Raw genomic sequence first — 112,108 nt, forward strand, 5'->3', positions numbered from 1 at the left:
TTCTTATTAAAGCTAATTGACCGGATTAAAGAACAAGGGTGTACTCATGTCGCAATGGAAAGCACAGGTGTTTTTTGAAAGCCAATCGTCAATTTATTGGAAGCAGAATCAATTGAATTTTTGGTGGTTAATGCTACTCATATGAAAGCAGTCCCTGGAAGGAAAACAGATGTCAAAGATGCCGAATGGATCGCTGAACTTCTTCGTCACGGGTACCTCCTTTTCAAAATGGCAATATCGTTCATTTCTAGACCCGTTATATTCTTTATTATTTTCTCATCAATACCTTCAGCCAATGCTTTTCGTGCAAAACACAAGCTATATTTATCTGTCGCCAACATCCGAAGAAGCTCATTCCTATCTTCAAATGACAAGTAATCATCTACTATCGTGCCATCCAATAAGAACTCCATATCATAGGTCCCATCCTTGTATTGAGATAATGTATTCGAAGTGAACAAAAAATAGCGGCACCATCACGGTCATAACATTGTTTTAAGCTAATCGATACAACATCGATATTAATGAAATCCTCATTTAACTTGCCCAAAAACAAATCCTGATACCGGTCTTTATTCTCATTTCTCCAACTCCGAAAAGCTCCCCAAAAACTTTGGATCGTTCTCTGTATGGCATTATGTTCTTGCTCCCAACTTAGAAGGATACCATTTACCGTACCACCCTCAACGGTGTCACGCCAACAAAACGCGGAAAACATACGCTAAGACAATTTTCGGAACAAAAAAGCCGATTTTTCCTACGCTTAGGAAAATCGGCTTTTAATTTTGCTATTTAACAGCACGACTTTTTCATATGCTGGATTCTACAAGTTTATCTTTTTTCGATTTGTATTCTCAATTATTTATTTGTTATTTCCTTTGCTGTATTAAGAATAATGCTAGACCACTTAAGATGAGTGCGATACCTATACCTTGTTGTAAAGAAATAACCTCATCCAAAATTAAATAAGCAAGTATACAAGTTCCAATCGTCTCTCCTAATATGCTCATTGAGATAAGAGAGGTACTTAGCCATTTCAATAGCCAATTAAAAATTGTTTGCCCTAATATCGTTGCAACAAACGCTAATCCAATAAAGGACCACCATGTTTGCACGGAATAATCGAAGAAGGGTGTTTGCTGACTGATGGCAAAAACACCTAAAAATAATGTACTGCTCCCATAACCAATAACTGAATATGGAACAAGAGATAGTTTTTTACGAACATGCTGGCCAATGAAGAAGTAGGCTGTAATGACGCCTGCCGCTATAAAAGCAAGTATATCACCAAATAAAGCCTGTCCACTAATTTGAAAATCCTGCCATCCAATGACAATACTTCCAGCAATCGCTACAAGACAACCCATTAAAGCCCCTTTACTGAAACGCTCTTTGAATAGAAAATAGCCTCCAGCCATTGAAAAGAGAGGTTGTAATGTAACAATGACCGTCGAGCTTGCCACTGATGTGTAATTTAATGATTCAAACCACAAAACATAATGGGCTGCTAGAAATACGCCTGATAATAACCCGAGTCCCCATTGATTTTTTGACAACAAACTTAATTCTTTTCGGTTCTTTTTATTTGCTAATAAAAATGGCAAAAGCATTACCGTTGCAAAAAACATCCGATAGAATGCCGTAATTGTCGTAGGTGCATCTGCTAATTTTACGAATATGGCTGAAGTAGATAAAGCAAATACACCAAAAAATAAAGTCATGTAGGAAATAAGAGGTGATTTCAATTCTGTTTCCCCCTAGATGTGCGTTTACAATAATAAAATTGATACATTATAATGTACAAACGTAAGTATAAAATATTTATGTAATCGATTAAAGTATTCATTCACCATGTTTATTATGTCAGCACAAATAGAGTTAAACATACATTATCTTAGAAAGGATCTCTACTATGAACTCTCATCGCCTGGGGCAAACAGTTTTAAATTATCGTAAAAAGAGTGGGATGACAATTCGTGAATTCGCCGATTATGCAGGAATCAGCACTTCACTTATTAGCCAGATAGAAAGAGGACAAGCAAATCCCTCGTTAAGTGTACTAGAACTGATTGCACAAGCATTAAATGTGCCACTCTTTACCCTCTTCATTAATGAAATTAATACGGATTCACTCATTTCGAGAAAACATGACCGAAAGAAAGTATATCGTGAAAATAGTAACCATATTGTCTATGATGTGTTAACACCAGACTTTATGAAAGCACATATTAAACTCTTAATGATGGAATTAAATGCATATGCAAGCACTACGGAAAGTTACTATTCACACGATGATAAAGAAGAAATTGCTGTCGTCATGAAAGGCCAAGCTTATGTTGAACTTGAAGACACCGAATATTTTTTAGATGAAGGAGATGTCGTACGCATTCCACCAAATGTTAGACACAGATTTTTGAACAAAAGTGATCAGCCCAATCATATTTTATTCGTACTAACTCCAGCTTTAGTTTAAATAGCTCCTTTAATTTAAGTACTAAATGATAGAGTGACTTCAACTACTAAAAAGGGGGCCGCCCATGTTTTCCGCGTTTTGTTGGTGGGACCCCTCAACTTGATAATATCATTATCTTTATAGATTAACGGAAACTGCCCTTTAGTTAAGTAACGGTTTTCTTACGTGCAAACCCTGTTATTCAAAAAGTACAGAAAATACTAAAAGAACCGGCGGTAAAGCTCTCGCCGGCGTTCCCCTCGTAACTGGGCATAAATTTGGGTGGTTGATGATTTTTCATGTCCCAACATGCCTTGAATGAAATCTAATGGCGCTCCGTTATCCAGGAGCTGGCACGCATAGGTATGACGAAAGCGATGTGGATATACGTTTGCTTCGAGTTCACCCCGATTAGCAAGCCGTTTTAAAGCCCATCTGATCGTCGGAATAGCCATTCGTCTTGTAATATGTGTATCGGTTACAAATAAGGCCTTACCAGATTTGTTGAGTAAATCTGCCCGATAGTTGAATAACTGGTGACAGTCTAACACTTTATTTCTCAGTCTAGTACTTTATTCTTCGGTCTAATACTTTATTTTACAGTCTACAACTTTATTTTTATGGAACAGCTGGCCGAGGAAAAGGGAGAAAAAAGCGAAGCTCTTTGAGGCCCAGCCGAGGTGGAGTGAAAAAAGGGAAACACGGTCTTAAGCGTCCACCTCTGAGAAACGTCATGAATCGGCTACTTTGGACGCGGTTTCGCTTTTTTCATGGAAACGTGCAGGGATGACCCCTCAGCAGGGGCCCCAAGAAGCTGGAGCGTTTTCTCCCTTTTCCTCTCCTCCACCACAGCCTTACCAACCACTAAACCAAAGGCCGCGGGCGTACTTACCGCGTATTTCTTATCAGAGGATTATTGATTACGGCTAGAGTGATATGGTAGGCTGTGGAAGAATTGCGTATAGAGAACATGTGGGAGGATGATTGCAGTGCACTATTTCGGACAATTTGAGTCTCGTCAACTAATACCCGATTTTTTATCCGGCAAATTACATCCTTCTGACGACCCCTTATGGCACATGTCGGGTGCATCCGACCAAAATGAATACGCACAGTGGAGTTTCCATATCTGCGGCATGGCCTGTTTGAAAATGCTACTGGCACACTTGAAAAATAGGACAATTCCAACAATCGACCTCATGAAGCAATGTCGAGATTACGGAGGCTATGTTGTCAGTGAGGATGGATCTATCAAAGGATTGATTTACCGCCCTTTTGTTTCCTTTATCGAGGAGAAGTTTGCACTACAAGCCGAGGTTTTGGAGCAGACACCGATCGAAGAGATTTACGATCTCTTGGGACAAGGTTATGTGTACATTGCTTCAGTTCATCCCAGCATCCGTACGCCTGAGGTAACGCCTCCCAAACAAGGAGGGCATTTGGTGTATGTGTTCGGTAAAAATGATCAACGCCAAGAGATCGTTTTTCACAATCCGTCAGGCCACACATTCACTAGTCAGGAAAATGTTCATCTAAGTCCTGAGGTCTTTTCCCGTTTTTACGCGAAGCGTGGGATATTGATTAAAGTTCCCGAAGGAAAAGCCTCTTGTTCCCAAGAAAGGTCCGCTGGTGTAAACTAAACGTTGTGATGATATAAAGAAAGCACTTTCATGATGGAAAGGATGTACGTTCCCATGGCATCACCATACGTGACGTTTACCCGCGAGCAGTGGAGAGCTCTGCGGGCCTCCACGCCGCTTACCATATCGGATGAAGAGCTTGCCTGCTTACAAGGATTAAATGAAAATGTTTCGATGACAGAAGTAGCGGAAATTTATCTCCCTTTGTCGCGCTTGCTCAATTTGTACGTGGGTGGCTTGCAAGAGCTTTATCAAGCCACGCATACGTTTCTCGGAAATCAGGATGGCAAAGTGCCGTTTATTATCGGGATCGCAGGCAGTGTAGCAGTAGGAAAGAGCACGACAGCCCGGATTTTGCAGACGCTGCTATCCCGTTGGCCCAACCATCCAAAGGTGGATTTGGTCACGACCGACGGGTTCCTTTATCCCAACCGTGTATTGGAAGAGCGGGGGATTATGAAGCGGAAAGGCTTTCCCGAGAGTTATGACCTGCGCAGGTTTATTAACTTTTTAGCGGATGTAAAATCGGGGCTGCCAGAAGTATCTGCTCCTGTGTATTCCCATCTCGTGTATGACATTGTTCCAGATGAATGGCAAACGGTTCGCCAGCCGGACATCCTGATCGTGGAAGGCTTGAATGTTCTTCAACCGCCACGGGGTGACGAGAACGAGCCGCGCATTTCAGAAGTAATCGTATCTGACTTCTTTGATTTTACAATTTATGTGCACGCTGACGAAAAAGATATTTTGCAATGGTACGTCGAGCGCTTCAAACTGCTGCGCCAGACGGCGTTTTCCGATCCATCCTCCTACTTCCGCCGGTACGCCAGTTTGTCTGACGAAGAAGCAACAGAGGTAGCTACTAGTATTTGGACAGAGATCAACGGGGCCAATCTGCGTAATAACATTTTGCCGACGCGGGTACGCGCTCAATTGATTTTGGACAAAGGCCAGGATCATATGGTGCAAAGCGTCAAGCTGCGCAAGCTGTAAACACAAGGCGTAAGGGGGGATTTTCCATGAAAATGATCAGTGCCTGTTTGATCGGCTGTGAGTGTCGCTATGACCAGAAGTCCTGCCTGAATGAAGATTTGGAACAGCTTTTGCGAGAAGGAAAGGTTATTCCTGTCTGTCCGGAGCAGCTAGGGGGACTGCCAACTCCCAGGCCACCTGCTGAAATCGTGGGGGGCGACGGCTTTGACGTTTTGGAAGGGCGAGCACGCATTGTTGATCAAACAGGTAATGATGTGACAGATGAATTCCTTCATGGGGCGCAGCAAGCATTGAAGCTGGCGAAAACCGTCGGGGCTACGTCTGCGATCTTGAAGGAAAATAGTCCGTCCTGTGGCAGCTCTTTTGTTTATGACGGCAGTTTTACTGGGAAAAAGGTGACGGGTGTCGGTTTGACTGCGGCTCTGTTCAAGCGCAATGGGATCGAGGTCCGTTCTGAAGTAGAATAGACAGGAAATAGCAGAGGGGCGTCAGTGGACCTTAGTGGACCTGACACCCCCTCTGTAGTTTGACTAAGGTAACATCGCCATTTCTTCTTCCGCTTTGTACATGACTCGGTTGTTTACATAGTATCCATAAGAAACAGACCCTGGATGAAGCTATTTCTCTTCGTCCAGGGTCTATTTGTTGTACGATAAAACTGCTCTCATAACTCCTTCAACAATCGCTCCAGCTTTTTTTGCTGCTCCTTTCGTTTCTTTTTGGCCAGCCGATCTTCTTCACTCAGTGCCCGCAAAAGAGAGTAGCACATCAATACCATGATGACGGCAAAGGGCAGGGCGGCAACGATAGAGGCCGTCTGCAAGCCTTCCAGTCCGCCACTTAGCAGCAGAACGACAGCGATGGTTGACTGGAGGATGCCCCAGGTTATTTTTACGCGATTAGATGGATCCAAATTTCCATCGGACGATAACATGCCGAGCACAAAAATCGCCGAGTCTGCTGAAGTGATAAAAAACGTGATAATCAACAGAGTAGCAACGACAGCGAGAATGAAGCCCATCGGCAATTGTTCGAGTGTGAGAAATAAAGCTGTCGAAATATCTCTTTGTACAGCTTTGCCGATCAGAGCTTGATCGAAAATCTCCAGGTGCAGCGCCGTCCCGCCAAAGACGGAGAACCAGATGAAGCTGAGGAGACTGGGAACGAGCATCACACAAATGACGAACTCCTTGATCGTCCGGCCCTTGGAGACGCGCGCAATAAACATGCCGACAAATGGCGCCCACGCTATCCACCAAGACCAGTAAAACAGTGTCCAGTTGGCTACCCAGTTGCCTTGCGTAAACGGAGTCAGCCGCAAGCTCATGGAGACGAGGCTATTCAAATAGCTGCCGAGTGTGCTAGTGAAGGTGTCAAACAAAAACGAGGTCGGACCCAAGACTAAGGTAAGAAACAACAGCGCCATAGCCAGAACGAGGTTGGTATTGCTGAGAAACTTGATTCCCTTATCCAGACCCGTTGTGGCGGATAAGAGGAACAGCACAGTGATGATGGCAATAATTACGATTTGCACAACGGTATTGGAAGGCAGTCCAAAAAGATGGGACAAGCCTCCGTTAATCTGCAGGGTCCCGAGGCCAAGCGAGGTTGCTACGCCAAAGGCTGTGGCGATGACAGCTAAAATATCGATGGCTTTCCCGATGGGGCCATTCGTTCGATCACCGAGCAGAGGAGCAAAGGTGGAAGAAATTAACCCTTTCGCCCCTTTGCGAAATTGAAAGTAAGCGAGTGAGAGGGCGATGACCGCATAGATTCCCCAGGGATGGAGACCCCAATGAAAAAATGCGTAGCGCAAGGCTGTTTGAGCGGCTTCTGTCGTTTGTCCAGTTACTCCTGCTGGAGGGGCGAAGTAATGGGAGACAGGCTCTGCTACCCCCCAAAAGACAAGACCAATCCCCATCCCCGCGCTAAACAGCATCGCAAACCAGGTAGGGAGCGAATATTCCGGCTCATCATCGTCCCCGCCTAACGGAATTTGACCGTACCTGCTAAACGCTAGAAAAATGCAGAAAAGCAGAAATCCAAACGTGACGATCAAATAGAACCAGCCAAAATTAGTCGTCGTCATATGCAGCACCTGATTTGCTGCTTTTGCAAAGAGGTCAGGAGTAAAAACACCGAATAGCACAATGATGAGTACAATGGCCAAAGAGATAATAAACGTCATGCTAATCCTCCAGGGGTTGGGTCTTGCAAAGATGGTATAGTTTATAGTCCCGCATGATTTCCAATATTATTCCATGAGGAGAGGATGTAAAATTGACCCTCTTCTCTTTGAAAGAACTGCCCCTAGGAAAAACAGTGTCAGATGCTAGGATAGGGTAAAAGAGAGGAGTGGAGCAGCTATGTACGTGCCGCGCTATTATGCTGTTACGGAAAAAGAAGAGATGGTTGCTTTCATGCAGAACTATCCATTTGGACTTATCATTACCTCGAATGAAGGGCAGCCTGTAGCGACACATATTCCTTTAGAGGTTGAGATAAGAGGAGAAGACTTGTATCTGACAGGCCATATCGCGAGTGTCAACCCGCAGAGTGAGCTGCTGGGACAAAGGGATTGTTCCGTGCTTGCGGTCTTCCATGGAGCCCACACCTACATATCGTCATCCTGGTACGGCCATCCGAATGTCCCGACCTGGAACTATACGGCTGTGCATGCTTACGGTCAGGCAAGTCTGATTTCCTCGCCAGACCAAGCCAGGAAGCTAATGAAGGACCTCATGCAAAAATATGAACAGGGACAACAAAAGCCTACCGCGTGGGATTCGGTTCCCGAAAAAATGATGCAAGGGATGCTCAAAGAAATTACTTGTTTTGAGATCAAGGTAGAGCGGATGGAAGCTACTTATAAACTCAGTCAGAATCGGAATACAAAAGATTTCGAGGCGATTGTGGACAAACTGGACGGACTTGGCTGGCAAGATCGTGAAGTCGCTGACCAGATGCGTGTGGTAAGGCAGGCGCAGACCAACCGCTTGTTTACGAAAACGTCTCAATAAAACGGTTGGCTGCTTTGGAGAGGTGACGACCGGATTGCCAGACGACGGCTGCAGAAGAGTAGATCGAGGTCCCTTCGAGCTGAATTCCGCGGATTTGCTCGCTTTGATGCGTTTCCCAGGCGGAAATCGGAACGATGGAGGAGCCGACGGAAGCAGCCACCATGCTGACAATCAGCGAAATATCGGGACATTCGCAGATGACATGCGGTTCCACACTCAACCGGGAAAACTCTTTGACGATCAGATCGTAAATACCGAGGCCTGGAGTACTCGGCATAATGAGCGGAAGCTGGGCGATCTCGCGCATGTGGATTCGCTCACGGGAAGCAAATGGAGAGGAGGCAGGTACAATTAGGACGAACGGCTCTTCTTCGAGTGGGATCATGGTGCAGTTGTTGAGTGAATGAGGCAAACGTACGATAGCTACTTCGATGGTCCTTCGATCCAGCCACTGATTGAGAAGCTGTGTGTCTCCTTTCCACACCTTATACGTAATCAACGGGTATTTTTTTTGAAACAGACGAATCTGTTCGGGAAGTCGATAGGCGGACAAAGCGCTCACGCCGATGGACAAAGTCCCCCGAATGCCTTCGCCTGTTTCTTTTACTTCAGAGAGGGCTTCCTCCATCTGATGAACGATGTTAAGAGCTTGTCTGTACAAGGTGAGACCTGCTTCTGTCAGCTCCATGCGCTTACCGGACCGCTCCATGAGCACGACGCCTAATTCGTCTTCCATCTGCTTGAGTTGTTGGCTAAGCGGAGGCTGTGCCATGTTTAAGCGTTTGGCGGCGCCCGTGATTTGGCCTTCCTCCGCGATTGCGATAAAGTAACGCAGCTGCCGGATATCCACGTATGGTTCCTTCCTTCTATTTAAGATCCATATGAAAATGATATGAAAGATAGATTAACTCGATATTTTTCATATTGATTTGGCTATGATAGCATAATTTTCACAGGAATTCATGGATGATGCATAAGGAAAGAAGGGATTTCACGTGCGTACGTGGCTGGAAAAGATTTTTCACCTCCGCGCTTGCGACACGACGTTTCAACGGGAAATCATTGCTGGCTTTATTGGCTTTGTCACTGTTGTGTACATTGTTGCCGTAAACGCTTCAATTTTGCAGGATGCGGGTATTCCTATGGAGGCAGGCATTCTCGCAACGGTATTGACGGCATTTATCGGGTCATTGCTCATGGCTTTTTGGGCCAATGCACCGATTCTTCTGGTTCCCGGCATGGGGATCAATGCGCTGTTTACTTATACCTTGTGTCACTCGATGGGCCTCACCTGGCAGGAGGCCTTGGCTGCTGTCGTTGTATCGGGTCTCATTTTTACGGCTATCGCCTTTACACGAGCTGCCACGATCCTGTCCAACGCGATTCCTTCCTCGCTAAAGGAAGCCATTACAGTGGGGATCGGGCTGTTTTTGACCTTTATCGGTTTGCAAAAGGGTGGTCTGATCGTGACCAATCCTTCAACCTTTGTCGCGCTGGGTGATCTGTCCAGCCCACATGTCATTGTGACGCTGGTGACACTGGTCACTACGTTGATTTTGTTCGTTCGGGGCGTGCCGGGCAATTTTTTGCTCGGAATCACAGCAGGAACCGGGCTGGGCTTTTTGCTCGGGATCGTGCAGCCTGGGGCAGGCGGATCGTTTTCTTTTGCAGAATATGGACATGTATTTGCAGGCCTCTCGTTTTCAGCGATTTGGACGCTGCCGTTTTGGATTGCGACCTTTTCGCTTGCGATGGTGATCGTCTTTGAAAATATTGGCTTGCTTCACGGACATACGGCCATGTTTGGGCAGCCGCAAAAATTTCGCCGTTCTTTGCAAGCCAATGCCTTGTCGGCAGCGATCTCAGGAATAATGGGGACGAGTCCGACGGTTTCTACGGTAGAGTCCGCGGCTGGAATCACGGCAGGAGGACGTACGGGACTGACTGCGCTTGTGACGGGGACAATGCTGTTATTCTCGCTCGGCTTGATTCCCGTGGTAAAAATGATTCCGGACGGCGCCATAGCTCCGGTTCTGATCATCATCGGGTCTCTGATGCTGCAAAACGTGCAAAATATTAATTTGGGGGACTTCTCGGAAGGCTTCCCGGCCTTTTTGATCATCGTGATCATTCCGCTGTCTTACAGCATTGTGGATGGGATCGCATTTGGTTTCGTGGCGTATCCACTGTTGAAGCTGGCGCTCGGCAAGAGACGGGAAGTACCTGCTCTTCTGTATGTCATTGCTGGATTGTTTTTACTGAATCTGATGCTGCCGATTTTGGCATAACGGAAAAATACCCTGACTTCGGTTTGGGTATTTTTTTGTCTTATACCTGAGCGGTAGGATAAAAATCACCAATTGGCTTATCAATTACGAATGAAAACAATGGAATTGCCACTTGTTAAAACAATTCATGAACTTGTGTACGAATATTTTTGCAGGCTAGAAGCTCTTGGTTTCCTCAGAAATATTACTCCAAATCAAGAGTGCATTACACCTAGTGGCAAGCTGTTTGGGAAATTTGAAGTCCGATTTGACCGGTTTTGCCCAGAGTTATTTGGAGAAACGGAGTGCGAGATTAAGTCTTTCTTCCACAATCACCACCTTTGTTACGTGAAAAACAGATGGTTCGATTGTAAAATGAACCAAAAGAGGCTGCTACTTTTATAAACAAGACCCCGTACCATGAACGTACGGAGTTTTGTTTTACAAAAAAGTATGGCTTTTATGGGGCTTCTACCTTGATCGACGTATTTTTTGTAAAATATTATGGCGTTTGTGTCAACAGTTTAACGGCTTCCTGCATTTGCAGTTCAATGTCATGTGGCGTATAGCCGAGCCACGTATCCATGTTGATCTCATATACATGGTTGTTTATGACGGCAGGGAGGCTCTTCCATAGGGCACTAGATCTGATTTCGTTAAAACGACTCTTCGCTTCCTCCTGTTGAAATAAAGTGACGAATACATAATCGGCCGCGTAATCCGGCAAAACCTCCAACGAAATGGGAGCAGCCCAAAAGCTCGGGTCCTTCTCGATTTCCTTCTGGATAGCAGGCGGGGGAGTCAGGCCAAGAGCTTTATAGAGAGTGAAGCCCATGTTTCGCGCACCGTATACGTAAAACTCTTTAGCGTCGACTCTGTAAATGGCAACTGTTTTTCCGGCGCCGATTTTACCGATAATCTTCTCTTTTGCTGCTCTTATTTCTTCATCGAATTTCGCCTGCCAAGCTACCGCTTCCTGTTGACGATTCAGAATTTCGCCAATCACTTTCACGTGACCAAACAGGTCGTAATCCATCCAAGGAACTGCGACGGTCGGTGCGATTTTGCTGAGCTTGTCGTAGACGTCTTGGTCGATGTCTCCAGCAATGATTAAGTCTGGTGCAAGCGACAATATTTTTTCATAGTTGATTGCTTCCAGACTGCCAACGTCTTCGATACCTTGGAACTCTGCGCCAGTGTTTTCAAGCAAGTGACTTGCTGCACCAATCGGCTTTACGCCAACAGACAGCATTTGACTGGCATATTGCAAAGTCACGACTTTCTCTGGCTTTACCGGAATTTGTGTTTCCCCGAAGGTGTGTTTATATGTACGGATATCAGCCTTGTTTTCACTCGATGCCTGAACATTTGCGGGTGATGCCGAATTCGTTCCGGCACTTCCGCATGCGGCGAGCGTGAGAGAGAGCAGCAGAATGCCCAAATTAATCAGTACGTTTTTTCTCAAGATGATTCCTCCTGTACAAGAGTAATGTGGGAGAAGTGGGCGCAGCGATAGATGAATAGGGCATGGTCGGAGTAAGGAGTCGCAAGCTTCTCACAATATAATGATAAAGATTATCATTTTCATTTAATCTCGTCAACAATTTTTCCTCTTGATCAATACAGGAGGGCGGAAGCTTCTGATGTCTATTCATAACAAAAAAGGCCATCTCCTGATCCTCGAGATGACCCTCTAATGTGTGGTTTTTTACTGAATCAGAAAGTATAAACCTCGGGCATCCGCTTCCTGATTCAGCAAGAATAACCTTCCGCTAAAACGCGGTCGCTCCTCCTTGAAGAGGCCTCGATAGAGGTTTTCTTATTGTTGAGGCGAAGGTACGGCTACTTGCCAGTTAACGTTCTGATCGAATGTAACTACATTGTTTAGTCGAAAGGTTATAGACTTCGTTTCTTTTGTTAGCCCTTTTACATGAAGCTTCAGCTTCAGTCGCTGTTTTTTCGTTTTCGGGTCCATTTCTCCCCATTCTGATTCCATCCTTTCGATTGGGTAAATATTCCCTGCCGCATCGAGGAAATCAAAGCCTGCTCCAATGAATGAAATCTCTTCTTCTAGTTCCAGAATACTGCTCTTTTTACCAAAGCTGACACCGGTAATGGCAGCGTGATAATCTTTATACGTAAATGTTTCTTTCTTTTTACCTAGATTTTTCATGTCTACTTTCCATTCCATGTCCGTTTTTTCTAGTTGGGAGATTCCTGTCAAAACGAAGGTTAGACTCTTTGAAAGATCAATGGGTATATACGATTGTTGAACCATGGACAAGCTTCCTTTCGCATGAGGGGAGAGAGCTTCCAAATCGTAGTCATCGATTACGATCCCAGTGGGAACTTTATTGTGTGGGAGGGCAGAGGTCATGACCACTTTCCCTGAATCATCCAGCACATCGTAATGCACCCAGTGTCTGTTAAACACCTTTTCATCATAGTCATGAAAATATTCGGGATGATTTTCTTCCAGCTCTTTCTCTGCTTCATCCGTCCAGTTCGATTGGATTGCAAATGTAGTCACAGTTGGAGAATAGGTGACCTCCTTTAGCTGAATGGATAAACCCGAAGGAGTGGTGTAGTTAGCTTGGATCGGGAAGGTTGTAGTGGCTGCGATACTTTTTTCCAGATCGATTGGTACCCGTAGCGACCATGTACCTTCCATGCCATTCACTTTTTTCAAGAAAAAGTTCAAGTAAATCTGTTTTGTTAGCAATTCCTTCTCCAGATCAAAAGTAACATCCGCGTAGTGATCATGCGGTAGCACGTTACGGACGCTCTGAGTGACTCTCCTGCCAGATGGTAGTTGATACACTGTTTTTTGGGAGAGAATTCTTCCGTTTTCATTCGTAATGAAAATATTGTTTCGGTCCATGAGGTAATAGGAAGTACGAGATCCGCGGTCTACTTCTTCAAAGATCGTGGTCGGATCCAGCATCGTTCCATCTTTCGTTTCCAGACTATAGGTCATGATCAGCCGCTTCGTATCCGTCAATACTTCTTTGACTTTCAGCGTGATCCCCTGATCCGTTACCGATGCCTGCTGAATTTGCGAAAAGCCCTGTTTAGCGGCTGTCTGTAAGCCTTTGTCCAGCTCCGGTCGAGTGAAAAACGAATTGACCCAGTCGGCAAACGCAGGCGATACGAAGGTCCCCGCAGCGAAACCGGCGACGATGATAATGACAGTGGCAACTGCCAATAGTCTTTTTTTGTATGGGGAGGGTCTCTTAAAAGAGGTGGCCTCGCTGCGATCGGGAAGGCTGTCTAGCATCTGTAGAAATCCCGCATGGAACGAGACGGGCACGTTCTCACTTCTATGTGCCGCCTGCTGCTTAAGCCATCCATCCATTTTTTGATCCAATCTATCTTTCATGTCACGCAGCCCCTTTCACCTTCCGCGGAAGTATACCAGTTTGCCAGTGTCGCTCTCGCTTTTACGAGACGTGACTTGATTGTTCCTTCAGCTATTTGCATAATCCTAGCCATCTCCTTGATCGTGAAGCCTTCGAAATAGTGCAAGTGGATAACAAGCTGCAGATCTTTCTCAAGTGATTCGAGAGCCTGTTGTAATTCTACATTGGATTCAAACGGACTTACTGTTTCCTCTCGCTCGGGCTGGGACAGCAGGATCACCTTGTTTTTCTCACGAGCGAGCCGATAGCAGACGTTCATCAAAATACGGATCAACCACGTTTTGAAAAATCGCGGTTCACGCAAGGTATGTATGGAATGGAATGCGTTTAGTACAGCTTCCTGTACAGCATCGAGGCATTCGCTATCCGTTTTTAAAATGGAGCGGCTCACTCGGTAAAGCGTCTGTTCCATGTCCATCATCAGACGAACGAATGCTTCTTTTTCACCTGCGACAGCACATTCGACATCTTGTATAAAATTTGCCTCCACTGCTCATGACCACCTTTTTTGCTTTCTACTCTATTAGAGAGAATTTAGAGTTGTTTGGTTGAGAGAGGTGACTTTCTATTTACAAATTTTTCAACAGTTACCTGCAATGCTACAGTAGAATGAACAAAGAGAACAGGGGAGGAGGCCAGCCCGTGATCCACGAGATGACTATTCAAGTGCGTGTCGATGATTTTGGGAAGGGACAAGCATGGTATCAGGTACTGCTGAAAAGAGAGCCTGATTTTATTCCGCATGAGGGCTTTGCGGAATGGGAGGTGATTCCCGGATGCTGGCTGCAGATCGCGGAAGGCACACCAGCAGATGGGAGCGGGCCGATGCGTTTTGCTGTCATGGATATTGAAGCAGAACGGGATAGACTGATCGAGGCATTGCCGATCGAGCGCTTTGACATTTACCAGCGTGAAGAAGTACCCGTGAAGTGGGGGACATTCGCCGATCCCTGGGGGAATCGGATTGGCTTTTTTGAATACCTGGATGAGGCTGAAAAAGCAGAAAAGATGAAAAGATTTTCACGAGAGTAACAGAAAAAGAAGAACACCCCTTGCGTCCATCATCCTGTGCAAGGGGTGTTTCTATGTTCAGTTCTGGCCTTGATTATCGTTTCACAAGAACAAAAGCTTGTGTATGCTATGATTAAAAATGGAAAGGATGCTAGGTTTGCATAGAGAGAACCTGCTAGAAGAATTGAAGTACGTTGACGGGATTACGATTATAGATATACTGGGAACGATTTTGTTTACGGTAAAATTTAATCCTCGCTTTGTCTCGGAGATTGAGGAAGCGGATGAGATCGTGGGGACGAATCTTTTTTCCACGTTTCCGATGCTGAATGAGAAAAACAGCACGCTGTACAAAGGGATGAAAACCGGGAAGCCGCTTTTTCGCAAGAGCCAGGAAATTATTGATTTTAAAGGAAGCCAGATTGAAACAACCAATGTGACCTTGCCAATCCAATCGCATCGAAAAATCATGGGGCCATCGAGCTCTCTAAAGATATCAGCAAGCAAGAAGGGCTGCTGGAAAATCTGATCGAAATGGACGCCAAGCTGTTCATTGCTGCCGTTTTCTATTTGGTGATCGGGGTCGTATTTGTATAAAGGTAAACAATACGGTTTCTAGCTGAGCTTATGAACGTGAAGGATTGTAGGGGAGGGACCATGCTCTATTTGCCGGATAGGCGAATATCCTGTCAGTAATGACTAGGAAAGGAGCATGATCATGAGCATGAACGGCTATTGGTATGGGCCTTACGCATACGCATCGTATGAACCGTACGTACCTGCCGTGCAGGACCAGCATGAAGAGCGGATGGAGATTGTTCTTCGGCTCATCCAAGAAGCGATTGAGGATGAGCGCCACGATGAACTCTTTTACGATTATTTGCTCGGCGTCGCCCCTACAGAACAAGAAAAGCAGGTCATTACGAGCATCCGGGATGACGAGCGAAAGCACCGAAGCTGGTTTCGCCAAATCTACACCCAGCTCACCGGGCAACGCCCCAGCATTTCAGGTCGAGAAGAAACGTTTCAAAAGCCAGCTAGCTATTTGGAAGGTATTGAAAAGGCACTCATGGGCGAACTGAAAGCCTTTGAAAAATACAGAGTGATTTACAAATACATTCCGGTCCAATTCCGGGATACCATCTTTGAAATCATGACAGACGAAATGAAGCATGCGAGCTACTACAACTGGTTGTATGCGAAAAATAAATGAGCGGGGATGACCTCGTGATAAATGTGCCTGTCGGACGTCGCTTCGGCAGGCTTTTTACATGTTTTTTGTTATTACGAGTTAAAAACAATAGCTGGTGCGAGGAAAAAGGAGAAAAAGCGTAGATCTTTGGGACCCCCACCGAGGCAGAGTGGAAAAAGTGAAACACGCCTTTAAGCGTCCACCTCTGAGAAGCTCCTTGAACCGGCTACTTTGGACGCGGTTTCGCTTTTGGAATGGAGCCGTGCAGTCCATACCCCAGCAGGGGACCCAAGAAGCTGGAGCTTTTTCTCCTTTTTCCTCGCCCTCACTGTAGCCAGCCCGAGTGTTGCGAAACCATTTGAAAAAAAGTAAAATGATGAAATGTCCAAAAGGGACCGCGGTTCGAAAACTTCCCGCGTTATCAAAACTAGGAGGCAATCATATGTTTAATCTCACCTTAGGAGTCGTCTTTGCTCTCGTCAACTTCGGGCTTTTTCTGCTCTGCTACCGCCTGTTCGGCAGAATGGGTCTCTACGCCTGGATCGGTATGGCCACCGTGCTCGCCAATATCCAGGTCGTCAAGACGATTGAATTGTTCGGGCTCGTCATGACGCTGGGCAATACGATATATGCATCCATCTATCTCGTAAGTGACCTTCTCAATGAAAAATACGGCGAGAAGGCAGCCAAAAAAGCAGTCTGGTTCGGCTTTTTCACGCTGATTGCGACGACCATTATTATGCAGCTCGTTCTGCTGTTTAAACCGGTGGAGACCGATATCGCGCAGAAACCGATGGAACTGCTGTTTGGTTTGATGCCAAGACTGGCTTTGGGCAGCTTGTGTGCGTATTTGCTCAGCCAATTTATGGATGTAAAAATATACTCCTGGCTAAAGAAAAAGTGTCCAGGCCCAAACCAGCTATGGATTCGCAACAACGGCAGCACGCTGTTTAGCCAGCTCCTCGATTCGTTTACGTTTTGCACGATCGCGTTTTTAGGCTTCTATCCGATGGACGTATGGTGGCAAATCCTGCTGACCACGTACTTGATCAAATTTGTCGTTTCCGCTGCATCCACACCGGTTTTATATATCGCGCGCAGCATGAAGGTTCCCGAAGACTAAACGAAAGATACAGACAAATCGCCAAAAGGTCCAGGCCTTTCCGGCGGTTTTTTTGTTTTTAAATAGCAACAGTGATTCAACTTTCAAACGAATCATACCTGTCCTTTCAAACTATGTTTTTGCCCTACCTCCCCTGAATCTGCTAAATGACTCCCATCCAAACGGAGCGACGCTTTCAAAAAACGCCCCAAAGATGCCCGACGGCTAGTGAGAGGAAACAGGAGAAAAAAGCGAAGATCTTTGGGACCCCAACCGAGGCGGAGTGGAAAAAGCGAAACACGCCTTTAAGCGTCCACCTCTGAAAATCCCCCCGTGAACCGGCTACTTTGGACGCGGTTTCGCTTTTGGAGTGGAGCCGTGCAGTCCTTACACCCAGCAAGGGGCCCAAGAATCTGGAGCGTTTTCTCCTGTTTCCTCTCCTCCACTAAAGCTGGTCCGATCCAAAACCCAGCTTTCCCAAGCACCCGCTCACCCTCAAACTAATTTATTTTTCTGTCTATTGAAAAAATGGGTTGTGTTTTTCCAGTGACCTGCGCTATAGTAAAAACATGAAATTTAATAACCGATAATCGATTATCAAATATTGATAATGGAACAAGAAGCGATCGTATGCTAATCTGTTAGGAGGGATATCACTTAGGAAAGAAGGATCAAGAAACAGATGAGTGCTGAGAAAACATTAGACATTTTAGATTTATTCGATTTCGACACAAGAGCGTTGAACGTTCCGCAGATTGCAGAAAAACTGGGTCAACCCCAAAGTTCTGTTTATCGTCACCTACGGTTGCTCAAAGAAAAAGGCTACGTTATGGAAGCGGCCAACGGCTATTACAGCCTCGGCTACCGTTTTTTGAAGTTAGCGAAAATCGTCCGCCTGGACATCAACATTTCCGCTATTGCCCAACCTGTCATGAGACAATTGACCAAGGATACAGGGGAAACGTCCATCTTGCTGGTGCATTCTAACATGCAAGCGGTTTGTCTCGACGCTGTACCGTCTCACCAGCCGATCAAAGTCTCTTCCGAGCAAGGACAAATCGTTCCTTTGTATGGAGGAGCGTCGTCCAAGGCCCTACTGGCTTTTTTGGGCGATGAGGTGGTCGAAGGCTTATTTGCTGGGGGGTACGTGCGCAAGCATACGGAGTTGACCATCACCGATTTGGATCAATTAAAAGAAAATCTCGCTGACATCCGTGAGAAAGGCTACGCTTTTTCGGACGGAGAAATCGATGAAGGCGTGGCCTCCTATGGAGTACCTATCCATGATTCGAATCAACAGGTCGTTGCCTCTTTGAGCATCGCCGGACCGCGAGAGCGGATGCTGGAAAAAGACGAAGGAGAATTGGTTGCCCACCTCAAATCTGCTGCGGAGATGATTCAGCGCTATCTCTAACAATAGGCGGGAGATTAGGATGGAAAAATATGATTTGGTTGTTCGAGGAAAAATTGTTACGGAAGATCAGGTAGTGCATGGGCAGATCGGGGTAGCGGATGGCAAGATCGCTACCATTCAACCGGTAGATGCCAAGCTTGACGGTGAAAAAGTTCTGGATTTCGAAAACGCTTACGTCTTTCCAGGAACCATCGATGTTCACGTCCACTGCTTTAGCAACCCAAGCGAAGGGTTTATACTAACCAGTACTTCAGCGGCAGCAGGAGGGATCACGACTTTTCTGGATATGCCCTACGACCTGCCAAATCCAATTTCAAATGTAGAAATTTTTGAAAAAAAGGTAAAACAACTTGAAAAGGAAGCTGTCGTCGATATTTGCTTGTGGGGAACGATAGCCAAAACAGGTGGGACGGATCAAATTGTTCCTTTAGCGGAAGCAGGAGCTATCGCTTTCAAAATGTCTACCTTTGAAACAGATACTTATCGCTTCCCGAGAATTCCCGATCCGGAGATTCTAAAGGCGATGCAGCTGATCAAGGAAACTGGACTTCGCGCTGCTTTCCATTCCGAGAACGACGAGATCATCGTGGATTTGATTGACGAGTACAAACAGGCAAACAAGGTATATCCAAAAGCGCACAACGAAACCCGCCCGCCAGTCACAGAAACGAGCGCGGTACTCAAGCTCATGGAATTTGCCTACTGGACAGGCGTAAAGCTGCATATTGTCCATGTTAGCCATCCACGCACGATTGATTTGATCCATGCGTTCAAAAAACAAGGTGTCCAAGTAACGAGCGAGACCTGCTATCCATATTTGTTGCTTGACGTTAATGCACTGGATGAATTTGGACCAAAAGCGAAGAACAACCCGCCACTGCGTCAACCGGAAGAAGTGGCTGGCCTGTGGAAGCATCTCGAAGCGGGAAACATCGAGCTGATTTCCTCCGACCATGCACCGTGGGGAGCAGAACATAAAAATCCGGGCAACGATAATATTTTCAAGGCTGCTTCGGGTATGCCGGGTGTGGAAATCATGACGCCTCTCATGTTTGACAGCACGGTGGCAAAAGGAAGAATGACGCCTGTACAGTTCGCCAAGGTGATGGCGCAGCATCCGGCAGAAGTATTCCAAATCCCGGGCAAGGGAAAAATCGCGATAGGCTATGACGCAGACTTCGCAGTGATTGACCCTGAACAGACCTGGGTCATTGATGAAACGAAATTCCTCTCCCATTCCAAAATATCGCCGTTCCACGGTCAGAAAGGAAAAGGAAAAGTCATTCAGACCATTGTTCGCGGAACGACTGTATACGATGGCGAAGCAGTAACAGTTGAACCGGGCTTCGGTTCCTTTGTCCCTGGTTCTGCCTATATAGGAGCGACTGTTGGGGGGCGCAAGCCTTGAGCATTACGCGATTTACAGACATGCTTGAGGTACTGCTCGATAAACAGCTTGAAGACATTCCTGCCGAAACGCAGGAGCGAGCGGCATGGTTAATCGCAGATACCTTGTTCGCAGCAAGCTTTGGCTTTCTAGCACCCGAATTAAAAGCGTATCTCTATGAGGTAGGCATAGAAGCACAAGACACAGTCCATTCGATTCCATTGCTCGGAACGGGCTTGTATGCCTCAAGAGTACAGGCGGTGATGCTGTACGGCACAGCGATTGTGAACAACGAGCTGGACGAAGGAAACCAGTTCGCAAAGGGACATCCGGCAGCACATATGCTGGCTCCTGCACTCATTACAGCTTTGGAACAAAAATCATCGGGTGCAGAAATGATCCGTGCGTTTGTAATCGGTTATGAGGTTGCCGCCCGACTAGCTTATGCCAGCAATATGAATGACGATATGCACCCGCATGGAACATGGGGGATTGTCGGAGGCGCAGTTGCGGCTGGGCTGCTGCAAAAAAAGGGAAAGAAGGAGATCGCGGAGGCTGTATTATTAGCTGCCTCACTCCCGATCGCTACATCGTGGGAAGCAGCCGTTACGGGAATGACAGTGCGCAACCTGTATACAGGGGTGGGGAGTTTCCTGGCACTGCAGGCATGGACATTCCAGGCCGCAGGTTTTGCCAGCAGCGCTCATGTGGTCGATCACCTCTGGGGAAGCATCTTGTCCAAAGGAATCAACTATGAGCTGTTCCACAAAGAACTATGGGCGCCGCCTTTGCTCAGCAAAAACTATTTCAAGCTGTATCCGTCTTGCCGCTTTTCCCATTCGGCGATTGATGCCTTGCTCCCGCTCTTGCAGGAACTGAAGCCAGATGTATCGCAGATCGAATCCGTACAGGTAGAGACGTACGGCCTGGCTGCCAGACTGGATTATCCAGACCCGGCAAACGCTTTGGCTGCCAAGTTTTCCATCCCGTTTTTGCTCTCGGTATTGGTCCATGGGCACTCGCTCTATGACTGCTTTGCAGGTGAGCTGTTTCACGATGATTCGGTACGGGAGTTGGCGAAACGCATCGTCGTTACAGAGGATAAGGAAATGACCGCTCTTTTGCCTGCCAAGCGTGCTGCAAGGGTCACGATTACGACCAGAGATGGCGCGGGGTGCAGCTATTACGTAGATGCGGCATCAGGCGGATATGAACAGCCGTTTCCAAGTCAGGAACTGCGAGACAAGTTTGCCAGCATGCTCTCCCAGTGGGGCGAGCAAAAGTCCAGTCGAATGGTGGAAGAGGCTCTCTTGTTGCCAGAAGCCGCCATGGTCAGCGAGTGGCTGGAGCGAATCAACCGTTTGACCGCGAAGGGATGAAGTTGCATGGGGACGAAAAAAATCAATCTCGAACGTCTGAAAAAGTATCTCCTCGAAGTTGGAGCAGTGGCCAATGCAGGGAATGAGGGATACACCCGCCTGGCTTACTCTCCCGAGGAAAAAAAGGCACTCGCCTGGCTGCAGGATAAAATGAAAGCTCTTTCTTTAACCGTGACCCAGGATACTTTGGGGAATGTGACTGGCAGATGGGGAGACATGACCAAGCCAGCCATTGCTTTCGGCTCGCACCTCGATACCGTACCAAAAGGCGGTTTGTACGATGGAGCATTAGGCGTTATCGTGGGACTGGAATGCCTTGAGACCTTGAGAGAAGCGGGTCTTTTGCCAGAGGTCCCGCTAGAGCTGACCGCCTTCGTGGGGGAAGAAGCGAATTTGTTGGGCGGGACATTTGGCAGTCGGGCAGTAGCAGGTTTGGTAGATAAGTCTGAAAATTTTGAATACAAACTACGCCAACATGGTTTTACTTGGGAAAACGTGCAATCCGCGAAACGGAGCAAAGACGATTACCATTGCTATCTGGAAATGCACATTGAGCAGGGAGCGCTTTTGGAGACAAATGGCAAGCGAATCGGCATTGTGACGGCGATTGCCGGAATCCTGAGATTAGCTGTTCAGGTGGCAGGACGTGCCAGCCACTCGGGTACGACGCCGATGCATCTGCGTCAGGATGCCTTGCTGGATGCCACTCGCCTGATCCAGGAAGTAAATCGGCTAGCGGTAGCGGTAAATAGCGATATTGTCACAACGGTTGGCGAAATTTCGATTTCACCGAATCTGGCCAATGTCGTTCCGGGACAAGCTGACTTGATGATCGAAATTCGTGGCAGCAGTTGGGACGAGATGAAAGGCATCGAAGAACAGATTCGTTTATGGTCACAATCGAATATGGACGCGCAGATCGTTGTAGCGGTCGAAAAGCATCCGATGTCGTTGCCAGGCTCGATTCAAGCATGTATCGACGAAGCCTGCCGAACGCAAGGGGAATCGTACCAATACATGTTCAGCGGAGCGAATCACGACGCCAACTCCATGACAGCCCTGACAGATGTCGGCATGATCTTCGTCCCGAGCAAGGACGGAGTGAGTCATCATCCGGACGAGTATACCTCGTGGGAAGACATTGAGGCAGGAGCAAATGTAATGCTGGAAACGCTGCTTCTTTTAAGTAAAAAGTACGCGCAAGGCTAAGAGAATGATGGCTGCCGGATAGTGAAATGCGAACTGGATCCATGTTAATTAAAAAAGGAGGAGATTTATTTGAATAATAAACCTTTGAAGGGCTCATTGTTGCTGCGTGGCGGAGAAGTGGTTCGTTGGATAGATAATGGCTGGAATATCGAGAAAGTAGACATTTTAATCATGGACGAGAAAATTGTTTCGATTCATGAACATGCATCCGTTCACACGGAGGCGGAACAAACGATCGATTGTACAGGCATGATCGTATATCCTGGTTTGCATAATAGTCATTCGCATTTGCTTGAATTATGGCAAAGGAGTTTGCACGAGCAATTGCCGCTTGAGACATGGGTTCCTTACAAGGCGTATTTAGATATGATGACTAATCTTCAGCCGCACGAAGTAGAATCTGTTACTCGTTTGGCCTGCCTGGAACTATTAAGAAATGGGGTTACGTCTGTTGTTGAACATATGTACTTGCGACCAAAACTGAGTACACAAGCGATTCAAGCTTCCATGAAAGCGCTCTTGACAAGCGGAATACGTGGATGGCTAGCCCCTGCGATGGTCGATTTAAGCACTGCTGAAATAAACGGTCTAAACACAATTGATCTTCCGCGGGAGATTTGTGACGAGCTTTCCAAAAAGCCCGTCCTGCCAGCGTCAGAGCAGTTGAAATTAGTTGAAGATGCGATTAAACAAGCAAAAACGATAAACAACCCGATGCTAAATATCATTGAGGGTCCTGGAGGGCCGAACTTTTGCTCGACTTCTTTATTTGAGGGTGCTATAGACCTTGCAAGACGCTATGACTTAATGCTCCATACCCATATCCTTGAAACCCGGTGCCAGAGGATGGTAATAAAGGAGCGATTCGGGAGGGGGACGGTGCAGTATTTAAAAGAGTTAGGTGCTTTAAGCCCTAAATTTTTTGCGGCACATGTGATCTGGATTGATCAAACGGAGATTGAAATGCTCGCGGAATCAGGTGTTACGGTTGTCCATAATCCAGCAAGTAACTTGAGATTGGGCAGTGGGCTTTGTCCGGTTCCTGAAATGCGAAAAGCCGGTGTGAATGTTGTTCTTGGCAGTGATGGCGGAGATACTAGCGATTCCTATGCAATCATGGATCAAGCACGGTTTGCGGCTATGATTCATCGTACTTCTCATGATGATCCAGCTACGTGGATTGCTGGCGAGGATGCCTTCACGATGGCAACTTTAAATGGAGCTGCTCTATTAACGGGCGGGAAAACAGGAAACTTAGTGGCAGGTAATTTGGCTGATATTGTCATTATGGAAAAAGATCATCGTTTCCTGACCCCTGGACCGATCGCACGAAAATTAGTTCACGCAGGCAATGGAACTATTCGCTATGTGATCGTGAACGGGAAAATGGTAATAAAAGACGGACGCAGTACTTTATTCAATGAACAGAACGATGTTGAGGTATTGCAGAATTTACTTGAGAGGGGAATGCAATTATTTCCTCAATCAATTGCAGCTGGAAACAAAGTGTATCCGGTATTAAATCAACTGTACAACCGATCGATTAAATACAACGGCACATTTCAACCTGGAGATTTCATCCGTGAGTGACGTATCCATTCGTACCCATATTCTTGAGAAATCGAAAGAAGGTGCAAGTAATGAAACCATATTATTGGTTGGCGATTATCCCTTTTTTTGAAATTTTTATTGGAGTTCCGTGGGCCAATCGCATTGAACCATATGTATTGGGAATGCCCTTTATTATGTTTTGGATCATTTGGTGTGCGATATCTACTTCCATTATTATTGGGGTTATTTACCGTCTTGATCCACTCAACAAGGGGAGTGAAACGGAATGAATGCAGCGATCGTCATTATTTTTGGGTTTTTGCTGTTAAGTCTTGTTCTCGGTATTCGCGCGAGGCAAGGACATACCATGGATATGGAGCAATGGGCGATTGGAGGAAGAGGATTTAGTAAATTCCTAGTCTTCATCCTTTTAGCTGGAGAAACGTATTCTGTTTTTACGTTATTGGGGACGAGTGGTTTTGCTTATGCTAACGGACCCGCAGCATTTTATACCGTGGCGTTTACAACTTTGGGGATGATCACATCCTATTGGCTCTTGCCACCGGTTTGGCGTTATGCAAAGAAACATCAAATCATTTCCATGTCAGAATTATTTTCAAAAAAATACAAGAGTGCGGGATTGGGGATTTTTGTTACCGTAATCGGTGTAGTCGCCTTGATTCCCTATATCGTTGTATTATTTAAATCAATGGGGATTCTCGTATCAGCAACCTCATATGGCAGTATCTCTCCCCAGGTGGCTATCTGGATCGGGATGATCGTACTTGTTGTATATGTGCTTGTGTCAGGCATTCATGGTTCGGCTTGGAATGCGATTATTAAAGATATCCTTATCTTCTTTGTGATCCTCTTCCTGGGAATCTACCTGCCATTTAAATATTATGGCGGTATTCAGTCCATGTTTGAAGCTGTTCATTTAGCGAAACCAAACTTCATGATGTTTCCTGAATCAGGAAAAAGTATGTCTTGGTTTCTTTCTACCATCGCTATTAGTACTTTTGGTTACTTTATGTGGCCGCATAATGCTCCAGTCATCTTTTCTGCAAAAAATGAACGAGCCTTTCGATTCAATGCGGTCGTTTTTCCGCTCTATGCTTTAATGGTCTTGTTTGTCTGTCTGGTAGGGTATACGGCTGCTATTCAAATTCCGGGTCTTAAGGGTGGAGATACAGACTTTGCTTTACTCAATTTGTCCATGAAAAGTTTTGACCCATGGTTTGTGGGGATTATCGGAGCAACTGGATTGTTGGCTACACTGATACCTGGTTCAATGATGCTGATATCTGCATCCACTATGTTGACGAAAAATTTCTTCTTCTCTGTTTTTCCAAATGTAAATGAATCAAAAACGCCTATGGTTGCGAAAGTTTTCGTTATTGTCCTATCAATGATTTGCACCTTGTTTGCTCTTCTGGAAAGCAGTACTCTCGTCACCCTTTATCTAACCGCTTATGCGATGGTAATTCAGCTAGCTCCTTCGCTATATTTCAGCTTCACAAAAAACAATCCGATCACCAAGCAAGGAGCGTTTGCGGGCATAACACTAGGTATTGGTTTTATCCTTTATACGAGCTTTGCCAAGGTTACCATGATCACTTTGTTTCCTACGATGCCCAAAATCGTTCAGGACTTAAACATCGGGGTGCTTGCGCTTGTAATCAATATCGTCACGATGTGTTTAGTGAGTGTGCTCACTAAGAAAACAGCCAATATCAGCACGGATCAAAGTGTTGCCTGAAATTCACGGTAAATAGAAGAAAACGGGTTGGGAGCACATTCCCAGCCCGTTTTCCATTTGTTTAGATACGTGCCATACCCATCGCTTTTTCTACCTTATGCAGCATTTGGTTTGCGGCATGACTCGCTTTTTCGGCACCGACTGTTAAAATATCGTCCAGCTCGGAGGAGCTAAATAGCTGCTCGTAACGCTCCTGGATCGGGCGCAGTGTTTCTACCACAACCTCAGCCAGCTCGGTTTTAAACGCACCGTAGCCTTTGCCATCGTACATAGCCTCGATCTCATCCAAAGTTTTGCCTGAGCAAAGCGAGTAGATCGTCATCAGGTTAGATACTGCCGGCTTCTCTGCTTTGTCATAGCGCACGGTGCTGTCGGAATCAGTTTGCGCCCGCTTGATTTTTTTCGTGATCGTGTCCGCGTCATCCAGCATCGAGATAAAGCCGCCCTGGTTTGAATCGGACTTGCTCATTTTCTTGGTGCCATCTGCGAGAGACATGATCCGCGCCCCGGTTTCTGGCAGGCGTACTTCTGGGATGGTGAAAATATCGCCGTAGCGGTTGTTGAATCGAGCTGCCAGATCGCGCGTCAATTCCAGATGCTGCTTTTGGTCTTCGCCTACAGGCACGAAGTCTGTACCGTACAACAGAATATCTGCTGCCATCAGTGGCGGGTAAGCCAGCAGTCCGCCTGGAATGGATTCGCCGCGGCCGTCCGATTTGTCTTTGAACTGAGTCATACGCTCCAGCTCGCCCAAATAAGAGGTACACAGCATGATCCAGCCTAGCTTCGCGTGGGCAGGGACTTCCGATTGGATAAACAGGGTCACCTTGTTTGGGTCGAGGCCGACTGCCAGATAGAGCGCAGCCAGACGACGGATGTTTTCTCGCAGGACAGCCGGCTCCTGAGGGACCGTAATGGCGTGTTGATCGACAATGCAGTAAAAGCAGTTGAACTCATCCTGGAGCGGAACGAAGTGCTTCATAGCACCCAGATAGTTGCCGAGGGTCAAAATACCGCTGGGTTGAATGCCGGAAAAGATGGTTTTCATGGGGATTACTGCTCCTTTCGATACGTGAATGAAAGTTCTAGAAAATACAAAAAGGTCCATCCGCCCTGGACAGGGACGAATGAACCGTGGTGCCACCCTTGTTATTTTACGCAGGGGAAAAATCCCATTCGTAAAATCTCTTTGTTCCGTACTAATCATACGGTGTCCTTTGTAACGTACGGACGTAACGCCAAAGCCTACTGCCGCTTAACCTGCGGGTTCGGTTTGGAGCTCGGAAGCCCATTCACCATTTCCTAAGCACTGATTTGCACCAACCATCAGCTCTCTGAAGCCTCGTGAAATGACTACTCTTCTTCCTCATTGCCATAAAATAATACCCTTTGAGCAAACATTTTACCGAGTGTAGAAGGAAAAAGCAAGAGGGTCTTGACGAGGAAGGTGGATTGTCTGGAGAAATTCGGGCATTGGTAGTCGATGATCGAACCGGCTAGCTGTTGAAATTCTTTTCTTTTTGCTATCCTTAGGGTACAAAACCGCGCGAAAGAGTGACGTGTATTGAAACTGCGACTAGGCGTAATGGGCGCGGATGATTCTCTTGCCATCATCCAATCAGTGATGCCGGAATTTCCCGAAATTGAATATTTGCCCTTTGTTTATTGGAAAGAAGAGGATATTACTGATCTGCTCCTGCCCCATGTAGATGAGGTGGATATGTGGCTGTTCTCCGGGCAGGTGCCATTCGCCTTGGCTAGCGCTACTGGCAAGGTCCAGGTTCCGATGGCTTACGTGCCGCATATCGGGGCTAGTTTGTATCGAACCTTGCTACATTTGTCCCACCAGTTGGGAATAAGGGTGGACGAGGTGAGCTTCGATACGTTTTCACCGGATGAGCTGGATCATTTTCTGGAAGAAGCGGGAATTGAGGATGGATTCAAATGGCTGAGGCATTACGAGGGTGTGATTTCTGCCAGTGAGCTGGCCGACTACCACGAGATGCTGTGGCGAGAAGGGAAGACCAAAGCGGCTGTCACTTGTTTGCGAAGCGCTGGTTTAGAGCTGGAAAAACGCGGTGTCCCCGTCCATCGGGTGTTGCCCACGCGTGCCGGCGTACTCTCCGTGCTCCACATGCTGCTGCGTACGAATGAGATGCTCCATTTCAAAGACTCGCAAATTGCCGTGCAAATGATGGAGATTGATCCGTTCCGTGAACTGGGTGGTGGAACCTTTTCTACGGATGAGTGGCAAAATGCGGAGATCAAGACGATGGAAAAGCTGCTTCGCTACACCAAGTATCTGCAGGGCTCGCTCAAAACAGCGGGACCGGGGCGGTATGTGATTTTTACCACCCGCGGGAATTTGCAGGAAGTGACGTACGACTATACGACTATTCCTGATCTAGAAGGAATGATCGGGATACGCGCTGATCTGGTTACTTGCGGGATCGGCATTGGCAAAACGGCTTACGAAGCGGAGATCCATGGAGGAACAGCGCTGATGCATGCCAAAGAGAGGGGCACAGGAAACTGGATGGTGTTCTTCGATGACAAAAGTGTCGTAGGTCCATTGGGGCGTGACGAACAGATCGCCTATCGCTATACTTCCCAGCAGCTTCAAGAGGTGAGTCAGTTGACCTCGCTGAGTGTGATGACTTTGTCGAAGCTGGATTCCATTTTGAAAAAACGGGGGACGAACCTGATCAATGCCCACGAATTGGCGCAGCATATGCAGATTTTACCCCGAAGCGCCCGACGAATACTGATCGAGCTGGAATCAAAAGGAATTGCCCAGGTGGTCGGTGAAGAAAGCCCGAATCCGCGGGGCAGACCGCGTAAAGTGTATCGAATTACGCTGTAAATCAAACCGTTTTCCACTTGGGCTCGTTACCTAGTGTGACAAGACAAATCCCAAGGAGGAACAGATGAAAAAGACGTTCATAGGAGTAACAGCGCTTTCGATCATGCTCTTTACTGCGGCATTAGGCTCTGCCCACACAGCACAGCCAAGTACTGGGGCAACTAGCACGAGTGTGGTGCAAAAAGAAGAGATCATGCATGTGTATGGGCCTGGTGGGCCACTGGGGCCGATGAAAGAACTGGCTGAGCGCTTTTCGAAAGAGACAAAGCTGAAAGTAGAAGTGACGGCCGGGCCTGAAGCCAACTGGATCAATCAGGCACAAATGGATGCTGACGTCGTTTTTGGCGGCTCTGAGTACATGCTGCAGGAGATGGTGAGCAAATATCCAGAGCTGATTGACGAAAAGACGAGAACGACCTTGTACCCGCGAGCGGCCGGAATCCTTGTACGCAAAGGAAATCCGAAAAAAATCGAAGGAATCAAAGACCTGACAAAGCCGGGGATGAAAATCATTGATGTGAACGGCGCGGGACAGCTCGGTCTCTGGGAAGATCTCGCCGGTCGCCAGGGACTGATTCCAGGCATCCAGAGCAACATAGCGATTTCAGTCAAAAGCAGTGCAGAAGCCGTTGCCTTGTGGAAAAACAGCAATCAACTGGATGCGTGGATTACATACGAATCCTGGCATTACCGACTGGTGGAAGAGACCGATCTCGTCCAACTGCCAGAAGCAGAAAAACTGTACCGCGGTACCCCGATCGCCATCGCCAAAACAACCGACAACAAGAAAACCGCCCAGCAGTTTGTCGAGTACCTAAAAACCGAAGAAGCCCACCAAGTCTTCCAAAAATGGGGCTGGAAATAGAAAAAAGAGTCCGATCGAGAGGGTCGGACTTCTTTTTGTAGGTTCGAACTTGATTATTCGTATTTTAACGTATTGGGGGACTACCATCTACCTGAGCAACCCGCAAATTGAAAGGAACGAAAAAGACAAAAGGCTTGTAAGAGGAAAATGGAGAAAAGCGAAGGTCTTTGGAACACCGACCGAGGCGGAACGAAAAAAACGAAACACGGTTTTAAGCGTCCACCTTTGAGAAACGTCCAGCTCGGCTGCTTTGGACGCGAGTTTCGCTTTTTTCATGGAGCCGTGCAGCACATCCCCAGAGAAGTGTTCCAAGAACCTTGAGCCTTTTCTCCATTTTCCTCTCCACCACCAAAGCCCCTCACCACCAAAGCCCCTCACCGCCAGAGTGACAAAATAGACAGACTATTATACAATTAAGGTCATAACCGTAAATCAGCCGATATGCATGATTTTTGATACAGGAGATGGTAAGCCATGATCAATTCAGAACGACTTTGGGACAGATTGATGCAGCTGAGTACGATCGGTACGTGTGAGGCAGGAGGGATTACGAGGCTTTCGTTTACCCCTGAGGAACGAGCGGCAAAGGATCTGATCGCAGGCTTCATGAAAGAAGCGGGACTTACTGTGCGCGAAGACGAGGTAGGCAATCTGATTGGACGAAAAGAGGGGAAAAACTCCGAGGCTCCTATTGTGCTTATTGGCTCACACATAGACTCTGTGCCCAGCGGCGGCAACTTTGATGGACCGCTTGGCGTATTGGCAGGCGTAGAGGTGCTGCAGACAATGAATGAGCAGGGTGTGGAGACAGAGCACCCGATTGAGGTATTGGCGTTTACTGATGAAGAAGGAACCCGCTTTGGCTTTGGTATGATTGGCAGTCGCGGGATTGCCGGGTTGTTGCAGCCTGATGAGCTTACTCCTCAGGATAAAGATGGTATTTCGATCGCGGAAGCTATGAAGCAAAGCGGCCTAGACCCCGAGAAAATCAAGGGAGCAGCTCGCACTCCCGGCAGTGTGAAAGCATATGTGGAGCTTCACATTGAGCAAGGAAAAGTGCTGGAGAGTCGCGGATTATCCGTTGGTGTCGTGAGCGGTGTAGCAGGCCCGCTGTGGCTCAAGTTTGTGCTGGAGGGCGAAGCGGGACACGCAGGTGCAACACCGATGAATATGCGACGCGATCCATTGACTGCGGCTGCGGAAGTCATGCTGTGTATCGAGCGCGAAGCAGCACGCAAGCCGGTCAGCGTAGGCACTGTGGGCAAAATGCAGGTGTTTCCAGGCGGCGTGAACATCATCCCGGGGCGAGTCGAGTTTACCCTTGACCTGCGCGATGTAGACAAGGCAATTCTTGACGAAGTGGAACAAAGCATCATGCGCGAAGCCGAAGCGATCTGCGCCAGACGCAACGTCCGGCTGACAGTAGAATTGCTGCAACGGATTCCTCCAGTTATATGTTCGGACAATATTCAGGCGGCGATCAGAGAAGCTTGTGCAGCGGAAGGCTTGGAGACGATGACGCTCCCAAGTGGCGCTGGTCACGATTGCATGCAGTTGGTTGATCTGTGCCCGGTCGGAATGATTTTTGCGCGTTCACGCGATGGAATCAGCCACAATCCAGCTGAGTTCACCAGCAAAGAGGATTGTGCAAACGGTGCACAAATCCTGTATCGCACCGCATTGTCCTTAGCCAACCAACGTTAATCATACATGAAAAAAAGAGACCCCCGGGCGCGAGGGACGATCCCGGACGAGGAGGAAAACTAGGATGACAACAGCAGCATCAATGAATCAGGCAGTAGAAGCAATGAAAGAGCAGGTCGTTGCTTGGAGACGCTACTTGCACGAAAATCCGGAGCTTTCCTTCCACGAAGAAAAAACAGCTCAGTTTGTATATGAGACGCTCGTTTCTTTTGGCAATTTGGAAATAACAAGACCGACGAAGAACAGCGTAATGGCTCGTCTGATTGGTCCCGAACCAGGAAAGGTTTTGGCTATGCGCGCTGACATGGACGCTTTGCCGATCACCGAAGAAAATACGTTTGAATTCATTTCGAAAAACCCTGGCGTGATGCATGCGTGTGGTCACGATGGCCATACATCAATGCTGCTTGGCACGGCAAAGATTTTGTCCGGCATGAAGGATCAGATTAAAGGTGAAGTGCGCTTTTTGTTCCAACACGCTGAAGAAGTATTCCCTGGAGGCGCCGAGGAAATGGTACAAGCGGGCGTCATGGATGGCGTAGACATGGTTATCGGTACGCACCTGTGGTCGACTATGGAATTTGGTACAGTAGGAATTTGCCCAGGACCGATGATGGCAGCACCGGATACGTTCTGGATCACCGTGCTTGGAAAAGGCGGACACGCTGCACTGCCGCATGAAACCATTGACAGCATCGCGATTGCTGCTCAGGTAGTAACAAACCTTCAGCATGTCGTTTCCCGCAATGCCGATCCACTGGATAATCTGGTTCTCTCGGTTACGCAAATTATCGGAGGTACGACACACAATGTCATTCCGGGAGCGGTGAAGCTATGCGGTACGGTCCGCAGCTTTGACAAGAATCTGCGTGAGTCCGTACCTGCACTTATGGAGCGTGTCATCAAAGGAATTACAGACGCACATGGTGGAAGCTATGAATTCAAATACGAGTTTGGCTACCGTCCCGTAATCAATGACGCGGAAGTCACACAGCTGATGGAAGAGGTCGTAGTAGAATCGCTTGGAGCCGAATGGGTAGAGCATATGCGACCAACCATGGGCGGTGAAGACTTCTCCGCATTCCAGCAAAAAGCTCCAGGCTGCTTCTTCTATGTAGCTGCTGGTAACCAGGAAAAAGGCATTACTTATCCACACCACCATCCACGCTTCACCATCGACGAGGATGCGCTGGAAGTGGGCATGAAGATGTTTGTCAATGCAGCAAGAAAGATCGTAATGGAAAGCAAGTAAATAAACGTGAACGAACCTCCTGTTACTGGCAACGGGAGGTTTTTTACGTGTGAAAGCGGAGAATTGCTTGGAAGAAAAGCGCGATGGCATCATTTTTACGAGTATCTCCAGGCGATCGGAGCGGACGGGAAACTGCGGATTGAACTAGAAGAGAATCGCATCATTCTTTTCCCGCCTCGCCGATGACCTCTATTAATGAATGCGAAAAAGCTTCTGCCAAAGGGTTGTTTTTCGCTCTGCGTCCTTCATTTTCGCTAGCTGAGCCTTGGCATCCATAATATCATTCATCGCTTTTGTCAGGCGCCGATCTCGTTCTTTCAAGCTACTGCGGATATATGCTTCCTGCTTTTCCACCCGAGCCAGTAATTCCAGATGGGCAGCGTCTTGTTGCTGGACATGACTGGCTAGGATATGCAGCTTTTCATCAATGGCAACGATTGCCTCATCATTCACTTTTGGTTGAGGAGCAGGAGCCAGGGCAACGGCCGTTTCCATCCGGGCTGGCTCAGGGGTATTATGCGTGACGATCATCTGGGCTGCTTCTTCTTGCGGAAACAACTGATCCTTCGTTAAACGGTAAAATCGCTGGAGTGCAGCGATATCAATCTGTCTGTACTCTCTGCGGTTCTGATTGTCTCGCAGGAACCAGTAGCCGTGATTTTCCAATAGCATGCTCCATTTGCGCAGCGTGCTCGCCCCGATGCCCAGCAGTTCGGCAACCTCTCTGCCGCTATATGTCCGCTCTCTGGCCACCAATTCAATAACATCCCCCATGCGTATCCCTCCTTCATGTATTTCCCGATTCTTCTTCTATATCCGTTTCTGTATGCATTGATCTTTTCCTTTTGGAATCGTGCGACAAAAACCTGCAGTGTTCGTAGTGCGCGGAGAAGTTTTTAGCGAATCTGGCACCGGGCGACAAATCTCGTCTATTTGCAGCGACACCAGGGACAAATGGTTACGGGTACAAGTACATTTTCTTTCGGTCTGTGCATTTGCGCTAGTAGGGCTATGCCAAACGTACATAGGATGCAGAATAAGGAGGGATTAACCATGGCATTCAGTGATCAGGCAAAAAGTATGATTGGAACAGATGTACGGGTAGAAACGAGAAATGGTATATTTACAGGCAGAATGGTCGATGTAAAAAGAAGTACTATTATTATGCGCATTGACGGCCGCCGCAGCATTATTCGAATCGCGGAGATTATTGCGCTCCTTTCCCTTATTTAACGGCTGATCAGTGCAGAAAAAGCACCTCTTGGGTGCTTTTTTTGTATTCATATACATCATGACAAGGATCGATCCAGGACACAAAGCATCATAAAACGGCCCGGCAGTTCTTGTTTAGTTGATCAAGTATAACAGACATGATTTTTCTCAGTTTTCGTTTGCGAAAAAGCAAAAGCTTTTGAATGAATCTTTCCTTCGCTTTTGACAAATGGGACTTGGGTACGCTCTTGATTGCTTTTTTAATATTCGATTTGGTTAATGACTCGATTTTTTGAATCATGTCTGCTACCGCATCTTCGTTTTTCAGGATCAATGATTTTATGCCATTAGATAGCCGTATGCCTTTGTTTAACTGAGGATGCTTTGCCTTTATTCTCTTGGAGAGTGGCGGTTTGCTCGGTGACCCAAATAAGGCACTTCCGTGGTCAATCAAATACCAATTATATTTTTCAGTGGGGTTGTTGCGATATAGCACGATGTTGACGCTCGTGCGGTCAGGATTGAGAATCCACGTGTCAAATACGACGACCTGCGCCAAGAGGTCGCTGCCATTGACGAAGTGCTCAGGGGCGAGATGCACCTCTTTGTCAGCCTGATTCCACGTAATGACTTCGGTAGCGCGGATTCTGACAGAAACCATGCCCCGCATTTTTTCTTTTTTCGGCCCGCGTACTGTTTCCTGACTCAGCTTGGCAACTGGGAGCCCCAATCGTCTGGCAAGCGCAGCAGCAATGTACTCGTTGGCCACCATCAGGCGGTACTGTTTCATTCGATGGCGTAGAGGGCACTTGAAATACCCAGTGGATCCTTTTTCATTTTTAATTAGCCAAATTCGTTTGCGGGAAATTTTTTTCACAGTCTTTAAGTATTTCCATCTCAAGATATTTACTCCTCTCCTATGGGGTGCAAGTATCTTTTGCTATTCACTGTATGAGGAGCACTTCGCTTAGGAGAAAAAATAAGCATATAGATGGTGCGGATTTTATTCCCAGTACCCTTCGTGGTAATATGGTTAAGAGATCGTAAGAAAAGGAAAAAGGCAGGGGATACCATGTTGGATATTAAATTTCACGGTCATGCCTCCGTTCAATTGACAACCGAAGGGCATTCGATCATGATTGACCCGTTTATTTCAGGCAATCCGCTGGCTGCCACCAAGCTGGAAGACATTCACGTACAGTACATTCTTTTGACTCACGGGCATCTGGATCATATTTTGGATGCCGTCCAGCTCGCTAAAGCAAACGATGCAACCATCGTGGCTACGCATGAACTGGCTACATACCTTGGTTGGCAGGGAGCCAAGACTCTCGCATTGAACCTGGGAGGATCGACGACGCTCCCGTTCGGAAAAGTGAAAATGACCCAGGCTTTTCACAGCTCTGCAGTCGTGCTGGATGACAAGCAGCAAATTGTCTACATGGGCATGCCGGGTGGCTTTATCATCGAAATGGATGGAAAAACCGTCTATCATGCAGGCGATACCGGCTTGTTCGGTGATATGAAGCTATTGGGAGACACCTATGACATCGACTTGGCGTTCTTGCCGATCGGGGATGTGTTCACGATGGGACCGGAGGATGCACTGAAGGCAGCCGAGTGGGTAGAAGCGGATTTTGTAGTGCCGATCCATTACGATACCTTCCCGCCGATCAAACAGGATGGAGAGGCATTCGTAGAGGCTTTGGCTGAAAAAGACATCAGAGGAAAAGCGATGAAACCGGGAGAGCTGCTTCGTCTGCCGTAGGACGGGCTGGAAAAAGGGGAGGGATAGCAAAAAGGGCTACCCCTTCTCTTTTTCTATCTAGCAAATTCGCAAAACCATTCTTGGAGGAATCATAAATGAGTGAACTTACTGCTTTATTTCGGAAGAGAATCGGTATGCCCGAAAACGAAAAAGTTTCATTTGAAACATTGGATAACGTTCTAGAAAAAACAGCAAATGCCATCCCTTTCGAAAATTTATGCATTATTGAAAATAAATTAAACGACATCACAAAAGACTACATCGTGAATAAAATACTGGTCAAAAAAGAAGGCGGGCTTTGTTACGAATTAAATTCGATATTGTATCTCTTTTTAATCGAAAATGGCTTTGACGCAGTCTTGTCACGCGGAGTTGTTTATAAAGGCGCAACGCAAGGGTATCACACCATTGGACGAACACATGTCACGATTCTCATCACGCACGAGGACCAAACGTATTTAGTCGATACTGGCTTTGGCGGGAATTTGCCATTAAAACCCGTTCCTCTAACCGGTGAGGTCGTCACTTCTCGCAACGGCGAATTTCGAGTCCGACAAATAAATAGTGAACACGGGGACTATGTTCTGGAAATGAAATTAAAACATAAAGATACGGATTGGAGAATCGGATATGCCTTCCGTTCGGATCATCCTATCAGCGATATCTCAGAATTCAATGAGATCCAGACGATCATCGCCGAACATCAGGAATCTCCCTTCAACAAAAATCCGTTAATCACAAAGCTAACAAATAAAGGGAATATGACTTTAACGGATTCTTCCTTTACCCAATGGGTGGATGGGGTAGTTTCAAAAGAGAACATTGATAACGAGAGATTCAAAGAGCTGTTAAAACAGCACTTCGGGCTACCTGGTGCGCCATGAGAAGAGCATGGCATAAAGATTTTTTAGCGGGGATGTTCCCGCTTTTTTCTTTTCACTAGAGTCCAAATCTGTGAAAACGGAATGAAACTGGCAGGAGCGCTCATAGACTAGTGCAGAGACACTGGGCAAAGGAGCGGAATGGCTGATGAAAATGATACGCGATGTGCTGTTGTTTCTAGCAGTGGTTGCACTATACTCCCTGGCAGGCTTTGCGTTTCCAGGCGGTGGAGCTTGGTACGATGCCCTGACCAAGCCCGATGGAACACCGACTGACTCTATATTCGCAACCGTCTGGTTTATTTTGTATATATTGATTGCTATTTCTGCTGCCCTTTTGGTCCGAAATGGACAGATGAATCAGGAGCTATTTTTATTGTTTGGGGTAAATTGGTTTTTCAATCAACTATTTCCTCTCTTGTTCTTCGGTCTTCACCAGCTTTTTTTGGCTGCAATTGACACCATTCTGGTACTCTATTCGACTTGGGTGCTGATCCGCGTCAGTCGTCCTCATCATAAGATCGCATCTTCCTTGCTCATCCCCTATTTGCAGTGGGGCGTACTCGCCATCTATCTCTCCTGGGGACTCTATCTGCTCAATCGTTGACTTTCTTTTTTCTTCCCGCAAAAAAGGAATGTGCATCAGTAGCTTCAGCACCATTCCCGTGCCTAGAATGATGATAGGGTAAAGGAGAGCGTAAGCATCAAACAGCTTGCCGTACAGGTGAAAACCAGCAAAACGGCTGAGAGCGAACAACATTCCCATGACAGAAACGAATCGCCCCAGAACGGGTGGATCGATCGTCTGCTGATAAAAAGTCCGAAAAAATACACCGTACGTACCAAAGGCAAAAAACAAGAGAAAGCTGACTGCTCCGAAATAGCCAACAACGAGTAGCGGATGAAGCTGGAGTACTGCAAAGAAGCCTGGGTGAACCAGTAACAGCAACGGACTGACAAAAACAATCAAGCCAACAATGCCGATCCCGATGTTGACAGAAGAAGCGTAGCGTTTTTGCAAAAAGATAACTCCTGCGATGGAACAGAGAGAGCCAGCTGTTTGCAAGCTTTCGACCATCCCGAAATCAAGATCACTGCCAGCAAAAACCTGTTTGATGAGGAACGGAAAACCCAGGAGTACGAATGGAAACAGGAATAGATGTGTCAACATACCGTTGGCTACCAACGAGAAGATTCTTGTGTCATTTGTAAAGGACTGCAATCCAATTTTTATTTCATGTAAAATAGTGGAAGAGAAGTCCTGCTTGTTTTGCGGCGGAATGGCTATAAAGCATGTCGCAGCCACAGAAAACAGATAGAGAACGCCATTCACGAGAAAGACAATGCTGATGCCGAACTGGCTGTAAACAACTGTTCCCAAAAAGGGAGCAAGCACACGGATTGACTCCACAATGGTAGTATCGAAGGCGTTGGCATCGTTTAAATCTTCCCTTTTGACGATGGCAGGCAGGAGCGTGACATAGGCTGGCGCTGCAAAAACATCGCAGGCGGAAAAGAGAATCACAGAGGCGTATATCACTTCCGCTTGGATAGGAGACAGCTGAGAAGATAAAAACAGCGCCAATAGGCAGACAGCCCTTCCAGACTCCAAGAGGAGAATCAGCGTGCGCTTGTTCATGCGGTCAACGACCACACCTGCAAGGGGACCGAGAAGAAGATGCGGAATGATTCCTAATGAGAGAACCGAGGCAAACATCGTCGCAGAGCCTGTCAAAGACAGGATGTATAACGCAAGTGAAATGTTCAGAAAGATCGTGCCAGATAAAGAGAGCGACTCCCGAATCAGAAACAGCACGAAGTTGCGATTGCAAAATAAGGACCAATTCATCTGTGTCAAACACACCTCAATCCAGTATGATGATCCTATTATTGCAGACGAAAGAGAGGCAGGCTCGGCGATTATTGCGATGGAAACCCCGCATTAATTGCGGTTTCTGACACAGCTAGGGAGTGGATAGAGCTATGGAGGACGTATCAAAATTGCTTACATTAGAGATGGAGCAATGTGCCATTACGATATATCAAGTGGCTGCTCGCTCATCGGATGACTTGCATGATCATCAAGATTTTTACCAGATAAGCATACCGATAGATGGTTCTCCCCGCATGGAATGCAACGGGGAGGTGAGGTATGTGACAGGTGATCAGCGTCTGGTGCTCTCTCCCGGTTACCGTCATCGGCACTATGCCGGGGAAGAGACAAGCCGCATGATGCTGATTTTTTTTCGTGAAGCTTTTTTACGGGGAGTAGAGGCGGAAAGGCTGGGGACCCCCCCTTCATCCATCGAATTTATTCCGTGGGCCGAAGGAGCGTCGGACGTCTTTCGTCGATTAGCCGAGCAAGCTGTTTTGCAAACCATGTCACGGCCGTTAAGTCCATTGGAATTACAAGAGACAGAGCTGGAGCTGGCTCGTTTGCTCCTGACCCTTCAAGACGGGACACATGACAACAAGCGCCAGGATCAGACCTTGCTCATTCGTCACCCGGCTATACGGCGAGTTGTCGAGTATCTTCAGGAGTATTCGTCTGCACAAATACAGCTGGATGTCCTGGCAGAAGTTGCCGGACTCAGCAAGTATCATCTGATCCGGTTGTTTCGTGCGCAGCTAGGCCAAACCCCTGCCCAATACGTGGCTGCTTTACGGATAAACAAAGCGATCCATCTACTTCAAAAAACCGATTTGGATATTACAGCCATTTCATTTGAGACGGGGTTTGGCAGTTTGGGCACATTTGAGCGGGTCTTTAAAAGGCAGGTAGGTCTTTGCCCCAGCCAATACCGACAAGCATGGAAATGAGGCTACAATCCTTCTACTAATCGGGCAGCCCGTTCTGCCGACTCCCTGCGAATCTCTTCCCATGACATGGTCAACAATTGACGGCGGTGCATCAAAATCTGACCATTGACTATCGTGGTGTCTACATCCGCCCCTGTAGCACTATAGGCAACGAGCGCATGCAGATTGTGGACAGGCTGCAAGTGTGGCTTGTTCAGATCTAATAAGATCAGATCGGCACGTTTGCCTTCCTCGAGCGTTCCTACTTCTTTTTCGATGCCGAGCAGCTTAGCGCTTTCGATGGTTGCCATCCGCAGCACCTGCTCAGCGGGGAGAACCGTAGGATTGCCATGCTCCAACTTCTGCATCCATGTCGCTGCCTTGATTTCGGCAAACATATCCAGTGTAGTGGCACTCCCCGCACCGTCTGTCCCCATTCCCACTGTAACTCCATTTGCAATCATATCTGTGACAGGGGCGATACCGCAGCCGAGCTTGAGATTGCTCACGGGGTTGTGCGAGACTCCGCCCTTCATTCCGCGCAGCAGCTTGACGTCTGTTCCCGTCAAATGCACGGCGTGAGCGAGCAAGACATGATTGTCTTGAAACAGGCCGGCTTCATGCAAATACTCTGTTGGTGTCTGGTTATACTTCATGCGGATTTTTTCAATTTCCTCGCGGGTTTCTGCCAGATGGATATGCACGGGAATCCGTCTTTTTCGAGCGAGATCAATGACCTCTGCCAAAGGCTGGGGAGGGCATGTATAAGGAGCGTGAGGTCCCAGCATCGTTGTGATGCGCCCGTCACCAGCGCCTGTCCAGTTGTCGATGAGATCCAATGCTTCAGTCATGCGGCGGCCGCCATCGTCCTCTAAAAAAACGAGCCCACGTGTTAAAGAAGCGCGCATGCCACTGTCTACCACGGCCTGAGCAACAGCATCCATGTGCACGTACATGTCGGCAAATGCAGTGGTCCCCGAGGCGATCATTTCCGCCGTTCCCAGCATGGTTCCAAAGTAAATGTCTTCTTTGGTCATACGTGCTTCGGCAGGTAGCATCTTTTTGTCCAGCCAGTCCATCAGCCTCAGATCATCGGAAAAAGCGCGCAAAAGTGACATGCTGGCATGGTTGTGAGCATTGATGAGTCCAGGCATCGCAACCATTCCTCCTCCATTCAGCACCCGATCAGCCGCTTCCTCAATCGATGGTGTGATCTTGGCAATTCGTTCGTCCTCAATCAGAATATCCCCGATGAAAGGCTGTTCTTTGATACACATGGTGAGGATGGAGCACCCTTTAATCAAGATACGTTTCATCCTGCAATTCCCCCTTGAGTTATGATGATGGCTCCAAGCGTAAAGGTTGACGCGGCGTCAAAGTCAAGTGGGAAAGTATCTCGAAAAAATAGAAAGAATCATGGGAGTAGTAATTATTTTTCTACTTTTGAAATATTGTTTATTAGATAACAATTGACGAGGGAAATAAAACTTCATAAAATGAAGGTAAGATTTGGGGGAAGAAAGCGGTGTCACACATGTTAAATGGAGGTCTTGTCAGTCTGCAAGCGATTTTGGACGAGTTGAAGCCATCGGAGCGAAAGGTAGCTGGGTTCATTCTCGCCCATCCCGAAGATGTGGTCAAATTGTCCGTACAGAAGTTGGCGGAGCTTAGCGGTGTATCCGAAGCGACCATTATCCGTTTGGCCCGTTCCTTGAATATGAAAGGCTATCAGGAATTAAAGCTGCGCATTGCCGGCGATCTGAACAAACAGACAGCCATGGGCAGCTATCAGGAAATCATGATGGAAGGCTCTGTTGAATCGATCATGCAGGCAGTTAGTTGGAACAACATCCAATCCATTCAGGATACGCTGTCCGTCTTGTCGAACGAAGAGGTGAAAAAGGCCGTAGACGCTTTGTCGCACGCTCGCAAGATTGATGTATATGGTGTGGGGGCATCCGCTGTCATTGCAGACGATATTAGGCAAAAATTTTCCCGGATCAATCTGTGGTGTGAAGCTTACTCTGATTTTCACGCACAGCTGACCTCTGCTGTCACTTTGACTGATAAAGATGTGGTAATTGGCATCTCCTACTCTGGGCAAACCGAGGATATTATCCAGTCATTGACAGAAGCGAAGCAGCAGGGGGCGACAATCATTACCTTGACCAAATTCGGTCCTTCTCCTGTAGCCGATTTGGCAAATATCCGCCTTTTCACCAGTTCTGTCGAGAAAAGCATCCGCAGTGGAGCGATGGCATCACGGATTGCTCAGTTGAATGTCATTGATATTTTATTCATCACTATGGTCAGCCGAAAACAAGAAGAAGTGATTCCGCTTCTGGAAAAGACGCGGCTAGCCGTTAGCAGGACAAAACGCTCATCGAGCTGAGGAGGGAGGGAGAGCATGGATGATGTGAAAGTGCTATTGCAGGGCTGGGTAGACCAGGGCCTGTTGCCGGGGGCGGCTCTGCGGGTCGTACGTGAAGGGCGCATCTGGTACGCCTGTGATGTAGGTACAACGAGCAGCGCAGGAAATCAGCCTGTAACGCCAGACACATTGTTTGACCTGGCGTCATTAACCAAGGTGACAGCAACACTTCCAGCTCTCCTGCTGCTATTCCAAGAAGGAAGGGTCGCGCCCGAAGATCCGATAGGCACATTTTTTCCGGATTGTCCTGCCGACAAACAAGCGATCACGATTGGGCAACTCCTCACACATACGTCTGGGCTGCCTGCTGATTTGAAGGAGCGCAGGCGCGATAGCAAGCTTTCATTACCCGAGCTATTGTATCAGCAGGAATTGCTTGCAGGGCCGGGAACACAGGTGGTCTACAGCGATTTGGGCATGATTTGGCTGGGGCTTTTAGTTGAACGAGTGACAGGAGAGAGACTGGATGCGTATGTCACTCGGCGTATCTTCACGCCGCTTGGGATGAATCATAGCCTTTATTGTCCGAATACTTCTGTTTTTAGGAATATTTCGTATACAGAGTATTGCTATTTGACAGGAAAATACATCGTAGGAGAGGTCCATGACGAAAAAGCATATGCAATGGGTGGGATAGCCGGACACGCGGGCTTGTTTTCAACTGCGGACGATGTGAGTCGCTACGCGATGAGCTGGCTGTATGGAAAGCCGCTGATCATTGCAAGCGAGGAAAGAGAGCGTGCCGTCCGCTGGCATACCGAGCGAGCCTCTGGGAGTAGGGGATACGGCTGGGAGTTGAATCGCTCAGAAACGATTCTTAGCTGTGGAAGTGGCTTTCATCCAGCGAGCTACGGACACACCGGGTTCACCGGCACCAGCATCTGGATTGATCCCGTAAACGAGTGGGCGATCATCTTTTTAACGAATGCGGTACACCTCGGACGTAATCATGGGCTTCGTCAATTGCGTCCCGTTTTACACGACGCTGTCACGGCTCAGCTTCAAAAGAGTCTGACATAAATAGAGCAAGGGGTAAAGAAAAGGGGGAGGGTTTAGGATGAAGCAATTTCGTTTTCACGCAGCAGCATCTGTCGTGTTGGCGGCAGCCATGGCACTTGCCGGATGTAGTGGCGGTGGTGGGACCGAGCCGGCCAAGCCAGGCAATGAACCGGCGAACAACTCAGGCAGTGGGCAGGGGAATGGCCAACAGGTAACGCTGTCGATGCACAGCTGGCGGGTAGAAGATACAGATGGCTACAAGCAAATTATTAAAGCTTTTGAGGCAGATAATCCTACCATCAAGATCGACTTCAAACCATTCAAGGCAACGGAGTACAATACGATCCTGAATACAGCGCTTCAAAGCGACAGCGGACCGGACATTTTACAGCTCCGTCCGTATGCCCCAGGTGTTTCCTTGGCGGAGGCAGGATATTTGGAACCGCTTGACAACGTACCTGGCATCTCCGGTTTCCCAAAAGACGTCCTAGCAGCAGCGACAGCGAAAGACGGCAAAGTTTACGGCGTGCCGCTTTCCCTTAACTCTACGCAATTTTTCTACAACAAGAAAATTTTCGAGCAAAATAGTCTGAAAGAGCCCAAGAGCTGGGACGAATTAATTGCAACCTCAAAAGCTCTGAAGGAAAAAGGAATTGTACCGATCTCCTTTGGTGCAAAAGAAGGGTGGCTGCTGTCGCTAAGCCATGGGGTAATTGCTCCAGCTAGCTACAGTGGCACTGATTATCTCGACAAGCTGTTAAAAGGGGAAAGTGATCTGAAGAGTCCCGAATTCCTCGAGGGCGTGAAACGCATGCAGGAACTCATCCCTTATTTCCCGGAAAATTATGTAGGGCTTGAACTGAATGACATGAGAACGTTGTTCGCCACAGAAAAAGCAGCGATGTTCATCAACGGAAGCTTTGAACTGGAAGGGCTGAAGAAGCTGAATCCTGACATGCAGCTGGATTTCTTCCCGATGCCGACCAATGACGGAAAAGCAGTCATTACGACATGGGTCGATGGATCCTACGCCGTGAACAGCAAGTCGAAGCATAAGCAGGAAGCTTTGAAATTCATGGAATTTATGGCGACCAAAAAGTTTGGAGAGCTGTTCGCAGGCCAATTTAAACGAATCAGTGCAGTACCCGGTGTGACTACAGATGATGCGCTGGTTAACAAAATGGCAGAGCTGTCGCAATCCAGCTCCACGCCTTATTTGATGGTTGTACATTTTGCAGAAGGCAAGCCGACGACAAAACAGACGCTGGAAAACGCACTGCAAGGGATGTATCTAGGCAAATTGAGTCCAGAGCAAGTAGCGGATGAAGTGCAGAAGTCTGCTGCTACCTGGTTCCCTCCATTCAAGAAATAAAATGGTAGCTGCGGGAGTGGATTAACTGATTCACTCCCGTCATCCTAAAAAGAATCTGCTCAAAACTTCCTCTAAAAGGGGGTGGATATCATCAGCACTATGAATAGGCAAACCATCCGACCAAAAGGTAAAGCACGCTGGCTAATCCACCTGTTTCCGCTTCCTGCACTCGTCGTATACGCATTATTCGTCGTGTATCCGATCTTTTCAGCGTTTTTGTATAGCTTATACGACTGGGACGGAATCAAGCGTGGCGTATTTGTAGGGCTACAAAATTTTGTGACCCTATTTACGGTAGAGCCCTTCAACGAAATGTTCTGGAATGCCTTTGGCCACAACGTCTACTATTTTATCGTAGAAATGATTGTGCAGAATGGGATTGCCTTTGGACTTGCTTTTCTCATTTACAGAAAAATTCGCGGATCAAGCTTTTTAAAGATTGCGTACTTCATGCCGAGGCTGCTCTCAGTCATCGTTATTGGATTTTTATGGAAATTAATCCTGAATCCAAACTACGGCGCACTAAATACATTATTGACCAAAATCGGGCTCGAGGAATGGGCCAAACCATGGCTAGGGGATCCGGACACAGCACTTCTTGCGATCATACTCATCAACTGCTGGTTTGGAATTGGTTTTGCAATGCTGATTTTTTTAGCGGGACTGCAGTCGATCCCGGAGGAATTGATCGAAGCTGCGAGATTGGACGGTGCACGAGGGTTTAACTTGCTGTGGAAAATCATTTTACCGCTGTGCATGCCTTCCATCACGATCATGACCATTTTTACATTTATTCAGGCTTTTGAAGCGTTTGAACTGGTTTATGCGATGCAAGGCTCTATGGGTGAGCCGTTTCGTTCGACAGACACACTAGCGGTCTACTTTTATCGCATGGCGTTTAGCAGCGCAGGAGGTGCGGGAGATGTGGCTGTCGGTCTTGGATCTGCCTTGGCTGTCGTTCTCTTCTTCATCGTCGCGTCTGTATCCGCGCTCTCTCTTTATTTGATGCGCAAGCGCGAAGTCCAGCATTAACTGTTCCGTAAAACCTATGCTTGAAAGGAGGGATACGGTGTGAAAACAAGTGTGGGTGGCCGTACCGTGCAGTACGTGGTGGCGTATGTCTTCATGCTGGTAGCCCTTTATCCCATTGTGCTGATGTTTGCTTCTTCCTTTAAAACAAATATGGAGATCTTCGCGAATCCTCTCTCGCTTCCGAAATCCCTTAGTCTGGATACGTACAAGAAGCTGTGGGATGCAGTGCCTTTTGCCGATTTCTTAATGAACAGTGTGTTTGTGAGTGGTTTGTCCGTCTTGCTGATCACTGTCTTTTCTGCCATGGCAGCCTTTTATTTGGCCAGATTCTCTTTTAAGTGGACAGGAGCGCTTTATTTCTTCTTCCTCGTAGGACTTATGATTCCGATCAAGCTGGGAATCGTACCTTTGTTTTTACTTATGAAAAATCTTGGACTGCTCAATTCGCTCTGGTCGTTGATTCTGATCTACACGGCAAGCGGTATACCTGTTTCAGTGTTTATCCTGACAGGATTTTTCCGTACGCTGCCAGTGGAATTAGAGGAGGCAGCGAGAATAGACGGGTGCAACCATTTTCAAGTGTTTTGGCGAGTGCTGTTGCCCCTGATTCGCCCTGCGCTGGCGACGGTTGTGATCATCAACTTCATCCATGCTTGGAACGACTTCTTCTTCCCGTTGATCTTCATCCAGGAAGATGCCCTCAAAACGATTCCGATCGGCATGATGGTGCTGTTTGGCGAATATGAGACGGATTGGAGCCTGCTGTTTGCCGGGCTTACGTTGTCTGCATTGCCGATGATCGGAGTGTTTTTGATGGCTTCGAGGCAGTTCATGGAGGGGTTGACAGCCGGTGCGGTCAAATAACGGAAAACAGTGGTTCATTGGTATAGATGGCGGAGGAACAAAGACCAGAGCGGCGATTTGTGACGGGACTGGTCAAGTGCTGGCACTTGCGAGCGGTGAAGCTTCGAATCCGCTTTCCCGTCCATGGGGAGAGGTAGAGCGTACACTGCGAACATGTATCGCGGATGTGCGAGAGCAGGCGGGAGTCAGCGAAGGGGATGTGGCCGGTCTCTATATCGGTCTTGGAGGAGCAGATCGTCCGCGGGTAAAAGCAATGATCCAGAATGCTTTTGCGGATTCGTGGCAGGAGCGGTTGTTTATCGACAATGATGCGGTAGCGGCTCTTTACGCAGGAACGTGGGGCAGACCGGGAATTGTCCTCATTTGTGGTACGGGTTCGATTGCTTATGCGGTGTCCGAGCAAGGCACGCGTCAAAGGGTCGGAGGATGGGGGTACTTGATAGGGGATGAGGGAAGCGGTTTTGATCTGGGAAGGAAAGCGGCTGCTGCTGTATTGCGAGCATATGATGGGCGAGGTAAAGAGACGCTGCTGACAGAACTGTTTCTCACCCATTACGGAGTCGAGCGTCCTGATGAGCTGATCAGCATGATTTATGAGGCGAGCAATCCGCGTATGGCTTTGGCCCAAACGAGTGCACTCGTAGAACAGGCTGCGGCTTTAGGCGATGCGATCGCTGCCGAACTGATTAGTCAGGCAGCAGACTTCCTGATTGAACTGGCTAGTACTTGTCTAGCAAAAAGAACAGAACCTCTCCCTGTCGTTCTGGCAGGTGGATTACTTACCGCACAAACGATGTTGCGGCAGCAGTTGATAGAAAAGGCGCCCTTTGCGACCGTGATCCCAACTGTATCGCCGGTGATTGGTTCTCTAGTGGCAGCTATGACACGCAAAGGATGCCATTTAGACGAAGAAACGATCAAGCAACTGCAGGCAAGTGGAACAAAGAGAGAGGAAATGAAAAAAGTTCGGGAACAGGGGTGAGGCCAGTGGGCGAAAACTTGCACCAACTCCATACAGAAATGCGAAACGCTGCGAGTGAGCGATTGGATCAAATGTCGGCTGTGGAAATTGTTACATTGATGAATCAAGAGGATCAAAAGGTGGCTCTTGCTGTGCAGCAGGTTCTGCCTGCGATTGCCGAGGCAGTAGAGTTAATAGAAAGAGCGCTGAAAGCTGGAGGGAGGCTCTTTTATTTTGGCGCTGGAACGAGCGGCCGTCTAGGCGTGTTGGATGCAGCGGAATGCCCGCCTACCTTTGGTACCGATCCAGCGATGGTGCGTGGAATTATTGCTGGCGGGGCGCAGGCCATGCTGGAAGCCATTGAGGGAGCCGAAGATTCACAACAACTGGGGCACGAAGATGTACGTCGGGCAGGAGTCAAGCAGGGGGATGTCATCGTAGGGATCGCAGCGAGCGGAAGAACTCCTTACGTGATTGGTGCTCTGGAAGAAGCGAAAGCGGTGCATGCGTGGACGATTTCGCTTTCCTGTAACCCTGATCCCAATATTAGTCAAGGAGTAGACGTTTCGATTAATATCGTCGTGGGTCCAGAGGTGGTAACTGGATCAACACGTCTCAAAGCAGGAAGTGCCACGAAAATGGTCTTGAACATGTTGACGACAGCTAGTATGGTCCACTTGGGAAAAGTGTACGGCAATCTGATGATCAATGTGCAGGCGACCAACTGGAAGCTGCGAGAGAGAGCCAAGCATATCGTGATGCAAGGGACGGGAATCAACTATCTGGAAGCGGAAAAGCTGCTTTTGGATGCAGGAGGAGATGTGCGTGTGGCAATCGTCATGCAAAAGACAGGACTGCCCGTGGCAGAAGCCTCTGAGCGGCTGAGACGTGCCGGAAATAGAGTGAGAGAAGCGATTGAGGAAACATAGGAAGGAAGGGAGAAAGGAATGCCGGGCCTGCTCCCGAGCATTCCATCCCAACTGAACCCCATATGTAAGGTTTGCCCGTCTACCAGGGCTACTTCTTTCTTTTTGTTCGAGGGTATAAGGCTTGCATCAGGATTAAGAGATTATATAACAGGGAAATGATTTCGAAGGAGAGAATTCCCAGAGCAATACCTACGAAGCTATATCCGGGTATTCCGATGAGAATGAAGTTGATGATGCTCGATATGATTGTCGCTAGAATGAGACCAATCAACGGTTTTTTCTTAACATCCATTGTCCAAAGAACGGTTGTAGAACATTCTCTGAGGCCTGTGAGAAATGGAATGAGAGAGAGCGCGCGGATGGTGCTTGCGAGTGATTCGTTCCCAATCACAAGAGTAGATATAAGGTTAGAGTAAACCGCTAAGAGGAGGGCAGAACATAATCCCCAAAGCAATGCTGTGTTAAAGGTTACTTTGATTTTGTTCATAAACTCCGCAGTATTATAGGTTTCCCATGCAATAGTCAATCTTGGCATAATAATATGACTGAGGGAGCTAGTAATCAGTGTGGGTACAAAAACAACTGTGGCAGCCATACCAAAAAATTCTCCGTATATCCTTGTAGCCTCTTGTACCGAATAACCAGCAAAAACAAGCCGGTTCGGAACGAGTAGGGAATCAATAAAATCTGTAACGGGGAGAATGATCCGAGTACCCATTATCGCTATGCATGACATGATGAACACGGGAATGGAAGGAGATTCAGGCTGTTCATTCGTATGTAGATTTACGTTAGGAAATGAGGAAGACAAAGGAACAAGTAAAAACAAGAATGCGATGAGAGCACCTAAAACCGCACCTAAAAGCGCCCCTCCTACCGCCTCTGAGAGCCCTTTTTGCATCAGTAGACTAGCAAAAATAACCATGGCGGATACACGGACGACTTGTTCAATCAATTCTGACATAGCAATATACCCATAACGCTGTATACCTTGCAAGAATCCTCTCATTAGGCTTAAAACGGGAACCAGCAAAATAGCCGGTGCGAGAAACTGAATAGGTCTGACAAGCTCTATTTTACCAAAAAGCTTTGCTATCAGAGGAGCGTAAAAATAGGATAACAGACCCATGAAGACTCCTAGAACCATAAGCAGAAATAATGAGAAGTGGAACCACTTTTTTCCTGTTTGGATGTTTTTAGCTGTTTCTAAAGAAACGCCTGAAGCAAATCCTCCAGTTATGACAGTAATCATCAGACCGTAGTATGCGTACGCCATTTGATAAAGTCCGATTCCTTCCGAACCAAGTAAACGAAACAGAAAAATTCGCCCCAGAGCACCGATCAGTTTAACAATGGTTAGCATGACCGATCGTAGCAAGAAATCCTTAAGGAGTTGGGGTAAGTACATTTGCACCGCCCTCTTTAACCTTGCCTTTTCAACATTGTATGAAAGAGGGCGGACAACTATGTAGAATCTCCTTAACTCTAGTTTCCAATCCGAAACAAGAGGAACTTCGTATTTTTATCCCAGCCTAAATCCCATGGCACATGATACCGATCAGCAGTATGTGAATTCACCAGAGTATAGCCTCTGATATCTCGTGCAGTGACTACTGAAAAATGGTCAATATCTCCACCCATTTCATAACCAATTACGTCTCCAGGTTTTAATTCGGCAAGTGCAGTATTTGGGAATTTTTTTGTCGGTTTCGCCACTTGATCATAGGTACCCCGGGCAATTAAGGTGCCATAACCGCTGCGGATTAAAAAATTCTTGAGTGAATCGGTACGAACCCATGATACATTGCCACCTTGGCTGTATTTGTAATGCCAATCGGGACGCATAGGAAGACCGCCCCCTTCTTCTCGGTCTCCCAAGACTTGCGAGGTAAAATTCGTGCAATCTCCTCCCTTGAACGTATAATCCAGGTACTTTTTGTTATATCGTTGATTGCTTCCTATTTGGTTGGCGAGGCCCGCATATTTGTTCGCGTATTGGACGGCCTTTTCACGATTGTATTTTTTTCTCCCTTTATGATTTGAATGGCCATTACTCATGAAGGTCTTCTCTACTGGTTGGGAAGCGGGAATCAATCTAGGATTTTCGTCTAATGGATCAAGATACCATTCTTTGAGAACATGCCACTTGCCGTCATGCTTCTTTAAGGTTAAGACATGTCTCGTACCGATACCCATTGTATGTAGTTCCTGATCTGAATATTGATAGGTGAGCTGAAGGGATTGTGTGACAGAAACTCGAGCAGTATCACCCATATTTTTTACTCTGATAATACGAATATCGCCAGAGGAAAACACAAACTTGACTTTCCTGGCATCAGCCCATTTGTTAATATATATCGTTCTCTTTCTTTCGTGCTCCATGGCTAGTCTGCTGAGTTTTTCCGCAGGCAAATAGAAGGGTTGCACATTTTTATATTGTTTATCCACAAGTAGTTGAATACGTGCGGCAAATAATCGATGGAGGAACGCTTGGATGTCATCGTTTTGATTATCCATCGCGTATGCAGGCTTTGAGGTTACTAAGAACAAGCAGATCAGGATCTGGAGTACCTTTTTCACTTTCAATTGATGCCCCTCCCACAAATATCTGTAAACACTGATTTGAATTCCGACATATTGTCCCCATTTCGTTCTTCTCCAAAACTCAACCGATATTTTTTCTGCTAAGCAACCTCGTCCATATGCAATACGATTCCCTAATATTTATTTTTTCCCCATCCCTTTTGCGGTATGATAGGCAACATGGTCTTCATTTAGAGGCGTAAAAAGATGTGGGCAAAAATGGCTTCATTGTTTTAACAGACGTGCAGCTTTCCAGGAAGAGAAAAATCGGTCCCATCTTATCGCTGGCAATCTCGGCGATGCTCGAACAGATTTTACATACGTTAGTCGGCTTCGTCGATTTGTTTTTCGTATCCACTCTAGGAGCGACAGCTATCGCGGCAGTCGGTGTGGCGAATGCCATGGTACTCGTGGCAATGGCTATTTTTATGGCAGTGGTGGATCGGCTCTCTTTAGTTCCTTGATGGTCACATTGGGAAGCATTTTACGTTCAAATGGGGATACACGTACGCGACAGCGGTAGGCATGTGGCTAGTGAGAATGGTGGGAGTCTATCTGTTTGGCTTTCAAATGGAAATGGGCAAAGATTTCTACACATTTGGCGAGCAGAAAGGATGGAAAGAACAGAGCAAATAGGGTAAAATTGGTTTTAATAAGCAAGTCAGAACGGTTAGGCTATTTCCGCATACAGGGGTAGCCGTTTTCTTGTCTCAGGACAGACGCTAGCAATTTTTTCAAAACTCGGAAAAACTGGAATTCGCAGGAGGATAAGTAAATGGGTGTGGGGATGACGAAAAATACAGTACTCACAGCAGGTTTTGCCCAGATTCCAAAAGGAACCCCGCTGTATGAGGTTTCCACCATGGTAGGCTGTGTACTCATCATTGACGTTGATAGCGATCAAATATGTGATGCCAGTTTTACGTTCGTTATGGACAAGACTAGCGAGTTTTTGGTTCATTTGCTAGTTGGAATGACAGTCAAAGACGGCTTGCAGGAGATCACACAGGTCGTACAAGAGCGTTTTCTGGCACCAGGTCAGGGCGCCGTCTTGCAGGCGATCCGTGCAGCAGTTGAGCGTTACCTTGAGAAGAAATCGTAAGCCTATCCAATGGCCGGAGGGTTGTACATGCATGAAGACTTTGCGGTAAGAGAAGCGTATGCGAGGCAGCTATTGGAGCGTTATAGCCAATGGCTAAGCCGTATTGAACTAGTGGATAGCCGAGAGCTGGAAGCAGTAGCACGCGAGGTTGGCGATTCTCTGTCAGAACATGATGGTGCTTTGCACGGACAGCTCCTCAAGCAAATTGGCGCGTTGCATGACAAGGTAACGGAGATGCTTTGGATGTCAGAGCATATGAAAATCTTGCACGACTTGAGCCACATTTTTGCCAAGACGTATGAAGAGGATCAAATATTGTGGAAAGCATTCGAGCTAGTTTCGCGGGTAATGCGTACGGATGCCTTTTTCATTGCCTTTTACGATGAGGGTGACAGTGAGATCAGAATACCGATTAGCGTCGACAACGGCATCAATTACGGACCAGTTGTTGTTCCCTATGGTCAAGGATTGATGTCAAAAGTGATCGATACGCGACAAACGATACATATTCGAACGATGCGAGACGAGCCGAGTGAGCCCGAGATGATCAGATGGGGCAGTCCGGAGATTGACACGAATACCTGTATTTTTGTTCCCCTGATGCTGGGCAATCAGGTAAAAGGAGTCATCTCAGCCCAGTCCTATCGAGAATTTGCCTATAAAAAAGAACACGAAGAGCTGCTCAAGATCATCGGCTTTCAAGTAGCGAGTGCCATAGAGACCGCGCGTTTATACGAGCGCATGTACGAAATGTCGTTTCAGGATGAGCTGACAGGTATCGCCAATTACCGTGCATTTCATCGCGATTTGGAGAGTCTGCTTAGTATGGAGAATGCCTCTGTCGCCTTGATCATGCTCGATTCGGATGGTCTAAAGACGGTGAACGATCATTACGGCCATCATGTGGGGGACGCAATGATTCAAAGGATTGCAGAGGCAATGAAAGCAATTGCGGGAACAGAGGACAAGGCTTATCGCTATGCGGGCGATGAATTCATGTTGTTATCACCCGGGGCTACGATGGAGGAAGCACAGGAAAAGGTTCGGGCGGTACGGGAGTATTTGCGCGTCCGTCCATTGGTGCATGACAATGGCTATATCCCGGTAGCCGTTAGTGTAGGGATTGCACGATTTCCCGAAGATGAGAGTACAGCGGACGGCTTGAAGCGGGCAGCGGATGAGGCATTATACCGCTCCAAGCGCCGTGGAAAAAACTGTACTACAGTATACGCGATTGGTTAACCTTTTTACTGCGCCATGCGAATAGGATGGTCAAGATTGGGGAAATCCATAAATAAATCACGTATGGCAGATAATCGATGGTCGCGATATGCAGTGTACTCGTGAAAAAGGCACCGCTTACCCCCCATGGAATAAGTGGATTGACCAGCGTACCGCAATCTTCCAGGGTTCGCGACAATCGTCTTCCTTCCATTCCACGAAGGGCAAATGCATCGCGAAACATCTGGCCAGGGAGCAGGATCGACAGGTACTGTTCTCCGGTCAAGACGTTGACCAGGATGGAAGAGGAGCCGGCCAATCCTACCATCGCAGCGTCCCGTTTGATGCGCTTGATGAAACCATCAAACAGGGTGTGGAAAACGCCACTGTACTGAAGGATTCCTCCAAGAGACAGAGCGATGAGAATGAGGGCGAGTGACCACGTCATGGACAATAACCCCCCGCGATTGACAATTGCTGTAACGGCTTCGTTGGTGATATCACTGGCGAAGCCGTTTTGCATGACGTTCATCCACACGACTGGTGAGTGCACACCTTGGACAAAAGCTGCGGTCGCAATCCCGCTGAGAATCCCGAATACGAGAGTAGGCAGAATCGGTTTCCGCAGAGCAGAGCAAATCAGAACGACGAGTGCAGGAAGCAGTGTCACGATTCCGAGTGAAAAATTTTGCTCCAAAGCCGCCTGGATTTCTTGGATAGCGTCCAGATTGACGTTCACGGTTTGTCCTTGAAGACCGAAAAACAGGGCAGTCAGAGCAAGTGCCGGGATCGATGTGTGCATCATAAATTTGACATGTGACATCAAGGGCACATCAGCTACAGCGGCAGCAAAGTTGGTCGTATCGGAGAGCGGAGACATTTTATCCCCGAAGCAGGCTCCAGAAATGATGGCACCGGCGGTCATCAGAGGGTCCAAACCGAGTGCTGTTGATACGCCCATTAAAGCGACGCCGACCGTACTGATCGTTGTAAAGGAACTGCCTGTCACGGTAGAGACGATGATAGTCAGGAAGAGGGCGCTGATCGTGAAGTACTCTGGCTGGATAATGGCAATCCCTATATGCAAAATCATCGGGACCGTACCGCTCATCATCCAGACACCGATCAGAATACCAATCAGGGAGAGGATTAACATCGGTGCGATGGCCGTTTGAATCCCTTTGATTAGGCCTTCCTCCATCTGTTTCCATGGAATGCCAAATAGGCGTAGCAGGGTAGCGGCTGCGATGGTTGCCCCTAGAAGCGGCATATGCGGTTCTGCTTTTCCCCAGAACAGTGCGGGAAACAGGACACCAAAGACGGCAAGCAGTACCCAAAGACTTTTGGAAAAGGTTAATGATGATGGCATGTTCATGTTGGCAACTCCTTGTTGAATTCAGGCTAAACCGGTTCACTAGTGTTGGGAACTTTTTGGATGCGACGCTTTCTAGCTTTTTTGCTTTCCCGCGTTCAAGCGATAGGCGTACTTTATCTTGAATTATTTGATTCGTCAACGAGTTGGGCTATATTTCGAATCGTAAAATAATACTGAGTTTACTAAGCAAATTCGTATGCAGGATGAAAAGCGTTATTTAAAATGATTATAAAAAGATATTGACTTTTATCTTGTATCTTGTAAAATGAGAAGTGTTCCTAGATGATAATAATTATAATTTGATAATCAGAAAGGGGGAGCCAGCATGTATGATGTGATCATTATCGGCGGAGGGCCAGCAGGTGCATCCGCTGCCATCTATACAGCACGGGGAAATTTGAAAACGCTAGTGATTGATAAAGCGCCAGGTACGGGTGCTCTTGCCCTGACACATAAAATTGCCAACTACCCTGGTGTAGAAGGTGAGCTGTCCGGAAAAGAATTACTGGAAAAAATGCGCAGACAAGCTGAGAGCTTCGGTGCAGAATTCATCCAGACAACCATTTCGGCGGTAGACGTTGAGGATGAGGATAAAAGCATCTTTACCGCACACGGTACCTTTGAGGCCAAAGCAGTTATCGTAGCGACCGGTTCAAAAGGACGCAATCGTATGCTTCCTGGCGAAGAGGAACTCTTGGGACGCGGTGTGAGCACATGCGCTACATGTGACGGTGCCTTTTATGAAGGGAAGCATGTAGCTGTTATCGGTGACACGGAAGAGGCGCTGGAAGAAGCGCATGCTTTGACCAAATTTACCGATAAAATCACTTTCCTGGTTCCCCGCGCTGATTTGCAAGGTGTGGAAGAAGCACCTGAGCTGCCCAATACAGAGATCAAGTTCCGGACACGTCCTCTTGAAATCGTCGGCAAGAACTCTGTTGAAGGACTCCGTATCCGCACAGCGGAAGGAAATGAAGAAATGCTTTCCGTAGATGGTGTTTTCGTGTTCCTGTCTGGCAGCAAGCCAGGGACAGATTTCCTCGATGGCCAGGTTCCCTTGGATGAAGAAGGCTTCATGATGCTCGATGAATTCATGCAATCGTCCGTTCCCGGTGTGTTCGGAGCGGGGGAAGTACGGAAAACTCCAGTGAAGCAAGCGGTCGTAGCCGCAGCTGACGGAGCTATCGCAGCAATGGCTGTAGACCGGTATATTAACAAACGTTCCAAAATCGTTCCGCAATACAAATAAGTAGACAAATAAAGGAGAGAAATTCACATGGCACAAGCAATCGTATATTCCAGCACAAACTGCAGTTTTTGCAAGCAATTGAAAACGTATCTGACAGAGCAAAACATTGCTTTTGAAGAACGCAACATTGACGAGAAGGAAGAATATGGACAAGAGCTGAGCCGTTTGGGAGTGATGTCGGTTCCGCTCACAGTGATTGGGGACAAGCAAATCCTGGGCTTCAATCCTAACCGTATCAAAAAAGCGCTGACGGCATTGGAAGAGACTGCACAATAAATAGCGGCAGAATCAGACACCGCGAAAAAGGGGAGTAACGTACATGACTAACCAACAAACCGTTCAACTGCAAGTAGGGAAACCAGCTCCTGACTTCTCGATGCTCACGACGAAAAATCTGGAGACGCTGGAAGAACGAGTATCTCTGGCCGATTATAAAGGCAAATGGCTGATTCTGTTCTTCTGGCCATTCGACTTCACCTTTGTTTGCCCGACGGAAGTCACTTCCTTCAGCGATAATGTAGAAGAGTTCCATGATCTCGATTGCGAAGTACTGGGCGTTTCTACTGACAGTGTGCACACTCACCGCGCATGGATCAAGACACCGCGCGACCAAAACGGAATCGGAGAAGTTCATTTCCCTCTGGCAAGTGACTTCAACAAAGAAACAGCTCGTGCTTACGGCATCCTGGATGAAGAAGTAGGTGCAGCCTACCGAGGTCTGTTCATCATCGACCCAGAAGGCATCCTGCGCTACCAAGTAGTAACCGACATGAATGTTGGACGCAGCGTAGAAGAAACATCCCGTATTCTGCAAGCCCTGCAGGCCGGCGGACTGTGCCCAGCGAACTGGAAACCAGGCATGAAAACGCTGTAAGTAAGCAAACAGATATACACCACCACAAAAAAGGACAATCCCAAAAGTCTCGTGCAGACGATGGGATTGTCCTTTTTTGTTTTCTTTGACCTCCCCTTCGACTAATGCCTCTTAGGATGAATAGACTGTCCACTTCGCAGTGCGGGGCTTCGGAAGTTGTGTGTTTTTTCGATACCCTGAGTCACTTCCAAATCGCAGATCGTGCAAGTTAACGGCTGGTGAGAGGAAACAGGAGAAAAAAGCGAAGGTCTTTGGGGACCAGCTACGGCGGAAGGAAAAAAGCGAAACACGGTTTTAAGCGTCCACCTCTGAGAAGCTTCATTGATCGGCTACTTTGGACGCGGTTTCGCTTTTTCCATGTAGCCGTACAGGGATGACCCCTAGGCAGGGCCCCAAGAACCTGGAGCGTTTTCTCCTGTTTCCTCTCCTCCCAACAGCCCGACTAACAAAACAGTCCTTTTTCTCCTATTTTCTTTTTGTAAAGAAATCCGATATCGGCAAATTTAAAAGTTTTCCAAATAGTAGCAACCTACCATTTTTGCTTGTCGATCGAAAAATAAAAGCTCACGTACATATACCCACTTACAAAAAAAGGTGGGACAGAAGGCAGGGTGGGTTGCAGGACTTCGCACCAAAAAACGTAGGTCAATAGAGGTTAATCCCGTCTTCTATTACATTTTCATGACAAAACGCCAAAACGCACAATAGTGAATTTCGTCTATGGGAACGCTTTGCTCCCTATGTTTACAATGACTATGACGTTTGGGCGAGTAACAAGCCCCCTCGTTCAAAAGTTCAATAGCTCGTGGCTACGTATCGGAGGTTGACGGGAATTGGAACGAAAGAAGAAGAGTCGCGCAGGATGGATTAGCCTCTCCATTCTAATGGTTTTCGGCATAAGCACCCTATGGTGGTTCTGGGATGCGGACCGTGTAGAAAGCATGGAAACAACAACGGGCGTTCAATTGAAATTTCGAACAAGTGGTGACCATATCGAAGTCTTTCAAAATCAGAAATGGCAACCTTTTTTTGCAAAAGGAGTGAATCTGGGGGCTTCTTTACCTGGTCATTTCCCGGGTGAACTGCCCATCACAAAAGAAGACTATACCCGCTGGTTTGCAATGATCGACGAGATGGGGGCGAATGTGATTCGTGTGTATACGATTCATCCCCCCGTATTTTACGAGGCTTTGGTGGACTACAACCGAAAGAAAGCAGGTGATCCTCTCTATCTAATGCAGGGAATCTGGAGTCCAGAAGAGCTGCTGATCGAAAAAAAGGATGCATACTTGCCAGAGATTCGTGAGCAGTTTCGTCAGGAAATCCGTGATGCGGTTGGGGCCGTTTATGGTGACATCACCCTTCCTGAAAAGCCGGGAAAGGCAAGCGGAACTTACCGGGCAAACGCAGGGCTTTACCTGATTGGTTGGCATACCGGTACAGAATGGGATCCGGTCATGGTGCATAATACGAATCATTTGCACCAGCATACACAGCCGTACCAAGGAACACATTTTCAGGCGACACCAAAGGCAACAGCTTTCGAGAGCTGGTTGGCAGAAATGGTAGACACGGTGGCGCAGGAGGAGAGCAAACAGGGCTGGCAGCATCCCATGACGTTTACGAACTGGGTAACGACTGACCCGCTGTCTCATCCTGGCGAGCCGATGTATCACGAAGACTTGGTCAGCGTCGATCCCACTCATCTGGAGCCAACCAAATGGGATGCAGGTTATTTCGCGTCGTATCACGTGTATCCGTATTACCCGGATGTATTCCGCTACGATACGGCCCTGCAGCAAGTAAAGAATAAGCAAGGCGACGTAGACACGTACAAAGCATACTTGCGGATGTTGAAGGCATATCACAAAAACATGCCAATCTTGGTGACAGAATTCGGGGTGCCAGCTTCCCTCGGAACAGCCCATTTCGGTAATCTAGGACGCAATCAGGGCGGTCATACGGAAAAACAGCAGGGGGAGATCGACGCAGCGCTGATGCGCGAAATTCACGAGGAAGGTTATGCGGGAGGCCTCTTATTCGTCTGGCAGGATGAGTGGTTTAAAAAGACGTGGAATACGATGCGTTTTGAACTTCCTGAGGACCGACGCTCTCTGTGGATCAATGTACTGACCAACGAATCACTGTTTGGAATCCTGGGGATGTACCCGAATAAAGAGGGCGTGCTCGCGATTGACGGTGACAGGGCCGACTGGGATAAGCTGGCGCCGGAAGACAAACAGCGTCTTGACGCACAAATCCCCGGTTTTGAAGAACTTTGGATGACGCATGATGAGGGATACGTGTATATCATGGCTCAGCTGCAACAAGACTTTCACCCGGAAACAGAAAAGCTGTATTTGGGGATAGACTCGATCCCCGGGGGGAATAAGCATGCGGCAGAGCTTTCGGGTATTACTCTGGATGAAGGGTTGGAAACACTGATTCAGTTAGGAAAGGCTGAGGAAAGCAACATTCGTATTGCTTCCAACTACGATTTCCATACCCGCCTTTATGGAAAAGGATACGGGATGCTCGAGGTCAAGGAAGCGGAAATGAAGGATGACTCCGGAGTTTTCAAACCGTGGAAATTGGCGGTTGGCTTGGAAATGGAACCGCCGGACAGCAAGGAATACCATCCGATGGAGGAGGTTGTGGTAGGAAATCTGATCCGGGGAACGACCGATGCGAATGAACCTGCTTACAACTCTTTGGCAAACTGGCAGGCAAAAGGAAAGATCGTGGAGCTTCGCATCCCTTGGATGCTGCTTGGGTTTACTGATCCTAGCTCCCTGCAAGTCATGAGCTACCAGGGGGATGGCAAAAAGATGGTTTCAGAAACAACAAAAGGAATTCGCCTCTTGCCGTGGATGGTAGACCAAAATGGCAAGTTTATGCTCGGTATGAAAAAGAGCGATACCCCTTTTCCGATAACCAAGCTGCCTGTCTATTCGTGGCAAGCATGGGAACAGGTCGGCTATCACGAACGGAAAAAGCAGAGCTACTCGATTTTGAAAAAAGCATACAGCGAGATCGAAACATCGACCGCTAAAGAAGCAAAACAGCCATGAGTGGAGAGGAGAGTGACAAACATGGAAGCACCATTGGCGACGGCCATTCTTTATCTGTACGCGCTTTGCGCTTTGATGGTAATTGGCTTGCTCGTGTTGTTTGGGCTAAAGCTGAGAAACCTCACCGCTGATAAAAATGCCAGGCTTTGTCAGGAAAAGTATCGCGACTACTTCGTTTATTTGCAGGCTCATGGCGAAGAGGAAGAGCGCTTGAAGGTACCCTACGGCGAAGTAACACAGAGCGAAAAGCAGATCATCCAAAAAAAACTGTTTGAGCTAATGGAGCTGTTCACAGGCGTCCATCGCCAAAAGCTGATCTGGCTATGTGAAGATTTGGGACTAGTCGAGCTTGATCGAAAGCGGCTGAACGGCTGGTGGAAGTGGACAAAAGTAGACGCTGCCTACAATCTCGGCATGATGCGCTCGAAGCAGGCACTCCCTGATTTGCTCCGGCTACTCGCCAAAAGCAAATACGATCCGAGTATTTTTATCATTGCACGCTCAATTGCCAGATGCGCAGATGACATTGGGGATCTGCGAGAGCTGGTACTGCTTTTAGTCAAATACAAAAAAAACTTTCACGAGCTGCTTGTAGACATTTTGAGTGATTCGCAAGTAGATACAGCCCCATTGTTTGCCTCTTGTTTACGGGAAAAGGATACAGATTTGGTCAAAATCGGGTTGATTGGTTTTTTGGCGAATGCCAATCCGAGCATTGAGCCAGCTCTGTACAAGCTTTCTGAATCAGAGGACAAGGACATCAGAATCAAGGCAGTCAAGCTGCTTTGCCTGGATGTGCGGTATTTAACAGACCAGAAAGTCAAAGAATTCATGAACCACAAGGATTGGGAAATACGCGCGATGATGGCAAAGGCTGTAGGAACGCTGAAGCTTGTAGACTTTATCCCCATGTTGAAAAATGCGGTCGGCGATTCCAGTTGGTGGGTTCGTTATTACAGTGCCTACAGTTTGACCGCACTCGAAGTAGAAGGCTTTGCGGCACTATGTGAGATTTTACGGGAAGAAAGAACTGGGAATAAAATCCAGATGGCGCATCAAGTGATACAAGAAGAACTGGAAAAAGGGAAACTTCAATTAACAGACACACAAGATGTGGAAAAGCAACTGCAGTATAACCAAAAACTTCACCTTTACCAAAAGTCGTATCGAAAAACCATTTCCACCGTTACAGCGCTGGAAAGATAAGCAGGAAAGGAGGCAGTCATGAGAGATTTTTTGCTCTACTATGGAATATTCGCTGTCTATTACGTGATTGCGATTAACTCGCTGTACTTCATCATCATGATGTTTTCTTTCAAAAGCATTATGGGAATACTCAAAAGCTCTATTTATTCGAGATTCCAGACGCTTTCGGGCTCGCGGCACGTCCCGCCTATTTCGATTCTGGTACCAGCCTACAATGAAGAGTTGACGATCATCGAAAACGTGAGGTCGCTGCTCTCGCTGAATTATCCGAAGTATGAAGTGATCGTCGTCAATGACGGCTCAAAAGACGAGACGTTGCAGGTGCTGATTCAGGAGTTTCAACTGACTACTTCCGAGCACATGCCGATCCAGCCCGTGCTGCAAACCTCTAAGATCAGAGGAATGTACCATAACCCGGCATTCCCCAATCTGTATCTCATCGACAAAGAGAATGGCGGAAAGGCGGACTCCCTCAATGCAGGAATCAATGCGTCCCATTACCCGTTGATCGCTTCGATTGATGCAGACTCGCTCTTGGAGAAGGATGCGCTCATTCGAATTTCCAAGGTCTATATGGAAAATCCAGAAGAGACGGTGGCGATCGGGGGAGATATTCGGATTGCGAACGGCTGCAAAATCGAAGACGGCGTGGTTAGCGATATCCGCTTGCCTGACAAATTTTTGCCTATGATGCAGTCGGTCGAATATCTCAAGGCTTTCCTCGGGGGAAGAATTGGTTGGAGTGCGATTAACGGCCTCATTATCGTGTCCGGGGCATTCGGTGTTTTTCGCAAAGATTATGTGATTAAAGTCGGGGGCTACCGGGAGGGCTACCCCGGTGAGGATATGAACATTATCATCAAGCTGCACAAATACATGCTGGAAAATGATCTACCGTATCGTGTCGCCTTTTGCCCAGACGCAGTTTGCTGGACGCAAGCGCCTGACTCCTTCAAGATTTTGGGCAGCCAGCGCCGCAGATGGGGCAGGGGCAATCTGAAAAATATGATTGAATACGGCAGATATATGGCATTCCGTCCGAAGTACAAGCTGTTCGGAATGCTTACGCTGCCATTCAACATCTTGTTTGAAACGTTGAATCCGTACTTTCGTCTCACAGGGCTGCTCGCCCTCATCGGCTATACGCTGCTGGACATGACGAATTCGCATGTTCTCCTGATTTACGGCTTGCTCAATTTGATGTATGGCGTACTTCTGGGAATTGGTTCACTATTGCTTGAAGAAATCGCATTTCGGCGTTATCCACGCTTTCAGGACATCGTCAAAATGCTTTTCTATACAATACTGATGTTCTTCGGCTACCGGCAGATCGGTGTCATCTGGAGATTCCTCGGACATATCGAATATTTACGCAACAACAACTCATGGGGAACGATGACCAGAACAAGCTGGAAGGCGGAGAGCAACAAAAACATTTCGAGTCTGGAGGCAAGAGGATGAGTAATCTCGTACCAGTATTTTACCAGCTGCTCACCAATTTTGAGGCTAGTCAGTTGTCGTGTGGGGTTATTCTAGTAGCTTGCAAGAATCTCTCAAAGGAATGGCTTGAAACGATCAAAAGAGATTTTGCTTCAAAGGAATCACCCACATTCGAAGCCCATTACGCCTATGACAAGACAAAAAATATGTTGGGCATTTTGGTGGAGCAGCAAAAGCTTGCTGATACCCATTTCTTTGCCCTACGGATCAAGGATTATTTAGCGGAGCGACAACTGCTATCTGGGAGTTTGCTGATCGCCAGCTTCCCGGAGAGCTCGCCTTCCTCCGGTCAGTTGATCATGAGGATGATGCAGGAAATGAAAGAGCTGGATCGTTATGGTGAGATCAAGATTTATGAGCAGCTATCTGGCTCAAGCGGGATGGAGCAGGCAACGATTTTGCTCGTCAACCACGATGAACATGTAAATGAATTTTTACGCATCTATTTAGAGCGAAAAGGCTACCTTGTGACCGTTGCACATGACGGAATGGATGGGATGGAGAAGTATCGTGAATTGACACCGGATTTGGTCATCACCGATCTCAATTTGCCCATTCTCAATGGTTATCAGCTCATGGAGAAAATCAAGCATCAAGAGACGGCCGCAATGAGCAAAATTGTGGTGCTGACCGACAAGCGACTGGAAGAAGATGTACAAAAATCGTTTGCGCTCGGGGCCTCTGACTATATTACCAAGCCATTTTCACCTATTGAGCTAGAAGCTAGAGTAAGACGGCTAATTTCATAAATAGCCTGTTCAAAAAGGAGGATGTTTCGATGCCCCGATGAGAGGGCACAAACAGAGCCGGACCTTTTGGACATCCTTTAAAGAGAAAGGGAGCGGAACGAGGATGGATAGATACGAGGAACTAAAGCAAAGAATTCAACAAAAAACAGCAAAAATTGGCGTGATTGGTTTGGGATACGTGGGATTGCCGCTGGCTGTGGAAACGATCAAAAGCGGCTATACCGTCATCGGCATAGATTTGCACAGCGGCAAAATCGAAAATCTGAAAGCAGGCATCTCGTACGTCCAGGATATTTCGGATGAAACCTTGCAGGAGTGCCTGACAACCAACCGTTTCCATCCGACAACGGATTACCGAGTCATCGAGGAGCTGGATGCGATCAGCATTTGTGTCCCTACACCACTCAGTCCCAATCAGGACCCGGATACCTCTTATATCACCAATGTTGTGGAGCAAATTAAAGCCTACATGAAAAAGGGCCTGCTCGTCACTCTGGAGAGCACCACTTATCCAGGTACGACGGAAGAATTGATTCAACGGGAGTTTGAAAAGCTGGGCTACCGTGCGGGTGAAGACTTTTTCCTCTGCTATTCGCCTGAGCGCGTTGACCCGGGGAATCGGATGTATTCGACCTATAACACGCCCAAAATTATTGGCGGGACAACCGAGCGCTGCATTGAGCTGGGCACGCTTTTGTACGGCAATCTCGTAAAAACGATTGTTCCTGTTTCCACGCCAAAGGTTGCGGAAATGTCAAAGCTTTTGGAAAACACATTCCGCAGCGTCAACATCGCTTTCATGAACGAAATGGCGATGATGTGCGACAGAATGGGCATCAATGTTTGGGAAGTAATCAAGGCCGCATCGACCAAACCATTCGGGTTTATGCCGTTCTATCCGGGACCTGGAATCGGTGGGCATTGCATACCGCTCGATCCAATGTACCTGTCGTGGAAAGCAAAGGGCTTCAAGTTCCACAGTCAATTTATTGAGATTGCCCAGTCGATCAACGATAACATGCCAGATTATGTACTCAGCAAGACGGGACAGGTGCTGAATATTTATGCCAAAGCGATCAACAGCTCCCGCATTCTGATACTGGGAATGGCGTACAAACCGGATATCGACGATCTGCGTGAATCGCCTGGACTCGAAATTTATGAGCTGTTTGCGAAAAACGGAGCGACTGTGGACTACTACGATCCACATGCACAAAGCTTCATCAACAAGAAAGGCAAGGTCGTTCATTCCATTGCAAACGATTATGAGACTTTCAAAACATATGATTGCATGGTGCTGATCACCAATCACCGCTCTTTCCATTATCAGGAGCTGGCTGACCTGGGAGTTGCGATTATCGATACGCGCAATGCATTCGATGGGATTGCGAATGACAATGTGTACCGAATCGGAACAGCTGTAGCAATCCGTTCGGAACAGGAAAAAGAAATGGTCAGCCTGCTCGCTTAAGTCAAAGTCACGATCAACTACAAAGCGACGAGAGGGAGGACGCAAACTATGTGCGGAATCATGGGATATATCGGCTATCGAGAGGCACAGCCGATTCTTATCAACGGACTCAAAAAACTGGAATACCGGGGCTACGACTCAGCAGGTATTGCCATCTGCGACGGTTCGAGCATCGCCATCAGCAAGACAAAAGGGCGAATCGATGTACTGGAAGAACAGACCAAGGAGGCGAGCTTGCCGGGATCTATCGGGATCGGTCATACCCGCTGGGCCACCCATGGACGACCATCTGACGAAAATTCTCATCCTCATTTTGATCAAACTGGCAAGTTTTCCATCGTTCATAACGGGATTATCGAAAACTACCTGGAGCTAAAAGAAGGGCTGATGGAGCGAGGTGTGGTGTTCACCTCCGAGACAGACACGGAAGTAATCGTCCATCTGCTCGCGGAACATTACGACGGGGACTTGGGTCAAGCCGTACGAGAGGTAGCCGGGAAAATCCGGGGTGCCTTTGCGCTGGCAGTCATGTCCGAGTATGAGCCAGACAAGCTGATCGCTGTGCGATTGGCGAGTCCATTGATTATCGGCGTAGGTTCTGGAGAGAATTTTATTGGCTCCGATATTCCTGCCGTGCTAGAGCATACCCGGGATGTATACGTCCTGGAGGATTATGATCTGGCGGTGTTGACCAAAGACTCCGTCAACGTGATGAGTCTTTGTACGAATCAACCAATCGAGCGGGACCTGGTCCGTATCGAATGGGACAAGGAGCAGGCGGAAAAAGACGGCTATGCGCACTACATGCTCAAAGAGATTCATGAGCAGCCCCGCGCTCTGCGCAATACGATGACGGGACGGATCGATGAATCTGAACAAAAGATTATTTTTCCCAATCTTCAGCTAACAAGAGAAGCAGTCAAACAGATTGAAAAAATCTATATTGTCGCGTGCGGTACGGCTTATCATGCCGGAGTGATCGGCAAGCAGGTGATCGAGAGACTGGCTCAGATTCCGGTAGAGGTAGATGTAGCGTCAGAGTTTCGCTATCGCCAGCCGCTATTTAAACAAAATACGCTTACTATCGTGGTCAGTCAGTCCGGAGAGACAGCAGATACGCTAGCTGCCTTGCGCGAAGCCAGGCGGAATGGCTCTGCGGTAGTAGCGATCACCAATGTGGTTGGCAGCTCGATTGCCCGTGAAGCCGATGACGTTATTACAACGAATGCCGGACCCGAAATTGCCGTTGCTTCTACCAAGGCATACACCTCGCAGCTGCTCGCTTTCTACCTGCTGGCGCTGTATCTGGCCCAAGGAAGAGAGACAATCAATCGCCAAGAGAGAGCTTCTCTGATAAAAGGACTACAGGCGCTGCCAGATCAGGTCGAAGCCATTCTTGCCCATGCGGATGAGATTCGCCAATACGCAGAATCCATCATGGAAGAGAAGCAGTTGTTTTTCCTAGGACGTGGCCTCGACTACGCGGTTTCCATGGAAGGCTCCCTCAAGCTAAAGGAAATCTCCTATATTCATTCTGAGGCGTATGCTGCCGGGGAGTTAAAGCACGGAACACTTGCTTTGATTGAAGAAGGCACTCGGGTCATCGCGCTAACTACCCAAGATGACTTGTACGAAAAAATGGTTAGCAACATTACCGAAGTAAAAGCGAGAGGGGCGATTGTTCTCGGCATCGCCATGGCAAATAACATGGAATTGCACCGCTCGGTTGATGAAGTGTGCTTGATCCCGACGACTGATGCTTTACTGACTCCGGTCCTGGGCGTTATCCCTCTCCAACTGATTGCGTATTACACATCAGTGGCATTGGGTAATGATGTGGATCGTCCGCGTAATTTGGCAAAAAGTGTAACAGTTGAATAAAGTAGCACGTCCATATGTAACGAGAACACATGACAAAGGGGGAACGATCAAATGAGCACCTCGAAACGGACGTTGAATCAGGAGATTTTACTGGAGATCATGCTCCAGGCCTATCAATTGGGCGTGCAGAGGAAAGATATTGATCTTGGAATGATGATTGACACGTTGACATATGAATTGAAGCCCTACCTCGAAGTTCAGGTGGAGCAGGGCGGGACGGAGGCGACAGGATGAACATTCATGCGATTGTTTTGGCGGCTGGAAAAGGTACACGGATGAACTCCGACTTGTACAAGGTCATGCATCCGGTATGCGGCAAGCCGATGATTGAGCATGTGACCCAACTATTGGAGGAGCTGTCCTTACATCGCCTCGTCGTAGTTATCGGCCACGGAGCAGAAGCTGTAAAGGAACAATTGGGGGAGCGTGTCGGGTATGCTTATCAACACGAGCAGCTAGGCACTGCCCATGCAGTGTGGATGGCGAATGATATTTTAGCAGAGCATGAAGGAATCACAATCGTCATAAACGGCGACACCCCGCTGGTAAAACCGCAGACACTGCGAAACCTTTTGAACCACCATCAAAGCAAACAGGCAGCGGCAACAGTGCTGACTTCCATTGTGGATGACCCCACTGGCTACGGTAGAATCATTCGCGATGAGAATGGAGACGTCAGACGGATTGTGGAAGAAAAGGATGCTACGCTGGGCCAAAAGAAAGTGCGCGAAATCAGTACCGGAATCTTTTGCTTCGATAACCAAAAGCTGTTCCAAACCTTGCCGCAGGTCACCAATGAAAATGCGCAAGGGGAGTACTATCTGCCCGATGTGCTCTCGTTATTGCAAGAACAAGGCAGCTTGATCAGTGCCTATGCGACGGATGATCCGAGCGAGGGAACAGGCGTGAATGACCGAGTGCAGCTAGCCAATCTGGAGCTCTTGATGCGAAAAAGAATCAATGACCACCATATGCGAAACGGCGTAACGATGAAAGACCCTGCTACGACGTATATTGATGCCGATGTTGTGATTGGGCGGGATACCGTTATTTACCCAGGTACCATGCTGTGCGGTCATACTGAGATTGGGGAAGGCTGCCAGGTTGGTCCTCATGTTCAGCTTATTGATACAAAGGTCGATGACTTTACGAGAGTTCTCCCGTTTACTTTGGCGAGTGAAACCAAAGGGGGCAATCAGGCATGGCTTGTTGAAGGCGCAGGGCGTAGAGAAGAGATTCCGGTAATGGCGGATGCAGGTCGTTAAGCGTTATTCATGGCTATGGATCGGGTTGTCACTGTTCCTTGCAGCCTCGATCGCCATGCTGCTCTTGATGAATAATCGCCCTTCTTTCACGACCGCAACCTGGATTTGGGATGCCAAGCTGATCTCTTCACAGACGGAGGAGATTGTCGCTTTTGCCCAAGAGAACAACATCAATCTGATCTATCTCCATATTGAGCCCACACGTGTTTCTCCCCAGGCCTACCAAACGTTCATCAAAGTGGCGAACCAGGCAAAAATCAAGGTAGAAGCGCTCGGTGGCGACCCGAATTGGGCCTATACTGCAAACCGCCAGAGCATTAGCGACCTAATTTCCTGGGTAAAAGCCTACAATCAAGGCGCCAGAGCAGACGAGCGTTTCTCGGGGATTCACGTAGATATCGAGCCGTATCTTTTGGCAGACTGGAAAAAAGATCAGGAAACAATCGTGAACCAATGGCTGAAAAACGTCGACTATCTTCTAGCGGAAACGAAAAAAGACGCCAAGCTCCAGGTTAGCGCCGACCTGCCCTATTGGATTGATACGGTAGAAGTGCCAGGGGATTCGGAAAAGGTCAGTAACTGGATGCTCCAGCGGCTGGACAGTATTACCTTGATGGCATACCGGAATCACGCCAAAGGCCATAATGGCATTGTTGATATCGTGAAAAAGACAATGGAAGCTGCGAATACGGAAAAGAGGGCTTCGGTAATCGTAGGTGTCAACATTTTGGAATCATCAGAGGGCAAGAATGTCAGCTTTCATGCAGAAGGTACGCAGGAGATGAAACAGCAACTGGTCATTTTGCAGGATGAACTATCAGGGAACCCTGCGTTTGCTGGAAGCGCCATCCATGATTACGAAAGCTGGAAGCATGTGACCCAACGAGAGGAGCAATTGTGACGAATGAAAGCCGCGCCCATCTACCTCAGTGTCCTTTGCCTATCGCTCGGCTTTCTGTTCGGCTTTTCCCCAGCGGAAAAAAAGAGTAAAGCCACGTGGATTTGGCAGTCTGAAATCGTTGGACAGGAAAAGCAGCATATCCTTACGTTTTGTGAACAAAACGAAATTAATTTGATTTACTTGCGGATTGATATGAACAAACCGTATGACTACTATCGGTCGTTCATCCGTGAAGCGACTGCGCAAGGCATTGATGTACATGCAGTCGCAGGTCACCCGGCATGGGCTTTTGCGAGTAACCAAAAGCGGATGATGAACATCGTAGGATGGATCAAAAAATACAATGCGGAAGTGGAAGGGGCGGAGCAGATTCGCGGAATTCAGTTGGATATCGAGCCGTACCTGCTGCCGCAATGGGAAACGGAAAGAGAGCGCGTCATCCGGGAATGGCAAGCCAATGTCAAGGCGTTTACAGACGCAGTAAGAAATGAGACAGATCTCGAGTCAAGTGTGGCCCTTGCGTTTTGGCTGGATGATATCCCTGCTCCGGACAATCCTGACATGTCCTTGTCCAAATGGATGATTGGCCAATTTGACACGATTTGTATCATGGCTTACCGTGATAAGCTGAGTGGCTCGAACGGTACTTTGTCCTTGATCGAGCAGGAAATGAATGAGGCAGATGAGCTCGGGAGCAGAATGCTGGTTGCCGTTAATTTGAAAAAAGACAAGAATGACCCTGTTTCTTTTGCCGAAGAGGGTGTCGTCGAAATGAACCGACAACTGGAGCTTCTGCCCGAACATCTGGAGCAGCATCCTTCCTACAGCGGCATTGCCATTCACGATTACCGATACTGGAAGGAGGCTGCTGCGAACATGCCCGAGGCAGTGCCTGAGCCAGACCGCAATCGTTACAAGGGCACTTACATATGGCGTGCTGAGACGGTTAGATCGGAAAAGGACGAGATATTGGCGTTCGCCGAACAAAACGGGGTAAACCTGCTCTATGTCCGAATCGACATGCAGCAACCGATATCGATGTATCAGGATTTTGTCAAAGATGCCCATGCAGCGGGAATCGAGGTTCACGCGATGGGAGGTCACCCGATTTGGGCACTGTCTGAAAGCAGGGGGAAAATCCTCAAGCTGGTGAATTGGGTCAAAGCCTATAATCAAGAAGTTTCTCAAGAGGAGCAGTTCCAAGGCGTGCACTTAGATATTGAGCCTTATGTGATGCCAGTCTGGCGTGAAAACAAGGAAGCGGTTTTGCGTCAATGGATGGATAACATCGAGGCATTCGTGGAAGAAACGAAGCAAGGCACGAATTTGGAAGCGAGCGTGGACTTGGCTGCGTGGCTGGAGAATACACCGACTCCAGGTCAGCCCCACAAACCGTTTGCCCACTGGATGATGGAACAAATGGATCATACGACGCTGATGGCATTTCGTGATCGCGCAGAAGGAATTATTAAGCTGGTTGAAAGTCAGATGAAGTACGCACAGAGCATCAATAAGAAACTGGTGGTTGCCGTCGAGACCAAAGAGAGTCACGAAGGGGATGCGATCACCTTTCATGAAGAAGGAAGAGAAGAAATGAATCGTCAGCTGGGGCTGGTGGCGAAATCATTGGAGCGCTTTTCTTCTTATATGGGACAGGCGATTCACGCCTATGAATACTGGAGACATGGCAAAGAGTAGTGGATGATGAGCATAGCGCGCCGTACAAGTTGTTGTACAATAGAGAAAATGAGTGCAGAAACGAGGCGAACAAGTCGATGCGGGATGTTTCAAACCGCCATAGAGGGCTGCCGCCGCGCACGCCGGAAATGCTGTACAACGTTGTGCGCAAATTTTATCGGGGCGCTGTCAGTCACTACGATCTGATTCAGGAGAAAAAAAGAGAGGTGCATGCGGCTTGGGAGCGTAGCCGGGCGAGCAAGGACGAGCATGAATTGCGTCAGGCGCTGCACACCTTATTTTTGGAGTTTCATTTTTACGTGACATGTTGGCTGCAAATCGAGCTGGCACTGCATCGGCTGGCTCAAGTGGACCCAGCGCAAGCACGGGTGCTCAAGGAATATCGGCCCATATTGGAGCGGCATGTGGCTGTTCGACAGCAGTTGGATCAGACAGAAGCATGTGTTCTCGCGCAAAGCTTACAGGATAACGGAGCTTGGTCGTGTGTCCTGCGTGATGCTTATTGGTTTGAAGGCATCACCTTCACGGTTGATGAAAGGAGTTTACAGGAGCTGCATCAACTGTTTCAGGCGATTCAGACGGCAAAAAATGAACATGAATCTACGTAAAAAAAGTGACCGTCCAGCAGTGGACGGTCACCTTTTTTAGAAAGTACCTGGGAAGATCGAACCTGTTGTTTGTGGAGCCAAGTGCCCCGGTGCATTCAATTGGCGCACTTCCTGAGTGTTTGTACCCGCAAAACCAGGAGTGAAGACAGTTTGGATGCCCATACCGAGTGGGTTTTGGTAACCTTGCATCATTTGTTGATTTTGACCTTGAGGCTGTTGCTGACTTTGCCCAGCTTGCATATAGCCGCTGCTCATCATGGAAGTTGGTGCATAACCGCTTTGATTTAATTGACGAACCTCTTGGACATTGGTACCCGCAAAGCCAGGAGAGAAGATGCTTCCGCCCATTGTGGCTTGGTTTCCTGTCTGATTGGAATAGCCAGCTTGTCCCATGGAGCTGTTGTACGCGGTATGGTTTCGTGCCTGCACCTCTTGAACATTTGTACCTGCAAAGCCAGGTGAAAAGATCGAGCCAGATTGAGCTGGATAGTTTGCTTGCTGGAAAGAAGGCTGAGCTTGAATGTAGGCAGATGGTTGCCCTTGGAGATATCCGCTGGATTGATTCGGCAAGTAGTTAAGGGCTTGAGTTTGCCCGTATCCGAATTGCTGCTGCGGTGCAGAGTAGCCGTAGCCGGAATTCAGTTGTCTCACTTCTTGGGCATTGGTACCTGCAAATCCAGGAGAGAACATGGATTGGGCGCCACTGATACCAGTTCCAAAGGACATGCCGTATGTAGGAGTCCCTAACGATTGCGGTTGTCCGCCGTGATTCCAATGCTGTACTTCTTGCACATTCGTGCCAGCAAAGCCTGGTTGGAACATGGCTCCAGCAGAACCCATTGCTCCGGAGATATTCGGTTGTTGGGATTGCATGATGTTGTTATTCGTGTAGGTCATGATAAAAGACCACCTCCTGACTGGTATGATTTCCAAAGATGGCCAAGTAATGCATGAATAGATGAAACAAGAGAATTCGCATTTGAGCGAAAACGAGAAAAAACATGCCGGCCCTCTAACCGGCATGTTCTTGCAAATCAATAGGGCTCCAGTGACCGTATGCAAGCCATAAGGTTGGCTTACCTGTCGGCCCGATACTTGCTTTGACAGGCTCAAATCCCATTCCACGAAACAAAGTAAGACTTGCCTCATTGTCCAAGGCTACACGCACGTATAATTTGGGTAAGCGTTGGCATACATGGGCGGTCAACGCTTTACCGATCCCGCGATTGCGGTAGCGTTTATCTACAACCAGGAAGGACTGACCCAGACCACAACGGGAAATGGCAAATAAACCGACAACCCGTTTTCCGTTCATGGCAAGAGCAACGCTAGTATCATTCGTGGAAAGCATTTTGGGGGTCAAGCGAGTCAGCCACTCGATGGAGTGCCTGGTTATTCGCCGATCCCCTTCCTGACGGGCAAATCGAACTAATGTCGTTTGGGATTCAGCCAATGCTTGCGGCGGTAGGATTACATATTTCAACTTCATTGGTATCTACCCCGCTTGGACCCCTCGCCTGTTTTGCAGGCGAGATACATACTGAGCGTAGTGGATCAGGTTGGATAAAGATAAGCGGCGAATAGAGGGTTCGTCGAATTTTTCCGGTTTTGCATTCGCCTCAAAAAACCAGAGCCCCCCGTCATCAGTCAGCCCTAGATCCATAGACATTTCTGCCAGGTTCTTGATTTCATCATTCAACGCTTCGGCAATGGCGAGCGCTGTTTGGTGGATCAAGGTCTCCAATTTTTCTGGATCCGATTTAAATACGGCATGCAGAACAGACGACAATGAGTGAATTGAACCGCCGCGAGGCACATGGGTCGTGATACTTTGCGATCCAGCACGCCGGATTCCTACACCGGTCACACTCCATTCCCCGTTTCCGTTTTTCTGTACAAGTACGCGCACGTCAAATGGTTTACCGTGATAGCGTGCTCGTTTGATTCCCTGTTGCATGATGTATTTTTGTTGTCTGACATGACCTTTGACGTGCTTCCAGACTTGATCTAGATTGGAAAAACGACGAGTGACTGCTTTTTGTTCCTTTAGTCGCTGGAGACGCCAGGCATCGTTTTTATATTCAATTCGCATAATACCTTCGCCAGCTTTGCCACGAACTGGTTTCAAATAGACGAACCGATGTTCAGAGCAGAAACTGCGAAAGCGCGGAAGAGTATCCAGTTTTTTGGTATCTGGTAAAAATTCTTTTACCGAAGGATATTCTTCCAGTATCGAAAAGATCTCTTGTTTGTCAAAAAAACAACTGTTGAACAGCGTAACGTTAGGCATTTCATTAATTTGGGCAATCGTTTTACGTACTTCCGGACGCTGCTCTGCCTTCCGTGTAGGAATGCGATTGTATACGACATGCGGGAACGGCAGGGTCAATTCTTGCCACATATTTTGCTTGGCATTGAACAGGTAGCCGCGAACCTTCTTTTTTTCCCAGTTAATGCCTTGCGGAGTAAAGACGTACACGAGCGCTCCCCATCTTGTTCCTGACTGCGCGATATCCTTGAAGTTATCACGATTTCCCATGAATACAGTTCCATCACCCACAGTCAAGATTCCGATTAATGGACCGAGCCTCAGGGAGTTGTTAACCATCTTCCAGTTAATCCGGGTGCGTATGCGGCCAGGTTGCTGACTGGGAAGACCAGTATGCAGTCGTTTTTGATGAGCGAAAGGGCCAAGACTGGCAACAAGAGGATTGGGAAATCGTTTCGCCAGAGTTTGCCGTGGTAGCTGAATGAACCATTTGCCGCTAGGGAGGATCGTCAGCCACCCGGAACGCTGTTGAAGCATGGGTGTTCCTCCTTCCTGAAAAACGGTGCTTTTTGCATTAGAAATTGGCAAGATAGCAACTGTAATCGACTAACAGCTTGCGTGATTCGTGGTCGGCCTGCTTCAGCCTTGCATGTTTGAAAATAGAACGTCCTGGCTTGGAGTTGGCTTCAAACATCCATACATGGCCATGCGTGTCTATCCCCATATCGAGCCCAAGCTCACCGAGATCAATGCCTTTTGCCAGCTCAATGGCAGTAGCGAGCCTGATCGAGGCTTCTGATATCCGTTCGGTCATCAACTCTTTTTGCCGACCGAACAGATGGTGGAGCAATTCATCACCCGGGATTACTGTTCCGCCGGTCCGAACGTGTGTAGTGACGCTTCCTGATCCAGCGACTTTGGCTGCTGTGCAAGAAACCACCCATTCGTTTTGCTGATTTTTGTGGAGATGAACGCGGAAATCAAAAGGACGTCCATGGAAGGTCATTAATGGAATTCCTTGTTGGGCCAAATAGGAGCCTACACGCCGGCTGCGGAAAACATGCTGATAGAGGGCAGTTAGCTTGGAAAAATGCCGTTTTACATTACCGCTTCCGTTGTGATAAGAAACGTCATAGCCGCCACCATGATGCTTTACGATTTTGACGATCCCATAGCCGAGACTGCCGTTTTTAGGCTTCAAATAAACAATCGGGTATTTACGCAGCAGATTGCGAACAGTCACAAGGGACGGAGAAGTGTATGTCTCCGGGATGTGCTCGTTTACCTCGGGGTTTGGGTACAACAGCTGGTGGACGCCCCACTTATTAAAAAAGCCTTGATTAAACATGGGGGTGTCGGGGTAGTTGGCTAGCTTGTATTTAAACTCTTGAACAGCCTCGTGTTTTTCGGCAGAGCGGGAAGGAATTCGATCGTAAATGACATCAGGCATAGCGGTCAGCATTTTTCTCCAAAGGTAGCCTCCCTTCTTGCTTTTGCGTAAGAACCAAGCGCTCACCTGGTTATTTCTCCAGTCCACGTCATTGGGAGAAAAGATGAAGTAAAACACACCTTTTCCTTCCTGTGCCTGCAAAAGCTTGTAGAAGAACGAAGTGCGCGAACCAATAGGCTGTTTAGGGTCTCTGCGGATGCCAGTGGTAACAATTCCGATCGCTGGACCAATTCGAAGCGAATGACCCTCTTGTTTAAGGTTAACAAATCCGCCATGTGGAATGTTCAATTCTGACCGCAAGATACTAGTCATTTTCACTACATTGCTATCGGGATTTCGTTTATCTTGCAAAACGGTTGCGACGACTTCTCTTTTACCCAGCATGATCGTAATCTTTTGTCGATGCCGAAGCTGAAGCTTTTGGAAGAGATTGTTCGGCAGGATGATCCCACATATGCTGGGGTGAGAAAGGAAGCGGAGCCGCACTCTAGTCGTTTCCATGCTTAGTAACCTCCTACACGCTCTTTCATGAGATAGTTGGCATACCGAACAGGCTGGGTGATCGAATGGAGCTGTGCAGTCGGGTCGTCAATCATCCGAAAAACGGTTCGACCCGGCCGGCTGTTTACTTCTATAATCCAGACATTTCCGGCGGTATCGATCCCGACGTCAATTCCCAGTTCAACCAATCTGCCATGAGACTGCTCGAGAAACCGGGGCAATTCGTCCGTCAGACGCTGGATTGCCTCGTCGATGCGGGTGCACATCGCTGGTTTGAAGTGACGAGAGAGAAAAGATGTGAGGGGGACAGCCTTGCCGCCTCCATGCAAATTGGAGGTGATGCTTCGTTTGTCTCCCAGACGTACCGCTCTCCCTGTCGTCTCCCAGTTTCCTTTGCCATTTTTTTGTACCAGTACCCGGACATCATAAGGAGTGCCATCCGGTGTATGCAGTTCAAGATAAGGTTGCACTAGGAATTTGCAGCCTCCGGTAAAGGTAGAGACGAAAGTTTTGAGCTTGGTTGATTCCCGAATGATCCGACGAAACGGCTGATTCTCCCGATTACGACCGGTAGCATCATAACCGCCGCGTGTTTCTTTAATCCGAACAACACCAATCCCATGGGTTCCGGCCATGGGCTTGATGATGGCAGCACCGTATTTTTTCAGCGTGTTATCCAAAGAAGGATACGTGAGGAGCTCCGTCGGAGGTAAATGAGGGGCAAGCAGCGATGATTTGATCAGCATCTGGTGTACCTGCCATTTGCCGGACAGGCCATGCCCCAAAAACGTAATGTTGCGATCGTTTTGCAACTTTTCCACAAATGGTTTATAGTGGCGATAAGATGGGCCGACAAAACAGCGGTCGTATATTAAGGTAGGCAACGGAAAGATATTGGATTGCCAGGAACCATTGCGGAATTCGAAGCCTTTGACCATACGGGATGAAAAATCAACCTGACGCGGTGAAAACACAAAAACGCGGATGCCATGCTTGCGTCCGTACTGCGTCAGTTTTTTGTAATACCCTTTGTCTACAAAGTGGGAGCCTTGGCAACGGGTCATAATGCCCAAGCTTCTATTGTTTGCTGTCATGTAGGTCACCTTCGCCTGTATTTCTTGCTGTTTGTTTTTCTTTTTGAGGTCGTTCTTGTTTTGCTGGCACGTGGATAGCCACTTATATAGGATGCATAATCGAGCATGCGAACGACAGATGGTCGCACACGTCGGGGCGCTTCTTCCACTCCTTCAGGCAGGGGAATCGCATTGGCGGTTTTGGAGGGCTTGCTGTTTACTTCGAGCAGCCATACCTGGCCACGCACGTCTACCCCAAGATCGACTCCGAATTCTGCATAATGCCCAGGCAGCGCTTCTTCCAAAAGAACCGAGAGCTTCAGGGCAACATCCCGTAATGTTTGAGGCGATGGCTTACCGGGGCCAGCCCACGGTCCACAGATACGCAATGCCTGGATTGGGCTGAACATGGAGCCGCCGCGAGAAATATTGGAGACGATTCGATTTTGTCCCAGACGGGCTACCATCGAGGTAACGGACCATTGTCCCGCGCGGTTTTTTTGCACCAGCACGCGAAAATCAGTCGGCCGACCTTGGACGCCGATCAATGGTAAACCTTGCTGCAGCAAGTAAGGTTTGCCTTTTGTCCGTTTCAAGAGGGAATGATGCAAGCCTTGCATGCTGGAAAAGGATTGACTCAGTCCGCCGGGTCTGGCGAGCGAGTAGCCCTCCTGTGATCTGCGCAGCCGGATAATTCCCCGTCCCATGCTGCCATTGGCCGGTTTCGCATAAACTGTTCGATGCGTGGAGAGCATTTGTTTCAAATCCCCCAAGTTTTGGTAGCGAACCATCTTTGGTAGATGGGCGGCGGCAGCCTCCTGATTTTCTAGGGCAGCATGCACGTGCCATTTGTTCAGGAAGCGTTCGTTAAAAAACGGGATGTTCGCGTCTTTGCAGCTCTGTACCCACTCAGTCATTTGCTCGCTTCTCTCCCGCCTCCTGGAAACGAGTCGGTTGTATATGCATTGAGGAAGCGGCAGAACCGTTTGTCTCCATACACCGCCTCGACGCACCAGGCCCCGAACGATTCCGGCATCCCAATTGACATCTTGCAGGCGGAATGCACAGACAATCCCACCGCGCTTTCGGATAATATCAGCCACTTCGTTGAAAAAAGAACTTAGCGGGCCGAAGGGAGACTGAGGATATTGGGTATTGTAGGTAGACACTAGAATCCCTACATAAGGACCGAAAACTAGCTTCTGCTGGTCCGGGGAATAACGTGCCAACAGAGGGACTCCCGTAGGCAGATGCAGCGATTGGGCCAAAGATGGACGAATCAGGGTACTACCACTTCGTTCCATGCTGCCAACGCGGGCGCAAACCGTTTTGCTTCCAAATTGGACGTTGAGTGTAGAAGCCTGGAGTTTCCATTTGCGCATTTGCGCCTGGGGCAGGTAAAGGTCTACTTCCGATTTTGGCTCGTATGCAACAACGATGGTTGGAACGTAAGACATGATTATCCCCTTCCCATCAGGCATGAAGTTAGTCTATGGTATGAGTAGCCAAATGGTTTGGTGCCATGCAGAGAAGAGAGGTTGTTAGTATTTATGAATATTTGGGTAATCTTATTGAATATTGGAGTAGGCTCTGTAATTGGAGGGGTCACCAATGAACTGGCAATTCGAATGCTTTTCCGACCACTCAAGCCTTGGTATATCGGGAGTTGGCGCGTTCCTTTCACACCTGGATTGATCCCTAGTAGGCGGGACGACATCGCCATACAAATGGGCAGATTAGTAGAAGAGCATTTGCTGACTACAGAAGGGATCAAGCGGGCACTCACCCAGAGCGGATTCGAAAATACGTTGGCAAGCTGGATGAACAATGTAGCTACCGGCTGGATGTCGGACGAGCGTGCCTTGCGTCATGCGTTGCTCCAGGCTGTTCCCGAGATCTTTAATGAAGAAGGAGGGTGGAGCGATCGTGTCCGCACTCCGATACAGCTGCACTGGCAAGCCTTTGTAGACCGTACTCTCTATCACTATGAGGAAAAGACGCTGCGAGAGTTGATTTCCGACAATGGGAAAAAACGGTTGGACGATACTCTGGGCTACATAAGCCAACTGTTATTGACACGGTTTCGCGAATACTTGCACTCCCCAGAAGGACAGCAGACTCTGCAAAATATGGTCCGTGGCCTATTAGGCGGCGGTGGGGGAATGTTTGGCGGTCTGGTTGGCATGTTCCTTGGGGATGACAAGATTTTGGGCAAGCTGCTTCCTCATCTGGATGAGCTGTTGAGAAGCCCCGAGCTTGCGCAGCGACTACATCTGTTTTTACAGAACGAGAGCGACAAGCTGCTCGATAAAAATGTGGGAGAAATCGTCTCGTGGCTTGGACGCGATCAGGTGGACGAGTGGGCGAGCACGCTTTTTGCCAAGCTGGAAGAGCAGAGTTTGCGATTCGTGGACACACCGATGTCACGCTTGACAGCTCCCTTCCAGGAGAGTGTAAAGAGCGAGCTTGTTCCTCGCGTGGCGAAATGGATGGTAGAAACATTGCAGCAAAATGTAGAACGGATTTTTCAGCGTCTGGCTGTACGAGATATTGTTACACGTCAGGTAGAAGGATTTCCGATTGAAAGAATCGAAGAGATGGTCGTAGGAATCTCCGGCCGGGAGTTTCGCATGATTACGGTTCTTGGCTTTATTCTTGGAGGGATCATCGGGCTTGTACAAGGTCTTTTGGCTGGCTGGTTAGGTTAGTGAAACTGAAAAGAAACTGTAACCCCACTGTAATATTCCTGTAATATTCCATGGGTAAGATAAAAGTACGATGAAAACCCCCTTAATGATATACTTTCTGATTGGTAGCTTGAAAAAGCTACCCTTTTTTTTTGCCTCGCCTTCGGGTATATTGATCGAAGGAGCGGGAGTATCAGGAACGGCTGTAAGAAGAGGAAGGGGGAAAGGCAAGATGGCAACCAAGCATGAACAAATCTTGCAACATATTGATCGCCTTCCGATCGGTTCGAAGATTTCCGTGCGGCAGATCGCCAAAGACCTGGACGTGAGTGAGGGTACGGCATACCGTGCGATCAAGGAAGCGGAAACACAAGGATACGTCAGTACCATCGAACGTGTCGGAACAGTGAGGATCGAGAAGAAGCAAAAGGAAAATATAGAGCGGCTTACTTTCGCAGAGGTCGTAAATATCGTCGATGGTCATGTGTTGGGCGGACGAGAAGGACTGCACAAAACATTAAATAAATTCGTCATAGGCGCCATGCAGTTGGAAGCAATGATGCGCTATATTGATGCAGGTAGTCTGCTGATTGTAGGGAACCGCTACCAGGCACACAAAATAGCCTTGCAGCAGGGAGCGGCTGTATTAATTACAGGCGGATTCGATACGAGCGAAGAGATTAAACAGCTAGCGGATCGACTCGCACTCCCTATTATTTCTTCGAGCTATGACTCGTTTACCGTCGCCTCCATGATCAATCGGGCTATTTACGACAGATTGATTAAAAAAGAAATTGTCATGGTAGAAGACGTATTGAAGCCATTGGCTGAAACACCCGTACTTTTAACCACCGACTCCGTTACCAAGTGGCATCAGTATACAGAGCTGTATCAAGATACTAGATTTCCCGTTGTAGATGAGCAGATGCGGTTAATTGGGATCGTCACTTCCAAGGATATTATCGGCCATGAGGAGACTGCGACGATCGATAAAGTAATGACCAAAAACCCGATCACGACCTCGCCGCGAGTCTCGGTAGCGTCTTCGGCTCATACGATGGTATGGGAAGGAATTGAGCTATTGCCTGTCGTAGACAACCACCGAAAGCTGGTCGGTGTCCTAAGTCGCAATGACGTATTAAAAGCGCTGCAATTTACGGCCAAACAACCGCAGATGAGCGAGACCTTCCCGAATCTGATCATGTCTCACTTCCGTGAAGAGCGGCAAGCCGACGAGGTTGTTTACTTGGGGGATGTCACGCCGCAGATGACCAACCATCTTGGCACGATTGCCAGCGGCATCATGACGACTGTCATGGTAGAGGCTGCCTGTAATCTTCTGCGCTTGCATCGCAGGGGGGATATGGTTCCCGAGAACATTACGGTGTACTTTTTAAAGCCTGTTCAGATGGAGAGTCAGATCGAGGTACAGCCACGTCTGCTTGACATCAGCCGCCGCTTCGGTAAGGTAGAGGTTTCCGTCTACCATGGTGAGCAACTGGTCGGGCAGGCTATGGTCACGGCGCAAATTATCGAGCGTTAAAGGAAAAGAAGTAAAAAGGTCAACCAGACAAGAGAAGCGATTCTTTCTGGCTGGCCTTTTTGTCATTTTATGTATTCTGCTCACCAGGAGTGAGAAGGATTGACATGGTAAGGATTGTCTTATACGATCTCATTAGAAGGTTATCTAATTAGTGGACGCAAGAATACGAATGCGAGAGGAGAGACGATTTTGCAATTAGATCAGCTCGTGACTTTTTACAAAGCGCTCGGAGATCCGACCCGTGTCCGAATCCTGGCTATTTTGGCAAATGGTCCGTTGCATGGACAGGCGCTGGCAGGCAAGATGGGAGTGACGCCACCCACGATTACACATCACATGACGAAGCTGCGTGAAGCGGGGGTCGTTTATGAACGGCGAGATAAAAATACCATCTATTTCTATTTGCATGAAGCGAACATGAAGCGACAGTCCCAAGCGATCCTGGACGTGCTCGAAAAAGCGAAAGAAATGGCTGACGAGGATTTGTTTGCAGAGGGTACGAACTCAGAGGAGAGGAAAAACAAGATGGCAGCAGAAAAGATTCAGGTCATTCGCAGCTTTATCACGCCGGACGGCAAGCTGAAGCAGATCCCGACACAACGCAAAAAGAAGCTGTTTGTATTCGAGCACATGGTTCGCGGACTGGAAAAAGGGCGTAAGTATCAGGAGAAGGAAATCAATGAGTACATCCGGCAATTCCATGATGATTACGCTACGATCCGACGTGAATTTATTATGAATCATTATATGTACAGAGAAGACGGAATCTACGAGTTGAACCCCGAGGCGATGTGGGCAAAACCAGAGGATTTGTGATGAATGGAAGAAACATCCAGGCTATGATGGAAGAAAAAAGGACAACCGTCGGCACAGCGCTCAGGTTGTCGAAACAGTAGAATGTCACACAAAACCATTATAGTGTAGAGGGTCGTGGGTTATCTATGATAAACAGTTGGGAGTAGAGGTGATTGTTGGCAGCTCCGAACGATGGGGTAAAAGTATCAAAATAAGACTAAGTATCAAATTGATACGGAAACGCTATATCGTACTATAAATCTGATTTTTTCTTTCGTAAGGCAGTCGTTGAGTATCATTTTGATACTTGAATGGCTGTTTTTTTATTTTCGTATCGCCTAGAGATTCTCTGCCATACTGCGGACAAGCCTTCTCAAATAGCCTTGATAGAGGTTTTTTATCAAGTTGAGGTGTTTTGGCATGATCATTGCTAAATAAAGAGAGTGACACCAAAAAGGAGGAAATGATCATGCTATCGCAAGTGCATACCACTGTGAAATGGGCAAAAAACAAGTTTCATTCAACGGAATATAACGATGACGAGCTCTCCATTTTTGATGAGAAACAAATCTATAACGTCCATTCCTTTCAAAAAACGCACAGTGCTTACACCAAAACTCCCTTGCATCAATTGAAACAGCTGGCTGAGCATATACAGGTTGCAGATCTACGAGTAAAAGATGAGTCTTACCGATTTGGGCTGAATGCTTTCAAAGTGATGGGAGGCATATACGCGATCGGAAAGTATGTGGCTGATCGGCTGGGGATGAGCATGGAAGACCTTTCTTTTGCAGCCTTGCAAGCACCCCAAGTAAAGGAAAAGCTCGGAGAATTAACGTTTATTTCGGCGACAGACGGGAATCACGGACGCGGGGTTGCCTGGGCGGCAAGGGAGCTCGGACATAAATCAGTGATATACATGCCCAAAGGATCGTCTCAGCAGAGGTTGGCTGCGATTCAGAGGGAAGGTGCCTATGCTGACATTACAGAGGTCAACTACGATGAAACAGTCAGGATGTGTGCGAATCTGGCCCATGAAAATGGCTGGATTATGGTTCAGGATACCGCATGGGAAGGATATGACGATATCCCACTTTGGATTATGCAAGGATATGCTTCCATGGCAAAAGAAATCGTGGAACAACTGCAAGAGGACAACGCTCAGCCGCCGACGCATATTTTCCTCCAGGCGGGTGTCGGTTCATTCGCAGCCGCTATTGCAGGCTATATGGTTCATACGTATAGGGACAACCCTCCGGTCATCGTTGTCGTCGAGCCTGATCAGGCAGATTGCTATTACCGATCCTTTTGCAATGAAGACGGCAAAAGGGAAATCGTCAGCGGAGACATGAATACGATCATGGCAGGACTGGCGTGTGGCGAACCAAATACACGGGCATTTCGACTGCTGAGCCAGTATGCAACAGGCACCTTCTCGTGTTCGGACAACATCTCTGCACTGGGCATGCGTGTGTATGGCAACCCGCTGCAATCAGATCCGCGCGTCATTTCGGGAGAGTCGGGTGCCGTAACACTCGGATTACTATACTATTTGCGCAAGCTCTCAGACGACCCCAAGCTATGCAGTGTGATCTCTCTTGATTCTGACTCGCGGGTCCTCGTTATCAGCACAGAAGGGGATACGGATCCAGCCCACTATCAAAAAGTAGTCTGGGAAGGGCTTTGTCCCAATTAATGCATGAAGGGCGAAGGCGGATAGCAGAGAGGAGCAGATAGATGTTATCAGAAAAGAGAACACAGGATGTCGTTTGGCTTTGCCAAACGCTGGTCAAAATGCAAAGTTATTCGGGTGAAGAAAAGCCCGTTGCCGATTACATTAAAGCCTATGCGAAACAGCACGGCTTTGATGAGGTCGTGGTAGATGAGTACGGGAACGTCATGCTAGTGCTGAAAGGGAACCAGCCGGGGCCTACCGTATTGTTTGACGGGCATATGGACACGGTTCCTGCCTGGCATGAGCGATGGAGTGCGGATCCTTTTTCCGGAGAAATCAAGGACGGCAAAATCTTCGGTCGCGGAACCTCTGATATGAAGGGGGCAGTCAGCGCCATGATTGCCGCCAGCATTCACTTTGCAGAGGATACGGGTAAAGCTTTTCCAGGGACAGTGATTGTATCCTGCAGCGTGCATGAAGAATGCTTTGAAGGTGTCGCCACTAGACGCGTCAGCGAATTAATGAAACCGGATTATGTCGTGATTGGCGAACCAACACATCTGGGCCTGAATCGCGGACAGAGAGGACGAGCAGAAATCGTTGTGGAGACGATCGGAGTGCCAGCGCATTCCGCCAATCCAGATAAAGGCATCAATGCGGTCTATCAGATGCTAAAGCTCATCTCGGCTATCCGTGAGCTGCCTGTAGGCGAGCATGAGGTGTTGGGCAAAGGAATTTTGGAGCTAACGGACATCAAATCGTCGCCCTATCCAGGTGCCTCTGTCGTGCCTGCCCGATGTGTCGCCACATTTGACCGCCGATTATTGGTTGGGGAAACAAAAGAATCCGTTCTGGCACCTATTCAAAAAGTCATTGCTCTGCTTGAGCAGGAAGACCCCACGTTTCAAGCAACTGTTCGCTATGCGCGAGGAGAGGACCTCTGCTACACAGGAGCAGTCATTTCCGATGAACGCTTTTTCCCAGGCTGGCTGTTTGATGATCAGGAAGACTACGTGCAAGCAGCTCATCGGGAGCTGGCTGCTATCGGGATACATGCAGACATCTCCCATTATTCCTTCTGCACAAACGGCAGCCATTTTGCTGGGGAAGCAGCGATTCCGACGATCGGTTTTGGTCCTTCGCCAGAGTCGTTGGCACACATTGATGATGAATATATCGAAATCGATCAATTAAGAAAAGCAACAGCCGGGTACACGGCGATTATGAAAGCGCTGACAACGATCGCAACGACAGAAAAGACCATACGCTAGTCAGTGGCCTGTACACTTCATCTTGAAAGACATTCTCTACCGATTTCAAAACGCAAAGAGGGGGGATTTGTTCAAGTGGAAGCTTTTGTGAATGGTCTAAATGGAATTTTATGGAGCGATACAGTCATTTACATCTTACTTGGTGTAGGCTTGTTATTCTCGCTGTTAACCAGGTTTCTGCAAGTGAGGCACTTCAAAGAAATGATGAAGCTGATGTTTCAGGGGAAGGGCTCGGATGCGGGAGTCTCATCCTTTCAGGCGCTTTCGATGGCTCTGTCTGTTCGTGTAGGAACCGGGAATATTGCCGGCGTTGCGACTGCGATCTTTTACGGGGGTCCCGGCGCCGTGTTTTGGATGTGGCTCATTGCTTTCATTGGCGCTTCCAATGCTTTTATCGAATCCACACTGGCACAGATCTACAAAGTGAAACAAGGCGGTGAATACCGCGGGGGACCGGCTTTTTATATTGAAAAAGGGCTGGGCTGGAAATGGTTCGCTGTGCTCTTCGCTTTTGCGGCAATTCTGGCGATGGCTATTCTGCAGCCGGGTGTGCAGGCGAATGCGATTGCAGAGGGCCTTGATAATGCATTTGGAGTCAATCGGTACCTGACAGGAGCATTCATCATTTCGCTCTTCGCCTTTATTGTCTTTGGTGGAACCAAAAGAATTGCAACAGCCGCGACGGTTATTGTCCCGTTCATGGCCCTCGGCTACATTCTCCTGTCGCTGGTGATCATAGCTGTTCATATTACGGAGCTGCCCGCGGTGATCTCACTGATTTTCCGAAGTGCTTTTGCCCTCGATTCTGCTTTTGGCGGCATCATCGGGATGGCCATTTCATGGGGGGTAAAACGGGGAATTTACTCAAATGAAGCAGGTCAGGGCACGGGGGCTCATCCAGCGGCCGCAGCGGAAGTAACCCATCCGGCCAAGCAAGGGTTTGTCCAAGCCTTTTCCGTCTATATCGATACCTTGCTCGTTTGCTCCGCGACTGCCTTCATGATCCTGTTTACGGGCATGTACAACACACAGGCGAAAGACGGCTCCTTCATCGTCAATCGAATCAGCGGCGTCGAGGCGGGTCCTGGATATACGCAGGCTGCGATCGACAGTATCATACCGGGATTTGGTGCTGGATTTGTTGCTGTTGCGCTCTTTTTCTTTGCCTTTACAACGATAATGGCGCTGTACTATATTGCGGAGACAAACGTTGAATACTTGCGGAGAGGAAAGAACAGTCGCTGGGCAAAGCTCATTTTGAAATTCGTAATGATTGCGGCTGTCTTTTACGGGTCAACGAATGAATCAACCTTGGCCTGGGCGCTGGGAGATGTCGGTTTAGGACTTATGGTGTGGGTAAATATCATCGCGATCTTATTTTTAGCGAAGCCTGCCCTGCTCGCATTGAAAGATTATGAGAGGCAGCAAAAGCTAGGGCTGGACCCTACTTTCGATCCAAAGGCACTAGGCATTAAAAATGCGGATTATTGGGAGAGGGAGTCTAGCGAGCAGAATGAGCAGGAACAGGTTTCATAGTTGATAGTTTAAAGTTGATAGTTCATAGACACACATTATTCATCTACAAAAAGGAGAGAGTACACATGGAAAAGCTAAAAAACCTGGATGCTGTTCTTCAAGAAACAGAAAAAGAATTGATTGAATTCACGCAGAGCATGGTCAGGATCAAAAGCTACTCGGATCAGGAAAAAGAGATTGCCCAATTTATCGAGAGTAAAATGCTTGCGCTCGGGTATGATGAAGTCTTTACGGACGCGATGGGGAATGTCGTTGGAAAAATTGGAAATGGCGACAAAGTACTCTTGTTTGATTCTCATATGGATACAGTCGAGGTGAACGATGACGAGAAGTGGGAGGTACCTCCTTTTAGCGGGGAGATCGTCAATGGCAGGCTGTTTGGCAGAGGCTCCGTCGATATGAAAGCGTCGATTGCATCTTCTATTTACGCAGGTGCGCTGGCCAAAAGACTGGGATTAACTGCTGGCAAAACGATCTATGTTACTTGCACGGTGAACGAAGAGTATTGTGATGGCGAAAACCTGAAGTTCTTGTTTCGCGAAAGCAATTTGAAGCCGAACTTCGTGGTCATTTGCGAGCCGTCTGACAACAAAATTACGCTCGGCCATAAAGGCAAAGCACAAATTTTGATCAAAACGAAAGGCGTCTCCGCTCACGGTTCAGCGCCAGAAAAAGGGAAAAATGCGATTTATGAAATGGCCGAAATCATCAAGCGGGTTGAACAGACGAATCTAGAGCTGAGTAAAAAAGAAGGACCTAGAAGCACGCTTGTTATGTCGAGAATCTCGAGTGTCAGTGCTTCGCTGAATGCGGTCCCGTCCGAGTGCGAAGTGTACCTGGACAGAAGGATGGTCGTGGGAGAAACAGAGGAAACGATCAAAAACGAGATGGACAAGATCATCGCAGGCAAAAATGCTACGTGGGAAATTGGGACGCTTTATCGGAAGAGCTGGACAGGCATTGATATTACGTATGAGCCTTTCCACTTGGCATGGAAAATTGACGAGAATCATGAACTGACACGCGCCTGCAATGCAGCGTACAGTGAAGCTTTTGGCAGCGATCCTACCGAATATGATTATTGGGATTTTGGCACGAATGCCGTCACTCCTGTCAGCCTCGGAATTCCGACGATTGGATTTGGGCCAGGAGAATACAAGCTCGCACATATGACGAATGAAAACTGCGAAGTCAGTAAAATTGTGGATGCGTGCAAGTTTTACACGACATTGATTGATAAAATCTAACGAGCCGAAAAAGGCGTGCAGAAGGCAAAAGGTTCCTTTGCGCGCCTTTTTTCATAATCTACCCCTTTATTCGTAAAACAAAATCGTGCAGTTTATCTACGGCAGTAATATTGCGATTGCATTGCTGGCTGTCTTCGCAAATATAGTTTCCCTTTTTCAAAAAGGTCCCGTCACCTGAGCCCTTCACTTCCGCGATAAACATCCCCAATTCTTCATAGCCGTTACACAGCGCGCAAACCCCTTTTTGGTTGATGCTTGTAAATGTCCCATGAATGCCAATCAGCTTATTTTCAAGATAAGTGACAATGTACTTCTTATTCGATCCTTCATCGATCCAGCCTAGGTAAGACATTTCCTTCCAATCGAGTGTTTCTAGCTTAGGGACCTTTAGTTTTTTTACTTTCGGGAATAGCTTTTTCAGCGTTTGCTCGGTTACTTCCCGAAAAGGAATGACAAACGGATAAATTTCTGCCAAAAACTTTTTCTTGTCCGCTTTATTCTCGATTGTTTGAATCGGGGTCAACAGCTCTTTTTGCTCGTCGGAAAGCTCGTTAAACAGATGAAATACTTTTTCTTTCGCGATATCTTTGAGTGCATTCAGTACGGCGGTATCGCTGCTGTTCGCATGTCCATTGATGAGAATCTGTGCTTGAGCCCGGATAAAGTTATAGTGGTGACTCTTAATAAACGGTTCCATGATCATCACTCCTGCCTTTCATACTTATTACTTTATACGGCAAGTGATGCGGATGAAAGGGAGAGGATGATTAGGAATCAAACTCGGCATAAACGAAGGGGATCTACCGCTGATGTTCTCATACGAATCGTTGGATAAAAATGGGAATGCCCTTTGTTTGGGAGAAACAGTAATTCTCCCAGAAGAAATTAACCCATTCATTTCTGTTCTTCGACATTACGATATATTGGTTACCGCACTTCACAATCACTGGCTTTTTAACAACCCTGGTATCATGTTTATACACTTTGAATCAATTGACGAGCCCGTCCAATTTGCCTATAAAGCTCGTCACGCCATTTCAGTCCTGAAACATTAATCTTTGCCCCTTTACGGGGTATTTTTTTAAATAGGTATTTTACATAGTCGCGCTGCTAAGGTTTTTCTCTCTAACTAATTTGTTAAAAACATGATTACTAAGCTTACTAAGCTATTCAGAATTTGGGCTAACATTTTCTTGTAAATTGCCGTATCAATCAGCACATTTTCATTTACTATAGGCTCGTATCAGTTGCCAAGCTTCCCTCATTTGCATTCTCTATATCAGATAGAGAGAAGCGAGGTGATTGTTATGACTGACGTGGTGGTGATCTTATTCAGACGTGTCAGAGTGAATGGCGTACGGAGGCGAATTATTCGCGCCGTTCGCATCATTGGAAGTGCCGCACCATGCAACCGATTTTTAATGGTCGGTAGACGTGTGGGTCCTGCTGAACGTTGTCTTTTGAATAACGGGTTCCAACGTGTGTTATCAAGAGATAATGTTTTGGTGTTTATCCGAATAAGATAAACGGGTCCGTATGAAAACGGTAGCTAATAGGGTTACCGTTTTCTTTTGTTACAAAATACACATTGTATTAAGTAATGAACGCTCTTGCAACTTCGATTCCTTTATCCGTAATACCGTAGCTCAAGCGTTGCAATGCTCAATGAATGCTTCCTGAGTATCCAATCCTGACTACTCACTAAACAGCGATTCAAGCTTCTCCTTCAGCTCCGGACTAACTTTATACGCTTTCGTTGTTTTTGCTCAATGGACATGATCAACCTTCCCTTCCTTTAGGGGTAGTACCAGCGTCCGTGACACCAGAGGCAAACGATTAAGTGTACGATCGTATTTGGTGTAGGTTGGAAAAAGGCATCTTTTGGCTCACAGATTAACTGTATAAAAATATGTTAAATTTGGATTATAATGGATTGTGTGTTCCTGTTATCAAGAATCATGGGAGGTTCAGGTATGAAAAAGAGATTAGTTCTGATCATGTTTATCATTATAGCTTTAGTAATGGGCGCTTGTTCTAACAAGGAAACCGTAACTACCAATCAAGCAGAGATAGAAAGGTTACAAGCTGAAATAACTCAATTGAAAAACAAAAACAAAGAACTTGAAGCCTCTTTAGATAAGGAAAAACAGATTAATGATACTAATACTAAAATCTACGAATTGCGGAATACCATGGATTTACATATAAGGGAAATGTTTCGAGCCGTGATGAAAGGTGACACTGAAAAAGTCAAACAGTATATTTCCAAGAAAGCTACTGTGGAAGGAGAGAATTTTATTTATAAAGTGGAGAACGAAACCATAACCACTCCATTCCCTATGAAGGGAAGCACTTTCCGTCAGAGGTCTTTCGGTATATATAAAGATGGACGGTTTATTACAGATTATGAAGTATGGATAAACGATGAGACTTACTCAGGAACACTAGAATTAACCTTCACTGAGGAAAATAACCAATGGAAACTGAGTAGTATGCAAGGAGATAGATAAACTTTTTATGGTGGCTGCAACCGGGTTAATCCAAAGCACTTCTGTCCGAGTCTTCCCAGATTCGATTACTTGCTGCCGTTCCTGGCGTTGCCAATTGCGGATAAAATTGACGCCTATCATCTAGGGGAACTTTATTATGCTGTATTAGATCAGGTTCCTCCGACGTTTGTCGGTGTATTTGGGGATTTATACTCGACAGTGTCTCTGCGCGTGTTAGAAGCGTATTCGACTCTTGAGGCGGAAAAACTAATAGCGTTTATACAAACAGAGACACCACGTTGCCGATCGCAGAAATGGACCGAAGAAAGGGAAAAAATCACCTGGATTTATTTGGGAGCAGTCGTGCATAATTAGGAGTAACTGACTAAGTTAGAGGGAGGAGTCCTGTGAGAAATCGAGCTATAATCATGCTTTTGCTTTTTCTATTTTTGTTAGGGTGCACATCCGATCATACTTTTGAGAATTTGGATAATCTAGGCTTTTCTGTTTATGTACCAGAGTATGTTCCGAAAGACTTCAAAATGGTGATAAACATGGATACAGATAAAAAGGAAGCATGGATAACCTATTCGAAAGAACAACAATATATTGAAATACAACAGAAGGTGCGATCAAAGTATAACTATAACCATTTTATAAGAAATTACTTTCTCACTCAGTCAAATCAGGTCTTGGAGAAAAACGAACCTTTATTCCGGTATCTTGAAATTGGAAACTTTGTGGGGGAGGTAAATGTAAGTTTGGAAAAACATGGTGTATTTAGCTTTGTATTTGTTCCTACAAATATTTTAAATGAATCTGTACTTGTAAACGAGCTTCCCTATTATGAGATTCAATCTAACATGGATAAAAATGAAGTAATAAAAGTGATAAATAGTTTACAGAAGATAAAAAGGCAGGGGTAGCTTTGGACGCAAAAAAGTCCTGGACTACCACTGCCTTTATGGATGATTCAAGCTTCAGATGTTGTATGGGTTAAAGGTTTTCTTTCCCTGCAGAAAAGCCTTCAAATAGTCGCCCACCGTATGGCTCTAATACCCGATCACTTAGTTGAATAACTTTGCTTTGATCACCTGTTGTATAAAAAGTGTCAAAGGCTTCAACAAATTCTTCAGTAAATTTCACATCGTAATTCTTCAAAGCGCGAATCATCCATTTTGAAGAACCGATCCAACATCCATTCGTTCTTAAAACAAATTCCTGAATAAGCTCTGCTAATGTATTGGCTATAAATAATTGTTCGGCTCGATTCGTACAACCAATAAAATCATCAAGTACATCCGTTATAAAATAACGTTTTGTCGTTATCATTTCTTCGGTCCATTTTTCAGGACCATTTTCCAACATCTCTTTCGCTTCTTTCTTAATGAAATCAATCATTCCTTCATCTCTTAAAGGAATTCCCTCTACTACCATTCTTTGCAGAGAGGGCTTTGCATCTTGAAAATCCATCTGGAAATAGTGTTGATAGGAAGTTAGACTATGAACAAAAACTTCAATTGGCCAACCAAAATCTATGAATGACTCTCTGTAAGCTGATGCTAAGTCTTTATCAAAAACGACAATGTCAAGGTCAGACGTATCTGTCGCCTCACCTCTAACAACACTACCAGCCAATACAGCCCCTTGACAGGTAGGGAAATGCTTATCGATAAACCGTTTGGCTGCTTCAATTGGCACTACCTTTTTGTTGCCCCCATCTCCTACACCTCAGTCCATTTGATTCCCTAATGAATTCGAAATGTAGCCCTAGGAATCCTCCTGACCGACCACCGCTGCTTCCTTTACTTGGAATACACGATTTTTTTGATCGTTTCAGCAGAGAGGAAGTAGTCCTCCGCCAATTGAGAGATGGGCCTGCCAGTTTGAAATAAACGTTTGATCGTACGGTTCCTGTCATCAAGCAGCTTTCGTCCTCCAGAACGTGTACCCCATTTTTGATACGTCGCTTCTGGTTTCGGTATATAAATGGCTTCGCCTTGCACATACTTTTGAATTTCAGCTATCAGCTTTTCAGGTAAAATAGCGTTTGCTTTGACATATTTCACTTCTGCCAGCCCCTTATTCTTAAATTGAAAAAGAAATAAGGTGCAAAGCCTAACGATTGAGAAATGAGATATGCTCACGTGGGCGATATTCGTATTAAATCATTTGCCACCTCATGCAAAGTATCGCCTCTCAATCCTAGGCTTTGCATGAGACGCTGCAGTATCTGGCAAGCCAGAAATCGTTACCATGAGTACACCCCCTCAGAACATCGTGTGCTCTCCCTATTATTATAAAAGAACCGATGTCTGATTTCATCCTGCTGCTGTATAAAACACAAAAGAAAAAATGGCGTGCCAGAACAGAAAAGTACGTTCGCACGCCATTTTATTTATTCGCAGTTTTATCAGCTTTCTTTTTTCAGTTCCGCCTGCCAAGCTGTCCGATAACGTAAATAATTGCGGGTACCCAAATACAGGTTCAAGACACCAACAACCAGCATGATGAGGGCGACAACGATTCGAATCGTATCCAACGATTCAAATGTGAACTGATTGAGGCCAAACAAAGTAACCAAAACACCCAGAGCGATGTTCATTTTCCCAAGAGTCATGCGGGACGCCAATGGATGGATGCCTTGTCTACGGGCATGCATGCTGAAATAGACGCCGGCAACCAGTGAAGCGAGAACGCCGGTCATGTAAAAAGCTGACCACATATACAGATTCATCCTCTCGTGCAATCTCGTATTATCCTACCAAATGAGGGGGAGAATGGTCAAATGACCAGAGGAACGTTTGTTCTTGTTTCTCCATAGGTTGTACACTTCCGGTATAATAGGGGAGAGAGAAATGAAAAAATGATTCGGAAGTGAAAACAGAGAGGAAGAAACAGAATGACCTCCTTTGTCCATTTGCATGTTCATACCGAGTATAGCTTGCTGGACGGAGCGGCTCGTATTGATGAATTGGTTGCCAGAGCGGCCGAGCTCGGCATGAAGGCGCTGGCGATCACCGATCACGCCAATTTGTACGGTGCTGTACCGTTTTACAAAGCTTGTCACGAAAAAGGAATCAAGCCGATTATCGGGATGGAATTGTACCTGATTGAGGGCAACCTGCAGGATCGCGTGCGCAATGCACCCGCACCCAGCCACCTAGTCGTCCTGGCAGAAAATGAACGTGGCTACCATAACTTATTGAAGCTGGCAACCATCGCCAATACAGATGGAAACTATATCATCCCGCGTCTAAACAAAGAGGTGCTCACTCGTCACTGCGAAGGCTTGATCGCTCTTAGCGCCTGTCGTGAGGGAGAAGTGCCGAGGCTGTTATTGGCTGGAGAAGCCGAAGCAGCGAGGGAGAAGGCATTGTGGTATCGCTCCATCTTTGGACCAGACGGCTTTTATCTTGAGTTAGCCGACCATGGATTGGAAATCGAACGCAGATTAAATACTCGTTTGGTCAAGCTCAGTCAGGAGACAGGCATTCCGCTCGTAGTGACCAACAATGTACACTACCTTCACCCTGCGGATCATCAGCAGCATGATATTTTGTTGGCCATCGGGGAAGGCAAGACAGTAGAAGAGGAAAACCGGTTCCGTTATGAAACCGATCAATACTATTTGAAGACAGGCGATGAACTGAAGGCGGCTTTTGCCTATACACCCGAGGCGTTGTCCAATACCGTGGCGATTGCAGAGCGGTGCCATCTCGAGCTGTCTCTAGGGGCTCACATTTTGCCGGAATTTCCGTTGGCAACAGGGCAGGATTCGACGACGTTTTTACGTGAGCTTTGTGAAAAAGGCTGCACCCTGCGCTACGGGGAAATTACCCCGCAGATACGCGAGCGACTCGATCATGAGCTTTCTATCATTACGGGCACCGGGTTCACGGATTATTTCCTGATCGTCTGGGATTTCATGCGTTATGCACATGAGCATGGGATTCCAACAGGTCCGGGCAGAGGCTCGGCAGCAGGAAGTCTGGTTGCGTATGTGCTCCGTATCACGAATGTCGACCCTCTGCGCTATCAACTTCTCTTTGAGCGTTTTCTCAATCCGGAGCGGGTCACCATGCCCGATATCGACATTGATTTCTCCGTGGAGCGGCGCGACGAAGTAATTCAGTATGTGGCAGCCAAGTACGGACATGACCGCGTGGCACAAATCATCACATTCGGAACGATGGCAGCTCGTGCAGCGGTACGCGATGTAGGACGAGCACTGGGACTTTCACTGGGCCTGATTGACCGTGTAGCCAAAATGATTCCGCAATCCCCGGGGATGACGATTGATCGGGCGATGCAGCTGAATCCCGATATCGGCAAGCTGTATGCGGAAAACAAGCAGGCAGCCAGACTGATCGAAACAGCCAAAGGAGTGGAAGGGCTGCCGCGACATGCGTCTACCCATGCGGCCGGGGTGGTCATTTCACGCGAGCCGCTGACAGAGTACGTGCCTCTGCAAACGGGAAATGAAGGCCTCGCCCTCACCCAGTATCCGATGGAGATATTGGAAGAAGTAGGCCTTTTGAAAATGGACTTTCTCGGTTTGCGCAACCTGACGATCATTCAAGAAACATTACGTCATCTGAGAGAGCAAGGAACGCCAGTGGATTTGGAGAGCATACCGACGGATGACGCTCGTACCTTTCAGATGCTCACGCGCGGCGAGACGACAGGTGTGTTTCAGCTGGAATCAGCGGGAATGCGCAATGTGCTGCGCGATCTGAAGCCAACGACGCTAGATGATATCATCGCGGTGCTGGCCTTGTACCGACCGGGACCGATGGAGATTATTCCGCAGTACATCGCGGCAAAACACGGTCAGAACAAAGTGCAGTACGCACACCCGATTCTTGAACCGATTCTAAAAGACACACATGGCTTCATGATTTATCAGGAGCAGATCATGCAGATATCCTCTATACTCGCCGGGTTCAGCCTGGGCGAAGCAGACATTTTGCGACGCGCGGTTGGGAAAAAGAAAAGAGAGCTGTTAGCCGAGCAGCGGGAAAAGTTCGTGGCAGGATGCGTCCGCCAAGGCCATGGGGCAGAGCTGGGCAATCAGGTATACGACCTCATCGTGCGCTTTGCCGATTACGGCTTCAACAAGGCCCACTCTGTCGCGTATGCGATCATCTCCTACCAGATGGCGTATTTAAAGGCCAATCACCCACTCGCTTTTATGGCGGCACTGCTGTCGTTGTCGATCGGCAGCCAGACACGGATTGCCGAATATACGGAGGAAGCGCGTCGACTGAATCTTAGCGTGCTGGGGCCTGATGTCAACAAGAGTTACGCCATGTTTACGGTCGAGCACGATGCGATTCGGTTTGGACTTGCTGCCGTGAAAAACGTAGGCTATGGGGCGATTGAATCGATCGTGGCAGAGCGGGTGGAAAAACCATACCGTGATGTATTTGATTTTTGCGCGAGGGTTGATGCGCGTTTGGTGAATAGGCGTGTCGTCGAGTCGCTTACTCTTTGTGGTGCCTTAGATTGTTTGCCAGGGCACCGCAGCCAGCTCCTCTTGCTTTTGGATGAAGCGGTTGGAAAAGCGAATAGCAAGAGAATCGAGCGCAATGCCAATCAGCTAGATTTGTTCGCCGGGGATGAGGGGGGAGGAGGAGCGGCCGTACGGGAACCGGCTGAGTACCCGGAGGTGCCGCCGCTCTCTCATACCCAGCAGTTGAAAGAAGAGAGAGAGTTCTTGGGTGTGTATATCTCGGGTCACCCCCTCGATCAATTTGCACATGTGGCGAATCGGGCCGAGGTTACTGCTATCTCTGCTCTTGCAGAGCTGCCGCGTGACAAAACGGTAAAGGTATTCGGGATGGTGACGGAAGAGAGAAGAATCCAGACTAAAAAAGGGGATCCGATGGCATTCATCACTATCGAGGATAAAACGGCACAGGTCGAAATGGTCGTCTTTCCACAGGTGTATGCCAAGTATGCGTCCGTATTGGCAAAAGAGCGGATGGTGATTGCCGAGGCGCGCATCGATCATCAGGACGACATGGTCAAGCTGTTGCCCTCTCGCTTTTGGGATGCCGAATCATTGCCGCAGCCTACTGCCGAGACCGTTCTTTTCGTCAAAATCAGTCCTGCCCAAGAGCAGGATTCGACGTTGCAACAGCTAAAACGACTGTTTGTCGAAAAAAAAGGAACGATTCCGGTTATCCTGTTTTACGAGGGAAAAAGACAGACAATTCGCTTGCCAGAGGCCATTTCGGTAGAGGTCGACGAGTCATTTTTGGAGCTAGCGCGAGATATTGTGGGACATGACAGCGTAATTCAGAAAGAATTGCCCATAAATTGGGGAGGATGAGGAATGTCCTCCCTTTTTCGCCGTTTTCGGCAGGTTTACAGGAGAATGGGTTTTGCTATATATTGAACTCATAACTTAAAAAGTGGTCAGACCACTTCGACAGGTTCAAGGTTTTTAGCAGTACATGAGCTCTACAAGCAATCATAGAACAGATAAACGAAATGGAGTGGTTATGATGTCCAATCTGAGAGAGGAAGCGCTCGCGCTTCATAGAAAACATCAGGGGAAGCTGGAGGCAGTGACCAAGGTACCAGTTCGCAATGCTTATGATTTAAGTCTTGCCTATTCACCTGGGGTTGCAGAGCCTTGCAAAGAAATTTTTGATGACAAGTCTAAAGTTTACGATTATACGATGAAAGGCAACCTGGTTGCGGTTGTCAGTGATGGAACAGCGGTTCTTGGTCTTGGCAACATCGGTCCAGAAGCTGCGATGCCAGTCATGGAAGGAAAAGCCGTTCTGTTCAAATCCTTCGCAGGCGTCGATGCGTTCCCTATCTGCTTGAATACCAATGATGTGGATAAAATCGTGGAAACGGTGAAACTGCTGGAGCCAACCTTTGGTGGTGTAAACCTCGAAGATATCGCTGCTCCTGCTTGCTTTGAAGTTGAAGAGCGTCTGAAGCGCGAAACCAATATTCCTGTATTTCATGACGACCAGCACGGTACCGCGATCGTGACGGCAGCAGGCCTCATAAACGCACTGCGCGTCGTTGACAAAAAGCTGGAAGATATCCGTGTGGTAGCAAACGGTGCAGGTGCTGCCGGGATCGCCATCATGAAACTTTTGATCTCCATGGGTGTAAAAGAAGTGATCATGTGCGATACAAAAGGGATCGTGTACGAGGGTCGTCCGTTCGGAATGAACCCTGTGAAGGAAGAAATGGCGAAGATCACCAACCGCGACAAGCTGCAAGGTGATCTGGCTGACGCGATGAAGGGAGCAGATGTGTTCATTGGGGTATCTGTGGCTGGTGCCGTAACACAAGAGATGGTGCGATCCATGAACCGCGATGCCATCATTTTTGCAATGGCGAATCCTACTCCTGAAATCATGCCGCAAGAAGCAAAAGCAGCAGGTGCAGCAGTTGTCGGCACAGGCCGTTCCGACTTCCCGAACCAAGTGAACAACGTACTTGCTTTCCCAGGAATCTTCCGCGGAGCGCTCGATACCCGCGCTACAGAAATCAACGAAGCAATGAAACTGGCAGCCGTATACGCGATTGCAGATCTGATCGCACCAGAAGAGCTTTCTGCTGATAAAGTAATCCCAGCACCATTCGATGCACGTGTGGCTCCGAATGTCGCTGCTGCGGTTGCAAAAGCGGCGATGGATACCGGCGTAGCCCGTATCACCATCGACCCGGAAGAAGTAAAAGCAAAAACAAACAGCTTGGCTGCCATTTCCTATCAACAAGTGTAGGAACAAAGCAGTCAGCACCCTCCGAAAGACGTGTTTGTATGCAAGCGTCCAAGGAGGGTGCTTCAATTCACAGTAGATAAGAATAAGGAGGATCATCGTGCTCGACTCTACCCAGGATCGAAAGGTATACGAAGGCATTCTCCTGCAGCTTCATGAAATTATTCAGGAGCAAAACTTGCGGCCCGGCGACAAGCTTCCCTCAGAGCGGGAATTGTCCGAGCAGCTCAGTGCTGGCCGTTCCTCTGTACGTGAAGCTCTCCGGGCCCTTGAACTCCTCGGGCTGATCGAAACGCGTCGAGGGGAAGGCACATTCCTCAAGCATTACCGGCATAATCGCTTTATTGATATTCTTGGTTTTTTTATTCTGCGGGATGCGAAAACCAAGAAGGACTTAATTGAGATGCGGCGGATGTTGGAGCTGGATGCAATCCGGCTGGCCTGCAGACGTGCTACGACCAAGCATTTTGAGGAAATGGAACGGATTTTGGCAAGTGCTGAGGAACGGGTAGAACGCGGAGAAGTACCGACAGAGGAAGACTACCAGTTTCATCGCGTCATTTGCCGCTCCAGCCGGAATTCGATTCTGCACCGCATATGGACACCTTTGGTTGAGTACAGCAACAGCGTACGGATTGAGTCGCTGTCTCGCGAAGGCAGAGCACGCGCAGCACTGATGGAACATCGGCAGATTATGGAGGCAATCCAGGAAGGAAATGTCAACGTCGCTGTTGAGAGAATGAGGCACCATTTGGAGAACAGCAAGCTCTGATTTCCCTATTTGCGAGGGGCGCTGGCGCTGTGATATGATGATGCAGACCTGTATTGGACGATGAAGGAGGAAGCCAGCATGTGGACCGTCATCTACATCGCTCCTAGCGCTAAAATCGCAGAACGGATACAGCAACGTTTGACAGATGAAGGATTCCTGGTAAAGGTTCGTGAGGCGAAGGTCTCCAAGCAATATGAGATTCTCGTGCCAGAGGGCGAGCTAAGCGAAGTCCGGGATGTACTCGGCACGATCCTTCACTGAAGAGAAAGGTGGGTGTACCTGTGCTTAAAGATCTTTTTGGGAAAAAGCGTAAGTTTGCTACAGTCCCTTCAGAGACATTAGCACGCGTCCCTGCTTCCACTGATGCGACCAAGGAAGCGGGAACAAGAGAAAAGGAAGTTCCTGAGGGATTGATGAATAAATGCCCGCATTGCGGGACGATTCACTACTCCAAGGATCTGGAGAAGAATCTGCGCGTCTGCAAAGGCTGCCAGTTTCATTATGTCATGTCCGCTCCAGAGCGCTTGCAATCGCTGTTGGATGAGGGTGTGCTGACAGAGGAGTTTGACGCTGGTCTGACTACCGCCAATCCGCTCGGGTTTCCAGGGTATCTGGAGAAGATAGAGCAGGACAAGGCCAACTCCAATTTGAATGAGGCTGTCATTACTGGAGAAGGTGTTCTAAGTGGGAACCGCATCATTATTGGTGTAATGGACTCCCATTTTCGGATAGCCAGCATGGGATCAGTTGTGGGTGAAAAAATCACTCGTGCAATTGAGCAAGCGATCGACCGCCGCTTGCCGTTTATCTTGTTCTCCGCATCTGGGGGAGCACGCATGCAAGAAGGCATATTGAGTCTGATGCAAATGGCCAAGACAAGCGCGGCATTGTCTCGTCTGGATCGGGAACGCCTGTTGTTTATTTCAGTCATGACCAATCCTACATACGGTGGTGTATCCGCTAGCTTTGCTTCGCTCGGAGATTACAATATCGCAGAACCAGGAGCTATGATCGGCTTTGCCGGACGTCGCGTCATTGAACAGACGATCCGCCAGGAGTTGCCGAAAGACTTCCAGACAGCCGAATTCTTGCTGAAAAACGGACAACTCGACATGGTGGTACACCGTAAGGATATGCGCACAACGCTATCCAAGCTGGTAGAGATGCATACGTCACGGGAAGGAGTGGAAACATGGCAGGCGAACTCCCCTTTGAAAAGCCATTAGTAGAACTGCAAGACAAGATCAAGGAATTGCGTCGCTTTACGGAAGAAAAAGGCATTGATTTTTCCGATGAAGTGAAGCGCCTGGAACAAAAAGCAAAAGAGCTGGCACAGCAAATTTACGGCAACCTGACACCGTGGCAGCGCGTGCAGCTCGCCCGTCATCCGGAACGGCCTACTACTTTGGACTATATACAGCTTCTTTTTACTGATTTTATCGAAGTGCACGGGGACCGGTTGTTTGGAGACGATCATTCCATTGTGGGTGGGATTGCCAAATTCGACGGGCGTCCGGTTACCGTCATTGGTCACCAAACGGGGAAAGACACTAAAGACAACATCAAGCGTAATTTTGGTATGGCTCATCCAGAAGGATATCGGAAGGCTCTTCGCATTATGCAGCAGGCTGATAAATTTGGTCGGCCGATCATCTGCTTTATTAATACAAAAGGTGCTTACCCTGGAAAAGCGGCAGAAGAGCGTGGCCAAAGTGAAGCGATTGCCCGAAATTTACGGGAAATGGCTACTTTTCGTGTGCCGATTATTTGTATTGTCACAGGGGAAGGCGGTAGCGGCGGTGCGCTTGCGATCAGCGTAGGCAACCGAATATTCATGCTGGAGAATTCCTGGTACTCCGTGATTGCGCCAGAAAGCGCGGCAGCGATCCTTTGGAGGGATTCCAGCCTCGGCATGCGAGCGGCAGAGTCGATGAAAATTACGGCTCCTGACTTGTTGGAACTTGGAGTCATTGATGGAATCATCCCGGAGCCATTCGGCGGCGCCCATCGCGATCTCATTGCGCAGGCTAGCTCGGTGAAAGCTGTGATTGCCGAGCAACTAGAACAGCTTGGTCAATTGACCCCGGATGAATTGATACAGGATCGCTATGAGAAATTTAAACAGATCGGTCAGTACGCCTCCCTGTAAAATCAGGGGGCGTTTTTTGGCTTTTTTCTGCAAGGAAAATCTGCTACAATCGAAGTCGGATGAAGGAGTTATCAGATCTTTCGAAAAGTATAGCACATATCTGCACTCAGTATAACAGATATTGAAATCGGAATGATACAGCATGTTTCATAGTAGATATGGTACATACTGTTTCCGATTCAAGAGATGCTAAAGACGACATGATTGGAGAGGTGGATTCCATGCAAAAGCTTGCAGTTTTGACCAGCGGTGGGGATTCTCCCGGTATGAATGCTGCTGTTCGGGCCGCAGTTCGTCGGGCCGCTTACCATGGGGTACAAATGTACGGCGTGTACCACGGGTACGAAGGGCTGATGAACGGGGACATCCAGGAAATGTCGCTGGGCTCCGTAGGTGATATTATTCAACGGGGTGGAACCATTCTCTACTCAGCCCGCAGTGAGGCATTCAAGACAGAGGCTGGACAGCAAAAAGCGGTAGAAAAGCTCCGCACCTACGGAATCGAAGGGCTGATTGTGATTGGCGGAGACGGATCTTTCCGCGGCGCTCAAAAGCTGACTGAAAAAGGCTTTCCTACGATTGGCGTACCAGGAACGATCGACAACGATATTCCGTGCACTGATTTCACGATTGGATTTGATACGGCGTTAAATACCATTGTTGACGCAATTGATAAAATCCGCGATACGGCCACATCACATGAGCGTACGTACATCATTGAGGTGATGGGTCGCGATGCTGGTGATCTGGCGCTGTGGGCGGGTCTTGCGGCTGGGGCCGAATCCATTATCATTCCGGAAGAATCTCAAGACATGAGCGATATTCTCGAGCGTCTGCACGCAGGACAACGACGCGGGAAAAAGCATTCCATCATCATCGTAGCCGAGGGTGTGGGCAGTGCGTCTTCCTATGCGGAAGCGATCACCAAAGAGACGGGCTGGGAGACGCGGGTGACCGTCTTGGGCCACATTCAGCGTGGCGGCTCTCCAACAGCGATGGATCGAATGCTGGCAAGTCGAATGGGGGCTGCAGCCGTTGACCTTTTGTTGGAAGGCAAAAAAGACAGGATGGTCGGAATCAAGAATAATATCATCATCGATGTAGATTTTAATGAGGCACTGGCACAAAAACACCAGTTGGATTTGTCCATTTACCAGTTGGCTCGAACGCTTTCGATATAACCCTTGGCACGTGGGTATGACGTAGCCTGGTTTTCTAAGAGTTTAGAGGAGGCAGTATCCTATGTTGAGGAAAGCAAAAATTGTATGTACGATTGGTCCGGCAAGTGAGTCAGTCGAAACGCTGAAAAAACTGATTGATGCAGGGATGAATGTAGCGCGCCTGAACTTTTCTCATGGCTCGCATGAGGAACATGCCGCGCGGATTGTGAACATCCGCAAAGCGTCTGAGGAAACAGGCAAGCCGGTGGCGATTCTGTTGGATACCAAAGGACCTGAAATTCGTACAGGCACGCTAGCAGTTGATGCAGTGGAGCTTATGGAAGGCAATACGATTATCCTCACGACTGAGGAAGTGGCAGGAACAGCTGATCGCGTCTCCATTACCTATCCTGAATTGCCCCATGATGTAACTTCAGGCGATACGATTTTGATTGATGACGGCCTGATTGGTCTTACGGTGCAAGAAGTACAGGGTAATGAGATCGTCTGCTTGATCAAGAACGGCGGAACACTGAAGAGCAAAAAAGGCGTCAACGTTCCAGGTGTGAAAATCAATTTGCCAGGGATTACTGAGAAAGACGCGCAGGATATCGAATTCGGTATTCAGCAGGACGTCGATTTCATTGCAGCTTCTTTTGTACGCAAAGCGACTGACATTCTGGAAATCCGTCAAATTTTGGAGCGCCACAAAGTTCACATTGATATTATCGCGAAAATCGAAAACCAGGAAGGCGTCGATAACGTCGATGAAATTCTGGTGGTAACGGATGGAATCATGGTAGCCCGTGGTGATTTGGGTGTAGAAATTCCGGCTGAAGAAGTGCCGCTTGTGCAGAAAAAGCTGATTAAAAAATGTAACGAGCAGGCGTTGCCGGTAATTACGGCCACCCAAATGCTCGATTCCATGCAGCGTAACCCTAGACCGACCCGTGCAGAAGCAAGCGATGTGGCAAACGCGATCTTTGACGGCACAGATGCAATCATGCTGTCTGGAGAAACAGCAGCAGGTAAGTATCCTGTGGAATCAGTCGAAACGATGGATCGCATCGCAGTTCGCGCGGAACAAGAGCTGAACTATCGGGAGATCTTGTATGCACAAGCGCAGCTCAAGCAGGTAACGATTACGGATGCGATCAGTCAGGCGGTGTCCAATGCTGCTCTGGATCTGGATGCGGCTGCGATTATAACGGCAACAGAAAGCGGTCATACAGCACGGATGGTTTCCAAATTCCGTCCGAAGGCTCCGATTGTGGCTGTGACGCCGCATGCTCGTGTCATCCGTCGTCTTGCGCTCGTCAACGGGGTATATCCGGTAAAAGGTGTACTGGCTAACACGACAGATGAAATGCTGGACATGTCTGTTCAGGAAGCGCTGGATGCCGGATTTGTTCGCCACGGTGATCTGGTCGTGATTACGGCAGGGGTTCCTGTACGTGAGGTAGGGACAACCAATCTGATGAAAATCCATGTGATCGGCGATATCGTGGCAAAAGGACAGGGCATCGGACGAAAAGTCGTGAGCGGCAAGGTCGTTTTGGCTCGCTCTGCAGAGGAAGCTTTAGCAAAAGTGGAGGAAGGCTCGATCCTGGTAACGATCGGAACTGATTCGGACATGATTGAAGCGTTTAAAAAGGCGGGAGCTGTGATTTGTGAAGAGGGTGGACTTACCTCTCATGCAGCAATTGTCGGCTTGAATGTGGGCGTTCCTGTCATCGTCGGTGTACCGTTCGCGACAGAAGTCCTGAAAGATGGTCAGATTGTCACAGTCGATTCCGAGCGTGGACATATTTACTCCGGACATGCCAGAGTTCTCTAGGTCCAAAGATGCAATTTAACTAGTGAGCATCGTGAAAGGGTGACACCAACGTCACCCTTTTTTGGCGTGGCCTAGAATGCAATTCCCCATGTAGGAAATTCCGTTTTTTACCTGCCGACGGTGGTTTTTAGGTAATGCAATGAACGCTGGAATCTGTTAAAATCGGTCGGTACGTTCTCAAACAGACGAGGAGTTATTTCGGAGGCTTGCGTGTTTCCATAAGCCGTTATGGGCAGATTTGGTTTTGATCGTTCGAGATTTACCATGAGGAAAGGATCAGAAGAAGAGGCGAATTCTTGCAGTGATAAGAGCTGATACATATGAAAATAGCGAGGCCATGACTTTGCCATTTCTCGCATAATGTTCGGGAATATGTGTCAAGTGTTTTTTTATAAACAATACTATATCTAGTGTTGTCGAAAATTATTTAGCACAACATATAGGTAAAACTATTGAGTTTTTCAGATAAAGATAGTTAACTAGAGAGGAAAGATTTGAAGGAGGAACTGATATGCTGGCGACTGAGACCGTAACCCGTACCCGTTTTCTTACGGATGAATTTCTAGATCAATACCCTGATTTTCCTGTCCATATGAGTCCGCTTGGACAATTCGTTTACTACCGTACTTATTCTCGCTTTATTCCAGAAAAGGGAAGACGGGAAACCTGGAAAGAAACATGCCGCCGCTCGGTGGATTACAATATCAAGCTAGCTTATCAGCACTTGAGCAAGATTGGACTTCATGCAGATTCGCGTTTGATGGAGCAAGAGGCAGAAGGATTGTTTGACAATATGTTTAATCTCCGCCAGTTTTTGTCTGGTCGCACTTTGTGGGTTGGCGGCGCGGAGAATGGCGTAGCGGATTTGTATCCACTCGCCAACTTCAATTGCTCTTTTTTAAATATCAAATCGTGGGATGATTTGGGAGACCTGTTTTATTTGTTGTTGGTTGGTACTGGCGTAGGCTTCAAGTGCACAAAGGAAATGGCGGCGGGACTCACTCCGATCCGCACCAATGTATCCCTGCTTTCCTCCGAGTACAAGCCGCTTCCAAAGCATCAGCGTCTTGAGCGCTCCGAGGTAAACGTATTGGAAAATGGATTTGCCAAAATTTATGTAGGTGACAGTAAAGAGGGCTGGGTAGAATCGCTTCGTCTCTATCTGCAAATCTTGACTGACAAAGCCTATGAGCATATTCATACAGTCAAAATTTCCTACAACAGCGTCCGGCCAAAAGGCGAGCGTCTGAAGCGCTTTGGTGGTACAGCAAGTGGTCATGAGCCGCTTCGTGAAATGTTTGAAGGAATTGATAAAGTTCTGAAAAACCAGATCGACCAGCATTTGGCTCCGATTGAGAGCGATGAAAAAGGATACGGTAAAATTCGTCCGGTACATATCCTGGACATCGGCAATCTGATCGGTGCAAACGTTGTGGTAGGTGGCGTCCGCCGCACGGCTGAGATCTTCTTGTTTGACCATGATGATTACGAGTGCATGATGGCTAAATACGGGATTAACGGCTTCTGGACAGAGGACCAGCTGGCCCATCACCGCCGAGTGGGCGAGCTCTTGGGTGAACACAAGCCGGTTTGGTTTGACAGCATTCAAAATGTAGGGGATGGCCGCTTTGGTCTTGACCATCGCCGTATGTCCAACAACTCGATTGCCTTTACGAAACAGCCATCCAAAGACTTCCTGCACCTCGTCTTTACGTTGATGCAGCTCGAAGGCGAGCCTGGCTTTATCAATTTGGAAGAAGCGAACCGTCGTCGTCCTAATGCAGAAGGCTTGAATCCTTGTGCGGAAATTTTGCTTGATTCCTATGGTGTCTGCAACCTGACAACAGTGAATCTCGTAGAATTTGTCAAAGATAACGCGGATGGCTCCAAATATTTGGATCTCGAAGGACTTTTGGAAGCCCAACGTAAATCGGCTCGTGCCGGTCTGCGGATGACATTGGTTACTCTAGAGCTGCCGCACTGGGATACGGTTCAACAGCGCGACAGACTGCTTGGAACATCCCTGACAGGGGTAAAAGATGCGCTCGCTTTTCTCGGATACACCGAAGAACAGGAATTGGAGCTGCTCCGTCAATTGGGCAACGCTGCTCGCGATGAGGCGAACCGCTACGCTTACGAGCTGCGTGTTAACTCACCGCTTCTCGTTACCACAGTAAAACCAGAAGGGACGCTGTCGCAGGTAGCTGGTGGTGTTTCGAGTGGTCTGCACTGGTCGCACTCCCCATACTATATTCGTCGTATCCGTATAAACGCAGAGGACCCATTGGCCAAAGCGGTACAAGCCCTTGGCTGGACAGTAAACCCTGAGGTCGGCACACCGGGTGACACGTACGAAGAGCGTATGGCAAATGCACGGACGCTGGTTATTGATTTCCCAGTTGCATCAGGTGCAGAGGAAACCAAAAACGAGGTTAGTGCAAAACGCCAATTTGATACGTACTTCCGTTTCCAAAAAGAATATACCGAGCATAACTCCTCCAACACGATTACGGTTCGCAAGGAAGAGTGGAACGAAGTAGAAGAGATTGTCTACGCAAATTGGGACAATTTTGTCGGGGTATCGTTCTTGCAGCTGGATGGAGGCAACTATCAGCTCGCACCGTACGAAGAATGCTCCAAGGAACAATACGAGGCTTTGAAAGAAACAATGAAGCCGTTTGATCCGGCTATTCTGCAACAATACGAAACAGGCGGTGAGGCTGATCTGTCAACAGCCGAATCTTGCGAAGGCGGCGCTTGCCCAATTCGTTAATAAAATAAGCGTTGCATGACTTCAAGCGGGGAGGACTGAGATCAGTTCCTCTCCGTTTTTTGTGTTATCAATACCACAGCTTGTCTATGGTACAATACGTATATAAAGAAAGGGGAGACGAGCGTTTGCGTCCAATTGTTCAATCTCATCGGTTGCGGGTTCGTTACCAGGAGACCGATCAGATGGGTGTAGTCTACCATGCGAATTACTTGAATTGGTTTGAAGTGGGACGGACAGAATTCATTCGACATACTGGTCTTACGTATCGTGAGCTGGAGGAAAAAGGGATAATGCTTCCGGTCATGGATGCCCGAATCTCCTACAAAAAACCTGCCCGATACGATGATGAGGTAGATATCCGGACATGGGTGGGCCAAGTCAGTGCTGTTCGACTTGCGTTTTGTTATGAGATTATTCGAGTGGCAGATCAGGAGCTTTTGGTGTCAGGAGAGACGATGCATGCCTTCACCAACAGTGAGTTAAAACCGATCAGGCTTTCCCGGGTACAGCCTGCCATATACGATTGGCTGACCACCATGCACAAAGGAGAGGAATAATCATGCTGCGTATCCTCGTCGTCCTTTTCATTGTCATTTTTGGAGTAGAGATGTGGGGATTGATTGCTGTAGGTTCGATGATTGGTGGATGGAATACTGCCCTTCTGGTCATTTTAACAAGCCTCTTTGGAGCTTGGATGGCCAAGCAGCAAGGGGTCCAGGTGTTTCGCATGGTTCAGTTCCAGCTTGCTCGCGGGCAGATGCCCACGGAAACCTTGATTGATGGGGTTTTGGTTTTGATTGGTGGGATTCTGCTCTTGCTCCCAGGATTTATCTCTGATGTGATCGGCTTGATTTTTTTGATTCCGTATACACGAATGATTTTGCGCCATTTGCTGAAACGCTGGCTATGGGCGTTGATTTCATCCGGACGTATTCAGCTTTTTTTTCGCAGATGAGGCAGATGATAACGAAAAGAACCGCTCTGAAAGGCCAAAAACCGGTACCAGAGCGGTTCTTTTTTACTATGAGAAGGCCCCGATAGAGGTTTTTTACGTTTGCTTCCCGCGTATGTATTGCCACACATCCGTAAATACGTTGGCTTTTACCAAAGCATTAATTAACACGAGGGAAACAGGACCGATGATCAGGCCCAAAAATCCGAAAAGTTGAAGACCGACAAACAGCGCCACCAATGTCAGAAGCGGATCGAGGCCGACACTTTCTGCTACGATTTTCGGCTCGATGATCTGCCGGAAAATTAATACGACCGCGTACAAAATGGACAACCCGATGACCATCGTGTAATTTCCTTTGAAGAACAGATACACAATCCAAGGAACAAACACGGTACCTGTCCCCAAATAAGGGAGCAGATCGACCAGACCAGTAATGAGGCCGATCGTGATTGCATACTCCACTCGCATGATCAAAAGGCCGATGATGACGATGGCAGCGGTCAAGGAAATCAGCGTAAGCTGGGCTTTGACAAACCCAAACAGGGCTCCGCGCAAATCGCGGAAAATTTGATCCAGACGATTGTTCACGCCATTCGGCAGGATTCTGCGAAAACGTGCCTCCCACAAGAAGAAGTCCTTGGAGATAAAGAAAGCGCCCATCAGAGAAATGACGGATACGGTAGCCATGTTCGGCAGGGAGACGAGCAGATTTTTCAATCCATTGAGAAATTTGACAACCAAATCTTGTCCTGCGTGGGTGATCGTGGTAATGCCGCTTCCGATTGTATTGTTGATCTTCAGCTGGAAATCAGGATCAAGCTGCGTATACATCCATTGAATCTGATTGTAGATACCCATCAAAAATTCTTGTGAAATCGTTCGCTGCAAGTATTCGGAAAGCTCCGCCGCAAAAACCGGAAGTCGCTTTGCCAGCTCGCCGATCTCCACCACTGTTTCTGTAACCACGAGTGTGACTATGCCAATGGCCAAAAGCATCAGCAGCAAAAGCGAAACCGTGACTGACAACCAACGGGGGATTTTGAACTTTTTGGTCATAAAAGTGACGGGCCTGTTGATCACCAGAGCGATGACTAAAGCAATAATAAATGGGTACAGTAAGGGTGTTGCGAACTGGAAAAGCCAAATTCCTACATAAATAAGCAGGTAAACCCATATTAACCGAATGATTTGAAATAGGCGCTCCACCCAGTTTTCCCGATTCAAAAGTGGTCTCCTTTCTGCCGCAAGCAAGCGGACAAAAGCTGTTGGTACTATTATGCAATATGCTTCATAGGCAGAGCAAGCCAGCGGAAAAAACAAAACTGGGTTTCACCCTTTGAAACATTTTTTCGCCAATCTTATTCACAAAATGGCAATAATCTTTTATAATTGGGTCGACTTATAGTGGATTCTTTTCTCTCGCCTCTCCCTTTGACATGATCGAAAGGCATAAATGATTATGTGAGGATTTGCGTGGATACATTCCCTGACAAGAGTGGTGGATGAAAGAAACCGCTGCTTATAATTTCATATAGCTTTAGACTAGGGCGCTTATTCGTCATATTAGGATAAGCAAAGACTGGATAAGCACTACTACTTGAGTGGAAAAGGAGAGGGAGTTCTATGACAACTACTCGTGGACTAGAAGGCGTTGTTGCGGCTCAATCATCAATCTGTTCTATCGTCGATGGTGTTCTTTGCTATGGCGGGATCAACATCGATGAGCTCGCAGAACATGCAACTTTTGAAGAGGTTGTATACTTACTCTGGCATGGAGCGTTACCGAAGCGTGATCAGCTGGACGCTTTGAAAAAGCAATTGGGTGAACAAGCTGTTGTGGCCAAAGAAGTATTGGAAAGTGTTCGCCACTATCCGCAAGGTGTTCATCCAATGGCGGTGTTGCGCACAGCTGTCTCTTCGCTAGCGCTCTACGATCCAGAAACGCAAGACATGTCTCCTGAAGCCAACTATCGGAAATCAATCCGTCTGATGGCACAAACTCCTACCCTGATTGCAGCGTATGCTCGTATGCGTAAAGGCTTGGATCCAGTAGCTCCACGTGCCGATTTCACAATCGCACAAAACTTCCTTTACATGCTGACAGGCGAAGAGCCTACTGAAACAGCTGTGAAAGCATTTGACATTGCACTGATTCTGCACGCCGACCATGAGTTCAATGCATCTACTTTTGCTGCTCGTGTAACGGTTGCGACACTGACTGATATTTATTCGGGTATCGTCTCTGCAATCGGCACGCTCAAAGGACCTCTGCACGGAGGCGCTAATGAAGCAGTAGCAGCGATGTTGACTGAAATCGGCAGCATGGACAAAGTAGAATCTTATGTCAGAGGTAAACTGGATAACAAGGACAAAATCATGGGCTTTGGACACCGCGTCTACAAAGATGGCGATCCTCGTGCAAAATGGTTGAAACAAATGTCCAAAGCGTTGACCACGCAAATCGGCCGTCCTGAGCTGTACGAGATGTCTGTAAAAATTGATGACATGGTAACTGGCGAAAAAGGCCTGAAACCAAACGTTGACTTCTACTCCGCATCGGTGTACATTTCTCTGGGTCTGGAAATTGATCTGTTCACACCGATCTTTGCCATCAGCCGTATGTCCGGTTGGACGGCTCACATCATGGAACAGTATGAAAATAACCGTCTGATCCGTCCTCGCGCGGATTACATTGGTCCGGTGGGTCAGCACTACGTGCCAATCGACCGTCGCTAATCTTGTTATTTTCGAGCGTGGAGGGCAGGTGTTCAGCCATGCTGTTCACTCCTTACGTGCAAGCTTGCGAACTACCACGGTACTGTGGTAGTTCTCCTACGTCTGGAAATATTCCAAATCAACTATTACTTCAACACTGGAGGGATTCTTGTGTTTAAAAACCTTACACAACCAACTGCCGGCGAAAAAATCACTGTTGATAACGGCAAACTTGTAGTTCCAAACAACCCGGTCATTCCTTTTATCGAGGGAGACGGTACTGGTCCTGACATCTGGAATGCATCTGTTCGTGTTCTGGATGCAGCAGTAGAAAAAGCTTACAACGGCGAAAAGAAAATCGCTTGGTTCGAAGTATTCGCAGGCGAAAAAGCTTTCAACCAATACAACGAGTGGCTGCCAGAAGATACACTGACTGCCGTTCGTGAATACCTGATCGCAATCAAAGGACCTTTGACTACACCAGTGGGTGGCGGTATCCGCTCCATCAACGTAGCATTGCGTCAAGAGCTTGATCTGTATGCATGCGTGCGTCCTGTTCAGTACTTCGATGGTGTTCCATCCCCTGTGAAACATCCTGAATTGACAGATATGGTCATCTTCCGCGAGAACACTGAAGACATCTATGCTGGTGTTGAGTGGGCTGAAGGTACTCCAGAAGTGAAAAAAGTAATCGATTTCTTGCAAAATGAAATGGGCGTGAAGAAAATCCGCTTCCCGGAAACATCTGGTATCGGAATCAAGCCTGTTTCCAAAGATGGTACAGAGCGTCTGGTTCGTGCAGCGATCGACTACGCAATTGCAAACAATCGCAAATCGGTTACTCTCGTACACAAAGGCAACATCATGAAGTTCACCGAAGGCGCGTTCAAAAGCTGGGGATATGCACTGGCTGAAGCTGAATACGGAGACAAAGTGTTCACTTGGGCACAATACGATCGTATCAAAGCTGAAGGCGGCGACGCTGACAAAGCACAAAAAGAAGCAGAAGCAGCTGGCAAAATCATCGTAAAAGACGTGATTGCTGACGCGTTCCTGCAACAAATCCTGACTCGTCCAGCCGAGTACGATGTAGTAGCTACCCTCAACCTGAACGGTGACTATGTATCTGACGCCCTGGCTGCACAAGTAGGCGGTATCGGTATCGCTCCAGGTGCAAACATCAACTACCTAACTGGACATGCGATCTTTGAAGCAACCCACGGTACAGCTCCTAAATACGCTGGACTCGACAAAGTAAACCCATCCTCCGTGATCCTGTCCGGAGAAATGATGCTGCGTCACCTGGGTTGGAATGAAGCTGCTGATCTGATCATCAACTCCATGGAAAAAACCATCTCTGCGAAAACAGTAACATACGATTTCGCACGTCTGATGGATGGCGCTTCCGAGCTGAAATGCTCCGAGTTCGCTGACGCTTTGATCAAAAACATGTAAGATAGTTTAAGCATCAGTTTTCACACTTTACCTTTCGGAGGGGAATAATCATGGCATTCCAACGCAAAAAAATCGCTGTTATTGGTAGTGGTTTTACTGGAGCAACGACTGCATTCATCCTGGGCCAAAAAGAACTGGGTGACGTCGTGCTGGTTGACATCCCTCAACTGGAAAATCCAACTAAAGGGAAAGCATTGGACATGATGGAATCCTCCCCAGTATTGGGCTTTGATTCCAACATCACTGGTACTGCTAACTATGAAGATATCAAAGGTGCTGATCTCGTTATCATCACTGCTGGTATTGCTCGTAAGCCTGGCATGTCCCGCGATGACCTGGTTAATACCAACGCTAGCATCATGAAATCTGTTGCTGAGCAAGTGAAAACTTATGCACCAAACTCCATCGTACTCGTACTGTCCAATCCAGTTGATGCGATGACTTACACTTTCTTCAAAACGTCTGGCTTCCCGAAAGAGCGCGTAATCGGTCAATCCGGCGTTCTCGATACTGCTCGTTTCCGTACCTTCGTAGCTATGGAACTGAACGTATCCGTAGAAGACGTAACTGGCTTCGTATTGGGTGGTCATGGCGATGACATGGTTCCATTGGTTCGCTACTCTTATGCTGGCGGTATCCCACTGGAAACTTTGATTCCAAAAGATCGTCTGGAGCAAATCGTAGAACGAACTCGCAAAGGCGGCGGAGAAATCGTAAACCTGCTGGGTAACGGTTCTGCTTACTATGCACCAGCGGCTTCCCTGGTACAAATGGCTGAAGCCATCATCAAAGACAAAAAACGCATCCTGCCTTCTATCGCTCTCCTACAAGGCGAGTATGGCTACAACGACATCTACCTAGGTGTACCAACTCTGCTGGGTGCAAACGGTATCGAGAAAGTAATCGAGCTCGAACTGACTGCAGACGAAAAAGCAGCTCTCGACAAATCGGCTGACTCCGTTCGCAACGTAATGGCGGTTTTGAAATAGTTATCTGTATGAATAACAAACGACGTCTTTCTTCTTGAAAGGCGTCTTTTTTTGTGGTCGTTCGTGGCTTCGGTGGAGGGGAGGAAACAGGAGAAAACGCTCCAGCTTCTTGGGCCTCTAGCGTGGGAGAAGAACTGTCCGCTTCCGGGGAAAAAGCGAAACCGCGTCCAAAGCAGTTCTCTCAGGATGATTGTTCAGAGGTGGACGCTTAAGAGCGTGTTTCGCTTTTTCCCCTCCAGCTTGGTATGAGTCCCAAAGAGCTTCGCTTATTTCTCCTGTTTCCTCAGCGAGCGGTATAGGCAATTCGGAGCATACAACATATTTGTTTGTTATTCATGGATGGGAAAAAAATTCTAAGACATAAGAAGATTATTTGAAGGCAAAAAGAATCGTACGGTACACCTTGGAACAGAAACAGCAACCAGTCTCCGTGGATGCGCTCAGGATCATGTTCTTCCAACAAAATTCTTACTAAGACGTGACCAAAAAACAAAGCTGCTGAAGAGGAAAGAGGAGAAAACCAGCTAATATT

Annotated in this window: 101 protein-coding genes, 2 pseudogenes and 1 other annotated feature; of the genes and pseudogenes, 75 read left to right on the top strand and 28 right to left on the bottom strand. The window is 47.7% G+C overall.

Annotation, left to right across the window (positions count from 1 at the left end; genetic code table 11):
- Window positions 1-219 (top strand): annotated as a pseudogene (locus ACIFQN_RS11740) (IS110 family transposase); the annotation flags it as partial.
- Here ACIFQN_RS11740 and ACIFQN_RS11745 read toward each other — a convergent pair.
- Together ACIFQN_RS11745 and ACIFQN_RS11750 are read right to left on the bottom strand one after the other, a co-directional pair.
- A complete protein-coding gene (locus ACIFQN_RS11745) occupies window positions 207-413 on the bottom strand; it encodes a hypothetical protein (protein WP_429833319.1) in 207 nt (68 codons plus the stop codon). The pseudogene ACIFQN_RS11740 and the gene ACIFQN_RS11745 overlap by 13 nt on opposite strands.
- Before the next feature lie 456 nt (window positions 414-869).
- Complete coding sequence (locus ACIFQN_RS11750; RefSeq protein ID WP_429833219.1) at window positions 870-1,745, bottom strand: DMT family transporter; 876 nt, start codon at window positions 1,743-1,745, stop codon at window positions 870-872.
- Window positions 1,746-1,912: 167 nt separating this feature from the next.
- Here ACIFQN_RS11750 and ACIFQN_RS11755 point away from each other — a divergent pair, with 167 nt between their 5' ends.
- A complete protein-coding gene (locus ACIFQN_RS11755) occupies window positions 1,913-2,473 on the top strand; it encodes a helix-turn-helix domain-containing protein (protein ID WP_429833220.1) in 561 nt (186 codons plus the stop codon).
- Window positions 2,474-2,673: 200 nt separating this feature from the next.
- On the opposite strand, the gene ACIFQN_RS11760 is transcribed toward ACIFQN_RS11755, so the two are convergent.
- Complete coding sequence (locus ACIFQN_RS11760) at window positions 2,674-2,907, bottom strand: tyrosine-type recombinase/integrase (protein ID WP_429833312.1); 234 nt, start codon at window positions 2,905-2,907, stop codon at window positions 2,674-2,676.
- Between the two features lie 525 nt (window positions 2,908-3,432).
- Between ACIFQN_RS11760 and ACIFQN_RS11765 the strand changes: the two genes are divergently transcribed.
- Genes ACIFQN_RS11765 through ACIFQN_RS11775 form a run of 3 tightly spaced genes read left to right on the top strand, consistent with a single transcriptional unit; the run spans window position 3,433 to window position 5,552 of the window.
- Window positions 3,433-4,092, top strand: a complete 660-nt coding sequence (locus ACIFQN_RS11765) for a C39 family peptidase (protein WP_429833221.1) — start codon at window positions 3,433-3,435, stop codon at window positions 4,090-4,092.
- A gap of 54 nt (window positions 4,093-4,146) precedes the next feature.
- Complete coding sequence (gene coaA / locus ACIFQN_RS11770; protein WP_429833222.1) at window positions 4,147-5,085, top strand: type I pantothenate kinase; 939 nt, start codon at window positions 4,147-4,149, stop codon at window positions 5,083-5,085.
- Window positions 5,086-5,111: 26 nt separating this feature from the next.
- The gene (locus tag ACIFQN_RS11775) at window positions 5,112-5,552 is read left to right on the top strand and encodes a DUF523 domain-containing protein (RefSeq protein WP_429833223.1); all 441 of its coding nucleotides are present in this window, start codon (window positions 5,112-5,114) and stop codon (window positions 5,550-5,552) included.
- Between the two features lie 197 nt (window positions 5,553-5,749).
- Here ACIFQN_RS11775 and ACIFQN_RS11780 read toward each other — a convergent pair whose 3' ends face one another.
- Complete coding sequence (locus ACIFQN_RS11780; protein WP_429833224.1) at window positions 5,750-7,273, bottom strand: glycine betaine uptake BCCT transporter; 1,524 nt, start codon at window positions 7,271-7,273, stop codon at window positions 5,750-5,752.
- Between the two features lie 178 nt (window positions 7,274-7,451).
- Between ACIFQN_RS11780 and ACIFQN_RS11785 the strand changes: the two genes are divergently transcribed.
- The gene (locus tag ACIFQN_RS11785; RefSeq protein ID WP_429833225.1) at window positions 7,452-8,105 is read left to right on the top strand and encodes an FMN-binding negative transcriptional regulator; all 654 of its coding nucleotides are present in this window, start codon (window positions 7,452-7,454) and stop codon (window positions 8,103-8,105) included.
- Here ACIFQN_RS11785 and ACIFQN_RS11790 read toward each other — a convergent pair.
- On the bottom strand, window positions 8,086-8,955 hold the full coding sequence (locus tag ACIFQN_RS11790) for a LysR family transcriptional regulator (protein ID WP_429833226.1): 870 nt from the start codon (window positions 8,953-8,955) through the stop codon (window positions 8,086-8,088). The two genes, ACIFQN_RS11785 and ACIFQN_RS11790, sit on opposite strands and share 20 nt — an antisense overlap.
- 145 nt (window positions 8,956-9,100) lie before the next feature.
- On the opposite strand from ACIFQN_RS11790, the gene ACIFQN_RS11795 reads away from it, so the two are divergent.
- A complete protein-coding gene (locus tag ACIFQN_RS11795; RefSeq protein ID WP_429833227.1) occupies window positions 9,101-10,393 on the top strand; it encodes an NCS2 family permease in 1,293 nt (430 codons plus the stop codon).
- Between the two features lie 481 nt (window positions 10,394-10,874).
- On the opposite strand, the gene ACIFQN_RS11800 is transcribed toward ACIFQN_RS11795, so the two are convergent.
- The 3 genes from ACIFQN_RS11800 to ACIFQN_RS11810 form a co-directional block, all read right to left on the bottom strand.
- The gene (locus ACIFQN_RS11800; RefSeq protein WP_429833228.1) at window positions 10,875-11,837 is read right to left on the bottom strand and encodes an ABC transporter substrate-binding protein; all 963 of its coding nucleotides are present in this window, start codon (window positions 11,835-11,837) and stop codon (window positions 10,875-10,877) included.
- Window positions 11,838-12,191: 354 nt separating this feature from the next.
- The gene (locus ACIFQN_RS11805; RefSeq protein ID WP_429833229.1) at window positions 12,192-13,751 is read right to left on the bottom strand and encodes a DUF4179 domain-containing protein; all 1,560 of its coding nucleotides are present in this window, start codon (window positions 13,749-13,751) and stop codon (window positions 12,192-12,194) included.
- A complete protein-coding gene (locus tag ACIFQN_RS11810; protein ID WP_429833230.1) occupies window positions 13,748-14,281 on the bottom strand; it encodes a sigma-70 family RNA polymerase sigma factor in 534 nt (177 codons plus the stop codon). The genes ACIFQN_RS11805 and ACIFQN_RS11810 overlap by 4 nt, the downstream gene beginning before the upstream one ends.
- A gap of 152 nt (window positions 14,282-14,433) precedes the next feature.
- On the opposite strand from ACIFQN_RS11810, the gene ACIFQN_RS11815 reads away from it, so the two are divergent.
- The 11 genes from ACIFQN_RS11815 to ACIFQN_RS11865 all read left to right on the top strand — a co-directional run bounded on the left by ACIFQN_RS11815 (window position 14,434) and on the right by ACIFQN_RS11865 (window position 25,795).
- On the top strand, window positions 14,434-14,823 hold the full coding sequence (locus ACIFQN_RS11815; protein WP_429833231.1) for a VOC family protein: 390 nt from the start codon (window positions 14,434-14,436) through the stop codon (window positions 14,821-14,823).
- 136 nt (window positions 14,824-14,959) lie between these two features.
- Entirely contained in the window at window positions 14,960-15,331 is a 372-nt protein-coding gene (locus ACIFQN_RS11820; RefSeq protein ID WP_429833232.1) for a hypothetical protein, read from the top strand.
- A 189-nt stretch (window positions 15,332-15,520) separates the two neighbouring features.
- Window positions 15,521-16,015, top strand: a complete 495-nt coding sequence (locus ACIFQN_RS11825; protein ID WP_429833233.1) for a ferritin-like domain-containing protein — start codon at window positions 15,521-15,523, stop codon at window positions 16,013-16,015.
- A gap of 421 nt (window positions 16,016-16,436) precedes the next feature.
- Window positions 16,437-17,117 carry a queuosine precursor transporter gene (locus ACIFQN_RS11830; RefSeq protein WP_429833234.1) on the top strand — a complete coding sequence of 227 codons (681 nt, stop codon included), beginning with the start codon at window positions 16,437-16,439 and terminating at the stop codon, window positions 17,115-17,117.
- A 661-nt stretch (window positions 17,118-17,778) separates the two neighbouring features.
- Complete coding sequence (locus tag ACIFQN_RS11835; RefSeq protein ID WP_429833235.1) at window positions 17,779-18,510, top strand: IclR family transcriptional regulator; 732 nt, start codon at window positions 17,779-17,781, stop codon at window positions 18,508-18,510.
- A gap of 19 nt (window positions 18,511-18,529) precedes the next feature.
- On the top strand, window positions 18,530-19,918 hold the full coding sequence (locus tag ACIFQN_RS11840; RefSeq protein ID WP_429833236.1) for a dihydroorotase: 1,389 nt from the start codon (window positions 18,530-18,532) through the stop codon (window positions 19,916-19,918).
- On the top strand, window positions 19,915-21,276 hold the full coding sequence (locus ACIFQN_RS11845; RefSeq protein ID WP_429833237.1) for an MmgE/PrpD family protein: 1,362 nt from the start codon (window positions 19,915-19,917) through the stop codon (window positions 21,274-21,276). Before ACIFQN_RS11840 ends, ACIFQN_RS11845 begins: the two co-directional genes overlap by 4 nt.
- Window positions 21,277-21,282: 6 nt before the next feature.
- Entirely contained in the window at window positions 21,283-22,485 is a 1,203-nt protein-coding gene (locus tag ACIFQN_RS11850; RefSeq protein ID WP_429833238.1) for a Zn-dependent hydrolase, read from the top strand.
- 69 nt (window positions 22,486-22,554) lie between these two features.
- Entirely contained in the window at window positions 22,555-24,075 is a 1,521-nt protein-coding gene (locus ACIFQN_RS11855; RefSeq protein ID WP_429833239.1) for an amidohydrolase family protein, read from the top strand.
- 50 nt (window positions 24,076-24,125) lie between these two features.
- Window positions 24,126-24,326 (top strand): DUF3311 domain-containing protein, encoded by a 201-nt coding sequence (locus ACIFQN_RS11860; RefSeq protein WP_429833240.1) that lies wholly within the window; start codon window positions 24,126-24,128, stop codon window positions 24,324-24,326.
- Window positions 24,323-25,795, top strand: a complete 1,473-nt coding sequence (locus ACIFQN_RS11865; protein ID WP_429833241.1) for a sodium:solute symporter family protein — start codon at window positions 24,323-24,325, stop codon at window positions 25,793-25,795. The genes ACIFQN_RS11860 and ACIFQN_RS11865 overlap by 4 nt, the downstream gene beginning before the upstream one ends.
- A gap of 61 nt (window positions 25,796-25,856) precedes the next feature.
- Here the strand turns inward: ACIFQN_RS11865 and trpS are convergent, their stop codons facing one another.
- A complete protein-coding gene (gene trpS, locus ACIFQN_RS11870) occupies window positions 25,857-26,843 on the bottom strand; it encodes a tryptophan--tRNA ligase (protein ID WP_429833242.1) in 987 nt (328 codons plus the stop codon).
- Between the two features lie 68 nt (window positions 26,844-26,911).
- Window positions 26,912-27,174 (bottom strand) — a binding site (T-box leader).
- A 185-nt stretch (window positions 27,175-27,359) separates the two neighbouring features.
- Here trpS and ACIFQN_RS11875 point away from each other — a divergent pair.
- The 4 genes from ACIFQN_RS11875 to ACIFQN_RS11890 all read left to right on the top strand — a co-directional run bounded on the left by ACIFQN_RS11875 (window position 27,360) and on the right by ACIFQN_RS11890 (window position 32,479).
- A complete protein-coding gene (locus tag ACIFQN_RS11875; protein WP_429833243.1) occupies window positions 27,360-28,658 on the top strand; it encodes an ArsR family transcriptional regulator in 1,299 nt (432 codons plus the stop codon).
- A 64-nt stretch (window positions 28,659-28,722) separates the two neighbouring features.
- Complete coding sequence (locus ACIFQN_RS11880; RefSeq protein WP_429833244.1) at window positions 28,723-29,523, top strand: extracellular solute-binding protein; 801 nt, start codon at window positions 28,723-28,725, stop codon at window positions 29,521-29,523.
- A gap of 474 nt (window positions 29,524-29,997) precedes the next feature.
- Complete coding sequence (locus ACIFQN_RS11885; protein WP_429833245.1) at window positions 29,998-31,227, top strand: Zn-dependent hydrolase; 1,230 nt, start codon at window positions 29,998-30,000, stop codon at window positions 31,225-31,227.
- Between the two features lie 64 nt (window positions 31,228-31,291).
- Window positions 31,292-32,479, top strand: a complete 1,188-nt coding sequence (locus tag ACIFQN_RS11890) for a M20 family metallopeptidase (protein WP_429833246.1) — start codon at window positions 31,292-31,294, stop codon at window positions 32,477-32,479.
- Between the two features lie 192 nt (window positions 32,480-32,671).
- Here ACIFQN_RS11890 and ACIFQN_RS11895 read toward each other — a convergent pair whose 3' ends face one another.
- A complete protein-coding gene (locus ACIFQN_RS11895; RefSeq protein WP_429833247.1) occupies window positions 32,672-33,253 on the bottom strand; it encodes a hypothetical protein in 582 nt (193 codons plus the stop codon).
- Between the two features lie 279 nt (window positions 33,254-33,532).
- Between ACIFQN_RS11895 and ACIFQN_RS11900 the strand changes: the two genes are divergently transcribed.
- On the top strand, window positions 33,533-33,712 hold the full coding sequence (locus ACIFQN_RS11900) for a DUF2642 domain-containing protein (protein ID WP_429833248.1): 180 nt from the start codon (window positions 33,533-33,535) through the stop codon (window positions 33,710-33,712).
- Window positions 33,713-33,800: 88 nt separating this feature from the next.
- Here the strand turns inward: ACIFQN_RS11900 and ACIFQN_RS11905 are convergent, their stop codons facing one another.
- Window positions 33,801-34,592, bottom strand: a complete 792-nt coding sequence (locus tag ACIFQN_RS11905) for a HipA family kinase (protein ID WP_429833249.1) — start codon at window positions 34,590-34,592, stop codon at window positions 33,801-33,803.
- A gap of 171 nt (window positions 34,593-34,763) precedes the next feature.
- On the opposite strand from ACIFQN_RS11905, the gene ACIFQN_RS11910 reads away from it, so the two are divergent.
- The 3 genes from ACIFQN_RS11910 (at window position 34,764) to ACIFQN_RS11920 (ending at window position 36,947) form a co-directional block, all read left to right on the top strand.
- A complete protein-coding gene (locus tag ACIFQN_RS11910) occupies window positions 34,764-35,459 on the top strand; it encodes a metal-dependent hydrolase (protein ID WP_429833250.1) in 696 nt (231 codons plus the stop codon).
- Between the two features lie 95 nt (window positions 35,460-35,554).
- A complete protein-coding gene (locus ACIFQN_RS11915; RefSeq protein WP_429833251.1) occupies window positions 35,555-36,343 on the top strand; it encodes an arylamine N-acetyltransferase family protein in 789 nt (262 codons plus the stop codon).
- Window positions 36,344-36,494: 151 nt separating this feature from the next.
- The gene (locus tag ACIFQN_RS11920) at window positions 36,495-36,947 is read left to right on the top strand and encodes a TspO/MBR family protein (protein WP_429833313.1); all 453 of its coding nucleotides are present in this window, start codon (window positions 36,495-36,497) and stop codon (window positions 36,945-36,947) included.
- 45 nt (window positions 36,948-36,992) lie between these two features.
- Here ACIFQN_RS11920 and ACIFQN_RS11925 read toward each other — a convergent pair.
- Window positions 36,993-38,189, bottom strand: a pseudogene (locus ACIFQN_RS11925) (MFS transporter); the annotation flags it as partial.
- Window positions 38,190-38,323: 134 nt separating this feature from the next.
- Between ACIFQN_RS11925 and ACIFQN_RS11930 the strand changes: the two are divergent.
- Entirely contained in the window at window positions 38,324-39,160 is an 837-nt protein-coding gene (locus ACIFQN_RS11930) for a helix-turn-helix domain-containing protein (protein WP_429833252.1), read from the top strand.
- A gap of 2 nt (window positions 39,161-39,162) precedes the next feature.
- Here ACIFQN_RS11930 and ACIFQN_RS11935 read toward each other — a convergent pair whose 3' ends face one another.
- Window positions 39,163-40,455: an amidohydrolase gene (locus ACIFQN_RS11935; RefSeq protein ID WP_429833253.1), complete on the bottom strand. Its 1,293-nt coding sequence runs from the start codon at window positions 40,453-40,455 to the stop codon at window positions 39,163-39,165.
- A gap of 218 nt (window positions 40,456-40,673) precedes the next feature.
- Between ACIFQN_RS11935 and ACIFQN_RS11940 the strand changes: the two genes are divergently transcribed.
- The 7 genes from ACIFQN_RS11940 to murQ all read left to right on the top strand — a co-directional run bounded on the left by ACIFQN_RS11940 (window position 40,674) and on the right by murQ (window position 47,727).
- Window positions 40,674-41,531, top strand: coding sequence for a MurR/RpiR family transcriptional regulator (locus ACIFQN_RS11940; protein WP_429833314.1), 858 nt, complete (start codon window positions 40,674-40,676; stop codon window positions 41,529-41,531).
- Window positions 41,532-41,546: 15 nt separating this feature from the next.
- Entirely contained in the window at window positions 41,547-42,590 is a 1,044-nt protein-coding gene (locus tag ACIFQN_RS11945; RefSeq protein ID WP_429833254.1) for a serine hydrolase domain-containing protein, read from the top strand.
- Window positions 42,591-42,627: 37 nt separating this feature from the next.
- On the top strand, window positions 42,628-43,941 hold the full coding sequence (locus ACIFQN_RS11950; RefSeq protein WP_429833255.1) for an ABC transporter substrate-binding protein: 1,314 nt from the start codon (window positions 42,628-42,630) through the stop codon (window positions 43,939-43,941).
- A 99-nt stretch (window positions 43,942-44,040) separates the two neighbouring features.
- Window positions 44,041-44,973: a carbohydrate ABC transporter permease gene (locus tag ACIFQN_RS11955; protein WP_429833256.1), complete on the top strand. Its 933-nt coding sequence runs from the start codon at window positions 44,041-44,043 to the stop codon at window positions 44,971-44,973.
- Window positions 44,974-45,012: 39 nt separating this feature from the next.
- Complete coding sequence (locus ACIFQN_RS11960) at window positions 45,013-45,837, top strand: carbohydrate ABC transporter permease (protein WP_429833257.1); 825 nt, start codon at window positions 45,013-45,015, stop codon at window positions 45,835-45,837.
- Entirely contained in the window at window positions 45,824-46,819 is a 996-nt protein-coding gene (locus tag ACIFQN_RS11965) for an N-acetylglucosamine kinase (RefSeq protein ID WP_429833258.1), read from the top strand. Before ACIFQN_RS11960 ends, ACIFQN_RS11965 begins: the two co-directional genes overlap by 14 nt.
- Window positions 46,820-46,824: 5 nt before the next feature.
- Window positions 46,825-47,727, top strand: a complete 903-nt coding sequence (murQ, locus tag ACIFQN_RS11970) for an N-acetylmuramic acid 6-phosphate etherase (protein ID WP_429833259.1) — start codon at window positions 46,825-46,827, stop codon at window positions 47,725-47,727.
- Between the two features lie 88 nt (window positions 47,728-47,815).
- Here the strand turns inward: murQ and ACIFQN_RS11975 are convergent, their stop codons facing one another.
- Together ACIFQN_RS11975 and ACIFQN_RS11980 are read right to left on the bottom strand one after the other, a co-directional pair.
- Complete coding sequence (locus tag ACIFQN_RS11975; RefSeq protein WP_429833315.1) at window positions 47,816-49,135, bottom strand: oligosaccharide flippase family protein; 1,320 nt, start codon at window positions 49,133-49,135, stop codon at window positions 47,816-47,818.
- Between the two features lie 77 nt (window positions 49,136-49,212).
- Window positions 49,213-50,307: an amidase domain-containing protein gene (locus ACIFQN_RS11980; protein WP_429833316.1), complete on the bottom strand. Its 1,095-nt coding sequence runs from the start codon at window positions 50,305-50,307 to the stop codon at window positions 49,213-49,215.
- A gap of 212 nt (window positions 50,308-50,519) precedes the next feature.
- Between ACIFQN_RS11980 and ACIFQN_RS11985 the strand changes: the two genes are divergently transcribed.
- The 3 genes from ACIFQN_RS11985 to ACIFQN_RS11995 all read left to right on the top strand — a co-directional run bounded on the left by ACIFQN_RS11985 (window position 50,520) and on the right by ACIFQN_RS11995 (window position 52,654).
- Window positions 50,520-50,774, top strand: a complete 255-nt coding sequence (locus ACIFQN_RS11985; RefSeq protein WP_429833260.1) for a hypothetical protein — start codon at window positions 50,520-50,522, stop codon at window positions 50,772-50,774.
- 323 nt (window positions 50,775-51,097) lie between these two features.
- Window positions 51,098-51,412, top strand: coding sequence for a DUF3870 domain-containing protein (locus tag ACIFQN_RS11990; RefSeq protein WP_429833317.1), 315 nt, complete (start codon window positions 51,098-51,100; stop codon window positions 51,410-51,412).
- Between the two features lie 27 nt (window positions 51,413-51,439).
- The gene (locus ACIFQN_RS11995) at window positions 51,440-52,654 is read left to right on the top strand and encodes a sensor domain-containing diguanylate cyclase (RefSeq protein WP_429833261.1); all 1,215 of its coding nucleotides are present in this window, start codon (window positions 51,440-51,442) and stop codon (window positions 52,652-52,654) included.
- On the opposite strand, the gene nhaC is transcribed toward ACIFQN_RS11995, so the two are convergent.
- Window positions 52,632-54,008: a Na+/H+ antiporter NhaC gene (gene nhaC, locus ACIFQN_RS12000; protein ID WP_429833262.1), complete on the bottom strand. Its 1,377-nt coding sequence runs from the start codon at window positions 54,006-54,008 to the stop codon at window positions 52,632-52,634. The genes ACIFQN_RS11995 and nhaC overlap by 23 nt on opposite strands.
- Before the next feature lie 325 nt (window positions 54,009-54,333).
- Here nhaC and ACIFQN_RS12005 point away from each other — a divergent pair, with 325 nt between their 5' ends.
- The 14 genes from ACIFQN_RS12005 to ACIFQN_RS12070 all read left to right on the top strand — a co-directional run bounded on the left by ACIFQN_RS12005 (window position 54,334) and on the right by ACIFQN_RS12070 (window position 70,481).
- Window positions 54,334-55,257 (top strand): NAD(P)/FAD-dependent oxidoreductase, encoded by a 924-nt coding sequence (locus ACIFQN_RS12005; RefSeq protein WP_429833263.1) that lies wholly within the window; start codon window positions 54,334-54,336, stop codon window positions 55,255-55,257.
- A 27-nt stretch (window positions 55,258-55,284) separates the two neighbouring features.
- The gene (locus ACIFQN_RS12010; RefSeq protein WP_429833264.1) at window positions 55,285-55,533 is read left to right on the top strand and encodes a glutaredoxin family protein; all 249 of its coding nucleotides are present in this window, start codon (window positions 55,285-55,287) and stop codon (window positions 55,531-55,533) included.
- 43 nt (window positions 55,534-55,576) lie between these two features.
- The gene (locus tag ACIFQN_RS12015) at window positions 55,577-56,131 is read left to right on the top strand and encodes a peroxiredoxin (protein ID WP_429833265.1); all 555 of its coding nucleotides are present in this window, start codon (window positions 55,577-55,579) and stop codon (window positions 56,129-56,131) included.
- Window positions 56,132-56,964: 833 nt separating this feature from the next.
- Entirely contained in the window at window positions 56,965-59,202 is a 2,238-nt protein-coding gene (locus tag ACIFQN_RS12020) for a hypothetical protein (RefSeq protein WP_429833266.1), read from the top strand.
- Between the two features lie 21 nt (window positions 59,203-59,223).
- Complete coding sequence (locus ACIFQN_RS12025) at window positions 59,224-60,408, top strand: HEAT repeat domain-containing protein (protein ID WP_429833267.1); 1,185 nt, start codon at window positions 59,224-59,226, stop codon at window positions 60,406-60,408.
- Window positions 60,409-60,426: 18 nt separating this feature from the next.
- The gene (locus ACIFQN_RS12030; protein WP_429833268.1) at window positions 60,427-61,869 is read left to right on the top strand and encodes a glycosyltransferase family 2 protein; all 1,443 of its coding nucleotides are present in this window, start codon (window positions 60,427-60,429) and stop codon (window positions 61,867-61,869) included.
- Window positions 61,866-62,657 carry a response regulator transcription factor gene (locus ACIFQN_RS12035; protein ID WP_429833269.1) on the top strand — a complete coding sequence of 264 codons (792 nt, stop codon included), beginning with the start codon at window positions 61,866-61,868 and terminating at the stop codon, window positions 62,655-62,657. Before ACIFQN_RS12030 ends, ACIFQN_RS12035 begins: the two co-directional genes overlap by 4 nt.
- Window positions 62,658-62,760: 103 nt before the next feature.
- On the top strand, window positions 62,761-64,128 hold the full coding sequence (locus tag ACIFQN_RS12040; RefSeq protein WP_429833270.1) for a nucleotide sugar dehydrogenase: 1,368 nt from the start codon (window positions 62,761-62,763) through the stop codon (window positions 64,126-64,128).
- A 48-nt stretch (window positions 64,129-64,176) separates the two neighbouring features.
- Window positions 64,177-66,009: a glutamine--fructose-6-phosphate transaminase (isomerizing) gene (gene glmS, locus ACIFQN_RS12045; protein WP_429833271.1), complete on the top strand. Its 1,833-nt coding sequence runs from the start codon at window positions 64,177-64,179 to the stop codon at window positions 66,007-66,009.
- A gap of 51 nt (window positions 66,010-66,060) precedes the next feature.
- Window positions 66,061-66,243: a hypothetical protein gene (locus ACIFQN_RS12050; protein ID WP_429833272.1), complete on the top strand. Its 183-nt coding sequence runs from the start codon at window positions 66,061-66,063 to the stop codon at window positions 66,241-66,243.
- Window positions 66,240-67,274: a sugar phosphate nucleotidyltransferase gene (locus ACIFQN_RS12055; protein WP_429833273.1), complete on the top strand. Its 1,035-nt coding sequence runs from the start codon at window positions 66,240-66,242 to the stop codon at window positions 67,272-67,274. The genes ACIFQN_RS12050 and ACIFQN_RS12055 overlap by 4 nt, the downstream gene beginning before the upstream one ends.
- The gene (locus tag ACIFQN_RS12060; RefSeq protein WP_429833274.1) at window positions 67,261-68,175 is read left to right on the top strand and encodes a hypothetical protein; all 915 of its coding nucleotides are present in this window, start codon (window positions 67,261-67,263) and stop codon (window positions 68,173-68,175) included. The genes ACIFQN_RS12055 and ACIFQN_RS12060 overlap by 14 nt, the downstream gene beginning before the upstream one ends.
- Window positions 68,176-68,178: 3 nt before the next feature.
- The gene (locus tag ACIFQN_RS12065; protein WP_429833275.1) at window positions 68,179-69,873 is read left to right on the top strand and encodes a hypothetical protein; all 1,695 of its coding nucleotides are present in this window, start codon (window positions 68,179-68,181) and stop codon (window positions 69,871-69,873) included.
- Window positions 69,874-69,950: 77 nt separating this feature from the next.
- Window positions 69,951-70,481 (top strand): hypothetical protein, encoded by a 531-nt coding sequence (locus ACIFQN_RS12070; RefSeq protein ID WP_429833276.1) that lies wholly within the window; start codon window positions 69,951-69,953, stop codon window positions 70,479-70,481.
- Window positions 70,482-70,517: 36 nt separating this feature from the next.
- Here ACIFQN_RS12070 and ACIFQN_RS12075 read toward each other — a convergent pair whose 3' ends face one another.
- The 6 genes from ACIFQN_RS12075 to ACIFQN_RS12100 form a co-directional block, all read right to left on the bottom strand.
- On the bottom strand, window positions 70,518-71,378 hold the full coding sequence (locus ACIFQN_RS12075; RefSeq protein ID WP_429833277.1) for a hypothetical protein: 861 nt from the start codon (window positions 71,376-71,378) through the stop codon (window positions 70,518-70,520).
- Between the two features lie 115 nt (window positions 71,379-71,493).
- Window positions 71,494-71,970 (bottom strand): N-acetyltransferase family protein, encoded by a 477-nt coding sequence (locus ACIFQN_RS12080; RefSeq protein ID WP_429833278.1) that lies wholly within the window; start codon window positions 71,968-71,970, stop codon window positions 71,494-71,496.
- A gap of 6 nt (window positions 71,971-71,976) precedes the next feature.
- On the bottom strand, window positions 71,977-73,287 hold the full coding sequence (locus ACIFQN_RS12085) for a YheC/YheD family protein (RefSeq protein WP_429833279.1): 1,311 nt from the start codon (window positions 73,285-73,287) through the stop codon (window positions 71,977-71,979).
- Between the two features lie 37 nt (window positions 73,288-73,324).
- Entirely contained in the window at window positions 73,325-74,701 is a 1,377-nt protein-coding gene (locus ACIFQN_RS12090) for a YheC/YheD family protein (RefSeq protein ID WP_429833280.1), read from the bottom strand.
- 2 nt (window positions 74,702-74,703) lie between these two features.
- Window positions 74,704-75,795, bottom strand: coding sequence for a YheC/YheD family protein (locus ACIFQN_RS12095; RefSeq protein WP_429833281.1), 1,092 nt, complete (start codon window positions 75,793-75,795; stop codon window positions 74,704-74,706).
- A 5-nt stretch (window positions 75,796-75,800) separates the two neighbouring features.
- Entirely contained in the window at window positions 75,801-77,231 is a 1,431-nt protein-coding gene (locus tag ACIFQN_RS12100) for a YheC/YheD family protein (RefSeq protein ID WP_429833282.1), read from the bottom strand.
- 93 nt (window positions 77,232-77,324) lie between these two features.
- Between ACIFQN_RS12100 and ACIFQN_RS12105 the strand changes: the two genes are divergently transcribed.
- From ACIFQN_RS12105 to ACIFQN_RS12135, 7 genes are all read left to right on the top strand, one after another.
- Window positions 77,325-78,482, top strand: coding sequence for a DUF445 domain-containing protein (locus ACIFQN_RS12105; protein WP_429833283.1), 1,158 nt, complete (start codon window positions 77,325-77,327; stop codon window positions 78,480-78,482).
- A gap of 211 nt (window positions 78,483-78,693) precedes the next feature.
- A complete protein-coding gene (locus ACIFQN_RS12110) occupies window positions 78,694-80,004 on the top strand; it encodes a DRTGG domain-containing protein (protein ID WP_429833284.1) in 1,311 nt (436 codons plus the stop codon).
- 189 nt (window positions 80,005-80,193) lie between these two features.
- A complete protein-coding gene (locus ACIFQN_RS12115; RefSeq protein WP_429833285.1) occupies window positions 80,194-80,820 on the top strand; it encodes a metalloregulator ArsR/SmtB family transcription factor in 627 nt (208 codons plus the stop codon).
- A gap of 448 nt (window positions 80,821-81,268) precedes the next feature.
- On the top strand, window positions 81,269-82,495 hold the full coding sequence (gene dpaL, locus ACIFQN_RS12120) for a diaminopropionate ammonia-lyase (RefSeq protein WP_429833286.1): 1,227 nt from the start codon (window positions 81,269-81,271) through the stop codon (window positions 82,493-82,495).
- A gap of 41 nt (window positions 82,496-82,536) precedes the next feature.
- The gene (locus tag ACIFQN_RS12125; RefSeq protein ID WP_429833287.1) at window positions 82,537-83,745 is read left to right on the top strand and encodes a YgeY family selenium metabolism-linked hydrolase; all 1,209 of its coding nucleotides are present in this window, start codon (window positions 82,537-82,539) and stop codon (window positions 83,743-83,745) included.
- 75 nt (window positions 83,746-83,820) lie between these two features.
- A complete protein-coding gene (locus tag ACIFQN_RS12130; protein WP_429833288.1) occupies window positions 83,821-85,281 on the top strand; it encodes an alanine/glycine:cation symporter family protein in 1,461 nt (486 codons plus the stop codon).
- A gap of 65 nt (window positions 85,282-85,346) precedes the next feature.
- Window positions 85,347-86,528 carry a YgeY family selenium metabolism-linked hydrolase gene (locus tag ACIFQN_RS12135; RefSeq protein ID WP_429833289.1) on the top strand — a complete coding sequence of 394 codons (1,182 nt, stop codon included), beginning with the start codon at window positions 85,347-85,349 and terminating at the stop codon, window positions 86,526-86,528.
- A gap of 58 nt (window positions 86,529-86,586) precedes the next feature.
- On the opposite strand, the gene ACIFQN_RS12140 is transcribed toward ACIFQN_RS12135, so the two are convergent.
- Window positions 86,587-87,225 carry a FusB/FusC family EF-G-binding protein gene (locus tag ACIFQN_RS12140; protein ID WP_429833290.1) on the bottom strand — a complete coding sequence of 213 codons (639 nt, stop codon included), beginning with the start codon at window positions 87,223-87,225 and terminating at the stop codon, window positions 86,587-86,589.
- A gap of 112 nt (window positions 87,226-87,337) precedes the next feature.
- Between ACIFQN_RS12140 and ACIFQN_RS12145 the strand changes: the two genes are divergently transcribed.
- The 3 genes from ACIFQN_RS12145 (at window position 87,338) to ACIFQN_RS12155 (ending at window position 89,943) form a co-directional block, all read left to right on the top strand.
- Window positions 87,338-87,583, top strand: coding sequence for a DUF1259 domain-containing protein (locus tag ACIFQN_RS12145; RefSeq protein ID WP_429833291.1), 246 nt, complete (start codon window positions 87,338-87,340; stop codon window positions 87,581-87,583).
- A 918-nt stretch (window positions 87,584-88,501) separates the two neighbouring features.
- Window positions 88,502-89,038, top strand: a complete 537-nt coding sequence (locus ACIFQN_RS12150) for a hypothetical protein (RefSeq protein ID WP_429833292.1) — start codon at window positions 88,502-88,504, stop codon at window positions 89,036-89,038.
- A 386-nt stretch (window positions 89,039-89,424) separates the two neighbouring features.
- Entirely contained in the window at window positions 89,425-89,943 is a 519-nt protein-coding gene (locus ACIFQN_RS12155; RefSeq protein WP_429833293.1) for a hypothetical protein, read from the top strand.
- 70 nt (window positions 89,944-90,013) lie between these two features.
- On the opposite strand, the gene ACIFQN_RS12160 is transcribed toward ACIFQN_RS12155, so the two are convergent.
- The 3 genes from ACIFQN_RS12160 to ACIFQN_RS12170 form a co-directional block, all read right to left on the bottom strand.
- Window positions 90,014-90,718 (bottom strand): nucleotidyltransferase domain-containing protein, encoded by a 705-nt coding sequence (locus tag ACIFQN_RS12160; RefSeq protein ID WP_429833294.1) that lies wholly within the window; start codon window positions 90,716-90,718, stop codon window positions 90,014-90,016.
- 104 nt (window positions 90,719-90,822) lie between these two features.
- Window positions 90,823-91,086 carry a CD3324 family protein gene (locus ACIFQN_RS12165; protein ID WP_429833295.1) on the bottom strand — a complete coding sequence of 88 codons (264 nt, stop codon included), beginning with the start codon at window positions 91,084-91,086 and terminating at the stop codon, window positions 90,823-90,825.
- A 344-nt stretch (window positions 91,087-91,430) separates the two neighbouring features.
- Window positions 91,431-91,742: a YtpI family protein gene (locus ACIFQN_RS12170; RefSeq protein WP_429833296.1), complete on the bottom strand. Its 312-nt coding sequence runs from the start codon at window positions 91,740-91,742 to the stop codon at window positions 91,431-91,433.
- A gap of 177 nt (window positions 91,743-91,919) precedes the next feature.
- On the opposite strand from ACIFQN_RS12170, the gene ACIFQN_RS12175 reads away from it, so the two are divergent.
- The 11 genes from ACIFQN_RS12175 (at window position 91,920) to ACIFQN_RS12225 (ending at window position 106,417) form a co-directional block, all read left to right on the top strand.
- Window positions 91,920-95,354, top strand: coding sequence for a DNA polymerase III subunit alpha (locus ACIFQN_RS12175; protein ID WP_429833297.1), 3,435 nt, complete (start codon window positions 91,920-91,922; stop codon window positions 95,352-95,354).
- Between the two features lie 175 nt (window positions 95,355-95,529).
- Window positions 95,530-96,774, top strand: a complete 1,245-nt coding sequence (locus ACIFQN_RS12180; RefSeq protein ID WP_429833318.1) for an NAD(P)-dependent malic enzyme — start codon at window positions 95,530-95,532, stop codon at window positions 96,772-96,774.
- Window positions 96,775-96,871: 97 nt separating this feature from the next.
- Window positions 96,872-97,543 (top strand): FadR/GntR family transcriptional regulator, encoded by a 672-nt coding sequence (locus ACIFQN_RS12185; RefSeq protein WP_429833298.1) that lies wholly within the window; start codon window positions 96,872-96,874, stop codon window positions 97,541-97,543.
- A gap of 78 nt (window positions 97,544-97,621) precedes the next feature.
- Window positions 97,622-97,804 (top strand): glutamate decarboxylase, encoded by a 183-nt coding sequence (locus ACIFQN_RS12190; RefSeq protein ID WP_429833299.1) that lies wholly within the window; start codon window positions 97,622-97,624, stop codon window positions 97,802-97,804.
- A 20-nt stretch (window positions 97,805-97,824) separates the two neighbouring features.
- Window positions 97,825-98,769, top strand: coding sequence for an acetyl-CoA carboxylase, carboxyltransferase subunit beta (gene accD / locus ACIFQN_RS12195; protein WP_429833300.1), 945 nt, complete (start codon window positions 97,825-97,827; stop codon window positions 98,767-98,769).
- Window positions 98,736-99,692 carry an acetyl-CoA carboxylase carboxyl transferase subunit alpha gene (accA, locus tag ACIFQN_RS12200; protein ID WP_429833301.1) on the top strand — a complete coding sequence of 319 codons (957 nt, stop codon included), beginning with the start codon at window positions 98,736-98,738 and terminating at the stop codon, window positions 99,690-99,692. The genes accD and accA overlap by 34 nt, the downstream gene beginning before the upstream one ends.
- Window positions 99,693-99,913: 221 nt before the next feature.
- Window positions 99,914-100,873, top strand: coding sequence for a 6-phosphofructokinase (pfkA, locus tag ACIFQN_RS12205; protein ID WP_429833302.1), 960 nt, complete (start codon window positions 99,914-99,916; stop codon window positions 100,871-100,873).
- A gap of 61 nt (window positions 100,874-100,934) precedes the next feature.
- A complete protein-coding gene (gene pyk, locus ACIFQN_RS12210; protein ID WP_429833303.1) occupies window positions 100,935-102,689 on the top strand; it encodes a pyruvate kinase in 1,755 nt (584 codons plus the stop codon).
- Window positions 102,690-103,200: 511 nt separating this feature from the next.
- Entirely contained in the window at window positions 103,201-105,462 is a 2,262-nt protein-coding gene (nrdJ, locus tag ACIFQN_RS12215; protein WP_429833304.1) for a ribonucleoside-triphosphate reductase, adenosylcobalamin-dependent, read from the top strand.
- Window positions 105,463-105,548: 86 nt separating this feature from the next.
- Complete coding sequence (locus ACIFQN_RS12220; RefSeq protein WP_429833305.1) at window positions 105,549-106,019, top strand: acyl-CoA thioesterase; 471 nt, start codon at window positions 105,549-105,551, stop codon at window positions 106,017-106,019.
- Window positions 106,020-106,021: 2 nt separating this feature from the next.
- Window positions 106,022-106,417: an FxsA family protein gene (locus ACIFQN_RS12225; RefSeq protein ID WP_429833306.1), complete on the top strand. Its 396-nt coding sequence runs from the start codon at window positions 106,022-106,024 to the stop codon at window positions 106,415-106,417.
- 93 nt (window positions 106,418-106,510) lie between these two features.
- Here ACIFQN_RS12225 and ytvI read toward each other — a convergent pair whose 3' ends face one another.
- Window positions 106,511-107,641, bottom strand: coding sequence for a sporulation integral membrane protein YtvI (gene ytvI / locus ACIFQN_RS12230; RefSeq protein WP_429833307.1), 1,131 nt, complete (start codon window positions 107,639-107,641; stop codon window positions 106,511-106,513).
- A gap of 399 nt (window positions 107,642-108,040) precedes the next feature.
- On the opposite strand from ytvI, the gene citZ reads away from it, so the two are divergent.
- From citZ to mdh, 3 genes are all read left to right on the top strand, one after another.
- Complete coding sequence (gene citZ, locus ACIFQN_RS12235; protein ID WP_429833308.1) at window positions 108,041-109,153, top strand: citrate synthase; 1,113 nt, start codon at window positions 108,041-108,043, stop codon at window positions 109,151-109,153.
- A 150-nt stretch (window positions 109,154-109,303) separates the two neighbouring features.
- The gene (gene icd, locus ACIFQN_RS12240) at window positions 109,304-110,587 is read left to right on the top strand and encodes an NADP-dependent isocitrate dehydrogenase (RefSeq protein ID WP_429833309.1); all 1,284 of its coding nucleotides are present in this window, start codon (window positions 109,304-109,306) and stop codon (window positions 110,585-110,587) included.
- 50 nt (window positions 110,588-110,637) lie between these two features.
- A complete protein-coding gene (gene mdh / locus ACIFQN_RS12245) occupies window positions 110,638-111,576 on the top strand; it encodes a malate dehydrogenase (protein WP_429833310.1) in 939 nt (312 codons plus the stop codon).
- Between the two features lie 283 nt (window positions 111,577-111,859).
- On the opposite strand, the gene ACIFQN_RS12250 is transcribed toward mdh, so the two are convergent.
- On the bottom strand, window positions 111,860-112,108 hold a 249-nt coding region (locus ACIFQN_RS12250), incomplete at its 5' end, for a hypothetical protein (RefSeq protein WP_429833311.1).

This window comes from Brevibacillus sp. NRS-1366, assembly GCF_050467985.1.

Excerpts from the sequence above, each read along its gene's own strand:
- ACIFQN_RS11915 (WP_429833251.1), top strand. The coding sequence starts at position 35,555 with ATGAGTGAACTTACTGCTTTATTTCGGAAGAGAATCGGTATGCCCGAA.
- ACIFQN_RS12010 (WP_429833264.1), top strand. The coding sequence starts at position 55,285 with ATGGCACAAGCAATCGTATATTCCAGCACAAACTGCAGTTTTTGCAAG.
- ACIFQN_RS11755 (WP_429833220.1), top strand. The coding sequence starts at position 1,913 with ATGAACTCTCATCGCCTGGGGCAAACAGTTTTAAATTATCGTAAAAAG.
- ACIFQN_RS11765 (WP_429833221.1), top strand. The coding sequence starts at position 3,433 with ATGATTGCAGTGCACTATTTCGGACAATTTGAGTCTCGTCAACTAATA.
- ACIFQN_RS11850 (WP_429833238.1), top strand. The coding sequence starts at position 21,283 with ATGGGGACGAAAAAAATCAATCTCGAACGTCTGAAAAAGTATCTCCTC.
- ACIFQN_RS12175 (WP_429833297.1), top strand. The coding sequence starts at position 91,920 with ATGACCTCCTTTGTCCATTTGCATGTTCATACCGAGTATAGCTTGCTG.
- ACIFQN_RS11805 (WP_429833229.1), bottom strand. The coding sequence starts at position 13,751 with ATGAAAGATAGATTGGATCAAAAAATGGATGGATGGCTTAAGCAGCAG.
- ACIFQN_RS12125 (WP_429833287.1), top strand. The coding sequence starts at position 82,537 with ATGTTATCAGAAAAGAGAACACAGGATGTCGTTTGGCTTTGCCAAACG.
- ACIFQN_RS11990 (WP_429833317.1), top strand. The coding sequence starts at position 51,098 with ATGACGAAAAATACAGTACTCACAGCAGGTTTTGCCCAGATTCCAAAA.
- glmS (WP_429833271.1), top strand. The coding sequence starts at position 64,177 with ATGTGCGGAATCATGGGATATATCGGCTATCGAGAGGCACAGCCGATT.
- ACIFQN_RS12015 (WP_429833265.1), top strand. The coding sequence starts at position 55,577 with ATGACTAACCAACAAACCGTTCAACTGCAAGTAGGGAAACCAGCTCCT.
- ACIFQN_RS11955 (WP_429833256.1), top strand. The coding sequence starts at position 44,041 with ATGAATAGGCAAACCATCCGACCAAAAGGTAAAGCACGCTGGCTAATC.
- ACIFQN_RS11780 (WP_429833224.1), bottom strand. The coding sequence starts at position 7,273 with ATGACGTTTATTATCTCTTTGGCCATTGTACTCATCATTGTGCTATTC.
- ACIFQN_RS12105 (WP_429833283.1), top strand. The coding sequence starts at position 77,325 with ATGAATATTTGGGTAATCTTATTGAATATTGGAGTAGGCTCTGTAATT.
- nhaC (WP_429833262.1), bottom strand. The coding sequence starts at position 54,008 with ATGAACATGCCATCATCATTAACCTTTTCCAAAAGTCTTTGGGTACTG.
- ACIFQN_RS11890 (WP_429833246.1), top strand. The coding sequence starts at position 31,292 with ATGACAACAGCAGCATCAATGAATCAGGCAGTAGAAGCAATGAAAGAG.
- ACIFQN_RS12180 (WP_429833318.1), top strand. The coding sequence starts at position 95,530 with ATGTCCAATCTGAGAGAGGAAGCGCTCGCGCTTCATAGAAAACATCAG.
- ACIFQN_RS12065 (WP_429833275.1), top strand. The coding sequence starts at position 68,179 with ATGAAAGCCGCGCCCATCTACCTCAGTGTCCTTTGCCTATCGCTCGGC.
- ACIFQN_RS12060 (WP_429833274.1), top strand. The coding sequence starts at position 67,261 with ATGCAGGTCGTTAAGCGTTATTCATGGCTATGGATCGGGTTGTCACTG.
- ACIFQN_RS11760 (WP_429833312.1), bottom strand. The coding sequence starts at position 2,907 with ATGGCTATTCCGACGATCAGATGGGCTTTAAAACGGCTTGCTAATCGG.
- ACIFQN_RS12040 (WP_429833270.1), top strand. The coding sequence starts at position 62,761 with ATGGATAGATACGAGGAACTAAAGCAAAGAATTCAACAAAAAACAGCA.
- trpS (WP_429833242.1), bottom strand. The coding sequence starts at position 26,843 with ATGAAAACCATCTTTTCCGGCATTCAACCCAGCGGTATTTTGACCCTC.
- citZ (WP_429833308.1), top strand. The coding sequence starts at position 108,041 with ATGACAACTACTCGTGGACTAGAAGGCGTTGTTGCGGCTCAATCATCA.
- ACIFQN_RS11920 (WP_429833313.1), top strand. The coding sequence starts at position 36,495 with ATGATACGCGATGTGCTGTTGTTTCTAGCAGTGGTTGCACTATACTCC.
- ACIFQN_RS11865 (WP_429833241.1), top strand. The coding sequence starts at position 24,323 with ATGAATGCAGCGATCGTCATTATTTTTGGGTTTTTGCTGTTAAGTCTT.
- ACIFQN_RS11995 (WP_429833261.1), top strand. The coding sequence starts at position 51,440 with ATGCATGAAGACTTTGCGGTAAGAGAAGCGTATGCGAGGCAGCTATTG.
- ACIFQN_RS11895 (WP_429833247.1), bottom strand. The coding sequence starts at position 33,253 with ATGGGGGATGTTATTGAATTGGTGGCCAGAGAGCGGACATATAGCGGC.
- ACIFQN_RS12110 (WP_429833284.1), top strand. The coding sequence starts at position 78,694 with ATGGCAACCAAGCATGAACAAATCTTGCAACATATTGATCGCCTTCCG.
- ACIFQN_RS12220 (WP_429833305.1), top strand. The coding sequence starts at position 105,549 with ATGGTACAATACGTATATAAAGAAAGGGGAGACGAGCGTTTGCGTCCA.
- nrdJ (WP_429833304.1), top strand. The coding sequence starts at position 103,201 with ATGCTGGCGACTGAGACCGTAACCCGTACCCGTTTTCTTACGGATGAA.
- ACIFQN_RS11785 (WP_429833225.1), top strand. The coding sequence starts at position 7,452 with ATGTACGTGCCGCGCTATTATGCTGTTACGGAAAAAGAAGAGATGGTT.
- ACIFQN_RS12025 (WP_429833267.1), top strand. The coding sequence starts at position 59,224 with ATGGAAGCACCATTGGCGACGGCCATTCTTTATCTGTACGCGCTTTGC.
- ACIFQN_RS11910 (WP_429833250.1), top strand. The coding sequence starts at position 34,764 with ATGTTGGATATTAAATTTCACGGTCATGCCTCCGTTCAATTGACAACC.
- ACIFQN_RS11945 (WP_429833254.1), top strand. The coding sequence starts at position 41,547 with ATGGATGATGTGAAAGTGCTATTGCAGGGCTGGGTAGACCAGGGCCTG.
- ACIFQN_RS11900 (WP_429833248.1), top strand. The coding sequence starts at position 33,533 with ATGGCATTCAGTGATCAGGCAAAAAGTATGATTGGAACAGATGTACGG.
- ACIFQN_RS12140 (WP_429833290.1), bottom strand. The coding sequence starts at position 87,225 with ATGGAACCGTTTATTAAGAGTCACCACTATAACTTTATCCGGGCTCAA.
- ACIFQN_RS12075 (WP_429833277.1), bottom strand. The coding sequence starts at position 71,378 with ATGACCTACACGAATAACAACATCATGCAATCCCAACAACCGAATATC.
- ACIFQN_RS12190 (WP_429833299.1), top strand. The coding sequence starts at position 97,622 with ATGTGGACCGTCATCTACATCGCTCCTAGCGCTAAAATCGCAGAACGG.
- ACIFQN_RS12070 (WP_429833276.1), top strand. The coding sequence starts at position 69,951 with ATGCGGGATGTTTCAAACCGCCATAGAGGGCTGCCGCCGCGCACGCCG.
- ACIFQN_RS11940 (WP_429833314.1), top strand. The coding sequence starts at position 40,674 with ATGTTAAATGGAGGTCTTGTCAGTCTGCAAGCGATTTTGGACGAGTTG.
- ACIFQN_RS11835 (WP_429833235.1), top strand. The coding sequence starts at position 17,779 with ATGAGTGCTGAGAAAACATTAGACATTTTAGATTTATTCGATTTCGAC.
- mdh (WP_429833310.1), top strand. The coding sequence starts at position 110,638 with ATGGCATTCCAACGCAAAAAAATCGCTGTTATTGGTAGTGGTTTTACT.
- ACIFQN_RS11880 (WP_429833244.1), top strand. The coding sequence starts at position 28,723 with ATGAAAAAGACGTTCATAGGAGTAACAGCGCTTTCGATCATGCTCTTT.
- ACIFQN_RS12080 (WP_429833278.1), bottom strand. The coding sequence starts at position 71,970 with ATGAAGTTGAAATATGTAATCCTACCGCCGCAAGCATTGGCTGAATCC.
- ACIFQN_RS12150 (WP_429833292.1), top strand. The coding sequence starts at position 88,502 with ATGAAAAAGAGATTAGTTCTGATCATGTTTATCATTATAGCTTTAGTA.
- ACIFQN_RS11830 (WP_429833234.1), top strand. The coding sequence starts at position 16,437 with ATGTTTAATCTCACCTTAGGAGTCGTCTTTGCTCTCGTCAACTTCGGG.
- pfkA (WP_429833302.1), top strand. The coding sequence starts at position 99,914 with ATGCAAAAGCTTGCAGTTTTGACCAGCGGTGGGGATTCTCCCGGTATG.
- ACIFQN_RS12100 (WP_429833282.1), bottom strand. The coding sequence starts at position 77,231 with ATGTCTTACGTTCCAACCATCGTTGTTGCATACGAGCCAAAATCGGAA.
- ACIFQN_RS11935 (WP_429833253.1), bottom strand. The coding sequence starts at position 40,455 with ATGAAACGTATCTTGATTAAAGGGTGCTCCATCCTCACCATGTGTATC.
- ACIFQN_RS11745 (WP_429833319.1), bottom strand. The coding sequence starts at position 413 with ATGGAGTTCTTATTGGATGGCACGATAGTAGATGATTACTTGTCATTT.
- ACIFQN_RS11930 (WP_429833252.1), top strand. The coding sequence starts at position 38,324 with ATGGAGGACGTATCAAAATTGCTTACATTAGAGATGGAGCAATGTGCC.
- ACIFQN_RS12145 (WP_429833291.1), top strand. The coding sequence starts at position 87,338 with ATGTTCTCATACGAATCGTTGGATAAAAATGGGAATGCCCTTTGTTTG.
- accA (WP_429833301.1), top strand. The coding sequence starts at position 98,736 with ATGGCAGGCGAACTCCCCTTTGAAAAGCCATTAGTAGAACTGCAAGAC.
- ACIFQN_RS12085 (WP_429833279.1), bottom strand. The coding sequence starts at position 73,287 with ATGCTTCAACAGCGTTCCGGGTGGCTGACGATCCTCCCTAGCGGCAAA.
- ACIFQN_RS12170 (WP_429833296.1), bottom strand. The coding sequence starts at position 91,742 with ATGTGGTCAGCTTTTTACATGACCGGCGTTCTCGCTTCACTGGTTGCC.
- ACIFQN_RS12035 (WP_429833269.1), top strand. The coding sequence starts at position 61,866 with ATGAGTAATCTCGTACCAGTATTTTACCAGCTGCTCACCAATTTTGAG.
- ACIFQN_RS12225 (WP_429833306.1), top strand. The coding sequence starts at position 106,022 with ATGCTGCGTATCCTCGTCGTCCTTTTCATTGTCATTTTTGGAGTAGAG.
- ACIFQN_RS12055 (WP_429833273.1), top strand. The coding sequence starts at position 66,240 with ATGAACATTCATGCGATTGTTTTGGCGGCTGGAAAAGGTACACGGATG.
- ACIFQN_RS12135 (WP_429833289.1), top strand. The coding sequence starts at position 85,347 with ATGGAAAAGCTAAAAAACCTGGATGCTGTTCTTCAAGAAACAGAAAAA.
- ACIFQN_RS11840 (WP_429833236.1), top strand. The coding sequence starts at position 18,530 with ATGGAAAAATATGATTTGGTTGTTCGAGGAAAAATTGTTACGGAAGAT.
- dpaL (WP_429833286.1), top strand. The coding sequence starts at position 81,269 with ATGCTATCGCAAGTGCATACCACTGTGAAATGGGCAAAAAACAAGTTT.
- ACIFQN_RS11885 (WP_429833245.1), top strand. The coding sequence starts at position 29,998 with ATGATCAATTCAGAACGACTTTGGGACAGATTGATGCAGCTGAGTACG.
- ACIFQN_RS12005 (WP_429833263.1), top strand. The coding sequence starts at position 54,334 with ATGTATGATGTGATCATTATCGGCGGAGGGCCAGCAGGTGCATCCGCT.
- ACIFQN_RS11860 (WP_429833240.1), top strand. The coding sequence starts at position 24,126 with ATGAAACCATATTATTGGTTGGCGATTATCCCTTTTTTTGAAATTTTT.
- ACIFQN_RS11825 (WP_429833233.1), top strand. The coding sequence starts at position 15,521 with ATGAGCATGAACGGCTATTGGTATGGGCCTTACGCATACGCATCGTAT.
- ACIFQN_RS12050 (WP_429833272.1), top strand. The coding sequence starts at position 66,061 with ATGAGCACCTCGAAACGGACGTTGAATCAGGAGATTTTACTGGAGATC.
- ACIFQN_RS12090 (WP_429833280.1), bottom strand. The coding sequence starts at position 74,701 with ATGGAAACGACTAGAGTGCGGCTCCGCTTCCTTTCTCACCCCAGCATA.
- coaA (WP_429833222.1), top strand. The coding sequence starts at position 4,147 with ATGGCATCACCATACGTGACGTTTACCCGCGAGCAGTGGAGAGCTCTG.
- ACIFQN_RS12030 (WP_429833268.1), top strand. The coding sequence starts at position 60,427 with ATGAGAGATTTTTTGCTCTACTATGGAATATTCGCTGTCTATTACGTG.
- ACIFQN_RS12095 (WP_429833281.1), bottom strand. The coding sequence starts at position 75,795 with ATGACAGCAAACAATAGAAGCTTGGGCATTATGACCCGTTGCCAAGGC.
- ACIFQN_RS11950 (WP_429833255.1), top strand. The coding sequence starts at position 42,628 with ATGAAGCAATTTCGTTTTCACGCAGCAGCATCTGTCGTGTTGGCGGCA.
- pyk (WP_429833303.1), top strand. The coding sequence starts at position 100,935 with ATGTTGAGGAAAGCAAAAATTGTATGTACGATTGGTCCGGCAAGTGAG.
- ACIFQN_RS11775 (WP_429833223.1), top strand. The coding sequence starts at position 5,112 with ATGAAAATGATCAGTGCCTGTTTGATCGGCTGTGAGTGTCGCTATGAC.
- ACIFQN_RS11975 (WP_429833315.1), bottom strand. The coding sequence starts at position 49,135 with ATGTACTTACCCCAACTCCTTAAGGATTTCTTGCTACGATCGGTCATG.